We start from the raw sequence: 112,471 nt of genomic DNA, 5'->3' as shown, positions 1-112,471 counted from the left end.
TTGGCGGCGTTCATCATCCGCAGGTGGTGCTTGTCTTCGGTGCCGCAACCGGCCACGCCGTGAGCGAAGTTGGCGCATTGCAGCTTGCCGCGCATCGGACCGTCGCTGGCCGCACCACGGATCAATGCAAGGTAAGCCTCACGCGTGGCGCGGCTGCGGGCGATAAGCCGTTCGGTGACCTCAAGAACGCGGGGATGCATGTATAGAACTCCAGGCTAACGGATGTGGCGACCTGATTGTCTATGCTGGTCAAAAGCCCGCTGCACGCTGTGTGGAAGGCGATGCGACAGACGGTTTTTGACCATTCGGACCAGTTGATTCAGGTCACTCGTTGTAGATAAAACAAAATATTGCCACTAAAAAGGCTTGTTTTCTATTTTTATGCGAATAATCTTGTAATTCCAACAACAAATCGACGGCGGCGCAGTTAATGACTCTTCGAATCGCAATCAATGGTTTTGGCCGCATCGGCCGCAACGTCCTCCGTGCACTGTATACCCAAGGCTACCGTCGCGACCTGCAGATCGTCGCCATCAACGACCTGGGTGACAGTGCAATCAATGCCCATCTGCTCAAGTTCGACACCGTGCATGGCACCTTCGATGCCGACGTCCAGCACGACCACGAAAGCCTGACGGTCAATGGCGACCGCATCTCGGTCAGCGCCATCCGCAACCCGGCCGAACTGCCTTGGGCGGCCGAGAAGATCGACGTCGTGTTCGAGTGCACCGGCCTGTTTACCGACCGTGCCAAGGCTGCTGCGCACATCAGCGCCGGCGCCCGCAAGGTGATCATCTCGGCCCCGGCCAAGGGTGCCGATGCCACCGTCGTGTATGGCGTGAACCACGATATCCTGCGCCAGTCCCACCAGATCATCTCCAACGCGTCGTGCACCACCAACTGCCTGGCCCCGGTGGCCCAGGTGCTGCACCGCGAGCTGGGCATCGAAAGCGGCCTGATGACCACCATCCATGCCTACACCAACGACCAGAACCTGACCGACGTCTACCACAGCGACCCGTACCGCGCCCGTTCGGCCACCCAGAACATGATCCCGAGCAAGACCGGCGCCGCCGAAGCGGTGGGCCTGGTGCTGCCGGAACTGGCCGGCAAGCTGACCGGCATGGCCGTGCGCGTACCGGTGATCAACGTGTCCCTGGTGGACCTCACCGTTCAGCTCAAGCGCGAAGCGTCGGCCGAAGAAGTCAACGAACTGCTGCGCCATGCCAGCCAGCATTCGAAGATCCTCGGCTACAACACCCTGCCGCTGGTCTCCAGCGATTTCAACCACAACCCGCTGTCGTCGATCTTCGACGCCAACCACACCAAGGCCAGCGGCAAGCTGCTCAAGGTATTGGCCTGGTATGACAACGAATGGGGCTTCTCCAACCGCATGCTGGATAACTGCCTGGCGTTGTGTAACGCCGAATAATGTTCGGCACTGTAGGAGCTGCCGCAGGCTGCGATCTTTTCCGGCTCAATTGAATTGCGAGCGAAACATCAAGATCAAAAGATCGCAGCCTGCGGCAGCTCCTACAAGAAATCAGCGCTTGACCAAAAGAGTAGATGATAAGCATTATCATCTACTCGAACCGGATCGGGCCCTACCGTGAGTCAATCGCGCTTTCATCACGTCTTCCTCGCCCAGCGTACGCCGCTGCTGCGCACCCTCGAGCGCATGGTCAGCAACCCCAGCACTGCCGAAGACCTGCTTCAGGAAACCTACCTGCGCGTCACCCGCGCATTGGCCGAACGCACGGTCGAGCACCTCGAACCCTTTGTCTTCCAGACCGCCCGCAACCTGGCGCTGGACCATCTGCGTGCCCGGCGCATCCAGTCCCGGACCTTGCTGGATGACGTACCGCTGGAGGTCGTCCACAACGTCGTCGCCCCCCAGAGCAGTGCCGAAGACGCCGCCCATGCCCAACAATTGCTCGAGCGCCTGGACGTCAGCCTGCAAGCCCTGAGTCCGCGACAGCAACAGATCTTCATCCTCAGCCGCCTGCATGGCCACAGTTATCAGGAAATCGCCGAACGGCTCGGTGTGTCCCTGAGTACGGTGCAAAAGGAACTGAAACTGATCATGGCGATCTGTGTGGGTGTGGCTGAACGCAACCTATGACCTCACGCTGCGTACAGGCTTGCCTCCTTCCGCCTGCGGCTTGTAGCTTGTGCGGGCCGCTAATAAGAGAAACCACCGTGACGGACTACTCCCCTTCTCCTGAGCCGACGCCGGAAACCGCCCATGCCATGGAGCAGGCGCTGGACTGGCTGATCCTGCTGGACAGCCCCAGCGAGGAACAGACGCGGCAGTTCCAGGCCTGGCTGGCCGCCGATCCACGTCACGGCGAGGCGTTTGCCCGGGCCCAGGCGATCTGGAACGGCCCGCAGGTGCTGGAAAGTGCCCGCCGACTGGAAACCGCGCCCAAGGTCACCGCGCTGTCGCGCCTGCGTGCCCACTGGAAACCCCTGGCCACCGCCGCCGTGCTGTTTCTCGGCCTGTTCAACTTCAGCGACCTGCCCCTGCATTTCCAGGCCGATCACCTGACGGTGGTCGGTGAGCGCCAGCGCCTGCAATTGGAGGACGGTTCCAAGGTCCTGCTCAACACCGACTCGGCCTTCTCCAGCACCTTCAATGAACAACGGCACGTGGCCCGCTTGTACAAGGGCGAGGCCTTCTTCGAGGTCCCGGGCAACCGCACCCTACCGCTGGAAATCGATGCCGGCCCGGTCACCGCCAGCGTCAGCGACACCACGTTCGCCGTGCGTTACCTCGACGGCGTGGCCCAAGTCCAGGTGCAGCGCGGCGATGTGGACCTGCGCGCCACCCGCAACGATACCCATGTGCGGCTGTCGGCCGGGGAAAGTATCCGCATCGGCCCCAACGGCTTCGACCGCCCGGCCCGGCTCGATGCCAACACGGACCTGGCCTGGGTCCAGGGTCGGCTGGTGTTCGAGAACCGGCCGCTGAGCCAGGTACTGGCCGAGCTGCGCCGTTACTACCCCGGCTGGATCATCAACAGCAACGAACAGTTGGCCAACGTCGCGGTGACCGGCAATTACCGCCTCGATCAGCCGCTGGACGTGGTCCGTTCCCTGGCCCACATCACCTCGGCGCGGCTCCAGGAATTTCCGGCGCTGGTGATCTTGAACTGAATGAGAATTATTTTTACTCGATAGGCTCCGCTGGTTCGTCTCGTTATAGCCAATGCAATTGATTCGCATCCAGCAATGCGAATCTGCACCTATAACAGATGCGACACGGAGCGCTATCGATGTCCTCTCGCCTTACTTGCCGGTTTCTTGTCCCTTCTTGCACGCTCTCGCTGCTCACCGCCGCCATCCTGATGGCCGGCGCCACGCCGCTCGCCCTGGCCGCCACCCCCGTACAACCGCCCGCACGCAACATGGGCGACTACACCTTTGCCATTGCCCGGCAGCCACTGGTCTCGGCCCTGAACGCCTTTACCGCGGTCACCGGCTGGCAAGTCGGCCTGCCGGCGGAACTGGCCGACGGCGTCGCGTCGCCAGGTGTGAACGGCTCGCTGCCACCTGAAAAAGCCCTGGAGCGCCTGTTGGTGGGGACCAACCTGAGCTACCGCAAGCTGGGCGACAACAGCATCGTCCTGGAAAAACGCAGCAGCGGCAGCGCGCTGGAGCTGCAGCAAGTGACCATCAGCGCCACCCGCCAGGAACAGGACATCACCAGCGTGCCAAGCACGGTCACCGTCCACGACCGCCAGGCACTGGACCGCAACAACGTCAACACCCTCAAGGACCTGGTGCGTTATGAACCGGGTGTCTCGGTGGGCGGTGCGGGCCAGCGCGGTGGTATCAGCGGCTACAACATCCGCGGCATCGACGGCAATCGGATCCTGACCCAGGTCGACGGCGTCGAAGTACCCGGGGGTTTCTTCAACGGCCCCTACGCCAAGACCCAGCGCAATTACGTCGACCCGGAAATCATCAAACGCGTGGAAATCCTCCGCGGCCCGGCCTCGGTGCTGTACGGCAGCAATGCCATTGGCGGTGCCGTCAGCTACTTCACCCTCGATCCGGACGACATCATCAAGCCGGGGCAAGACGTTGGCGCGCGCTTGAAGACCGGCTACAGCTCCGCCGATGAGAGCTGGCTCAAGTCCGCCACCGTCGCCGGTCGCAGCGGGCAGTTCGACGGTCTGTTGCACTACAGCCAGCGCGACGGTCACGAAACCGAATCCTACGGCAGCCACAACGGCACCGGCCTGGACCGCACCGCCGCCAACCCGGAGGATGTGCGCACCCACAACGTGCTGGCCAAGCTCGGCTGGAACTACCGCGATGACGCACGCCTTGGCCTGGTCTACGAGAAATACAAGGACGACCGCGACACCGACCTGAAAAGTGCCTACGGCGGCCCTTACGCCAACGGTCAACCGGCGATCCCCGCCTTTGTACTCCCCGGCGGCATGTACCAGTGGCGCACCGGCAACGACACCATCACCCGCGAGCGTTTCGGCCTGGAGCACAGCTTCGCCCTCGACAGCGCGCTGGCCGATCAGGTCAAGTGGAGCCTGAACCACCAGGTCGCCAAGACCGACCAGAGCACCGCCGAGTTCTATTTTCCGATCACCCGCCAGGTCCTGCGCACCCGGGATACCCTCTACGAAGAGAAGCAGTGGGTCTTCGATGCGCAGCTGGACAAGGCCTTCAGCGTCGCCGACACCGATCACGCGCTGACCTACGGCACCACGATCAAGCAACAGAAAGTCACCGGCTCGCGCAGCGGCAATGGCGTGTGCCTGGCGGTCGGCGTCGGGTGCTCGGCGGTGGGCGCCATCAGCACCCGGGACGTGCTGGCAAAAGCCAGTGACTTCCCGGACCCGACCATCAACACCTACAGCCTGTTCGCCCAGGACCAGATCAGTTGGGACAAGTGGACCTTCACGCCCGGCCTGCGCTACGACTACACCCGGCTCAAGCCGCACCTGACCGAGGAATTCCTCAATACCGTGGACCCCACCAGTGGCGGTCAAGTCAGCGACAAGAACAAAACCTGGCACCGCGTCTCGCCGAAATTCGGCGTGACCTATGCCCTGACCGACCAGTACACCTGGTACGGCCAGTACGCCGAGGGTTTCCGCACCCCGACCGCCAAAGCCTTGTACGGTCGTTTCGACAACCCCGGCGCTGGCTATAGCGTGGAGCCCAACCCGGACCTGGACCCGGAAAAAAGCAAGGGCTACGAGACCGGCCTGCGCGGGCGTTTCGACGCCGGTTCGTTCGACGTGGCGGTGTTCTATAACAAGTACCGCGACTTCATCAACGAGGACGCCATCACCCCCGGTGCCGACCAGTTGACCTTCCAGAGCAACAACATCAAGCACGCCACCATCAAGGGCGTCGAAGCCAAGGGACGCCTGAACCTGGACGTGCTGGGCGCGCCAAAAGGCCTCTACACCCAAGGTTCGGTGGCCTACCTCTACGGGCGCAACAACGACACGGGCGAGCCGCTCAACAGCGTCAACCCGCTCACCGGCGTGTTCGGCCTGGGCTACGACCAAGAACAGTTCGGCAGCTTGCTCAGCTGGACCCTGGTCAAGAAAAAGGACCGCGTCGACGACAGCAACTTCAACTCGCCCGATGGCGTAAGCAGCCAGTTCAAGACGCCAGGCTTCGGCATCCTCGACCTGACGGGCTACTACAAGGTGACCTCCGACGTCACCGTCAGCGGCGGCCTCTACAACCTCACCGACAAGAAGTACTGGCTGTGGGATGACGTGCGCGGCTACGACAGCGTCGGCGAAGCGGCGGTGCTGAGCCCCGCCAACCTCGATCGCCTGACCGCGCCTGGGCGTAACTTCGCGGTGAACCTGATCTGGGATATCTGACGGGTCTGTACCGCAGCAGCTATCGGCCGTAGGAGCTGTCGAGTGCAACGAGGCTGCGATCTTTCCCAAGACACTTGAGTCCCAAGCGAAAGATCAAAAGATCGCAGCCTTCGGCAGCTCCTACACGCAACCGAGCGGGAGCAAGCTCCCTCGCCACAATGTTCCAACTCGAAGGAATTGTTCATGACCACACAACGCCCCACTTCACGTTCCCAACGCCTGAACCAGATCACCCACGAGCCCCACAGCAAGCTCGACGCGCTGGTCAAGGCCCACGCCCCGTTCGAAACCCCGGCCAGCTTCGCCCGTTTCGTCGTCGCCCAGTACCTGTTCCAGTCGGAATTGGTGGCGCTGTACAATGACGCCGAGCTGTCCGCCCTGATCCCCGACCTGCCGGACCGCTGCCGGGCAGAAGCGGCCAAAGCGGATCTCGCCGACCTGGACACCGAAGTCCCCGCGCCGGTGGCCGGTGCGGTGAACAATCCGACCCAGGCCGAAGCGCTCGGCTGGTTGTTCGTCTCCGAAGGCTCCAAGCTCGGCGCCGCCTTCCTGATCAAGCGCGCCGTGGGCCTGGGGCTGAGCGAAACCTTCGGCGCCCGGCACCTGGCCGAACCCGCTGGCGGGCGCGCCGAAGGCTGGAAAACCTTCACCCGCACCCTCGATGGCCTGGCCTTCACCAAGCAGCAGGAAGCCGAGGCGGACAAAGGCGCGCTGGACGCCTTCAATCGCTTTACGGTCCTGCTGGAACAGGCTTACGCGGCCGAGTTGGCCTGATTCACATCACTCCCACAGGAGATTCATGGTGAATGCATATATTGCAGTCACCCAGAAACCCGTGTGGGAGCGAGCTTGCGCGCGATGGCGTCAGATCAGTCGACCTTCATGCGCCTGACACACCGCTATCGCGAGCAAGCTCGCTCCCACAGGAGAAAGTGGATGTCGGATAGAAACACATGAGCCGCACGCCCTCGAAACTCAGCCAACTGCTCTTCGCCCTGCTCGCCTACACCAGCCTGGCCATCGGCCTGGTCGCCATCGTCGTGCCCGGCCTGCCGACCACCGAGTTCATCCTGTTGGCGGCCTGGGCCGCGACCCGCAGTTCGCCGCGCCTGAGCGCCTGGCTGGAGCACCATCGGTTGTTCGGGCCGATGCTGCACAACTGGCGCAACGGCAAGATCATCCTGCGCCGGGCCAAGGTTGGTGCCAGCGCCAGCATGCTGTTTTGTGCCGGGCTGATGCTGGTGATGCTCGACCACGGCTGGCCGGTTTACCTGGCGCTCGCCGGCATGGGCCTTGGCAACCTGTGGATCTGGTCGCGCCCGGAACAGACACAGGGCTCTTGTGGCGAGGGAGCTTGCTCCCGCTGGGCCGCAAAGCGCCCCCCTACGGATTTTTGATCTATGATCGCCCTCTCGTACTGGAGGGCTTTCGATGGCAGATCTGCTCACGTCCATGCAAGCCGCGCTTGGTTTGCCCACGATCCCAATCACGTTTACTGGCGAAGGCGCCCTACCCTCGGCGTTCGCCGTCACGGAGTTGGCCAGTGCCAGCATCGCCGTGGCTGGCCAGGCGACCGCCGCGCTCATCCACCAGCAAACCGGCCGTCTGCCCCCCGTCGAGGTCGATCGGCGCCTGGCGTCGTTCTGGTTCTCCACCTCCCTGCGCCCCATCGGCTGGAGCGTGCCGCCGATGTGGGACCCGGTGGCCGGCGACTATGCCTGCGCCGACGGTTGGATTCGCCTGCACACCAACGCACCTCATCATCGCCTGGCGGCGGAAAAAGTCCTCGGCACCTGCACCGACCGCGCCGACATGGCGGCCAGGGTCGCCCGCTGGAACAAGGCCGAGCTGGAACAGGCCGTGGTCGACGCTGGCGGTTGCGCCGCCGAGATGCGTTCGTGGCAGGCCTGGCAAACCCACCCTCAAGGCCTGGCGGTGAATGCCGAGCCGCTGGTGCATCTGGACGAAACGGCGGATGGACAGCGCAAGCCCTGGCTCGGCTCCGTGACCCAGCCACTGGCGGGCCTCAAGATACTGGACCTGACTCGTGTACTGGCCGGCCCCGTCGCCAGCCGCTTCCTCGCCGGACTGGGGGCCGACGTGCTGCGCATCGACCCGCCGACCTGGAACGAACCCGGCGTGGTCCCGGAAGTCACCCTGGGCAAACGCTGCGCCCGCCTCGACTTGCACCGGGCCGATGATCGTGCGGCATTCGAGGCGCTGCTCAAGGACACCGACCTCCTCCTGCACGGCTACCGTGCCGACGCCTTGGAGCGCCTGGGCTACGGCGCCGAACAGCGCCGGAAACTGGCCCCGGGCCTGATCGACGTCAGCCTCAATGCCTACGGCTGGAGCGGCCCGTGGCAGAACCGGCGCGGCTTCGACAGCCTGGTGCAAATGAGCAGCGGCATTGCCGAAGCAGGCATGGGTTGGAAGCACACCGACAAACCAACACCGCTGCCGGTGCAGGCATTGGATCACGGCACCGGCTATCTGCTGGCGGCCAGCGCCTTGGTGCTGCTGTCCCGGCGCTTGAAAAATGGTCACGGCGGTTCGGCACGCTTGTCACTGGCGCGCACGGCGAAGCTGCTGATCGAACGTGGCGCCGGCGACCCGACCCCATTGCCGGCCGAGGCCGAGGATGATCAAGGGTTGGTCGTCGAACAGACGCCATGGGGGCCAGCCCATCGCCTGCAGGTGCCCTTGAAGATCACCGGGACGCCGCTGCAATGGACTTTGCCGGCGGCGGAATTGGGGGCGCATCGGGCACGGTGGTGACGCTCGCTACCGGTTAAAACTGCCCCCTGTGGCGAGGGAGCTTGCTCCCGCTGGGCTGCGCAGCAGCCCCAAAAAAACAGGGCCGCTACGCGCCCCAGCGGGAGCAAGCTCCCTCGCCACAAGGGTTCACCTCGGCATTGCGGTGAATCTCACAACGCCAAAAACCCACTGTACAACCCATACGCCGCCACGCCCGCCCCGGACAGCACACAGGCAAAAACACCCTTTTCCACAGCGGTGAACAACGGCTGTCCCTGTTCCCGCTTGGCCTGGGCAAACAGGATCACCCCGGGCGCATACAACAACGCCGACAGCAGCAGGTATTTCACCCCGCCGGCGTACAGCAGCCACACCGCGTAGCACAACGCGACACCACCGATGCACAGGTCTTTCATGCGCCGGGCCGAGGCCCGTTCGTAGGTTTCACCCCGGACGCACAGCAGCACCGCATAGGCGGCCGACCACAGGTACGGCACCAGGATCATCGATGAGGCCAGATAGATCAGGCTGGTGTAGGTGCCGGCGGAAAACAGCGTGATCAACAAGAACAACTGGATCATGCCATTGGTCAGCCACAGCGCGTTGACTGGCGCATGGTTGGCATTTTCCTTGGTCAGAAATGCCGGCATGGTCTTGTCCCGGGCGGTGGCGTAGAGAATCTCGGCACACAACAGTGCCCAGGACAGCAGCGCCCCCAGCAGCGACACCGCCAGGCCCAAACTGATCAGCAAGGCGCCCCAAGGCCCGACAACGTGCTCCAGCACGCCAGCCAGGGATGGGTTCTGCAACTGCGCCAATTCCGGCTGGCTCATCACACCCAAGGACAACACATTCACCAGCACCAGCAACGCCAGGACGCCGAGAAAACCGATCACCGTCGCCCGCCCCACGTCCGCACGTTTCTGCGCCCGCGCCGAATACACGCTGGCACCTTCGATACCGATGAACACGAACACCGTGACCAGCATCATGTGCCGGACCTGGTCCATCACGCTGCCCAGGTCCGGGCTCATTGCGCCCCAGATATCGCGGGTGAACACCTCGGCCTTGAAGGCCACGGCGGCCAGGACGATGAACATCAACAGCGGCACGACCTTGGCCACGGTGGTCACCAGGTTGATGAATGCCGCCTCCTTGATGCCGCGCAATACCAGGAAATGCACGGCCCACAACAGTAACGATGCACAACCGATGGCCACCGGCGTGTTGCCTTGGCCGAACACCGGGAAGAAATACCCCAAGGTGCTGAACAGCAGCACGAAGTAACCGACATTGCCCATCCAGGCGCTGATCCAATAACCCCAGGCGGACGAGAAACCCATGTAGTCACCGAACCCGGCCTTGGCATAGGCATAGACACCCGAGTCCAATGCCGGTTTGCGATTGGCCAGGGTCTGGAACACGAAGGCCAGGGTCAACATGCCGACGGCGGTGATGGCCCAGCCGATCAACACCGCACCGACATCGGCCCGAGCCGCGACGTTTTGCGGCAGGGAAAAGATCCCGCCACCGATCATCGACCCCACCACCAGTGCGACCAATGCGCCCAGTGGCAACTTTTCTATCGGTGGCGACATTTCCCCTCGCTATTTAATAATTAAATAAAGGTTCATAGCGTTTTTGAATAACGCCTGCCATGCAAAGTCCGTTGCCTTATTTATCGACCCTTATCCAATGACACTAAATAAAAAACGCCAAGACAGTGACCTTCAAAATAGTTGCGACTCAGTGGAAATCAACTAGCGTGAATAATCCTACGGGAACGCAAATTGTCACAACCCTGCCATGAACCCTATGGAATAGGCCTTCCGAGCAACTTTACGCCCCCAATGGACGCGTCAACCCCTTCATTAACAATGGAATGTTGCCATGCACTGATCCAGATCAGCTATTCAAATTCCAAATCGACTTAGCCTGTTGACTCTCTTCTCCTGCATTGGAGTCTCACACATGTCTGATACCCCCGGAAAACTTCGATTGGGTGCGTTGGTTGCATTGGTGGTCGGTTCCATGATCGGCGGCGGAATCTTCTCCTTGCCACAAAACATGGCGGCCAGTGCCGATGTCGGTGCCGTGCTGATCGGCTGGGCGATTACCGCCGTCGGCATGTTGACCCTGGCCTTCGTGTTCCAGACCCTGGCCAACCGCAAGCCCGATCTGGACGGCGGTGTGTATGCCTACGCCAAGGCCGGGTTCGGCGACTACATGGGTTTTTCTTCCGCCTGGGGCTATTGGATCAGCGCCTGGCTGGGCAACGTCGGTTACTTCGTGCTGCTGTTCAGCACTTTGGGCTACTTCTTCCCGATCTTTGGCGAAGGCAATACCGTCGCGGCGGTGATCGGCGCCTCCGTGCTGCTGTGGGCGGTGCATTTCCTGGTGCTGCGCGGCATCAAGGAAGCCGCGTTCATCAACCTCGTCACCACCGTGGCCAAGGTCGTGCCGTTGGTGCTGTTCGTGCTGATCGCGCTGTTCGCCTTCAAGCTCGAAATCTTCACCGCTGACATCTGGGGCGTGAAGAACCCGGACCTGGGCAGCGTGATGAACCAGGTGCGGCACATGATGCTGGTCACCGTGTGGGTGTTCATCGGCATCGAGGGCGCGAGTATTTTTTCCGCCCGCGCCGAGAAACGCAGCGACGTCGGCAAGGCCACCGTGATTGGCTTCATCACCGTGCTGCTGTTCCTGGTGCTGGTGAACGTGCTGTCCCTGGGCATCATGACCCAGCCTGAATTGGCGAAGTTGCAGAACCCGTCCATGGCCGCGGTGCTGGAGCATGTCGTCGGGCATTGGGGCGCGGTGCTGATCAGTGTCGGCCTGATCATCTCGCTGCTCGGCGCCCTGCTGTCCTGGGTGCTGCTGTGCGCCGAGATCATGTTCGCCGCCGCCAAAGACCACACCATGCCCGAGTTCCTGCGCCGGGAGAACGCCAACCACGTACCGGCCAACGCCCTGTGGCTGACCAACGCGATGGTCCAGCTGTTCCTGGTCATCACCCTGTTCTCGGCCAGCACTTACCTGTCACTGATCTATCTCGCCACCTCAATGATCCTGGTGCCCTACCTCTGGTCGGCGGCCTACGCGCTGCTGCTGGCGGTGCGCGGCGAGAGCTATGAAAACGCCCTGGCCGAGCGCCGCAAAGACCTGGTCATCGGCGCCATCGCCCTGATCTACGCGGTGTGGCTGCTGTATGCCGGCGGGATCAAGTACCTGCTGCTCTCCGCCCTGCTCTATGCCCCCGGCGCGATTCTGTTCGCCAAGGCCAAGCGCGAGTTGGGCAAACCGGTTTTCACCTCTGTCGAGAAGCTGATTTTCGCCGCAGTGATCGCAGGCGCCCTGGTGGCGGCCTATGGGCTCTACGACGGCTTCCTGACCTTGTAGTTGGCTGATTGTTTTAACGGGAGGATGTGTAATGACCACGGAAAAAGTGAAGTACGGCGTTCATTCCGAAGCCGGCAAACTGCGTAAAGTCATGGTCTGTTCCCCAGGCCTGGCCCACCAGCGGCTGACCCCGAACAACTGCGACGAGTTGCTGTTCGATGACGTGATCTGGGTCAACCAGGCCAAGCGCGACCATTTCGATTTCGTCACCAAGTTGCGCGAGCGTGACATCGACGTGCTGGAAATGCACAACCTGCTGACCGACATCGTCGCCATTCCCGAAGCCCTGGACTGGATCCTGCAACGCAAGATCACCGCCAACTCGGTGGGCCTGGGCCTGGTGAACGAAGTGGGTTCGTGGCTGCGCAGCCTGGAACCGCGCCACATCGCCGAATTCCTGATCGGCGGCGTCTCGGCCGATGACCTGCCGGACAGCTTCGGTGGCAAGACCATCCAGATGTTCCGCGACTTTCTCGGGCACTCCAGCTTTATCCTGCCGCCACTGCCCAACACCCAGTTCACCCGCGACACCACGTGCTGGATCTACGGCGGCGTGACCCTGAATCCGATGTACTGGCCGGCGCGGCGCCAGGAAACCCTGCTGGCCAGCGCCATCTACAAATTCCACCCCGAGTTCACCCACGCGGACTTCCAGGTCTGGTACGGCGACCCGGACCAGGAGCACGGCAACGCCACGCTTGAAGGCGGCGACGTGATGCCCATTGGCAATGGCGTGGTGTTGATCGGCATGGGCGAGCGCTCGTCCCGCCAGGCCATCGGCCAGTTGGCGCTGAACCTGTTCAAGCACAAGGCCGTGGAGCGGGTGATTGTCGCCGGTTTGCCGAAATCCCGGGCCGCCATGCACCTGGACACCGTGTTCAGCTTCTGCGACCGCGACCTGGTCACGGTATTCCCGGAAGTGGTGAGCCAGATCGTCGCCTTCTCCCTGCGTCCTGACGAGAGCAAGCCCGGCGGCATCGACGTGCGCCGCGAGGACGGCAGCTTTCTCGACACCGTGGCCGCCGCCCTCAAGCTGCCAGCGTTGCGGGTGGTGGAAACCGGCGGCAACAGCTTCGCCGCCGAACGCGAACAGTGGGACGACGGCAACAACGTGGTGGCCGTGGAGCCGGGCGTGGTGATCGGCTACGACCGCAACACCTACACCAACACCCTGCTGCGCAAGGCTGGCGTGGAAGTCATCACCATCAGCGCCAGTGAGCTGGGCCGGGGCCGGGGCGGTGGCCATTGCATGACCTGCCCGATCATCCGCGACCCGATCGATTACTGACCTTTGAGCCGGGGCCGGCACCGCTCTCCACCCCACGGCAGAGACCGGCCCCGGGGATAACCTACACCTGAGGAGATCCACATCATGGCGTTCAACATGCGCAACCGCAGCCTGCTGAGTCTGATGCACCACACCAACCGCGAGCTGCACTTTCTGCTGGACCTGTCCCGAGACCTCAAGCGTGCCAAGTACACCGGCACCGAACAGCCGCACCTCAAGGGCAAGAACATCGCGCTGATCTTCGAGAAAACCTCGACCCGCACCCGCTGCGCCTTCGAAGTCGCCGCCCATGACCAGGGCGCCCACGTCACCTACATCGACCCGGTGTCGTCGCAGATCGGCCACAAGGAAAGCATGAAAGACACCGCCCGAGTCCTGGGGCGGATGTTCGACGCCATCGAATACCGTGGCTTCGAGCAGGAGATTGTCGAGGAGCTGGCGAAGTTCGCCGGGGTGCCGGTGTTCAACGGCCTGACCGCCGAATTCCACCCCACCCAAATGATCGCCGACACCCTGACCATGCGCGAACACAGCGACAAGCCGCTGCATGACATCAGCTACGCCTACCTGGGCGATGCCCGCTACAACATGGGCAATTCGCTGCTGATGATCGGCGCCAAACTGGGCATGGACGTGCGCATCGGCGCGCCAAAAGCCTTGTGGCCACATCAGGATTTCATCGACCAGTGCCAGGCCTTCGCCGCCGAAAGTGGCGCGCGCCTGACCATCACCGAAGACCCGAAGGAAGCCGTCAGGGGCGTGGATTTCATCCACACCGACATCTGGGTGTCCATGGGCGAGCCGGTGGAAGCCTGGGATGAACGCATCGAGCAGTTGCTGCCCTACCAGGTCAACGCACACATGATGAAAGCCTCGGGTAACCCACGGGTGAAGTTCATGCACTGCCTGCCGGCGTTCCATAACAGCGAAACCAAGGTCGGCAAGGACATCGCCGCGCGTTATCCGAACCTGGCCAACGGTGTGGAAGTGACCGAAGAGGTCTTCGAATCCCCGGCCAACATCGCCTTCGAGCAGGCGGAAAACCGCATGCACACCATCAAGGCGATCCTGGTGGCGGCGCTGGCGGATATTTAAACCCCAGCCCGGTCCCCTGTTGAAGAGTTCCTCACTGTGGGAGCGAGCTTGCTCGCGATAGCGGAGTCACAGGCGACATTGCATTCGACAGACACGCCGCCATCGCGAGCAAGCTCGCTCCAACAGGGGGAACTGCATTGTTCGATCCATTTTTGAAAGGACAACACCATGCGCATCGTCGTTGCCCTGGGCGGTAACGCCCTCCTGCGTCGGGGTGAACCCATGACCGCAGACAATCAACGCAGCAACATCCGCACCGCGACCGAACAGATCGCCAAGATCCACCCTGGCAACCAACTGGTCATCGCCCACGGCAACGGCCCGCAGGTCGGCCTGCTGTCGTTGCAGGCGGCGGCCTACACCTCGGTCACGCCATACCCGCTGGACGTGCTCGGCGCCGAAACCGAGGGCATGATCGGCTACATCATCGAACAGGAGCTGGGCAATCTGCTGGACTTCGAAGTCCCCTTCGCCACGCTCCTGACCCAGGTCGAAGTGGACGCCAACGACCCGGCCTTCCAAACCCCCACCAAGCCCATCGGCCCGGTCTACAGCCAGGAAGAGGCACAGAAACTGGCCGCCGAAAAAGGCTGGGCCATCGCCCCGGACGGCGACAAGTTCCGTCGCGTGGTCGCAAGCCCCAGGCCCAAGCGCATCTTTGAAATCCGCCCGATCAAATGGCTGCTGGAAAAAGGCAGTATCGTGATTTGCGCCGGCGGTGGCGGCATCCCGACGATGTACGATGCCGACGGCAAGCTGCAGGGCGTGGAAGCGGTGATCGACAAGGACCTGTGCTCGGCGCTGCTGGCTGAACAACTGGAAAGCGATCTGCTGGTGATTGCCACCGACGTCAACGCCGCGTTCATCGACTTCGGCAAGCCGACCCAGAAAGCCATCGCCCAGGCCCACCCCGACGAACTGGAACGGCTCGGCTTCGCCGCCGGCTCCATGGGGCCGAAGGTGCAGGCCGCCTGTGAATTCGCGCGCAACACGGGCAAGATCGCGGTGATCGGGTCGCTGTCGGACATCGATGCTATCGTCCAGGGCACTGCCGGCACGCGCATCAGCACGGCGACGCCGGGAATTGTTTATCGATAACGGGAAAACTTATGCGGCAGGCGCGGTGTCTGCCGTTCTCCATGCCTTCGAAGGAGAGTCGTTTATGGCCACGTTCAAACCCGGTCACCTGCACATGGAACGCCATGCGCTGAACAAGGATGATTTCAGCTACAACCTGTGCATCGACTACAAGGTTGAGCGGGACCCCAAGGAGGGCACGGGCATGTCGTTCCGGCTACACGGCTCGGTGGAAGAAAAAAGCCTGGACGAGACCTTTTTCCTGGCCAAGGACCAGGCCTTCGACTTCGCCCGCCACGCCACGCGCATCGCCCAGAAATACGGCTTGCCCAAGACCGCCAGCATCGGCTCGATGCACAAGTACTACGACGAAATGTTCGAAGACGTGCGCCACCAATTGGACGTCAAGCCGGGCGACCCGATGAAGCCGGAACACCTGGAGTAACTGGTTGAGAAACACGGCCACTGCTGACATGAAGTGAACCTGTGGCGAGGGAGCTTGCTCCCGCTCGGTTGCGCAGCGACCGCAACATTTTGGGGCTGCTGCGCAGCCCAGCGGGAGCAAGCTCCCTCGCCACAATGAAGCCCTGCTTCAGCCCTGGGGAGCTTGGATCCCACAGGGGTTATCAGCGGTCTGAATACCGGGTTACACACAAAGCCTGCCTGGCTGGCAACTCGCTATAGCTGACCTATGCTGAACGTAGTACCCCCGGGTATTCGTTCAGAGGTCATCGCCATGAACATCAAAACAAGAAGACGCCTCGCCATGTTCCTCACCTGCGCCGCTACGCTTGCGCTGTATGGCACGGCGGCCTACCGGGTCGAGCAGGCCAGGCAATTGCCCCGTGAATACGCCAGCTGCAACTACGAACGCTGCATCCCCCACAGCGCAACCCTGAACGCCCTGCGCTGAGACGTGGTCAGTCGTCCTGTCGATCGGTCTTGAGCCGGTCCCGGAACGCCTTGGGCGAGATACCGACGCGGCGGCGAAACAGCCGGGTGAAGTTGGTCGGGTCGGAAAACCCGAGCAGTTCGGAAATCTCGTAGATGGTCATGCCGGTATAGGTCAGTAGGCGCTTGGCCTCCAGCAACTGACGCTCATGCATGATCTGCAACGCCGGTTGCCCCGCCAGTTCCCGGCAGGTGCCGTTGAGGTGCGACACGGAGATGCCCAGGCGATGGGCCAGGTCTTCGACCTTGACGTGCTCGCGATAGGTTTCTTCCACCAACTGAATGAAGCCGTTGAGGTACTCCCGGGCCCGTTGCGGGCGCTGGGCCTGGGTGTGTCGCTGCATCACCTGGCGGCTGACCCAGACCATGATCACGCTGACCAGCGCATGCATCAGCATTTCCCGGGCCGGCTGATGCCCCATGTACTCATTCTGCAAGGCGCTGAACAGGCTGTTGAGGTACTCGGCATTCTCGAGGGCGGGGTAGCTTTCGGCCTGGGCCAGCACGTTGACCGAATGCCCAAGCTGCGCTTGCAGGTGCGTGACCAGCGGCGCCGCCAACGTCACCACGTACCCTTCCACATCCTCGGAAAAACGAAAACCATGGACCGACAGCGGCGGCAGGATCTGCACGGTCGGCTCGGTGAGCTGGGTGCGCCGGCCTTCGATTTCCAACTCCGCCTGGCCCTTGAAAACAAACAACAACTGGCACAGGTCGGCGTGCCGATGGGGCTTGATTTCCCATTGATGCTCGCGGCTGCGCTTGGAGATGGTCTCGCAGTGCAACAGGTCCGGCGTCGGCCATTCCTGGCTCTCGCCGTAGAGCTTGAACACCGGGATCGAAGGCAGGTCAGGTTTTTTCATAACGTGGATCCGGGCCTGGGGTTGCGGGCGATAATCGCACCGATTGGCGAAAAGAACAGGTATCGGCTCAGTTTTCCCCTTCAACTGACAGGTCCGCAAGCGAAAAATGCAGGCACTCGATTTCTAATAATCAACACCGACCCTGGTCGCGTGCTTCGTGCGAGTCATAAGAACAATGAAAACCCTCAAGACCCAAGTCGCTATCATCGGCGCCGGCCCCTCTGGCCTGCTGCTCGGCCAGTTGCTGCACAACGCTGGAATCGACACTGTCATCCTGGAACGCCAGACCCCGGACTATGTCCTGGGCCGCATCCGCGCCGGTGTGCTGGAGCAAGGCATGGTCGACCTGCTGCGCCAGGCCGGCGTCGGCCAACGCATGGACGCCGAAGGCCTGCCCCATGACGGTTTTGAACTGGTACTCAATGACCGGCGGGTGCACATCGACCTCAAGGGCCTGACCGGCGGTAAAAACGTCATGGTCTACGGCCAGACCGAAGTTACCCGGGACTTGATGGCCGCCCGCGAAGCCGCCGGCGCTCGCACGCTGTACCTGGCCAGCGATGCCCAGCCCCACGACATGCAAACCGAACACCCCTTCGTGACCTTCGAACATGAAGGGCAAACCTGGCGCCTGGACTGCGACTACATTGCCGGTTGCGACGGTTTCCACGGCGTGGCGCGCCAGTCCATTCCGGCGGAAAAACTCAAGGTCTTCGAGCGCGTCTACCCGTTTGGCTGGCTCGGCGTGCTGGCCGACACCCCGCCGGTCCACGAGGAACTGGTCTACGCGCGGCACGACCGCGGCTTTGCCCTGTGCAGCATGCGCTCCAAGACCCGCACTCGTTACTACCTGCAAGTCCCCGCTGAGGAAAATGTCGCCGACTGGCCGGACGAGCGTTTCTGGGGTGAACTGAAAAACCGCCTGCCCGCCGACCTGGCCGACGCCCTGATAACCGGCCCGTCCATCGAGAAAAGCATCGCGCCGCTGCGCAGTTTCGTGGTCGAGCCGATGCAGCACGGGCGGATGTTCCTGGTGGGCGATGCGGCCCACATCGTCCCACCCACCGGGGCCAAGGGCCTGAACCTGGCGGCCAGCGATGTCAGCACGTTGTTCAACATCCTGCTCAAGGTCTATCGCGACGGCCGTGTGGACTTGCTGGAGCGGTATTCGGCCATCTGCCTGCGACGCGTGTGGAAAGCCGAGCGATTCTCCTGGTGGATGACTTCAATGCTGCACCGCTTCGACGACGATGCCTTCAACCAGCGCATCAGCGAAGCCGAGCTGGAATATTTCCTCGACTCCGAGGCCGGTCGAAAAACCATTGCGGAAAATTACGTCGGACTTCCTTATGAGGCTATCGAATAGCCGCCTATCGACTTAAACTGCGGGCTTCGTCCCATTCGCCTCTTTGGCGCGATGCCCGCAGGTTCTGCCGTGACTCAGCTCAATACGCTCCAAGCCCCGAAACCGGCCATCCGCAGCGTGCTGGTGGCCCTGATGCTGGCGATATTCCTGGGTGCGTTGGACCAGACCATCGTCGCCGTGTCGATGCCGGCCATCTCCGCGCAATTTGCCGACGTCAGCCTGCTGGCCTGGGTGATTTCCGGCTACATGGTCGCCATGACCGTGGCGGTGCCGATCTACGGCAAGCTCGGCGACCTCTACGGTCGCCGTCCGCTGATGCTGTTCGGCATGGGGCTGTTTACCCTGGCCTCGCTGTTCTGTGGCCTGGCGCAAAACATGGAGCAACTGGTGCTCGCGCGGATTCTCCAGGGCATCGGCGCCGGTGGGATGATTTCGGTGAGTCAGGCGATCATCGGCGACATCATCCCGCCCCGCGAGCGGGGCCGCTACCAAGGGTATTTCAGCAGCATGTACGCGGTGGCCAGCGTGGCCGGGCCGGTGCTCGGCGGCTACATGACCGAATACCTGTCGTGGCGCTGGGTGTTCTGGATCAACCTGCCGCTGGGCCTCGTGGCCTGGTGGGTGGCCCGACGCACCTTGGTTGGGCTGCCGGTGCCGCAACGCACGCCGATCATCGATTACCTGGGCACCGTGTTGCTGATCATCGGCCTGACGGCGTTGTTGCTGGGGATCACCCAGGTTGGCCAAGGCCATGCCTGGTACAGCCATGAAGTGCTGGGGTTGCTGGGTTGCGCGGGGGTAGCGCTGGCGGTGTTCGCCTGGCACGAGCGCCGAGCCCGGGAACCGTTGCTGCCAATGCACCTGTTCGCCAACCGCAGTGCGGTGCTGTGCTGGTGCACGGTGTTTTTCACCAGTTTCCAGGCGATTTCCCTGACAGTGCTGGTGCCGTTGCGCTTCCAGAGCGTGACCGGCGCCGGTGCCGACAGCGCGGCCTTGCACTTGTTGCCGCTGGCAATAGGGTTGCCGATCGGCGCGTATTTCGCCGGCCGCCGGACCTCGGTCACGGGGCGCTACAAACCGATGATCCTCAGCGGTGCCTTGCTCTTTCCGTTCGCCATCCTCGGCATGGCCTTCACGGCGCCTGATGCGTTCTGGCTCAGCAGCCTGTTCATGCTGCTCAGCGGCATCGCCTCCGGCATGCAGTTCCCCACGTCGCTGGTGGGCTCGCAAAACGCCGTGCAGCAACAGGACATTGGCGTCGCCACCAGCACCACCAACTTGTTCCGCTCCCTCGGCGGCGCGGTGGGCGTGGCCCTGATGTCGGCGTTGCTGCTGGCCTTGCTGCAGGATTCAAGCTTCGCTCGGCTCGCCGGCTCGTCGCTGATCGGCGAAGGGCATTCCGGCAACGTCCTGCTGGACGGCCTCAACGCTGCCCCGGGCGAGGCGCAGAACGCCTTGCGCCAGGCATTGCAGGCGACGTTCCGGCATTTGCTGTTGATCAGCGCGGCGGTGTCGCTGCTGGGGTTGGCCGCGGCGGTGGCGATGCCCAATCGCCTGCTGCGCGGGCGGGACGAAAAGGCTCGGTAGACAGAACAACACTGAACCCGTGGCGAGGGAGCTTGCTCCCGCTGGGCCGCCTATAGGAGCTGTCGAGCGAAGCGAGGCTGCGATCTTTGTCCCAGACAATTAAGTTTCAAGCGAAAGATCAAGAGATCGCAGGCTTCGCCAGCTCCTACAGAGTCCAGCGGGAGCAAGCTCCGTCACCACAAAAGCACCATTGCCACAAAATCTCTTCAGGCCGTCGCCACGACACCTTCGGGCACCACCACCGCGCTCATCCCGTCCTTCATCCGCTTGGCATCGCGCACGAAGCAGCGTGACGCCAGGAACAGGAACACCATGGTCAAGAGCAGCGCCACCGGGATCAGGTACATTGCGTCATGCAGGCCGATGGCCTTGAAGGCTTCGGTCATCTGCGGGGCGCCTGCGGTCGCCATCGCCGTGCGGGCGAAGTAGTCGGACAAACCGCCCACCACCACCGGCCCCAGGCCGCCGCCAAGCAAGTACAGCCCGGCAAAGTACAACGCCATCGCCGTGGCACGCAGGCGTGGTTCCACCACGTCTTGGATCGCGGTGTAGACGCAGGTGTAAAAGTTATAGGCAAACAGCCAACCGACGCTGAACACCGCCACAAACACGCCGATCTCAATGCGCCCGGCATGCAGGGCCCAGGCCGTGGTCACCGTCGAGATCGCCAGGCTGAACGCCGCAAACAGCAGGCGGCCGTTGGGCACGCGCTGGTGGATCTTGTCGGCGACCCAGCCGCCAAGGGTGAGCCCGAACAACCCCGTCACGCCCACCATGATTCCGGTCGCCACGGCCGCCTCGTGCAGCGGCATCAGGAAATAACGCTGCAGCATCGGCACCAGGAATGAGTTGCAGGCATAGGTGGCGAAGTTGAAGCACAGCCCCGCCAGCACCAGCCACAGGAAGGTAGGAATCGCCAGCACTCGGCGAACCGGCTTGTCGATTTTTTCCTGGGAGACCTGCACGGTTTCCGCCGCGCCGCGCTTGGGCTCCTTGATGAAAAACATGAACACCGCCAGCACCAGCCCCGGCACCGCCGCGATGAAGAACGGCGCGCGCCAGCTGTCGAAGGCCTTGACCATCGCGCCAATGGTGAAAAACGCCAACAACAGGCCCAGTGGCAGGCCGAGCATGAAGATGCCCATGGCCCGCGCCCGACGATGGGCCGGGAACAGATCGCCAATCAAAGAGTTGGCCGCCGGCGCGTAGCTGGCCTCGCCGATCCCGACGCCCATGCGCACCACCAGGAACGCCCAGAAACTGCCCACCAGCCCATTGACCGCCGTCAGTCCGCTCCAGGCCGCCAGGCCCCAACCCATCAATTTGCTGCGCGAACCGTTATCGGCCATGCGTCCCAGGGGCAAGCCGGCAATGGCATAAACGATGGTAAACGCGGTGCCGATGATGCCGATCTGGAAGTCGCTGAGGCTCCACTCCATGCGGATCGGCTCGATGATGATCGCAGGGATGGTGCGGTCGAAGAAATTGAACAGGTTGGCCAGGAACAACAGGAACAGAATGCGCCAGGCATTCGCCGCTTGGGTCGAGTTCTGCATGGGTCCGTCTCTTTTATTGTTATGGGCCAACGGTCCGTGGCCTGGATATGCAATCTAGACAGCGGCACGGGAGCTGTCTCCAATTATTCGCAAGACTGATACCCGGCCATGGGAAGCGGCGTATTTCTTGATGCCGATCAATTTCCTGTAACAATTGCCATCATTTTGCCTTTTGCTGGTTAAAGATCGAGGCCGAGTGGCCGATTCAACATGATCAGGAAAAGATTATCCCGAGCGCTGCTCAGGCTGCAGCCCTGACCGCTTGGACCGATATTCGCGTTTACCCCGGCGCGAATTCCCATCCGCGTGGGTTCGATGACTGCATTCGTCGAGCCACCATTCCAGGCATATGGCGCACAATGACCTCAAAAAAAACAGCCACTGCGGTATCCGATCTGACCTTGAGCCCGGCCGCCAATGGCCCGGAAGTCTCGAAGCCGTCGCTCCCACCGCGCCCTCTGTCGACCCAGCAGTACCTGTATTTCACCGAAACCAACACCGACCGTATCCTCGACAACCTCGATGGCCTGCGTGACACCGTGTTCCCGCGCCCACCGCACCTGGTGGACGACGAATTCGACCGCACCCAGCAGGAATTCCCGTCGGTGTGCCTGATCGGCCTGGGGCGCTGCGGCTCCAACATCGCCCTGGACGTGGCCGAACTGGTATACAACGCCCGCAAGTTCTACCTCAACGAATTCAACGCCGACGACAAAGGCTACAGCGACAAGGGCCACAGCCCCGCGCAGTGGATCCGCAACAACCTGCGCCTGGGCACCAGCAAGGCCAGCAAGCCGGTATTCCTGGTGGAACCACTGGTGATGCTCGGAGACCTGGACAAGGACATCGCCGGGCGCATCCGCTTCTCGCGCAAAGGTGAGAAAAGCGGCTTCTTGCGCGACTACAGCAAAATGAAAATCATGGACCTGTCGGAAGTCCACGCCGGTGGCGCCGGTAACGCGCCGATCCTCGGCCAGTACCTGGCCAAGATCATCCTGAACAAGGACACCCAGCGCTTCTCCAGTCCCGATTGGAAAATGATCCACTCGTACCTGATCGACAGCTGCGGCATCAAGGCCAACCAGTCGCGCCTGTACTTCTCGATCTTCAGCGCCGGCGGCGGTACCGGTTCGGGCATGGCCTCGGAGTTCGGCCTGGCCCAGCAGTACTCGTACATGAACAAGACGTTCGACACCAAGCCGATGGACGAGCACGACAGCAAGAGCGGTCACTCTTTCGTCTTCGAGCCGATCTTCACCAGCGGCATCTGCGTGCTGCCGAATATTTCCGACCATCGCAGCGAAATGTCCGAGGCCTTGCACATCAACGCCGGGCGCCTGTTGTGCAAATACCTCTCGGAAGAATGGGATTTCTCGTACAACTTCGCCAACGAAGACAGCAGCGAAGCCAGTGTGATGGGGCGTATCCGCCCGTGGAACGCGATGATGCTGATCTCCAACGACATCATGCGCTACGCCGAAGAAAGCGATGACGGCAACATCCAGAACATTGATGTCAATGCCATGGAGAAGCACGCCAACCAGTACATCTCCCAGCAGATCTTCAACATCCTGACGGCCCAGGCCGTCACCACCGACTACGACCAGAACTACTTCCGTCGCGCCGGCATCGACATCGGCGAAACCATTCGCCTGGACGCCAACGACCTGTTCATGAGCCTCGCCGGCCCGGTGGCGATTGCCTACGCCGAGTCCGTCGTCCCGGAAACCCCGGCGCCGAGCGGCGACAAGTTCAAGGTGTTCGAGAAAGAGCCGCCGCGCCTGAACATCGACGACCTGTTCTTCCGTTCCATCGACCTGCCGCACTTCAACAAAGTCACCCAGGCCATCGAAGGCATCAGCCTGTTGCCGATCGAATCCAAGCGCTACCGCGCCTCGCTGGAGCAATACAAGAATTCCGGCTACGACGCCGCGGCCTTGCATGACCTGCACTTCTTCAAGAATTGCTCGTCGGTGGTGTCGATCGTCTCCTTGCCCAAGGACTACAAGCTGTCCTACATGGACCTGAACCGGCTCAAGACCCACCTCAACAGCCTGTTCCCCAACACCACGCTCAAGCGTTACGCGTTGGTGATCGGCGCATCGGCCAACCTGTCGCTCACCACCCTGATCGCCAAGAGCCCGTGCCTGTCGGATGACTTCCTGACCTTGATCGTGGCGTTTATCAAGCGCTGCTTCGCCCGCACCCCGTACCGCTTCGACGACACCTTGGACAACTCGATCCTGGACTTCATCATCAATGAAGACTTCGACGAAGCACGCATCGACGACCTGCTCAACGAATTCGAGAACCCGGCGAAGATCCTCGACACCAACTGGTACGCGATCAAGCCGATGTACGAAAAGAAATACCGTGAGCTGATCAACGACAAGGACAAGTTCGTCTCGATCAACGACATCCGCCTGTCCCGCGACTGCGTGAAGAAGTCCATCAAGTACCTGCGTGAGATCTACCGTCACCGGATTGGCAAGACCAAGGTTATTTCTCTTAATAACCATACGGGCAGGACGTATTGAGGTAAGCCTTGAAAGATCGCAGCCTTCGGCAGCTCCTACGGGCTGCGGTTCACCTGAATTCGCGGCGCGCCCCTGTAGGAGCTGCCGAAGGCTGCGATCTTTTAATCTGCACAAACATTCAGAAACAATTGAGCAGCCCAAAGGCTGCTCCATAAACTGTTCCCGTTACGTATACGTCACCCTCTCCTGTGGCGTTTCGCCACGGCAGGGTGCCATCACGCTACTCACCTACACACTTTTCCAAGCGCCAAAACACGAACCAACTTGGTGCGCCGATCAATTCGACGCCCTTTCCTGGATCATAATCCACGGCGAAACCACCACCGCCCAAAGCTGCGGATCACGTTCCAGAAAATCCAGCGCCCGCGTTTCAGACAGCTTGGCGAGCTGGTCGGCGGCCAGCCAGGCGGCGACTTTGGTACCTTCGTCCTGGGCAACGGCCTCGGCGGCGGCGATCAAATCCAGTGCTGGATCGACCCACAATAGGGCACCCTTGGCAAAGAACGGCTCCAGCTCTTTCCAGGTGATGGATGCGGTTTCACCAAGCAGCTTGGCATAGAGGGTGCTAGGTTCTTGATTCATGGGAGCTGTCCGGAAAAGAAATCGGCGCGAATGATAACGTCGGTGGTCTGGCAGAAAAACCCGGTAGCAATTGCAGTACCGATTGAAAAGCGCAGGAAAGCCAAGGATTGCCGAAACGACCGGACAACCCCCGCCGCTATTCTGTCTTTTTCTTTCAATTAAGCGACACCCCCAGGTTTTGCCCCCAAGCGCCAGCTTCCCTTGCCAACAATCGGCGCTCTACACTGTACCGGTACAGTTGCCGGGGGCATTTTCCGCGAGGGTATCCAAGATATCTGACCCGGTTCTGCTGCTACGGCGCCAGGACTATAAAAACTACAACAGCATGAGTGGAGCACTATGACTAAGGCTACTAAGCAGATTTCCAAACTGTTTGCCGCTATGGTTCTGGCCGGGGTTGCCAGCCATTCGTTTGCCGCCGACACCATCAAGATCGGCATCGCCGGCCCTAAGACCGGCCCTGTAGCCCAATACGGCGACATGCAGTTCAGTGGCGCGAAAATGGCCATCGAACAGATCAACGCCAAGGGCGGCGTCGACGGCAAGAAACTCGAAGCCGTTGAATACGATGACGCCTGTGATCCAAAACAAGCGGTCGCGGTCGCGAACAAAGTCGTCAACGACGGCGTCAAGTTCGTGGTCGGCCACCTGTGCTCCAGCTCCACCCAGCCAGCTTCCGACATCTACGAAGACGAAGGCGTGATCATGATCACCCCGGCGGCCACCAGCCCGGACATCACCGCTCGCGGCTACAAGATGATCTTCCGTACCATCGGCCTGGACAGCGCCCAAGGCCCTGCGGCCGGCAACTACATCGCCGACCACGTCAAGCCGAAGATCGTTGCGGTCCTGCACGACAAGCAGCAGTACGGTGAAGGCATCGCCAGCGCCGTGAAGAAAACCCTCGAAGGCAAAGGCGTGAAAGTGGCCGTCTTCGAAGGCGTGAACGCCGGCGACAAAGACTTCTCCTCGATGATCGCCAAGCTCAAGCAAGCCAACGTCGACTTCGTCTACTACGGCGGCTACCACCCGGAGCTGGGCCTGATCCTGCGTCAATCCCAGGAAAAAGGCCTGAAGGCCAAGTTCATGGGTCCGGAAGGCGTGGGTAACGACTCCATCTCGCAAATCGCCAAGGAATCTTCCGAAGGCCTGCTGGTGACCCTGCCGAAATCCTTCGACCAGGATCCGGCCAACGTTGCCCTGGCTGACGCGTTCAAGGCCAAGAAAGAAGACCCGAGCGGTCCGTTCGTGTTCCCGTCCTACTCCGCCGTGACCGTGATCGCCGATGCAATCAAGGCCGCCAAGAGCGAAGACGCAGGCAAAGTGGCTGAAGCCATCCACAAAGGCACCTTCAAGACCCCGACCGGCGACCTGAGCTTCGACGAGAAAGGCGACTTGAAGGACTTCAAGTTCGTGGTCTACGAGTGGCATTTCGGCAAACCTAAAACCGAAGCTTCGCCTCAGTAAGGCCTGGCCTGACTGACTGCCAATAAAGCCCACGGCGTGCCGTGGGCTTTGTTTTAAATGTATTGGGCCGCGCTGGCGTGATCCGCCAGTCTCCCCACCTGAAAATCTCAAAACCGTCATCAGCGGTTCGCTGGCAAACCTCGAGTTCGAAGTGGATGAAGATCCACGGGGCCCGGGCGGGAAAATGACTCCACCAGTGAAATGCGTATCAGGTTTTTAGGAGCGCTGTAATGCCTGACATCTATCACTTCTTCCAGCAGCTGGTTAACGGCCTGACCGTTGGCAGCACGTATGCCCTGATCGCCATCGGCTATACGATGGTTTACGGCATCATTGGAATGATCAACTTCGCCCACGGCGAGGTATACATGATCGGCTCCTACGTGGCGTTCATCGCCATCGCCGGGCTGGCCATGATGGGACTCGACAGTGTCCCGCTGTTGATGACCGCGGCTTTCATCGCGAGCATCGTCGTCACCAGTTCCTATGGCTACAGCATCGAACGGATCGCCTACCGCCCCCTGCGCGGCAGCAACCGTCTGATCCCGCTGATTTCCGCCATTGGTATGTCGATCTTCCTGCAGAACACCGTACTGCTCTCGCAAGACTCCAAGGACAAATCCATTCCCAACCTGATCCCGGGCAACTTTGCCATCGGGCCAGGCGGGGCACATGAAGTGCTGATTTCCTACATGCAAATCGTGGTGTTCGTGGTGACGCTGGTCGCCATGCTCGGCCTCACGTTGTTCATCTCTCGTTCCCGCCTCGGCCGCGCCTGCCGCGCCTGCGCCGAGGACATCAAGATGGCCAACCTGCTGGGCATCAACACCAACAACATCATCGCCCTGACCTTCGTCATCGGTGCGGCACTGGCCGCCATCGCCGCGGTGCTGTTGAGCATGCAATACGGCGTGATCAACCCCAACGCCGGCTTCCTCGTGGGCCTGAAAGCCTTCACCGCCGCGGTACTGGGCGGCATCGGCAGCATCCCCGGCGCCATGCTCGGCGGGCTGGTGCTGGGCGTGGCGGAAGCCTTTGGCGCCGACATCTTCGGCGACCAGTACAAGGACGTCGTGGCATTCGGCTTGTTGGTTCTGGTTCTGTTATTCCGGCCGACCGGCATCCTGGGCCGCCCGGAGGTTGAAAAAGTATGACTAGGCATCTCAAATCGGCGCTCTTCAGCGCCCTGCTGGTCTGGGCCGTGGCCTACCCGGTACTGGGTCTTAAACTGACCATCGTCGGCATCAACCTGGAAGTGCACGGCACCAGCCCGGCCATCCTCGCGACTATCGCCGTGTGCTCGCTGCTGATGTTCGTACGCGTGTTGTTCAGCACGCAGATCAGCGCGGCCTGGAAGTCTTCGCCCGGCCTGCCGGTGATCCCGGCCAAGGCCAGCAACTTCCTGACCCTGCCGAGCACCCAGCGCTGGATCGTGCTGGGCCTGATCATCGTGGCCCTGGTGTGGCCGTTCTTCGGCTCTCGCGGCGCGGTGGACATCGCCACGCTGATCCTGATCTACGTGATGCTGGGCCTGGGCCTGAACATCGTCGTCGGCCTGGCCGGCCTGCTGGACCTGGGTTACGTCGGCTTCTACGCCGTCGGGGCCTACAGCTATGCGCTGCTGTCCCATTACTTCGGCCTGAGCTTCTGGATCTGCCTGCCGATCGCCGGGATGATGGCCGCCACCTTCGGTTTCCTGCTGGGGTTCCCGGTCCTGCGCTTGCGCGGCGACTACCTGGCGATCGTGACCCTGGGTTTCGGCGAGATCATCCGCCTGTTCCTGCGCAACCTGACCGACATCACCGGTGGCCCGAACGGCATCAGCAACATCGAGAAACCGACGTTCTTCGGCCTGACCTTCGAGCGTAAAGCCGCCGAAGGCCTGCAGACGTTCCACGAGTACTTCGGCCTGGAATACAACTCGATCAACAAGGTGATCTTCCTCTACCTGGTTGCTTTGTTGCTGGCCCTGGCGGCGCTGTTCGTCATCAACCGTTTGCTGCGCATGCCGATCGGCCGTGCGTGGGAAGCGCTGCGTGAAGACGAAATCGCCTGCCGTGCCCTGGGTCTCAACCCCACCGTGATCAAACTGTCGGCCTTCACCCTCGGCGCTGCATTCGCCGGTTTTGCCGGTAGCTTCTTCGCCGCCCGCCAGGGCCTGGTGACGCCGGAATCCTTTACCTTCATCGAGTCGGCGATCATCCTCGCCATCGTGGTGCTGGGCGGGATGGGCTCGCAACTGGGCGTGATCCTGGCGGCGATCGTGATGATCCTGCTGCCCGAAATGATGCGTGAATTCAGCGAATACCGCATGTTGATGTTCGGCGCCTTGATGGTGCTGATGATGATCTGGCGTCCTCAAGGTCTGCTGCCTATGCAACGCCCCCACATGGAGCTGCGCAAATGAGTCGCGAGATCCTGAAAGTCGAAAACTTGAGCATGCGCTTCGGCGGCTTGCTGGCGGTCAACGGCGTGGCCCTGACCGTGCAAGAGAAGCAAGTGGTTGCCTTGATCGGGCCGAACGGCGCGGGCAAGACCACCGTGTTCAACTGCCTGACCGGCTTCTACCAGCCCACCGGCGGCACCATCCTGTTGGATGGCGAGCCGATCCAGGGCCTGCCCGGCCATCACATCGCCCGCAAGGGTGTGGTGCGCACCTTCCAGAACGTGCGGCTGTTCAAGGACATGACCGCGGTCGAGAACCTGTTGATCGCCCAGCATCGTCACTTGAACACCAACTTCTTTGCCGGCCTGTTCAAGACCCCGGCGTTCCGCAAGAGCGAACGCGAGGCCATGGAGTACGCCGAGTACTGGCTGGACAAGGTCAACCTCACCGAGTTTGCCAACCGTACCGCCGGGACCCTGGCCTACGGTCAGCAACGGCGTCTGGAAATCGCCCGCTGCATGATGACCCGCCCGCGGATCCTCATGCTCGACGAACCGGCCGCCGGCCTGAACCCGAAGGAAACCGAAGACCTGAAGGCGCTGATCGGCGTGCTGCGCGAGGAGCACAACGTCACCGTGCTGTTGATCGAGCACGACATGAAGCTGGTCATGAGCATTTCCGACCACATCGTCGTGATCAACCAGGGCACGCCCCTGGCCGACGGTACGCCGGAACAGATCCGCGATAATCCTGAAGTGATCAAAGCCTACCTGGGGGAAGCGTAAATGCTGCAGTTCGAAAACGTTTCCACCTTCTACGGCAAGATCCAGGCGCTGCACAGCGTCAACGTCGAAGTCCGCCAGGGCGAAATCGTCACGCTGATCGGCGCCAACGGCGCCGGCAAATCAACGTTGTTGATGACGCTTTGCGGTTCGCCCCAGGCCCACAGCGGCAGCATCCGCTACATGGGTGAAGAACTGGTGGGCCAGGACTCGGCGCAAATCATGCGCAAGAGCATCGCCGTCGTGCCTGAAGGCCGTCGGGTATTTGCCCGGCTGACCGTGGAAGAAAACCTCGCCATGGGCGGGTTCTTCACCGATAAGGGCGACTATCAGGAACAGATGGACAAGGTCCTGCACCTTTTCCCACGCCTGAAAGAGCGTTTCACCCAGCGCGGCGGCACCATGTCCGGCGGCGAACAGCAAATGCTCGCCATCGGCCGTGCGCTGATGAGCAAGCCCAAGCTGCTGCTGCTCGACGAGCCGTCCCTGGGCCTGGCACCGATCATCATCCAGCAGATCTTCGACATCATCGAACAACTGCGCAAGGATGGCGTGACGGTGTTCCTGGTGGAGCAGAACGCCAACCAGGCGCTGAAAATCGCCGACCGGGCGTACGTGCTGGAGAACGGTCGCGTGGTGATGCAAGGCACCGGTGAAGCCCTGCTGACCGACCCGAAAGTGCGCGAGGCGTACCTGGGCGGTTGAGTCTGCGTCCATGAAAAAACGGCCTTCGGGCCGTTTTTTTTTGCACTTTTTAAATGAATGTCTTTGTGGCGAGGGAGCTTGCTCCCGCTCGGTTGCGCAGCGGCCGCAAATCTTGGGGGCCGCTTCGCAGCCCAGCGGGAGCAAGCGCCCTCGCCACAGGTTTCGGGGTCACTCAAAAAAATCTTGCCCCCGCTGTAACACTCCCCTACCTCCCCTCTCTAGTTCAGTAGACCGGCACTAACGCCGGTTCATTTCCCTGAATGACTGGAGAATCACCATGACTGCTTCGACCCGCACCCTGTCCGCCGCCGCCCTGGTCCTGGCCCTGGGTTCAGCCCTGAGCATGACAGCCGTCTCGACCGTCCACGCAGCCGACGACACCATGGAAAAATGCTTCGGTGTCGCCCTCAAAGGCAAGAACGACTGCGCCGCCGGTGCCGGCACCACCTGTGCAGGTACGGCCAAAATGGACTATCAGGCCAACGCCTGGAAATCGGTGCCCAAAGGCACGTGCACCACCAAGGAAAGCAAAACCTCCCCGACCGGTTTCGGCCAGCTCGAAGCGTTCAAAGCCAAGTCCTGATCGCATCTGCCTGAGGCCCGTCACCATGTTGAAGCCCCCTTCCCTCGCCCTTGATAGCCGGCTGCCGCCCAAGGCGGGGCTGGGGCTCAAGAGCGAGCATTTTCGTGAGGTGCTGCAGACCCGTCCGGATCTGGGCTTCTTTGAGGTGCACGCGGAAAACTACATGGTGGCGGGCGGGCCGCTTCATCACTTCCTGGGGCGGATACGCGAACAGTACCCGCTGTCATTGCACGGCGTCGGCCTGTCGATCGGTGGGGAGGGGCCGCTGGATGTCGCACATCTGCAGCGCCTGGCCGCGTTGATCGAACGCTATCAGCCCCAGTCCTTTTCCGAACACCTGGCCTGGTCCAGCCACGGCCCGGTGTTTCTCAATGACCTGCTTCCCCTGGCCTACGACGAGGCGACCCTCGACCGCGTCTGCCAGCACATCGATCAGGTGCAGAGCAGCCTCAAATGCAGGCTGTTGCTGGAAAACCCGGCCACTTACCTGGGCTTTGAAACCTCGACTCTCGACGAGCCAGACTTCATGAGCGAAGTGATCCGTCGCACCGGCTGCGGCCTGTTGCTGGATGTAAACAACGTCTACGTTTCGTGCGTCAACCACTGCCGCGATCCTTTGGCCTACCTCGACGCCCTGCCCCTGCACGCGACCGGCGAAATTCACCTGGCCGGCTTTGCCGAAGACACCGACAGCCTCGGCGAACGCCTGCTGATAGACGATCACGGCGCGCCCATCGACGACACGGTCTGGCAACTGTACCTCAAGGCACTGGAGCGCACCGGGCCGGTCGCTACCTTGATCGAGCGCGACAACCACGTCCCTGCGTGGGAGGTGCTGCTGGCCGAAGCGCACCAGGCCGATCGACTGTTGAGCGCCGCTGGAGCGCGCTCATGAGCGACCAGCATGCATTCGCCGCCGCCCTGCTCGATCCACGCAAGGCTTGCCCGCCCGGCCTGATCAGCGCCAACGGCGCGGACCCGGAAAGCCGTTTCGCGGTGTACCGCAATAACGTGCTCAGCTCATTGATCAATGCCCTGGCCGACAATTACCCGGTGGTGATGCAACTGGTGGGCGAGGAGTTCTTCCGGGCCATGGCCGGGGTCTATGTCCAATCGACGGCACCGCGAAGCCCGGTGATGAACGACTACGGGGGCGACTTTGCCGAGTTCATCGAACACTTCGAACCCGCCGCCAGCGTGCCGTACCTGGCGGACGTCGCTCGCCTGGAGCGACTGCATAGACAAGCCTGGCACGCCGCCGACGCCGAGCCCATGGCGCAAGAACGAATCGTGGCGGCGCTGTCCTCCCCTACGCTGGCGGGGCACCTGAAGATCGGGCTTCACCCGTCGCTGCGCCTGCTGCAATCGCCCTTCGCCGTGGTGACGATCTGGGCCGCCCATCAGCACCAGACACCCGTGCCGTTCGAAGCCTTCCCCGCGCAAAACGCCTTGGTGCTGCGCAACGGCCTGGACGTGGAGGTGTTTGCGATCAGTCACGCTGCCCATGGGTTTATCGCGGCCCTGCAACAGGGGGTGTCCCTGACTGCAGCCATTGACGCCTCAAACGACCTCGACCTGGAACACACCCTGGCGGGCCTCATCCGTCATCAGGCCATCATTCACCTCCTAGCCGAACAGGTATCTCCATGAACGCTCTGATTGCCGGTTTGATTCAATGGCTGGAGAAAATCCCCCACAGCCTGATCGCCTTCGTTGCACGTTTCTCGATTGCCGCCGTGTTCTGGAAATCCGGCCAGACCAAAATCGAAGGCCTGGCCATCGACCTGTTCGACGGTACCTTCCAGATCGGCCTGCCGCACCTGGCGGACTCGACCATCCCCCTGTTCAAAAGCGAATACGCCCTGCCGCTGCTGTCGCCGGAACTGGCCGCGCACCTGGCGGCTTCTGCCGAGCATGTGTTCCCGGTCCTGATCCTGCTTGGCCTGGCGACACGCTTTTCGGCGCTGGCCTTGCTGGGCATGACCGTGACCATCCAACTGTTCGTCTACCCGGACGCCTACCCGACCCATGGCACCTGGGCGGCGGTATTGCTCTACCTGATGGCCCGTGGGCCGGGGTGGCTGTCCATCGATCACCTGATCGCCAAGCGCTACGCCCACTGACTGGCCCCAGTCCCCCTGTGGGAGACCCTCTGTGGGAGCGAGCTTGCTCGCGATAGCGGTGGGTCAGCTTGAATGAATGTTGGATGTGCCGCCGCCATCGCGAGCAAGCTCGCTCCCACAAGGGACTGTCTAGTGGATGGGCCATCGTTACAGCCGATCCAACGCCTCGCCGCTGCGCTTGAACCAATCGATCAAATAATCAGCCAGCACCTGGGTGCGCTTGGGCAGGCCGCCCTGGTAGGGGTGCACCAGGTACATCGGCATGCGCCGGGTCTGGTAGTCGCGCAGCAGCCAATGCAGACGTCCGTCGGCCAATTCGCCATGCAGCAGGTACGAAGGCAACCGGGCAATTCCGGCGCCGGCCAGGGCAGCTTTTTTCAGCAGGCTGTAGTGATTGCTGGCGAACGGCCCCGACACTCGGACCCGCAACAGTTCGTGTTGCTGGTGGTAAAGCCATTCTTCGCGGCCGCTGTAGTGGCTGTTGAGCAGGCAGCGGTGCTCGGCCAGGGCCAAGGGCGTCTCGGGTTCGCCATAGCGTTCGAGGTAGGCCGGGCTGGCGCAGGTCATTTCGTGCCACGCCAGCAATGGCCGCGCCACGAGCCGTTCATCGACGGCGGCATCGGAACGGATCGCCAGGTCGAAGCCATCGCGGCTCAAGTCACGGTAACCGTTGTTGAGCTCCAGTTCGATCTGCACGTTGGGATACGTGCGCGCGAACTCCATCAGCAAGCCTTCGAAGAAGGTTTCGCCCAATGAAACCGGAACCGTCATACGCACCGGCCCGGAAATGTCATCCTTCAACCGCGCCAATGCCTGACGCGCCCTTTCCACCTGGACCAACAGCGCCTGAGCCTGAGGCAACAACGCCGCCCCTGCCGCGGTGAGGCTCAAGCGCCGCGTGGTGCGTTGCAACAACACCACCGAGAACCGGCTCTCCAACAGACTGATGCGCTTGGACAACTGGCCCTTGCTGCACCCCAACTGCTGGGCCGCCAGGGTGAAACTGCCGGCCTCCATCAACACGGCAAACGCCGCCAGGTCATCCATTTCGCTCATTGGATTGTTTCCAAATAAAAACTAAAGGTTGCCTATTAGCATGATTATCAATGGAAAGAACCCCTCTAGACTGAAAACTCATTCAACCCATTGAGGAACAGCTCATGAAAATCCTGTTGATCGGCGCCAACGGCACCATCGGTTCGGCCATCGATAACGAACTGTCGCCCCGCCATGAAATCGTTCGGATCGGCCGCCACAGCGGTGAATTGCAGGTGGATATCAGCGACAGCGCCTCGATTCGCGCCCTGTTCGAAAAGACCGGCGGTTTTGATGCCCTGGTCTGTGCCGCCGGCAATGTCACCTTTGCGTCCCTGGCGGACATGACCGAAGACAGCTTTGCCCTGGGCTTGAAAGACAAGCTGATGGGCCAGGTCAACCTGCTGCTGATCGGCCGCGAATTTGCCAACGACGGTGCGTCCTTCACCTTCACCACCGGCGTGCTCAGCCACGATCCGATCAAGAGCGGCGCGTCGGCAGCCCTGGTCAACGGTGCCCTGGACAGTTTCGTGCGCGCCGCGGCAATCGAGTTGCCACGGGGTTTGCGGGTCAACTCGGTGAGCCCGAACGTGCTACTGGAAGCCATGGACAAATACGCGCCTTATTTCCGCGGTTTCAAACCCGTTCCCGCTGCGGATGTGGCATTGGCCTACGCCAAGAGCGTCGAAGGCCTGCAAACCGGTCAGACCTTTCACGTGGGCTGACCGACGCTCTACCCGTAGGAGCTGCCGCAGGCTGCGATCTTTTGATTCTTTCGCTTGGGATTCAAGTGTCTGGGGGGAGATCGCAGCCTCGTTGCACTCGACAGCTCCTACACCGCTCCTACATAGCTCCTACACCGCTTCTACGGGTTGTGATGTCGGATCAGTCTGGGTAACGTGGCGGCACTTGTCTGGAGACCCAATGATGCGTGCCGCCCGCTCCCTGCTGTTTGTCGCCCTCCTGCCGCTGTTCACCGCCTGTCAATTGCTCGAGGCGCCACGCCAGAGCGCCTCCCACGCTGGCCAGTCGCGCATGCAGGGCGAGCTCACGGCCGCTGATGGCAAGCTGGTGTTCCAGCCGTGCCAGGAACAACGCCGCTACATCGTCAACGACAGCGGTGGCACCAGCGTACTGCAACAGGCCGCCAGCCTGGCCGATGACCAGGGCAAGCTGTTTGCCGATGTCCGTGGCCGTATCGCTTCCAGCGCAGCGGCCGGCGCCGACAGTCAGTTGGACATTGAACAACTGTATCGCCTGGAACGCTCGGGAACGGCTTGCGACGATGTTGATTTCAAACGCGTGATCCTGCGCGCTGCGGGACACGGCCCTGAATGGACGCTCAACGCCAGTGGCAAGGGCCTGGTGCTGGATCGCGAAGGCCAACCGCCGCTGGCGGTGCCTTACGTCGAGGAGCAATTGGGCGATGGCCGCTTCAACCTCGGCACCGAGGCCAACGGCCAGAAAGTCGAGCTTTGGGTCACACCTGCGCGTTGTGTCGACAGCGTCAGCGGCAGTGTGCAACACATGAGCGCCGAATTGCGGGTCAACGGCCAGGTCCAGCGCGGCTGCGCCTACTTCGGTGGCGCGCGCGACGACTGATTCGCAGCTTTTGGCTTATAATCGCCGGTTCACGCCCTGGTGCAGTTGTGCATCCCGCGAACCGGACCCCGCCATGTTACGAATCACCGAACTCAAGCTGCCAATCGATCACCCCGAAGAAGACCTGCGCCCTGCCATCGTGCAGCGCCTGGGCATCGCCAGCGATGACCTGCTCGACTTCACCCTGTTCAAGCGCAGCTACGACGCGCGCAAGAAATCCTCCGAACTGTGCTTCATCTACACCATCGACCTGACGGTGCGCGATGAGGCCAGCCTGCTGCGCAAGTTCGCCGATGACCGTAACGTCAACGAAGCGCCGGATGTCAGTTACAAAGTGGTGGGCCAGGCGCCGGCCGACCTGAGTGAGCGACCAATCGTGGTCGGCTTCGGCCCGTGCGGGATCTTCGCCGCCCTGTTGCTGGCGCAGATGGGCTTCAAGCCGATCATCCTCGAACGTGGCCCGGAAGTGCGCCAGCGCACCAAGGACACCTGGGGCCTGTGGCGCAAAAGCGTGCTCAATCCCGAATCCAATGTGCAGTTCGGTGAAGGCGGCGCAGGGACGTTTTCCGACGGCAAGCTCTACAGTCAGATCAAGGACCCGAAGTTCCTTGGCCGCAAGGTCCTGCACGAGTTCGTCAAGGCTGGGGCGCCGGAAGAAATCCTCTACGTCAGCAAACCGCACATCGGCACGTTCCGCCTGACAGGCGTGGTGGAAACCATGCGTGAGCAGATCCGCGCCCTGGGCGGCGAAGTGCGCTTCGGGCAACGGGTCACCGACGTTTTGATCGAAGACGGTCAACTGGTGGGCGTCGAGTTGGCCAACGGTGAGCAGATTCATTCGAAACACGTGATCCTCGCTCTCGGCCACAGCGCTCGGGACACGTTCCGTATGCTCCACAGCCGTGGCGTGTACATGGAAGCCAAGCCATTCTCCGTGGGCTTTCGCATCGAACACCCGCAATCGCTGATCGACAGCGCGCGCCTGGGCAAGTATGCCGGCCATCCGAAACTCGGCGCCGCCGACTACAAGCTGGTGCACCACGCCAAGAATGGTCGTTCGGTGTACAGCTTCTGCATGTGCCCGGGCGGCACCGTGGTGGCCGCGACGTCCGAGCCGAACCGCGTCGTGACCAACGGCATGAGCCAGTATTCGCGCAATGAGCGCAACGCCAACTCCGGCATCGTGGTCGGCATTACCCCGGAAGTGGATTATCCGGGTGGCCCGCTGGCCGGGATCGAGTTGCAGGAACGCCTGGAATCCCACGCGTTCGTGCTCGGCGGCAGCAACTACGAGGCTCCGGCGCAACTGGTGGGCGATTTCATCGCCGGCAAGCCGTCTACGGCACTGGGCAGCGTCGAACCTTCCTATAAGCCCGGGGTAGCACTGGGTGACCTGGCGCTGGCCCTGCCGGACTTCGCCATCGAAGCCATCCGCGAGGCCTTGCCGGCGTTCGAGAAACAGATTCGCGGCTACTCGCTGCACGACGCAGTGCTGACCGGCATCGAAACCCGCACCTCATCGCCCCTGCGCATCACCCGCAACGAGTCGCTGCAGAGCCTGAACGTCAAGGGTCTGTTCCCGGCGGGTGAAGGCGCCGGTTATGCAGGCGGGATCCTGTCGGCGGGGGTGGACGGGATTCGGATTGCCGAAGCAGTGGCACGGGATATCCTCGGTCTCGAGGCCTGACAGAGGCGCCTTTGGGAGCCGATGCTGTTCACTTCAGGCCTGAAGTAACAGCATTTTCCCCTGTGGGAGCGAGCTTGCTCGCGATGGCGGCCTGACCTTCAATACCGATGTCGACTGGTCCACCGCTATCGCGAGCAAGCTCGCTCCCACAAGGGATCTCAGGGTTTTCAAGATTAGATGTTCGCCCGCAACACGCTCTGCGGCAACGCCTCGCCCCGTTCCACGCTCGCCGCCACGATGTCCATTAGCCCGCTCAGCTCATAGCCTTGGGCCTTGAGCCACGCCGGGTCGTAATAGGTCGTGGCGTAGCGCTCGCCACCGTCACACAAAATCGCCACGATCGACCCCGACTCCCCCGCATCTGCCATCTGCCGGGCCGCCATGAGTGCGCCGATCAGGTTGGTGCCGCTGGACCCGCCGACCCGTCGTCCCAAGCGCTGGGCCAGGTAATGCATGGCCGCCAGCGACAAGGCGTCCGGCACCTTGACCATCGCATCGATGACTTTTGGCAAGAATGATGCCTCGACCCGTGGCCGGCCGATGCCTTCGATGCGCGAACCGCAATCCAGGCGCAGGCTGGCGTCACCACTGCGGTAGTAGTCGAAGAACACCGAACGCTCGGCGTCGGCACACAGCACGCGGGTGCCATGCTGGCGGTAACGGACATAGCGGCCCAACGTCGCCGTGGTGCCGCCGGTGCCGGGGCTGGAAATCAGCCAAGCGGGCTCCGGATGCCGCTCGAAACGCATCTGCTGGAAGATCGATTCGGCGATATTGTTATTGGCCCGCCAGTCCGTGGCGCGCTCGGCATAGGTGAATTGGTCGATGAAGTGCCCGTCATGCTCGCGGGCCAGGCGTTCGGACTCGGCGTAGATCTGCGTCGGATCGTCTACCAAATGGCTCTGGCCGCCATAGAACGCGATCTGCGCGATTTTTTCCTTGGAGGTGGTCGCCGGCATCACCGCAATGAACGGCAGGCCCAGCAACCTGGCGAAGTAAGCCTCGGAAATCGCCGTCGAGCCGCTGGAGGCCTCGATCACCGGAGCACCAGGCTTGAGCCAGCCGTTACACAACGCGTAGAGAAACAGCGAACGCGCCAACCGATGCTTGAGGCTGCCGGTGGGATGGCTGGACTCATCCTTGAAGTACAGCTCGATGCCCGGCAGGCCAGGCAGCGGCAGCGGAATCAGGTGGGTATCGGCGCTGCGCTGGAAGTCGGCCTCGATGATGCGGATCGCTTCACGGGCCCACTGACGAGGGTCGTTCATGGTGTGTTTTCTCATTGGATCGATTCGGCGCGGGGAACTCACGCGGTCGTACAGGCACGGCTGGCGTTCGGAAAAGCCAGACGCCAGCTTAGGAAAAAACCGACATCCCGCACAGGTACAGCTAAGGTCCAATATGGCCCGTAACTGCCAACTGCGTGGCGCAGGCCTTGTAACGACATATAACAAAAAAGAATATAACTTTTGTTTTAACAACTAACAGTACGGGTTAGGGTGTGCCATCTTTTTGATTCAATGAATGGAGAGCGATCGTGGCTCTACGCAATTCTCTGACACGTTTTTTTCAACTGGAGGCTGCCAGCGGCCTGCTGCTGATCGCTGCCGCCGTGCTGGCACTGGTCATCAACAATTCGCCGCTGTCCTGGCTGTACAACGGCCTGCTCGACACCCCGGTGGTCGCCCAGGTCGGCGCGTTGAAGATCGCCAAGCCCTTGCTGCTATGGATCAACGACGGCCTGATGGCGATGTTCTTCCTGCTCATCGGCCTCGAGGTCAAGCGCGAGGTCCTCGACGGGCAACTGTCGAAACCTTCGCAAATCGTCCTGCCGGGCGCGGCGGCGATTGGCGGCATGGTGGTGCCCGCCCTGATCTATTGGTTTCTCAACCGCGACAATCCTCCCGCCCTCGCGGGCTGGGCGATTCCGACCGCCACCGACATCGCATTCGCCCTCGGTGTGCTGGCCTTGCTCGGCAAGCGGGTGCCGGTGTCGCTCAAGCTGTTCCTGATGACCCTGGCGATCATCGACGACCTGGGCGCCATTATCATCATCGCCATCTTCTACTCCGGCGCCCTCTCGACCTTGTCGCTCATGCTGGCGGCCACGTGCATCGCCGCGCTGGTGGCGATGAACCGGATGGGCGTGGTCAAGCTCGGGCCCTACATGGTCGTGGGGCTGATTCTCTGGGTCTGCGTACTCAAGAGCGGTGTCCATGCCACCCTGGCCGGTGTGACCTTGGCGTTCTGCATTCCGTTGCGCACGAAAAACGCCGAGACCTCGCCGCTGCTGACCCTGGAACATGCCCTGCATCCCTGGGTGGCCTATGGGATCCTGCCGCTGTTCGCCTTCGCCAACGCCGGCCTGTCCCTGAGCGGCGTTACCGTCGAGAGCTTCACCCATCACGTGCCGATGGGCATCGCCATCGGCCTGTTGCTGGGCAAGACCGTCGGCGTCTTTGGCCTGACCTGGCTGGCGGTGAAAATCGGCATCGCCAGCCTGCCCCTTGGGGCCAATTGGGGGCAGATCCTGGGGGTGGCAATCCTGTGTGGGATCGGGTTCACCATGAGCCTGTTCGTTGGCTCCCTCGCGTTCGAGCCTGGGGTCAGCGACTACGCCGGCATGGACCGGATGGGGATTCTCACTGGGTCGATCCTGGCGGCGTTGGTGGGTTATGCGGTGACGGCGGTGGCCAGTCGTAAGCCGTCTGCATTGCCTGGCTGATTTCTGGCTGCCAGGAAGGGGGGCATATCCATTGCTGCGGTAACGGCCACTTAGGGTTCCGCTCTTACAGCGGGTCACTTTTGAAGAGCGCAAAAGTAACCAAAACGCTTTTGCCCCACCACTCGGCACCTCGCTAAGGCTCGGTGTGCCCTCACTCCGGCATTGCTCCGTGGGCCCGCCGCGAAGGGCCATCCATGGCCCAGCGCGGCTATCCCGGCATCCATGCCGGGATACCCACTCCACAATGCCTGCGTTCGGCCAGCGTGGTTAACGGGGCGTCCGAGATCAACGGCTACCGCGAGGCGGCCTGATAGCCGACCTGGCTCTTGATGGGGACCGCGTTTCTCCTGTGGGAGCGGGCTTGCTCGCGAAGGCGGCGTCACAGTCAATGATGATGCTGGATGTGCTGACCTCTTCGCGAGCAAGCCCGCTCCCACAGGAGGTGTGTTGGATATGAATTCTGTGTCCGCTGAAGATTGAATGTGGGAGCGAGCTTGCTCGCGATGGCGGTGGTTCAGTCACATGGATACTGGGCTTGCTGGCCTCTTCGCGAGCAAGCTCGCTCCCACAGGAGAAACGCGGTCCCCATCAAGAGCCAGGTCGGCTATCAGGCCGCCTCGCTTTGTTTTTGATCTGGGGCGCCCCGTTGACCACGATGGCTGAACGAAGGCCTTGCGCAGTGGGCACCTCGGCATGGATGCCGAGGTAGCCGCGCTGGGCCATGGATGGCCCTTCGCGGCGGGCCCACGGAGCAAGGCCTTCGTTCAGGCATGCCGAGCCTAGGCGAGGCACCGAGTGGTGGGGCAAGAGCGTTTTGGTTACTTTTGCGCTCTTCAAAAGTGACCCGCCGTCAGGGCGGAACCCTAAGCAGCCGTTACCGAAGAAACGGATATACACCCCGTCCCCCGAAACAAAGCCATAAAAAAACGGCGCTATCCCATTGAGGAAGAATCGCCGTTTTTTCTCTTACCTAACCAAGCTTAGTGCGATACGCGACTCGTACCACCGACAGTGGAAATACGAACCCGCTCACCCACACGGAACACCTCGTTCTCCTGAACCTGCTGCACATAGGCACGCATACTGCCGTCATCTTCACGCACAGTGATTTCCACACCCTGGGTACGGGTCAGGCCTTCTTCAGTGGCGGAACCAATCAGGCCACCCGCCACAGCACCGATCACGGCAGCGACAATACTGCCACGGCCACCGCCGATGGCGCTGCCGCCTACACCACCGACCACGGCACCGGCCGCACCGCCGATCGGGGTCTTGGTGCCTTCGATCTTGACCGGACGCAGGGATTCGATAGTCCCCATGCGAATCGTCTGCACGCGACGCGCTTCGTCACGGGAGTAGGAGTCACCGGTCAGGCTCGACTGACAGCCAGTGAGCAACATCGCCATCGTGGAAAAGGAAGCAACCAGCAAAACAGACTTACGCATAGCATCAACTCCAAAAGACAGGGATTCATTAAACTCCCCAGCTTGACGCCTGTCACGGCCTGGCCGGGATAAAATTGTTTTCATTCAGGTGGGATACAGGCGCACCGGAAAAATTCACCAAACAGTAGCGCCAATTTACAAAACCTGCGTCATCAACCCAGGGATTTTTTCATGGATTATTTCATTATCGTCATGACCACCGTGGCCGGCCTGTACTTCCACGGGTGGCTGTACGTGCGGATCAAACGCTGGATGGACCGCGACCTGGCGCTGTCGCTGGCGGGGCAGGATGAGCAGAAAAGGACCTATATGCTGCAACAATTGACCCGCGCCCGGGAGCAAGGCATCAAGCGCCGGGACCTGCCGCAATGGCTGCAAACCGCTGCGGCAAGTTATCCCGTTAAGGCGCCAGGCGCTCGAGAGTCCAGTTCGCCCCTTGCAGGCGATAGTTGAGGCGATCATGCAGGCGGCTCGGGCGGCCCTGCCAAAACTCGATGCGCTCGGGCAACAAGCGGTAACCGCCCCAATGCTCCGGGCAGTGGGGTTGGCTGTCGCTGAAGCGTTGCTCGGTGGCCTTGAGCAAATCATCCAGCTCCGCACGCCCTGAAATCACCCGGCTCTGGGGTGAAGCCCAGGCGCCGAGACGGCTGCCCAGCGGGCGAACCTGGTAATAGGCGTCCGACTCTTGCGCCGTGACCTTGACCACTTTGCCTTCGATGCGCACCTGGCGTTCCAGGGCCGGCCAGAAAAACGTCATGGCCGCGAACGGATTCGCGGCCAGTTGCTGCCCCTTGGCGCTGTCGTAGTTGGTGAAGAACGTGAAGCCCAGGGCATCCAGGCCCTTGAGCAACAGGATTCGGCAATGCGGGCGCCCGTCTGCATCCACCGTCGCCAGGGTCATGGCGTTGGCCTCCACCGGGGCCTGTTCGGTTTTCACCGCGTCGGCGAACCATTGGTGGAACAGTGCAAACGGCTCGGCCGGGGCTTGTGCCTCGGTCAAGCCGTCGCGGGTGTAGTCGCGGCGCATATCAGCCAGCGGTTGGGTCATGGCGCGTTCCTTGTGGTTAGCCCATCACTGCTTCGGGGTCTCGGCGGCCGCGACTTTCTTGGTATCGGTGGCGGCTTTGGCCGGTTGGGGTTTCTTCGCCGGGGTGGCGGGCTTGGCCGGAGCCTTCTTTGCAGGCGCCTTGGTCGCGGCTTTTTTGGCCGGTGCTTTCTTGGCCGAGGCTTTGGTGGTCGAGGCCACTGCTTTTTTAGCCGCGGGCGCAGGGGCCGGGGCAGCAGGCTTCACATCCTGGGCGGCAACCATGGTCACCGGGGCCGGGGCCGGCATGTTGTATTTGCTCAGCAGCGCAACCATGGTGTTGGCTGGCGTGACCAGCAGTTCCACACGACGGTTCAAGGCGCGCCCTTCAACGCTGTCATTGGCCGCACGTGGCGCCACTGCGCCCATGCCGCGCAGCATCAGGCGATCACGTTGCAGGCCGCTGAGGCGGAAAATCGCTGCCACGGACTGGGCACGCTCCTGGCTGAGCTTGAGGTTGGCCGGTGCCGCGCCCGAGGTGTCGGCGTGACCGAGGATCAGCACGGCGGTCTTCGGATCGGCTTCGAGGATCTTCGCCACGCGGGTGAACGGGCCGAGGGTCACGGGCAGCAGCATGGCCGGACGGTCCGGGTTGAACGAGCCGTCCACGGGCGCGGTAACCACCAGCACATTGTCGCGGCGCTCGAGTTCGAGCTTGCTGTCCTTGATGGCGGTGCGCAGTTTCGGCTCGTAGTCGTCAAGCCAGGCCTGGGTGACTTTCGGATCGGGCATCGGCACCGCCTTGGCGGTTTCCTGATCCTTGCCACCGAACGGCCACCACCACTTGCCGTTGCTTTCGGCTTCGGCCTTGGCAACGGCCTGCGGCGCCTTGGTTTCAGGCTTGGCCTCTGCTTTTGCTTCGACTTTTCTGGCAGCGTCTGCGGCGGTTTCCTCGGAAGAGAACGGCCACCACCAATGGCTGGCGCTCTCGGCCTTGGCTTGCGGCGCGACGGCGGCTGGCTTCAGGGGCGCCGCTGGCGCCGTTTCCTTGGTCGCGACCTTGTCGGAAGAACCGAACGGCCACCAGCCACTGCTGCCCTCGGCATCATTTTGTGGGGTTTGTGCGCAACCGGTGATAGCGAAGCACAGCGCCAGAGCGAGGGTTTTATTCGATGACATTGGATATCCACAAAATGATCTAAATGAAAAAACAAGGCCATGTTCTGGCCGCATAAACAGACGCTTGGAAACTGAAAAGGACACGAGGTTCCTGTGTCCATGGCCTTCAATGGCGTTTTATAGACAAGTGGCAAGCACCCGCGCAAGGTTCTGCGCGCGTGGGTCCATCAATACGTAAGGCCCGAGCGTGTTGGTCACGAAGCCGAACGCGACATCATGCTCAGGATCGGCAAACCCGATGGAACCACCGGCCCCCGGGTGACCGAACGCCCGTGGGCCGAGGCCGTAGGTCGCATTCGGTACGTCCGGCTGGTCGAGCATGCAACCCAGGCCGAAACGGGTCTGGGTCAACAACGTCTTGTCCTCGCCGAAGCTGTGCTGGCGAGTCAGCTCGTCGAGCATTTCACCTTCCAGCAGACTGCCATCCAGCAGCCCCGCATAGAACCCGGCCAGACTACGGGCATTGCCGTGGCCGTTGGCGGCTGGTTGCTGCATGCGCCGCCATTCCGGCTTGTTGGTGCTGGTCATGATCGACGGCGGATTGATGAAGGCTCGGGTGGTCATGGCCGTGGGCTCGCGCATCGTCACCTGCAGCAGGCGCTGGGCCGCCGCATCGCCGACGTTGCCTTTGCCACGAGCGATATGGGCTACGCGATGAAACTCCTCATCGGCCAGGCCCACGTGAAAATCCAGGCCCAACGGTTTGGCGACGCGCGCCACGATGGACTCCCCCGGGCCGCGCCCATCGGCCCGGCGTAACAATTCACCCACCAGCCAGCCGTAAGTGATCGCGGCATAACCGTGGCCCTCGCCCGGTGTCCACCAAGGTGTTTCGGCAGCCAGGGCGTCGACCATGGTTTGCCAGTCATAAAGCGCTTCGGGCGGCAATAAGTCACGCAATGCCGGGAGCCCGGCCTGATGGCAGAGCAGTTGGCGAAGGGTGATGGCGGCTTTGCCGGCCGCAGCGAACGCTGGCCAATAGCGGGCAACCGGGGCATCCAGTTGCAACTTGCCCTCGGCCACCAGTTGCAGGGCGGTGACGGCAGTGAACGTCTTGGTGCAGGAAAACAGGTTGGCGAGGGTGTCGCTGTGCCAGGCTTCATGGCCATCCTTGTCGGCGGTGCCGGCCCACAGGTCGATCACCGTGCGGCCACCCACCTGGATGCACAACGCCGCGCCGCGCTCCTGGGGATCATCGAACAGCGCCGCGAACGCTTCACGCACCGCCTCGAACTGAAGCTCGTAATGGCCTTGAATTTGCACCCGTAACCTCTCTCCACTGAACACTTTTTTGCACTGGCCGCATTGTTCCAGCCATTAAGGGTTTTGGGAACCGCCGCAAGACGGCTGACCGGGTTGGCGCTGGCCTTTGTGGCGAGGGAGCTTGCTCCCGCTGGGGTGCGTTGTAGGAGCTGTCGAGTGCAGCGAGGCTGCGATCTTTCCCTGGACACTTGAGTCTCAAGCGCAAGATGAAAAAGATCGCAGGCTTCGCCAGCTCCTACAGAGCCCAGCGGGAGCAAGCTCCCTCGCCACAAAAGCTCCTTTTGCTACAGAAATTCCTCTTGTACAAAAACGCCCTCGCCAGAGCAAAGTCATTGCCCGGATCAGGAAATCTCCCGCCGAAACGGCGGCAATGCATTGAGGATCGCCTTGCCATAGCGCTGGGTCACCAGCCTGCGGTCGAGCAAGGTGATGGTGCCGCGGTCTTCTTCGGTGCGCAGCAAGCGGCCACACGCCTGGACCAGCTTCAGCGATGCATCCGGTACGGAGATTTCCATGAACGGATTGCCACCCCGGACTTCGATCCACTCGGCCAACGCCGCCTCCACCGGATCGTCGGGGACCGAGAAGGGGATCTTGGCGATCACCACGTGCTCGCAATAGGCACCGGGCAAGTCCACGCCTTCGGCGAAGCTCGCCAGGCCGAACAACACGCTGGAATCACCACCGTCGACCCGTGCCTTGTGCTTGTTCAGGGTTTCCTGCTTCGACAGGTTGCCCTGGATGAACACCTGCTTGCGCCAGTCACGATCAAGGCCGTCGAACACGTCCTGCATCTGCTTGCGCGAGGAAAACAGCACCAGGGTGCCCCGTGAGCCTTCCACCAGTTCCGGCAGGTCACGGATGATCGCCGCCGTATGGCCGGCCGCATCCCGGGGGTCGGCCTTGAGGTCCGGCACCCGCAGCACACCGGCGTCGGCGTGATGGAAGGGGCTCGGGACCACGGCGGTCACGGCTTTCTTCGGCAGGCCGGCGCGCATGCGGAAGCGGTCGAACGTGCCCAGGGCGGTCAGCGTGGCGGAGGTCACCAGCGCGCCGTAGGCCACGTTCCACAGGTTGCGACGCAGCATTTCCGCCGCGAGAATCGGGCTGGCATTAACCTCGATGTCGAACAGCGAACCGCTTTCGGCCAGGGTCAACCACCGCGCCATCGGCGGGTTGTCTTCCGGGTCTTCGGCGGTGAAGGCCGTCCACAGCTCCCAGTTGCCCTGTGAGCGGGACAACAGGCTGCCGAACAGCGGGTACCACTCCTCGGCCTGGTTGCTGGCGATACCGATGTTGACCTCGCCGTCCATGCCTTCCTTGAGCAGGTCGGTCAGACGCGTGAACAGGTCGGTCAGGCGCGCGAAACCTTTCTTGAGCTCGATGCCCATTTCGCGCATGTGTTCGGGGATCACCCCACCGACAAAGCGGTGGCGTGGCCGCTCGCGGCCCTCGACGTCTTCGCCGGGCTTGAAATCGGCCACTTGCTCGCACGCGGTGAACATGAACTGCTGGTTTGTCTTGATTTCCCGCGCCAGCTCCGGCACTTGCTCGATGAACTTGCCCAGGTCACCCGGCAACGGATGCTGGGCCAGCAACTTGGTAAGGTTCTTGGCGGTGGTTTCCAGCCAGTCGGCGGTGGAACGCAGTCGCGTGTAATGGGCGAAATGGCCGATGGCCTTGTCCGGCAGGTGATGGCCCTCGTCGAACACGTAGATCGTGTCGCGTGGGTCCGGCAGCACCGCACCGCCGCCCAAGGCCAGGTCGGCCAGGACCATGTCGTGGTTGGTGACGATGACGTCGACCTTGCCCATGCCTTCGCGGGCCTTGTAGAAGGCACATTGGCCGAAGTTCGGGCAATGGCGGTTGGTGCACTGGCTATGGTCGGTTGTCAGGCGGGACCAGTCGGCGTCTTCCAGGGCCGTGGACCAACTGTCGCGGTCGCCGTCCCATTTATTGCCGGCCAGCTTCTCGATCATGCTGGTAAACAGCTTCTGGCTGGCCTCATCGACCTCGATCCTGAAGCCTTCTTCTTCGAACAACTGGGCCGTGGCGGTCTGCGCATGGCCTTCCTGGAGCAACATGTCGAGCTTGGACAGGCACATGTAGCGCCCGCGCCCCTTGGCCAGCGCGAACGTGAAGTTCAGCCCGCTGTTGCGCATCAGGTCGGGCAGGTCCTTGTAGACGATCTGCTCCTGCAGGGCGACGGTGGCCGTGGCGATCACCAGGCGTTTGCCAGCGGCCTTGGCAGTCGGAATCGCCGCCAGGCTGTACGCCACGGTCTTGCCGGTACCGGTGCCGGCCTCCACCGCCACGATGGCGGGCTCGCCGCTGCGCCGGCCTTCGTCGTCGGTGTCGATGTCACCCAGGACTTTTGCCACTTCGGCAATCATCAGGCGCTGGCCATATCGCGGCTTGAGGCTCTTGGCTTCGAGAAAACGCGAATAGGCGCCCTGGATCGTGGTTTTGAGTTCGGTGCTGATCATGAATGGTCGGGCGCTAAAAACGCTGGATAAATTTTCAGTGGTTCGGATCGGCGGCTATCATACCCCGCTAATGAATCCTGCGCAGAACGGAGTAACCCAATGACACCCTTTGCCCTCGTCTACACCCTGCATTTACTGGCGGCCCTGATCTGGGTCGGCGGCATGTTCTTCGCCTGGATGATCCTGCGCCCCGCAGCAATCACGGCGCTAGAGGGCCCTGCCCGGCTCAAGCTGTGGGTAGAAGTGTTTCAGCGTTTTTTCGTCTGGGTCTGGGTGGCGGTGGTGCTTTTGCCGATCAGCGGCGTAGGCCTGATCCACCTGCGCTTCGCCGGTTTCGAAACCGCGCCGCGTTATGTGCAGGTGATGATGGGGTTGTATGTGGTGATGACGGCGTTGTTTATCCGCATCCAGGGCCTGCAACTGCCGGCATTGCGTAACGCGGTGACGGCGCAGGACTGGCCGGCGGGTGCCGCGGTGCTGGGGAAGATTCGCAGGCTGGTGGGGATCAACCTGTTGATCGGGTTGCTGGTGGTGGCGATTGGCGCGGCACGGCCGCTGTTCTGAAAAATCGGCGGCATCACACAGAACTTGTGGGAGCGGGCTTGCTCGCGAAGGCGGTGGGTCAGTCAATGCTGATTAACCTGACACGCCCTCTTCGCGAGCAAGCCCGCTCCCACATTAGATTCGTCATACGTTCAGAACCGCTGCACCGTCACCGTCCCCGCCGCTCCGGCAGGCCCTGGCTGGCCATCGGCGCCAGGACGGCCGCTTTTGCCGCCATCCGCAGTATAGACCACGCAGCCCTTGGCCTTGCCTCCTGCCCCGGGTTTGCCGCCGTGTCCCGCCGCGCCACCGGCACCGCCGTCCACCGTCACCTTGATCTGCTCGGCAGGGTAGGCCCGGGGCAGTTCGAGCCGTACCTGCGCTCCAGCGGCGCCCGGCTGGCCATTACTGCCATTGCTGCCGTCGGCACCGCGACCGGCCGAACCCCAGGTGCAACCCGGCGCCTGGCCATTGGCACCGTCAAGACCGACGTAACCCGGTGCACCGGTGCCGCCACGGGCATCCACCGACAATAACGGCGCATTCAACGCCTTGAAACGCAGGTTGAGATCGCGCCCTGGCCGCGCAGCCTTGGTGTAGGTTCCCGGTGCGCCGCGTGACGTGATCTGGCTGCCCTCGGCCAATTCAGCCTGGGCCACTTTCAATTCCAATACTTGCTGCGCCGGCACGATCGCGATCCGAGCTTCACGCCCCAGGTGCAATTGGTCGATGGACAGTTCGGTGACATTGGAAGGCACCAGCAGCGTGCCGTAGTCAGCCACGTCCAGGCGTTCCAGGGTCAGGGTACTGGTGGTGTTGGGCAGGCGCATCAGCGAATGACCTTCGACCTGGAGCACCTGGGCCGAAGCCCACGGGCAGACGAGAGCGGCAAGTAGACACAATTTACGCATGGGAAGCCTCTGGCGCGGTCGGGAGGGTTTGCAGGTGAAAGATGCCGAACAACAGCACTCTGAGGCGATCACGACCTGGCGCGGGGCGGCCACGGAAACTGGCCCGGAACAACAGCAATTCCAGTAGATGGAGCGTCAATAAAAACGCGCCGGCGACGTTGACCAACAGATGCAACGGATGGACGAACGGCAGGACCAGATTGACCAGCACCACCAGCCAGAACAGCAGGGTCAACAAGCGCCCCAGCCCCCAAAACACCTTCATACGCCCCCCTGTTGAGAATTATTCTTTGCGCGCACAGTAACGGCTTGCGCGCCGGATAAGCCAGAGGGCCAGGCAAATTTAATCTAATCCGAGCCCCGGCCGGCCGGATCGCCCTCCCGACGAACCGGCAGCTCTGGCCCGCACCTCAGCGCTGGAGATGCAATTCTACCCGGCGATTCTGCGCGCGCCCTTCGTCGGTCTCATTGTCGGCCACCGGCTCGCTTTCGCCCTTGCCTTCGCTGGTGAGTTTGTCGGGGGCCAGCCCCTGGGTCAGCAAGTACTCCACGACGCTGCTGGCCCGACGCTCGGACAGCCCTTGATTATAGGCATCACTGCCGACACTGTCGGTGTGGCCCACCACCCGGATGCTGGCGACATTGGCATGGCTGAGTTTGCCCATCAGCCCATCGAGCTGGCTTCGAGCGTCTGCGGTGAGATCGGATTTGTCGAAATCGAACAGCACCTTGCCCGCGTCGTTGAGGGTGATGACCTCGCTAGCCGGTGCTTGCGGTTCGACCGGTGGCGCGCTGGCCGGGTATTGCGGCACCGGGCAACCGTGATGCTCGACAGGGGTATTGGCCGGGGTATCGGGACAACGGTCGCGGCGGTCGAAGACGCCGTCGTCGTCTTCATCGCCATCCTGGGCGTAGCAGATCAAACCACCGCCCAGCAGCCCCAATGCGGCGCCGCCAGCGGCCCATCCGCTGCTTTCAATGGCCCCCAAACCGCCGCCGACGAGGCCGCCGATCAGGCTACAGATTGGCCAGGTGCGTTGATTGAGGGGGGCGCCGCCGTCGCTGTGAGTGGCGCAACCGGACAACAGACTGCTCGCCAGCAGCACCGGTAAGGCGGCCCTGATTAGAACGTTCATGGTGAAGGCTCCTGTGTCACCGGCCCATACCGGTCACACAGGAGTAAAGACCCGCATCCGCAACTCAACAAGCCGCGGACGACAAGGGTTTCAGCGGTTTATCCTGATTTCCGTGCGACGGTTCATCGCGCGGCCGTCGGCGGTCTTGTTATCGGCCACCGGCTGGCTCTCACCGGCGCCGGACACCGAGACGAAACTGGCCTGCGGCACGCCGTTTTCGACCAGGTATTTCACCACCGAGTTGGCCCGTTTCTCCGACAGTTTCTGGTTGTAGGCATCGCTGCCGACGCTGTCGGTGTGGCCGGTGACACTCAGTTTCGCGGTGGACGTTTCCTGTTTCAGTCGGGTGGCGACCGCGCTCAGTACGTCTTTGTCGCCTGGGGTCAGCGTGGCTTTGTTGAACTCAAAGTGCACGTCGCGGATCACGATGGTTTCTTCTTTGACCACGACCGGCTCTTCGACCACCGGCGCCGGGGCGGGTGGCGGGCAACCGTCGGCATCGACCTGCACGCCCTTCGGTGTGCCCGGGCACTTGTCACGGCTGTCCGGCACGCCATCGCCGTCTTCGTCGCCGTCACCGTGCACCCAGCAATAAGCCGCTGCCATGCCGCCAACGTACAGCGCGCCGCCGCCAGCCCAGGAGGTACTTTCGATCGCGCCTAATCCGGCGCCGATCGCTCCGCCGACGGCCGCACAGGTCGGCCAGTCGGTTTTCTGCAAACCTGCGCAACCAGTCAACACACTGGTTAGCAGAACCAGGGGTAACGCTGTCCGAACTATGCTCATCGGGTTTCTCCTTGAGGGATCGGCTTGGCGCCGATTCAGGGGAGTAAAGACCCGACTTCGAATCTGCGCCAGCCTGAGTAATCGCGGGTTTTCGCCCCGTGTTTGCGACGTTTGCGCACATTCAGGGACAAACCGCTCTAGGCCATGCTGTCCGGGCAGGCTATCGTGGTGGTTCTGACTGAGGAACTTCGATGACCGTTGCCATTTCTTCGCGCACACCCCAGCAAGCCCTGGCGGCCGTGCTTGACCGTTATGCCCCGCAAACACTGCTGCTGATCGGTGCCAGCGGCTTTCCCGCACTCGAAGCCTTCCAGCAGGCCCATCCCGACACCGAAGTGGTCCACGCCGGCCCCGGCGCGCTGCCGGCGGACGTGGCGGCGCGGCGTTTTGACCTGGCCCTGGCGCTCGATTGCCTGGAGCATTTGCCCAAGCGCGACGGTCTGAACCTGCTGGGCGGCATCCGCAACCTCAACGCCAGCCGCATCGCCGTGCTGGCCGACCTCAATGCCTGCGGCTGGCAAGAGACGGACTTTTTTTCCCTGGCCCTGCAAGCCAGCGAGCGATTCCAGCGCGAAGATCAGGTGCTGACCCTGTTCACCTACGATCTGCTTGAATACAAACAAGTCCCCGACTGGCTCAATTCACGTTTCTGGGCCAACCCGGAAAATTTTGGAAAATATTGGTGGTAACCGTGAACACAAGCTCGCACTCACCCATTTGCCCCTGCGGCAGTGGCAACTCACTGGACGCCTGCTGCGGCCACTACCACGACGGCCATCCAGCCCCCTGCGCCGCAGCCTTGATGCGCTCGCGCTATAGCGCCTATGTGCTGGGCCTGGTGGATTATCTGGTCGCCACCACCCTGCCCGCCCAGCAACAAGGCCTCGATCGCCAATCCATCAGCGAGTGGAGCGCCAACAGCACCTGGTTGGGGCTGGAGGTGGAAAGCAGCGAAGTGTTCGGCGGTAAACCGGAACACGCCTTCGTCACGTTCACGGCGCGCTGGCACGATGGCCAGGGCGAGCATAGCCACCGAGAACAGTCCTCGTTCGTGCAGAACGACGGGCGTTGGTACTTCATCGACCCGACCGTACCGGTGAAGACGGGACGCAACGACGATTGTCCATGCGGCAGCGGGTACAAATTCAAGAAATGCTGCGCCGGATACTTCAATCGCTGATTTTTCGGAAACGTCCGACGCTCCTCCTGCAGCCCATAGGGCTAGACTGGGGATAAACCAGAGGCACGGACATGACCCTTCCATCCTTCTTGCTGCGCGTCACCTGCCTGCTGCTGTTCGTCGGGTTCGGCGGCTGTGCCTCCTGGCGAGGGGATGAAGCCCCTGGGCCCCAGGTGCATCTGGTCAAGGTCGAGGTGATCCGGGCACGGCTGGTGGAACAGCGGTTCATGCTGCACTTTCGCGTCGACAACCCCGGCGACAGCGACCTCACCGTTCGCGGCCTGACCTACCGTGTCCACTTGGGTGACCTGTTGCTGACCGAAGGCGAGCATGAACATTGGTTCACCGTGCGCCCCCGACACAGTGCCTACTTCAAGGTGCCGGTGCGCACCAACCTGTGGCCGCAGGTGCGAGAACTGGTGAAGCTGCTGGAAAAACCCCGGGAACAGATCCCCTATCGTCTGGAAGGTGAGCTGGAAACCGGATTATTCATCGCCCACTACGTGCACCTGGAGCGCAATGGCGTGATAATCGCCGCCGATTTAATTGCGGAGTAACCCCGATGACCCAGCAACCCCACGTCCACGGCCCTGATTGCAACCACGATCACGACCATCACCACGATCATGACCACGGCCACGTCCACGGCCCGAACTGCGGCCACGCCCACCAGGAGCCGGTACGCAACGCCCTGAAGGATGTCGGTCGCAACGACCCTTGCCCGTGCGGCAATGGCAAGAAATTCAAGAAGTGCCACGGGGCTTGAGGGTCCGGGCGAAAAACTTTTTCGCCTGTTAGACCGTCATCGTCGGATCGCCGCCCGGAGCAAGCTCGCTCCCACAGTGTTGCCATTAACCAATCCAGGGTGTGATGGCTTGGAAGCTTTTTGTGGCAAGGGAGCTTGCTCCCGCTTGAGTGCGAAGCGCTCATCGCTTTTTTGGGGCCGCTGCGCGCCCCAGCGGGAGCAAGCTCCCTCGCCACGGGACCGTGCCGCTTTCAACCCCTGTGGGAGCGAGCTTGCTCCGGGCGGCGATCCGACGATGAGGCCGACGCATTCAATGCCTATCTGTCAGCCCGCCTGCAGAATCCGCTCCACACCCACCACCGTCGCATACTCACCGTGCAAGTTGCCCAGGGACATGGCATGCACGTCGGCCGCCGAACGGGCGTTACCGAAGTAATCGCTCTTGTCGAAGGTAAAGCAGGCATCCTCGGCCACCCACGTGTCGAATCCCAGGTTTCCGGCCGTACGCGCCGTGGACTCCACCGAGTTGTGCGTCGCCACGCCGACGATCACCAGTTGCCTGATACCGGCCTTGCGCAGATCTTGCTCCAGATGCGTGCCACTGAACGCATCCGGCACCTGTTTTTGCACCGACCATTCCCCAACCATGGGTTCGAACCGGGGTTGGACCTCCACCCCCGACTGTCCCGGCCAGAACACCGAGTCCGGCGAGCGGGACAAGTGATGGACATGAATCACCGGTCGCGCCGTGTGTCGCCAGAAAGCCAACAGTTCCAGCATGCGCAGCTCGGCCTCGGGATTGTTGCGCGGGCCGAGCCTGGGGTGAAGGATGCCTTTTTGTTGATCGATGAGGATCAGCGCCGCGCCGTGCTGTAGCTCCATGCCGGGTCTCTCTTGCTCGGTCTTTGAATGCCTCACACTTGAGCATCACCTCTGCCAACAGGCAAGCCTTCGCGCAAAAGCGGTGACCCGGTCCAGGGCTTTCATCGCCAAATCAACAAATAACCCTCGCCCCCGCTTGCGCGGCCCCCGCCTGCTCACTAACGTAGCGCCTTTATTGGTGCCACCCCCCTCCCGCAGGAGCTTTGCCATGGCCTCGCCAGCCTCTATTTCCCTCATCCCCCGGCTCGGCGTTGCCGCCGCGGTGGCCAGTGTGCTCGGTTTGAGCGGATGCCAGACCTGGAATGCCCAGGACACGGTCCCGCCCACTTCCGGTGTGCAACCGCTCAAGGGGCTGGCGCAGAACGTCTCGGTCCGGCGCAATGCCACGGGCATGCCGCTGATCGAAAGCAACAGCTTCCATGACGCCTTGTTCACCCTCGGCTACGTCCATGCCAGCGACCGCATCACCCAGATGGTGACCCTGCGCCTGCTGGCCCAGGGGCGGTTGGCCGAGATGTCCGGCGCCGAACGGCTGGACGTCGATCGCTACATGCGCGCCGTCAACCTGAAGAAAAACGCCGACGAGCTGTACAAGGCGTCTTCGCCACGGCTCAAGCGCTTCTTCGAAGTCTATGCCCGGGGCGTCAACGCCTACCTGTTCCGTTATCGCGACAAGTTTCCATCTGACCTGGCCGCCACGGGTTACAAACCTGAATATTGGAAGCCGGAAGATTCGGCGCTGATGTTCTGCCTGCTGAATTTCAGCCAGTCGGCCAACCTGCCGGAAGAAATTGCCAGCCTGGTGCTGGCCCAGACCGTCACAAACGACAAACTCGCCTGGCTGAGCCCGTCCTACCCGGACGAGCAACTGCCCGTGGCCGAGGCCGACAAGCTTCAGGGCCTGCGCCTCAACGGCCAGATCCCAGGCCTGAACGAGCTGAGCAAGGCCACCGGGCAGTTGGCTGGACTGAATCTGTTGGGTGCTGCGTCTTCAAGCAACTGGGCCATCGCGCCGCAACGCAGCCGCAGCGGCAAGAGCCTGCTTGCCAGCGACAGCCACGGGCCGCTGGGCATGCCAGGGCTGTGGAGCCCTGTACAAATCCGCGCGCCAAAGTATCAGGCAGCCGGGGTTTCCGTAGCGGGCATCCCGATGATCCTGGCCGGGTTCAACGGTAAAGTGGCCTGGAGCATGACCAGCGTGCTGGGAGACAACCAGGACCTGTTCCTGGAAAAAATCCGTCGCCAGGGCAACAGCCTGTCCTACGAGGTCAACGGCAAATGGCAGCCGGCGATCGTGCGCAACGAAACCTATTTCATCAAAGGCCAGCGGCCGATTCGTGAGGCGGTGTTCGAAACCCGCCACGGTCCGCTGCTCAACAGCGCCCAGGGTCCGGCCATGGCCAACGGCTTTGGCCTGGCCTTGCAGACGCCGAGCTTCACCGACGACAAGACCCTGGATGCGTTCTTCGACCTGTCCCGGGCACAGAACGTCGAGAAAGCCTCCGACGCCAGCCGGGAAATCCGCGCCATGGCGGTGAACCTGGTCTTTGCCGACGCCAGCCATATCGGCTGGCAAGTCACCGGTCGCTACCCGAACCGCCGTGAAGGCGAAGGCCTGTTGCCGTCGCCGGGTTGGGACGGTCGCTACGATTGGGACGGCTACGCCGATCCGATGCTGCACCCCTACGATCAAGACCCCGCCCAGGGCTGGCTCGGCACCGCCAACCAACGGGTCATTCCCCACGGCTACGGCATGCAGTTGTCCAACTCCTGGGGCGCACCGGAGCGTGGCGAACGCATGGCCGAGCTAGCCGGTGCGGGCAAGCACGACACCCGCAGCCTGACCGCCATGCAATACGACCAGAGCACGACATTCGCGGCCAAGCTCAAGCGCGTCTTCGAAGCCCCGGGCATGACCCAGCCCCTCAAACAGGCGATCGAAGCCCTGCCAGTGGCTGACCGGGCCAAGGCTCGCGAGGCCTACACCCGCTTGATGGCATTCGATGGCCGGCTCAACCCGACCTCCGCCGACGCGGCGATCTATGCGCTGTTCCTGCAAGAAAGCATGAAGCAGATTTTCCTTGACGAGCTGGGCCCGGACAGCAGTCCGGCGTGGCAGGCGCTGGTCGCCAATGGCCAATTGTCCTACTCGGCCCAGGCCGATCATCTGCTGGGGCGCGAAGACAGCCCGTTCTGGGACGATGTGCGCACCCCTCAGAAAGAAGACAAGGCCGTCATCCTCGCCCGCAGCCTGGCCGCCGCCATCAGCGCCGGTGACAGCCAGTTGGGCGGTGACCACAAGGCCTGGCAATGGGGCCAGTTGCATCGCTACGCGTGGAAGAACAGCAACGGCCAGATCGTACGCGGCCCGCTGCCGGCCGGTGGCGACGCCACCACGCTCAACACGGCGGCGTTTGCCTGGGGCCAGGATTTCAACACCACCCTGGCGCCGGCCCTGCGCTTTATCGTCGACTTCGGCCAGCCTGAACCGTTGATGATCCAGGACGGTGCCGGCCAGTCCGGCAACCCGGTCAGCCCGCACTATGCCAATGGCATCGATCCGTGGATCAAGGGGCAGTACCAGAGCCTGCCGTTGCAATCGCAGAACTTCGATCGGGCCTATGGCAAGACGCGGTTGACCCTGGTGCCTGGGAAATAACTGCAGGCCTGGGTTGGAGACACGACGCCTGTGGCGAGGGAGCTTGCTCCCGCTCGGCTGCGCAGCAGTCGTAAAACCGATTGATGCGGTCTGCCTGCAGGCATGCAGGGGCCTGCTTCGCAGTCCAGCGGGAGCAAGCTCCCTCGCCACAGGTTCTGGGTTGTCTGGACTGAAGTCATCACGAGCTTGCTCGCGATGGCGCCCGTCCATCCACCCCGATAACCCAATAGAACTTCTCCCCCCGCCCCCGCCTCTACCTGACAAGCCCATCGCTCCGGTGATTGCATGGATCTTGTCATTGCCCGCCCCGAAGGCTTGTATTGCCCACCCGGGGATTTCTACATCGACCCGTGGCGCGCGGTGGAACGCTCGGTCATCACCCACGCCCACGGCGACCATGCCCGCAGCGGCAACCAACACTACCTGGCCGCGGCACCCGGCGAAGGTATTCTGCGTTCCCGCCTGGGCCAGGACATCAACCTGCAAACCCTGCCCTACGGCGAACGCCTGCAACATCACGGCGTGACCTTGAGTTTTCATCCGGCCGGCCATGTATTGGGCTCGGCCCAGGTACGGCTGGAATATCAAGGCGAAGTCTGGGTGGCCTCGGGGGACTACAAAGTCGAGCCTGACGGCACCTGCGCGCCATTCGAACCGGTGAAGTGCCACACCTTCATCACGGAATCGACCTTCGGCCTGCCAATCTATCGCTGGCAGCCCCAGGCGCAGGTCTTCGAGGAGATCAACCAGTGGTGGCGCGGGAACATTGCCGCCGGCCGGGCCAGCGTGTTGTTCTGCTATTCCTTCGGCAAGGCCCAGCGGATTCTGCACGGCATCGATGAAAGCCTCGGGCCGATCCTGGCCCATGGGGCGGTGGAACCGCTGAACCGGGTCTATCGCGAAGCCGGCATTCACCTGCCACCGACGCTCTATGTCGGCGATGTCAAAAAAAACGATCCAATCATGAGCCAGGCGCTGGTCATCGCCCCGCCCTCCGCCGGTGGCAGTAGCTGGATGCGCCGCTTCGGCGACTACAGCGATGCCTTCGCCAGCGGCTGGATGCGCCTGCGCGGTACGCGTCGGCGGCGCGGCGTGGACCGGGGTTTCGTGCTGTCCGATCACGCCGACTGGCCTGGCCTGCTCTGGGCCATCGAACAGACCGGCGCCGAACGGGTGATGGTCACCCACGGGTCGGTGGCCGTGTTGGTGCGCCATTTGTGCGAGCAAGGCCTCGACGCCCAGGGTTTCACCACGGAATACGGCGACGATGAAGAAGACCTCGCCCAGACAACCGACAGCGGTGAGGAAGCCCCATGAAAGCCTTCGCCGAGCTGTACGCCGAACTGGACGCCACCACTTCCAGCAATGCCAAGCTTGCCGCCATGCAAGATTATTTCGGCAAAGCGCCGCCGGAAGATGCCGCCTGGGCTGTGTACTTCCTCTCCGGCGGACGTCCACGGCAACTGGTGCCGGTAAAAATCCTGCGGGCGTTGGCGGTCCGGGTCTCCGGGTTGTCGCTCTGGCTGTTCGAGGAAAGTTATCAGGCCGTGGGCGACCTGGCCGAAACCATTTCCCTGGTCTTGCCCGAATCGCCCCACACCTCCGATGAAGGCCTGGCGCTGTGGATCGAAGAGAAGCTGCTGCCGTTGCGCGGTGAGTCACCCGACGTCCTGGCTGAACGGCTCCCGGCGCTGTGGGCGCAGCTCGACCGGCCGAGCCTGATGCTCTGCATCAAACTCATTACCGGCAGTTTCCGGGTTGGGGTATCCAAGCTGCTGGTGACCCGGGCCCTGGCGACCATGGCCGGGCTGGACAGCAAACGGGTGGCCCAGCGACTGGTGGGCTACACCGATCTGTCCCATCGCCCCACGGCGGGCAGCTACCTCAAGCTGATCGCAGCCGAATCCGACGATGAGCATGCCCAGCGCGGCGGCCAGCCTTATCCGTTTTTCCTGGCCCATGCGCTGTCTGCACCGGTGGAGCAATTCGACGCACTGCTGGGGCCGGCCAGCGACTGGCAGGTGGAATGGAAATGGGACGGTATCCGGTCCCAAGTGATCAAGCGCGACAGCCATTTGTGGGTCTGGTCCCGAGGCGAGGACTTGGTTACTGAACGATTTCCGGAATTGCATTCATTGGCCCAGGCGTTGCCTGACGGCACGGTGATCGACGGTGAAATCGTGGTTTGGAAAGCCCCGCAATCGGTCACCGAGGATGCCTTCGACCCGGAGGCGCCGCTGCAACCGGCTGTGCAACCCTTCGCCCTGCTGCAGCAGCGCATCGGGCGCAAGACCCTGGGCAAGAAAATCCTCGACGACGCCCCCGTGGTGGTGATGGCCTACGACCTGTTGGAATGGCAAGGCAAGGACTGGCGCAGCCACCCCCAGGCCGAGCGCCGCGAACAACTGGAGGCGCTGATTGCCCGTATCCACAGCCCGGTGCTGCTCCCCTCGCCAATCGTCACCGGCCAGGACTGGCTCGACCTCGCCCGGCAGCGCGAAGCCTCTCGCAGCCTCGGCGTCGAGGGCATGATGCTCAAGGCGCGCAACGCGCTGTACGGCGTCGGCCGCACCAAGGACATGGGCGTGTGGTGGAAATGGAAGATCGACCCGTTCAGTGTCGACGCGGTGCTGATCTACGCCCAACGCGGCCACGGCCGGCGCGCCAGCCTCTACAGCGACTACACCTTCGCCGTGTGGGACAACCCACCGGGCAGCCGCGAACGCACCCTCGTGCCGTTCGCCAAGGCCTATTCGGGCCTGACCGATGCGCAAATGCGCCAGGTTGACAGCATCGTGCGCAAGACCACCGTGGAGAAGTTCGGCCCGGTAAGCAGCGTGACGCCGACCCTGGTGTTCGAGCTGGGCTTCGAAGGCATCGCCTTGTCCAAGCGCCACAAAAGCGGGATCGCGGTGCGGTTTCCGCGAATGTTGCGCTGGCGCCAGGACAAGAGCGTCGACGAAGCCGATACCCTGGCAACGCTTCAAGACCTGCTGAAATAGCGCGGTACGCTCTTTGTGGCCAGAGATTGCTCGCGCCGGGGGCGTTGTAGGAGCTGTCGAGCGAAGCGAGGCTGCGATCTTTCCCCTGGCAATTGAATCGAGAGCGAAAGATCAAGATCAAAAGATCGCAGCCTTCGGCAGCTCCTACAGAGTCCAACAGGAGCAAGCCCCTTGCACAAGAACAGCACGCTCCATCCCGGTGCGCTTTTTGATGTACGCTCATCCTCGCGCACCATCGCGTTCCGTCTCCTGCCCCTCGTGCTTTTAAAACACTTGTTCGGCACTATGGTTCGGAAATTGCTACCTTTATGTCGTCATACCGTTCAGACCTTCACCGGTAACAATCTTACGCGCCACAAGCGCTCAAATTGGTTTTAGGGACTCAATAATGAAAAAAGCACTGCTGACCCTTTCTGCACTGGCGTTGTGCATGGCCGCTGGCGTTGCCACAGCCAAGGAATACAAGGAATTGCGTTTTGGTGTCGACCCTTCCTACGCCCCGTTCGAGTCCAAGGCCGCCGACGGCAGCCTGGTCGGTTTCGACATCGACCTGGGCAATGCGATCTGCGCAGAGCTGAAGGTCAAATGCAAATGGGTCGAAAGCGATTTCGACGGCATGATCCCGGGCCTGAAGGCCAATAAATTCGACGGCGTGATCTCCTCCATGACCGTTACCCCGGCTCGCGAGAAGGCTATCGACTTCTCCAGCGAGCTGTTCTCCGGCCCAACGGCCTATGTCTTCAAGAAGGGCTCGGGCCTGAGCGCAGACGTTGCTTCGCTCAAAGGCAAGAGCGTCGGCTACGAGCAAGGCACCATCCAGGAAGCCTATGCCAAGGCCGTGCTGGATAAGGCTGGCGTCAAGACCCAGGCCTATCAGAACCAGGACCAGGTCTACGCCGACCTGACCTCGGGCCGCCTCGACGCGGCGATCCAGGACATGCTTCAGGCCGAGCTGGGCTTCCTGAAGTCGCCAAAAGGCGAAGGCTATGAAGTCAGCCAGCCGGTGGACAGCGAGCTGCTGCCATCCAAGACCGCCATCGGTATCAAGAAAGGTAACAGTGAGCTGAAGGCACTTTTGGATAAAGGTATCAAAGCGTTACACGACGACGGCAAATACGCCGAGATCCAGAAAAAACACTTTGGCGATCTGAATCTGTACAGCGGCAAATAATGCGCGGCGCCCACCCGATCTCGGGTGGGCGTCTTTTTTCAGCCAAAGGCAACGTCCATGTTCGAACAATTCCTACAAAGTCTGGGGCTCTCGGCCTTCAGCCTGCAGGGCTTTGGCCCGCTGCTGATGCAAGGCACCTGGATGACCATCAAGCTGTCGGCCCTGTCCTTGTTGTTGAGCGTCCTGCTCGGCCTGCTGGGCGCCAGTGCCAAGCTGTCCCGCGTCAAACTGCTGCGAATCCCTGCCCAGCTCTACACCACGCTGATCCGCGGCGTGCCGGACCTGGTGCTGATGCTGCTGATTTTCTACAGCCTGCAAACCTGGCTGACCTCGTTCACCGACTTCATGGAATGGGAATACATCGAGATCAACCCATTCGGCGCCGGGGTGATCACCCTGGGTTTCATCTACGGCGCGTACTTCACCGAAACCTTTCGCGGCGCGATCCTCGCGGTCCCCCGGGGCCAGGTCGAAGCGGCCACGGCCTATGGCCTCAAGCGTGGCCAGCGCTTTCGCTACGTGGTGTTTCCACAAATGATGCGCTTTGCCTTGCCGGGTATCGGCAACAACTGGATGGTGATGCTCAAGGCCACCGCGCTGGTGTCGATCATCGGCCTGGCCGACCTGGTCAAGGCAGCCCAGGATGCGGGCAAGAGCACCTACCAGCTGTTCTACTTCCTGGTGCTGGCGGCATTGATCTACCTGCTGATCACCAGCGCGTCCAACTTCATCCTGCGCTGGCTTGAACGCCGCTACGCCGCCGGCGCCCGGGAGGCGGTGCGATGATCGAACTTCTGCAGGAATACTGGCGACCGTTCCTTTACAGCGACGGCGTCAACATCACCGGCCTGGCGATGACCCTGTGGCTGCTCAGCGCCTCGCTGCTGATCGGCTTCGTGGTGTCGATCCCGCTGTCCATCGCCCGGGTTTCACCCAAGTTCTACGTCCGCTGGCCCGTGCAGTTCTACACCTACCTGTTCCGGGGCACGCCGCTCTATATCCAATTGCTGATCTGCTACACCGGCATCTACAGCATCGAGGCGGTGCGCGCCCAGCCCATGCTCGACAGCTTCTTTCGCGACGCGATGAACTGCACGATCCTGGCCTTTGCCTTGAACACCTGCGCCTACACCACGGAGATTTTCGCCGGGGCGATTCGCAGCATGAACCATGGCGAAGTGGAAGCGGCCAAGGCCTACGGTCTGACCGGTTGGAAACTGTATGCCTACGTGATCATGCCGTCGGCGCTGCGCCGCTCGCTGCCGTATTACAGCAACGAAGTCATCTTGATGCTGCACTCGACGACCGTGGCATTCACCGCTACCGTTCCAGACGTGCTGAAAGTCGCCCGGGATGCCAACTCGGCGACGTTCCTGACATTCCAGTCGTTCGGGATCGCCGCGTTGATCTACCTGACCGTCACCTTTGCGCTGGTGGGCCTCTTCCGCCTCGCCGAACGCCGATGGCTGGCCTTCCTCGGGCCGACCCACTAGGGCTTTTGTTCCAGGACACACACGCACATGCGCCACCAGATCCACGACTTGCTGGCCCCGGTACCGGGGACCGCACGCAAGATCCACAGCTTCCACTTCGGCCCGGAAAAAGCCGTCGGCAAAATCTATATCCAATCATCCCTGCACGCCGATGAACTGCCAGGCATGCTGGTCGCCTGGCACCTCAAGCAACGCCTGGCCGAGCTTGAGGCGTCGGGCCACCTGCGCCACGAGATCGTGCTGGTGCCGGTCGCCAATCCCATCGGCCTCGAACAAGTGCTGATGGACGTACCCCTGGGCCGCTACGAAACCGAGAGCGGGCAGAACTTCAACCGCCGCTTCGTCGACCTGAGCGAAGAGATCGGCAACGAAATCCAGGACCTGCTCACCGACGATCCGCAGCACAACCTGATGCTGATCCGCACCAGCCTGCGCGATGCCCTCGCCCGGCAGACCCCGGGCACGCAGCTGCAATCCCTGCGTCTGGCCCTGCAACGGCTGGCCTGCGACGCCGACATGGTGCTCGATCTGCATTGCGACTTCGAAGCCGTGGCCCACCTCTACACCACGCCCGAAGCCTGGCCCCAGGTCGAGCCGCTGGCCCGCTACATCGGTGCCGAAGCCAGCCTGCTGGCGACCGATTCGGGCGGCCAGTCGTTCGACGAATGCTTCACCCTGCTCTGGTGGCAGCTCAAGGAACGCTTCGGCGACCGCTTCGAGATTCCCCTGGGCAGTTTTTCGGTCACCGTGGAGTTGCGTGGTCAGGGTGACGTCAACCACGGGCTGGCGAGCCTCGACTGCCAGGCCTTGATCGAATACCTGATCCGCTTCGGCGCCATCGACGGTGAACCGATGCCCATGCCTGAACTGCCCTACCCGGCCACGCCGCTGGCCGCGGTCGAGCCGGTAGCAACGCCCGTGGGCGGGTTGCTGGTCTACAGCGCCCTGCCCGGCGAATACCTGGAGGCAGGGCAACTGATCGCGGAAATCATCGACCCGGTCAACGACACCGTCACCCCCGTTCATTGCCGTAACGCCGGGCTGCTGTACGCCCGTTCGCTGCGCCGCATGGCCACGGCCGGCATGGTGATCGCCCATGTCGCCGGCACCGAGGCCTACCGCAGCGGCTACCTACTTTCGCCTTGAGGATGCATGCTCCATGTACAAACTGACCATCGAAGGCCTGCATAAAAGCTATGGCGAACATGAAGTACTCAAGGGCGTTTCGCTCAAGGCCAAGACCGGCGACGTCATCAGCCTCATCGGCGCCAGCGGCTCGGGCAAAAGTACCTTTTTGCGCTGCATCAACTTCCTGGAACAACCCAATGACGGCGCCATGAGCCTGGACGGCCAGCCGATCCAGATGATCAAGGACCGCCACGGCATGCACGTGGCCGACGCCGACGAACTGCAACGCATCCGCACGCGCCTGGCCATGGTGTTCCAGCACTTCAACCTGTGGAGCCACATGACCGTGCTGGAAAACATCACCATGGCGCCGCGCCGGGTGCTGGGTGTGAGCAAGCAGGAAGCCGATGACCGCGCCCGTCGTTATCTCGACAAGGTCGGCCTGCCGGCGCGGGTTGCCGAGCAGTACCCGGCGTTCCTCTCCGGCGGCCAGCAACAGCGTGTGGCCATCGCCCGTGCGCTGGCGATGGAGCCCGAGGTGATGTTGTTCGACGAACCCACCTCGGCCCTGGACCCGGAACTGGTGGGCGAAGTGTTGAAAGTGATCCAGGGCCTGGCCGAAGAAGGCCGGACCATGATCATGGTGACTCATGAAATGAGCTTCGCCCGCAAAGTCTCGAACCAGGTGCTGTTCCTGCACCAGGGCCTGGTGGAAGAAGAAGGCGCGCCGGAAGACGTGCTGGGCAATCCCACCAGCGAACGGCTCAAGCAGTTTCTCAGTGGCAACCTGAAATAGACTCGGCACACCTGGCAGACTGCTCCCTGCGGCCAACCGCTTTTGTGGCGAGGGAGCTTGCTCCCGCTGGAGGCGCAGCCTCCCCTTGCAACGTGTCATCCAGATCCTGGGGGGCCGCTTCGCAGCCCAGCGGGAGCAAGCTCCCTCGCCACAAAAGCACGCTCGCCACGATATCCTGCATAAAACCTTTCATATCTCGCCGTGGTCACTGAAGAAGGACCTTCAGGGCGCACGCGGCAGGCATGGCGACATCCAACAATTTCGCGAAACAGTGGTTCAATGCCCGCGGCTGGAAACCCTTCGCCTTTCAGAAGCAGGTATGGGCCGCGGTCAAGCGAGGAGAGTCCGGGCTGTTGCATGCCAGCACCGGTGCCGGCAAAACCTACGCCGTGTGGTTTGCCGCCCTCAACCGTTTCGCCCGCTCGACGCCGCCGCCGGATAAACCGCGCAAACGCAAGCCGCCGGCCGAACCGCTGACTGTCCTGTGGATCACGCCGATGCGCGCCCTGGCGGCCGACACCGGCAAAGCCCTCGAAGCGCCCCTGGCAGATTTGCAAGTGCCGTGGAGTGTCGGCCTGCGCACCGGCGACACCAGCGCCAGCGAACGCGCCCGCCAAGGCCGACGCCTGCCCACCGCGCTGATCACCACGCCCGAAAGCCTGACCCTGATGCTCGCCCGAGCCGATGCACAAGCCGCCGTTTCGACCCTGCGCATGGTGGTGGTGGATGAATGGCACGAGTTGCTCGGCAACAAACGGGGCGTGCAATTGCAACTGGCCCTGGCGCGCTTGCGGCACTGGCACCCCGAACTCATCGTCTGGGGCGTCTCCGCGACCCTGGGTAACCAGGCCCACGCCGAGCAGGTGTTGATCCCGCAAGGCAACGGCACCAGCGTGCAGGGCGCCAGCGGCAAGGCGCTGCAGGTCGACACGCTGCTGCCCCCGGCCCTCGAACGTTTCCCGTGGGCTGGGCACATCGGCCTGAAGATGCTGCCTCAGGTCGTGGCCGAAATCGACGCCAGCCGCAGTTGCCTGGTCTTCACCAATACCCGGGCGCAGTCGGAAATCTGGTACCAAGCCATCCTTGAAGCCAGGCCCGACTGGGCCGGGCTGATCGCCTTGCACCATAGCTCGCTGTCGCGCGACACCCGGGATTGGGTGGAGCGCGCGCTGAAGGACGGCCAGCTCAAGGCGGTGGTCTGCACCTCCAGCCTGGACCTGGGGGTGGATTTCCTGCCGGTGGAACGGGTACTGCAGATTGGCTCGGCCAAGGGGGTGGCGCGACTGATGCAGCGCGCTGGGCGTTCCGGTCACGCGCCGGGGCGGACCTCACGGGTGACGCTGGTGCCGACCCACAGCCTGGAGCTGATCGAGGCCGCCGCCGCCCAGGACGCCGTGGCCCAACGGCGTGTCGAACCTCGCCTATCGCCCCACAAGCCGCTGGATGTCCTGGTACAGCACCTGGTGAGCATGGCCCTGGGCGGCGGCTTCGTTCCCGACGAATTGTTCGAGGAGGTGCGGGGTGCCTGGGCCTATCGCGACCTCAACCCGGCCGAATGGGCCTGGGCCCTGGCCTTTGTACGCCATGGCGGGTTGTCACTGACCGCCTACCCCGATTACCGACGGGTCGAGCCGGACGAACACGGGGTCTGGCGCGTGCCCGATGCGCGCCTGGCCCGGCGCCACCGCATGAGCATCGGCACCATTGTCAGCGATGCCAGCCTGCAATTGAAGTTCTGGAGCAAGGGCGGCGGTGGCAAGACCCTGGGCAGCGTTGAGGAAGGCTTCATCGCCCGCCTGCGACCCGGTGACGGTTTCCTGTTCGCCGGGCGGCTGCTGGAGTTGGTCCGGGTCGAAGACATGACCGCCTACGTGCGGCGTAGCCAGGCGAAGAAAGCGGCCGTGCCGCGCTGGAACGGCGGACGCATGCCGCTCTCCAGCGAGCTGGCGGCCGCCGTCGTGGCCCGTTTGAGCGAAGCCGCCGCCGGCCGCTTCGAGGGCCCGGAGATGCAGGCCGTGAAGCCCTTGTTGCTGACCCAGCAACGCTGGTCCGGTTTGCCCACGCAGAAAACCTTGCTGGCCGAAGCCCTCAAGTCCCGGGAAGGCTGGCACCTGTTCCTGTATCCGTTTGCCGGGCGCCAGGTGCATCTGGGCCTGGCCAGCCTCCTGGCCTGGCGCGTCAGTCGGCAACAGCCGGTGACGTTTTCCATTGCGGTCAACGATTACGGCCTGGAACTGCTCAGCGCCACGGCAGTGGATTGGTCGCACGCCCTGACCCCGGGCCTGCTGGGCGTCGATCACCTGCTGGCCGACGTCCTCGCGAGCTTGAACGCCGGGGAACTGGCCCTCAGGCGCTTTCGCGAAATCGCCCGGATCGCCGGGCTGGTCTTCGCCGGCTACCCCGGTGCGCCGAAAAGCACCCGGCAGGTGCAGGCCTCCAGTGGCTTGTTCTTCCAGGTGTTCAAGCAATACGACGCCGACAACCTGTTGCTGGCCCAGGCCGGGGAGGAAGTCTTGCGTGAGGAATTGGATATCCATCGATTGGAGCAGACCTTGCAACGCCTCAACACCTTGAAGCTGGACATGCACGTGATCAAGCGCCCCACCCCGCTCGGGTTTCCGCTGCTGGTGGAGCGGTTCCGGGAAAGCATGAGTTCGGAAAAACTCGCCGACCGCATCCGGCGGATGGTCAGCGAGCTGGAACAGACTGCCGATCGCGGTGACGCCTGATGCCAGCGCCTTATCCCGTCAACCTCGCAGGGGAAGAACTCTGGCTACTCCCGGAAAAAGCCCTGTACTGGCCCGCCCAGGAAACCTTGATGGTGGCCGATGTGCATTTCGGCAAGGCCGCCGCCTACCGCAGCCTCGGGCAACCGGTGCCCCACGGCACCACTGCCAGCAACATCGCGGTGCTGGATGGGTTACTGGCCGGCCTGCCGTGTCGACAGCTGATCTTTCTCGGGGACTTTCTCCACGGCCCCGGTTCCCACGCGCCCGGCACCTTGAAGGCCCTTTCCGAATGGCGTGAACGACATCCGCACCTGGCCATGACGCTGATTCGCGGCAACCACGACAAGCGCGCCGGCGACCCACCGCCGACGCTGAACATTCGCGTCGTACCGGAGCCGTTGCTACTGGGCCCGTTCGCCGTGCAACACGAGCCCACCCCACACCCCAGCCGTCATGTGCTGGCCGGTCATGTGCACCCGGTCTATCACCTGAGTGGCAAGGGCCGGCAACGCCTGCGCCTGGCCTGCTTCCGCCTGGGTAGCGGGATCAGTCTGCTTCCGGCCTTCGGTGCGTTTACGGGCGGTTATCGAGTGGAGCAAGACAGCGATTGCAGGATTTTTGTCGTCGGCGATAACGAAATATGGCCCATCAATTGAAACAATCACACTCCAACTGATGGGCCACGCGGTCGATCAAGCTACGGGAGCAGGAGGCGGCTCGTCCGGAAGAGTCGGCTCGCCGGGTTCGGTGGGATCCGTGGGATTGGGGTCTGGATCGGGGTCACCAGGAATACCGCCCGCCGCTTCGGCAGGATGGGCCAGCAATGACCAAGCCATGACGCCGATCTGATTGGGCTCAAGCCTTGCCAGTTCGGCACTGATTCGCGGATCGATCTTCATAGAGCAACTCCTGAGCGAGGGCCCGTTGCGCAGACGCAAAAACGGGCAGTACACCCAATAGAGTGCCTGCCCGCTCAGGAATTCCGACAGTTCGTCAGAATCAGGTTCGCGGCAGCGTCACGCCGCGCTGGCCCTGATACTTGCCGCCACGGTCCTTGTAGGACACTTCGCATTCTTCGTCGGATTCAAGGAACAGCATCTGCGCCACACCCTCGTTGGCGTAGATTTTCGCCGGCAGGGTCGTGGTGTTGGAGAATTCCAGGGTCACGTGGCCTTCCCACTCGGGTTCCAGCGGCGTGACATTGACGATGATGCCACAGCGGGCATAGGTGCTCTTGCCCAGGCAGATGGTCAGTACGTTGCGCGGAATGCGGAAGTACTCGACGGTGCGGGCCAGGGCGAAGGAGTTCGGCGGAATGATGCACACGTCGCTCTTGACGTCGACGAAGCTCTTCTCATCGAAGTTCTTCGGGTCGACGGTGGCCGAATTGATATTGGTGAACACCTTGAATTCGTCGGCGCAGCGCACGTCGTAGCCGTAGCTGGAGACACCGAAGGAGATCAGCCGGTCGGCGCCTTCGCCACGCATCTGGCGCTCGACGAAGGGCTCGATCATGCCGTGCTCTTGCGCCATGCGGCGAATCCACTTGTCCGATTTGATGCTCATGGCGGTTTCCTGAAATAGCGAGGTGGAAAAAATACGTCCGGCATCTTACCGGGGCACGGGGCCGGGTTCAAAGCGCGGCACGCAAATCTCGCCGATCCACCTTGATTTCCGGGTCCTGCCGGCCATCACCCGCGCCGTCAGTCACCAAATAAGAGAAACCTTCGCAAAGACCATTGGCACATTCTGGAAAAAGGGTTAAGGTGGCGCCACTGTGTTGCTTGTGTCACTGAGAATCTCTACACGATATGTTGAATTTCGATCCAACCATCTACAAGAATTTTTCCTGCTCTTTGCACTCAGTCTCGGCCAGGGTTCTTCCTGAGTCGCAGTTATCTTTGTTCAAGGAGTTACACCATGTCTAATCGCCAAACCGGTACCGTTAAGTGGTTCAACGATGAAAAAGGCTTCGGCTTCATCACTCCACAATCCGGTGACGACCTGTTCGTTCACTTCAAAGCTATCCAATCCGACGGCTTCAAAAGCCTGAAAGAAGGCCAACAGGTTTCTTTCATCGCTACCCGCGGTCAGAAAGGCATGCAAGCTGAAGAAGTTCAAGTTATCTAACTTGTCCTTGCTTTAGTAAAAGGCCCCGCCCTCAAAAGCGGGGCTTTTTTGTGCCTGTCAGTTTTTGTCAGCGCACAAAAAACTGTGGGAGCGAGCTTGCTCGCGATAGCGATCTGTCAGTCAACATTGATGTTGCTGATCCACCGCTATCGCGAGCAAGCTCGCTCCCACATGGGTTTGTTGGTTAGCCTGGGGTTACCAGGTCACGCCAAACCCGGCCGTGTAGCGTGTCTTGCTCAGGTCGCTGTCTTCAGTGCCCTCAATGACATCTTTCTCGGCCTTGAGGTTGAGCGACGCCCAGTCGGTGACCTTGTAGCGCAGCCCCATCTCGGCGTCATAGGCGTACTCCGCCACGCCAGACAGCGGCTTGCCCACTTCGCCGTTGGTGAAGAACTCGACGCGCTTGCCGATCAGGTAGCGGTTGTAATCCCACTTCATTGCCACGGAATAGAAGTTGTCCTTGCCGCCGTCGCGGTACTCGTAATCGGTGCGGTTGAGCAGCGAACCCAGGGAGAACGCCCCCAGTTCGTCGTCCCAGAACTGGTAGCCCGGACCGGTACCCACCACGCGCTGGCGGGCGAGGTCTTCGACTTTGTCGCGCTTGTAATTCAGGCGACCTTGCCAGAACCATTTGTCGGTGATGAACCGGTCGAGGGAATACTCCAGCCTCCAGTTGTCGGCAGAAACCACGTCATCCTGGAATTCACGGTTGTATTCGCCTTCGGCGGTGTGTCGCCATCTACCGTGGCGTGCCGAAGTCTTGAAATCGATGTCGTAATCGTCGGTATCGGCTTCCGCACGCTGGTAATCCAGTGCGGCATCGATATTGCCTTTCCACACCAAGTCCTCAACCACTGGCTTGGGCTTGAGGATCTGCTGGATACTGGCCAGCTCGACGGTCTTGGGTGCGTCACCGTTGGCCAAGGTGACCTTGCCATCCTCGGCCGCCTGCAGCGCCTTGGCTTTCTCGCCAGTGTAGGCATCCTGCTTGACCAAGAGTTGCTGGTCACTCTCCAGAGTCTTGACCTGTTTCCAGTCGATGGGAATCGCACCGGCGTAATCGGTCTGGATCAGCAACTTGCCGCCATCGAAAACGGTAATCTTGCCACTGAGTTTGTCCCCATTCTTCAGCCAGACAGTGTCGGCGAGCAAGGGCATGGAGGCGCTGGTAACAGCCAGGCATAGCAGGGTTCTAGACAACATAAGCGATAAAGGGCTCAAGTTTGCGGTGAAAAGGCGGCATTATCCCCCAGGATGACACCTCAGCAAGGACTGACCCGTGTAGGACTGATGAGTTCATTTCTCAACCAGTTCTGTAGGAATTAATCTACAGACGGACATCCCCGACCAGGAACCCCTACGTGACTGACGCCCCAGCGGACACCGAAAACGCCGCCCAGATCCGCCGCACCACCCTTTACCTGACCCTGGCGCAAGTGCCGGCGGGCAAGGTTGTCACCTATGGCCAACTCGCCGAAATGGCCGGATTGGGCCGTGCGGCGCGCTGGGTGGGGCGAACCCTCAGCCAATTGCCGAACGACACCAAGCTGCCCTGGCATCGGGTATTGGCTGCCGGTGGTCGGATCAGCCTGCCGGCGGGCAGCGCCTCGGGAGATGAACAGCGCGCGCGCCTGCGCATGGAAGGGATCAGTGTCCTGAACAATCGTGTTGATATTCAGCGCCATGGCTGGCGCCCGGTAGAGCACAGCGGTTAGAGTGCGCGCTTTGTTTTCGCAATTTTTGAGGCAGACTCCAGCCCATGCCCCGTAAAACCTGGCGCGCCGCCCTCGCCGCCTATGCCAGTCCCTCGACGCTCGTGCTGTTGCTGCTTGGCTTCGCCGCCGGCTTGCCATACATGCTGGTGTTTTCCACGCTTTCAGTCTGGTTGCGCGAAGCCGGCGTGGCCCGCGAAACCATCGGCTACGCCAGCCTCATCGGCCTGGCGTATGCCTTCAAGTGGGTCTGGTCGCCACTGCTCGACCAATGGCGCCTGCCGCTGCTGGGCAAACTGGGGCGCCGTCGCTCCTGGCTGGTACTCTCCCAGGCCTTGGTCATCCTCGGCCTGATCGGCATGGGTTTCTGCGACCCCCAAAAACACCTGTCCTGGTTGATCGCCATTGCCGTGATCGTCGCCTTCGCTTCCGCGACGCAGGACATCGCCGTCGACGCCTATCGCCTGGAAATCGCCGACGACACCCGCCAGGCCGCCCTCGCCGCCAGCTACATGTCCGGTTACCGCATCGCCGCGCTGCTGGCCACCGCCGGCGCCCTGTTCTTCGCCGAAGGCTTTGGCTCCACCGGTTTCAGCTACAAACACTCGGCCTGGGCCGGCACCTACCTGTTGTTCGGCGTGTTGATGGTCCCGGCGCTGCTCACCTCCCTGTTCATGCGCGAGCCGCCGGTGCCGCTGCGCACCCAGTTGCAAGCCGGGCGCTACACGTTCGTTCATCAGTTGGCGTCGGTATTCGTGCTGATCGTGCTGCTGGTCTCTGTCCCCGCGATGTTCACCCAGCTCTTCAACACCGACTTCGCCAGCGTGCTGTTCGAGGGTGTGAGCCTGCTCGACCTGCTGCTCCAAGACCGGGCGTTCCTGCGGGCCATCCTCTATACCATCCTGACCGCCCTGTGCCTGTCGGCCATGGGCCGGCGCGGACTGGCACCGGTGCTGACGCCGATCAACGACTTCATCCTGCGTTATCGCTGGCAGGCCCTGCTGCTGCTCGGGCTGATCGCGACCTACCGGATGTCCGACACGGTCATGGGCGTCATGGCCAACGTGTTCTATATCGACCAGGGGTTCACCAAGGACCAGATCGCCAGCGTCAGCAAGATTTTCGGGCTGATCATGACCCTGGTCGGCGCCGGCATGGGCGGCCTGCTGATTGTACGTTTCGGCATCCTGCCCATCCTGTTCATCGGCGGTGTCGCCTCCGCCGCCACCAACATCCTGTTCCTGATGCTGACCGACATGGGCGCCAACCTGCAGATGTTGATTGTCACCATCTCCCTGGACAACTTCAGCTCCGGCCTGGCCACTTCGGCGTTCGTCGCCTACTTGTCGAGCCTGACCAACCTGAAATTCTCCGCCACCCAATACGCCCTGCTCAGCTCGATCATGCTGTTGCTGCCACGCTTGATCGGTGGTTACTCCGGGGTGATGGTGGAAAAGTTCGGCTACCACAATTTCTTCCTGATCACCGCCCTGCTGGGCGTGCCGACCCTGTTGCTGATCGCCTTGCACTGGTTCCAGGAGAACCGGCGCCAGGACTCGACACCCGACGAGGAACCGGCGCCCACCCGGCCCGCGGAAGAATCGTAGGAAACTTCAGCAAACGCCGGGGAAACCGGCGTTCGCACCTGGCGACCGGCCACGCGCCTGTACGCCAGGGCATCTCGCCCGTACAATGCTCCGTCACTTCTCGTCATCAGCAACCGACAACGGCCAACCATGCGCACCAGTCAATTTTTGCTCGCCACACAGAAAGAAACGCCTTCCGATGCCGTCGTGATCAGCCATCAGTTGATGCTGCGTGCCGGCATGATCCGCAAACTCGCCTCGGGCCTGTACACCTGGCTGCCGATGGGCCTGCGAGTGATGCGCAAGGTGGAAGCCATCGTTCGCGAAGAGATGGACGCCGCCGGCTCCCTGGAAGTGTTGATGCCGAGCACCCAACCGGCCGAGCTGTGGCAGGAATCGGGGCGCTGGGAAGAATACGGTCCTGAGCTGCTGCGCATCAAAGACCGTCACGGTCGCGACTTCTGTGCGGGCCCGACCCACGAAGAAGTGATCACCGACCTGATGCGCAACGAGTTGAGCAGCTACAAGCAGCTGCCGATCAACCTGTACCAGATCCAGACCAAATTCCGTGACGAGATCCGTCCGCGCTTCGGCCTGATGCGCGGTCGCGAATTCATCATGAAGGACGCCTACTCGTTCCATGCCGACCTGGCGTCGCTGCAGGTCACCTACGACCGCATGCACCAGGCGTATTGCAACGTGTTCACCCGCCTGGGCCTGAAATTCCGTCCGGTTGAAGCCGACAACGGTTCCATCGGCGGTGCCGGCTCCCATGAGTTCCACGTGCTGGCCGAGTCCGGCGAAGACGACATCGTCTTCAGCAATGGCTCCGACTACGCCGCCAACATCGAGAAAGCCGAAGCCGTGCCACGGGAAACCTCCCGCGCCGCACCGACTGAAGCACTGCGCCTGGTAGACACGCCGAACGCCAAGACCATTGCCCAGTTGGTGGAAGGCTACAACCTGCCGATCGAGCGCACGATCAAGACCCTGATCGTCCGGGCGGAAGAAGCCGGCAAGCTGATTGCCCTGATCGTCCGTGGCGACCATGAGCTGAACGAAATCAAGGCCGCCAACCAACCAGGCGTCGCCAGCCCGCTGGTCATGGCCACCGAAGCCGATCTGCGCGACGCCATTGGCGCCGGTGCCGGCTCCCTCGGCCCGTTGAACCTGCCACTGCCGATCATCATTGACCGTTCGGTGGAATTGATGAGCGACTTCGCCATCGGCGCCAACGTCGACGACAAGCACTACTTCGGCGTGAACTGGGAACGCGACCTGCCGGTTCCAACCGTGGCAGACCTGCGCAACGTCGTGGCCGGCGACCCGAGCCCGGATGGCAAGGGCACCCTGGAAATCAAGCGCGGCATCGAAGTCGGGCACATCTTCCAGTTGGGCAATAAATACAGCAAGGCGATGAAGTGCGAAGTACTGGGCGAGAACGGCAAGCCGGTTACCCTGGAAATGGGTTGCTATGGCATCGGCGTTTCCCGCGTGGTCGCCGCCGCCATCGAACAGAACAACGACGAGAAAGGCATCATCTGGAGCGACACACTGGCGCCGTTCCAGGTGGCCCTGGTGCCACTGCGCTATGAAACCGACCTGGTGCGTGAAGCCACCGACAAGCTCTACGCCGAACTGACGGCCGCCGGCTTCGAAGTGCTGCTGGACGACCGCGACAAGAAAACCAGCCCCGGCATCAAGTTCGCGGACATGGAACTGATCGGCATCCCGCATCGGATCGTCGTCAGTGACCGTGGCCTGGCCGAAGGCAACCTGGAATACAAGAGCCGCACCGAGGCCGAGCCGCAAGCGCTGCCGGTCGCCGACGTGCTGTCGTTCCTCCAGGCCCGTATCCGCCGCTGACACCAGATAGAGACGTCATGTTCAAGCGAAACACCTTAGGCCTCGGTGGCGCCGCCCTGTGCGGCGCCCTGCTGGTCAGCGGCTGTGCCAACCAAATGTCACAACGCAACGAGCACGAAGAGCGGGTCGAGCGCAAATTGCTCGACCACAGCCTGCAGATCGACGTGGGCGAACCCAAGGTGCTCGACCTGCCGCAGCGTCGAGTGCGCATCAATGAACAGAAGACCTTCGAAGTCACCGAATTCGAAGTCACTCGTCATTACGATCGCTACACGCCATACCAACCCTGGCGGGAGATCTACGAGATCCCACTGGGTGCGGTGGCCGTCGTCGCCGGTGTCGGTGCGAACGTGGTCAACGTGTTCGCCCTCGGCAACCTGCCGGACACAGCCACCCGTGACTGGATCAGCTACGGTTTCGCCGGGCTCAACCCGTTCATGAACGTCCCTTCCCATGGCCGCGCCCAGCAGAACCTGGCGGGCATCGACGAAGTCCAGCGCGACAAGCGCACGGAACACTCGAGCCTGCCCTGGAGCGAACGCCCGGTGGAGGTCAAGGCCGCCCGGCAGACCTTCGAGCTGAGCACCGACCGTAACGGCGTGCTGCGCTTGAACCTGCTGGAAAGCCCGTTCGCCGAACAGGACCTGAGCCAGTTCGGCAAATTACAGATCAGCGTGACGGATGCTCAGGACGAGGTGCACACCGACTCATCCCTGAGCATCAGCAGCACCTTGCGCAGCAAGCTGGTGGAAGCCCACGCGCTGATCTACGACGACCTCGAAGACGACGAGGTGAGCCAATGGGTTCATCGGGTCAAGCGACTGTCGGAGCTGGGGCTTGAAGAAGAGGCCAGTGAACTGGAACAGAGCCTGATCGAACTGACGCGCAACGATCCGGAACTACAGGCCGAATTCATGAAAGCACTGACCAAGGATGGCGGGCGGTTGGTGGCGGATCCGGGCGCTCACTGAGCCCAGTCTGGATGGGGCTGGCTCCCTTGTGGCGAGGGAGCTTGCTCCCGCTGGGCCTGTAGGAGCTGTCGAGCGAAGCGAGGCTGCGATCTTTCCACTAACGCTTGGATCCCAAGCGAAAGATCAAAAGATCGCAGCCTTCGGCAGCTCCTACAGCCAGCGGGAGCAAGCTCCCTCGCCACAAGAGCATGGCATTCGGCCAAGCGACAGCCTCACCGCTCAAACAACTCCAACTGCTCGAACCCACCGCGCAAATCTTCCAGCCGCACCCCGATGCCCAATAACCGCACCGGCTTTCCACCCCGGTTGAATGCCTGGGTCAACAGCAACTGGTAGCTGCCCAGATCCCGCCCTGCCCCGGCCTGTTCCAGCGTGGTCTGGGTGAAGTCGTGGAATTTCACTTTGACGAACGGCTTGCCCGGTCGATAACTGCTGTCGATTCGCGCCATGCGCCCTTTAAGGGTTTCCATCAGCTCCGGCAGTTTGTCGAGGCAGCTCACCAGGTCGGGCAAGTCGACATCGTAGGTATTTTCCACACTGATGGACTGTCGTCGGCTGTCGTTGTGCACCAGACGCTCGTCGATCCCGCGGGCCAGGCTCCAGAGCCGCTCGCCAAAACTGCCGAATTCGCGCACCAGCGCCAACTTGTCCCATTCACGCAACTGCAAGCAATCGGCGATGCCGAGGCGGTTCAGCTTATCGGCAGTGACCTTGCCAACACCGTGGAGCTTGCTGACCGGCAAGGCCGATACAAAGTCCTCGACCTGGTCCGGGGTAATGACAAACAAGCCGTTGGGCTTTTTCCAGTCACTGGCGATCTTGGCCAGGAACTTGTTCGGCGCGACGCCGGCGGACACGGTGATGTGCAACTGGTTGGAAACACGCCGGCGAATGTCCTGGGCGATGCGGGTGGCACTGCCGCCGAAATGGGCACTGGCGGAGACGTCCAGGTAGGCCTCGTCCAGGGACAGCGGCTCGATGAGGTCGGTGTAATCGCTGAAAATCGTATGAATTTCCTTCGACGCTTCCCGATAGGCTTCCATTCGTGGCTTGACGATGGTGAGGTCCGGACAGAGCTTCAAGGCGTGGCCGGAAGACATGGCCGAGCGCACCCCATAGGCCCGCGCTTCGTAGTTACAAGTGGCAATCACCCCTCGCCGATCCGCCGAGCCACCCACAGCCAAGGGCTTGCCGGCCAGCCGCGGATCATCGCGCATCTCGATAGCGGCATAAAAACAGTCACAATCGACATGGATGATTTTACGTTGCGTCATAAGAAACAGGGTGTGCGACGAATCGGGCCACCAGTATCGCACCGGGACCTGTATATAGCACCAGTAGTTTGAAAGATCCTTCGTCGGGCCCCGAAAACACCTACAAGAATTTACTTCTTCAATCGCAACGCACCCTCCAATAGAGCGCCAACCCTTGCCAGGCCTGCGTCACAGCGCTGTCACAATGCCCGCACCCAAGCTAAGCGCTTGAAGCGGAACAGGTTTTCATGACATCAGGGTTGACAGCTACGCGATCCTCTGTAGAATGCCGCCACACAGACGCGGGATGGAGCAGTCTGGTAGCTCGTCGGGCTCATAACCCGAAGGTCGTCGGTTCAAATCCGGCTCCCGCAACCAAACATCAAGAAAGGCTACTCGAAAGAGTGGCCTTTTTTGTGTGCGCTCGTTTTTTGACCAGACGATCAGAGGGACGCCGTCTGTGCACGTCCACGCACTGCAAGCTGTAGGACAATTTCCCTTTAATTCCGAGTATTTAGAAAGACAAGGGACGGTTCGGCCGTTTATTTGACCCCGGCACCTTTTAACGGTTGACACTCAGGCGTTCGCCTGTAGAATGCCGCCACACAGACGCGGGATGGAGCAGTCTGGTAGCTCGTCGGGCTCATAACCCGAAGGTCGTCGGTTCAAATCCGGCTCCCGCAACCAAATATCAAGAAAGGCTGCTCGAAAGAGTGGCCTTTTTTGTGCCTGATGAAAAAAGGCCTCATTACAAATATTTTGTAATTATTTTCGACCGCGGGGATTGGTAACTTGGCTGGATACCCCCATCCTGTCGCGCATAGCTCAAGAGGTGATTGATGCGCGCCCACTCGTCTGACCCGCAAGACTCCGTTACTGCGACACAACCGATCAAGGCCGAGCGCCTGCGCTGGCTGGACCGGATCAGCCAGTACCGCCAGCCCATCGGCCTCGCGGTCACGCTGCTGCTGTTTGCGATTGCATTGATTGCCTGCCGCCACCTGCTGAGCGAGCTCGATCTCTACGCCCTGCACGACTCGATTCTGGAAGTCCCCAGACCTGCCCTGCTCGGGGCAATCGCCGCCACGGTCGTCGGCTTCATCATTCTCCTGGGCTATGAATGGTCCGCCAGCCGCTATGCCGGTGTGACATTGCCGCCGCAGACCATGGTCCTGGGTGGGTTCACCGCGTTCGCCATCGGCAATGCCATAGGCCTGTCGCTGCTGTCGGGCGGCTCGGTTCGCTACCGTCTATACGCTCGTCATGGCCTGGGGGCATCGGATGTCGCCCACATGACGCTGTTCGCCAGCCTGTCCCTGGGCTGCGCGTTGCCACCGCTGGCGGCCCTGGCGACACTCAGTAATCTGCCCGCCGCATCTGCCGCGTTGCACTTGCCCGCCGCATTGCTGGGGGCCATTTCCGTGGCGGTGCTGTTGCTTACCAGCGTATTGGCCATTGGCATCTATCGTCGGCGCCTGCCGGAGCAGCCGCATCGGGACAGCCTCCTGGTCAAGGCCGGGCGCCGCACCCTGCGCCTGCCGGGACGCCGCCTGACTTTCCTGCAATTGGTGATCACCGCGCTGGACGTTGCCGCTGCCGCCACCGTGTTGTATCTGTTGCTGCCCGAAGCACCGCCGTTCGGCGCCTTCCTGCTGGTGTACCTGCTGGCATTGGCCGCTGGGGTGCTCAGCCATGTGCCGGGCGGGGTCGGGGTATTCGAAGCGATCCTGCTGGCCGCGTTTGCCGACAAACTCGGCGCCGCGCCATTGGCCGCCGCGCTGCTGCTGTATCGGTTGATCTATGTATTGCTGCCGATGCTGGTGGCCTGCGTGTTACTGCTGATCAATGAGGCGCAACGGCTGTTCCAGACGCGCCAGAGCCTGCGGGCGGCATCGGGTTTCGCCGCACCGATCCTGGCGGTGCTGGTGTTTCTCTCCGGCGTGGTGCTGCTGTTTTCCGGGGTGACGCCGGAAATCGACACCCGACTGGAACACATCGGCTTCCTGATTCCCCATCGGCTGGTCGACGCTTCGCACTTCGGCGCGAGCCTGGTGGGTGTGTTGTGCCTGTTGCTCGCCCAAGGCCTGCGCCGGCGCCTGTCGGCCGCCTGGATGCTGACCACGGTTCTGCTGCTGGTGGGCGCCCTGCTCTCGCTGCTCAAGGGTTTCGACTGGGAAGAAGCCACCCTGCTGACTCTGACGGCCGCCCTGTTGGCGGTGTTCAGGCGCTCTTTCTATCGTCCGAGCCGCCTGACTGAACTGCCCTTTTCCCCGCTGTTCCTGATCGCCAGCCTTTGCGTGCTCGGCGCGTCGATCTGGCTGCTGTTGTTTGCCTATCAGGACGTGCCTTACAGCCATCAACTGTGGTGGCAGTTCACCCTCGATGCCGACGCCCCTCGCGGCCTGCGCTCCCTGCTGGGCGCCGCGGTGCTGCTGGTGGTGGTATCCCTGACCTGGCTGCTGCGCACCGCACGGCCGGTGATTCATTTGCCGACGGCAGAAGAGCTGGAGCGCGCCAAAACGATCCTCATGACCTCGTCGCAACCCGACGGCGGCCTGGCCCTGACCGGTGACAAAGCGTTACTGTTCCACCCCAACGACGAGGCGTTCCTGATGTATGCCCGCCGCGGGCGCAGCCTGGTGGCGCTGTATGACCCGATCGGCCCTACCCAGCAGCGGGCCGAAATGATCTGGCAATTCCGTGACCTGTGCGACATCCACCATGCCCGCCCCGTGTTCTATCAGGTACGCGCCGAAAACCTGCCGTACTACATGGACATCGGCCTGACGGCTATCAAGCTGGGTGAGGAAGCACGGGTCGACCTCAAGCGTTTCGATCTCGAAGCCAAGGGCAAAGAGATGAAGGACTTGCGCTACACCTGGAACCGCGGCACCCGTGACGGCCTGTCGCTGGAGATCCACGAGCCGGGCCAGGCGCCGATGGATGAACTCAAGGTCATTTCCGATGCCTGGCTGACCGGCAAGAACGTGCGGGAAAAAGGTTTCTCCCTGGGGCGTTTCAGCGATGACTATCTCAAGCACTTTCGCATCGCGGTGATTCGTTTCGAGGGCCGGCCGGTGGCGTTCGCCAACCTGCTGGAAACCCACAGCCACGAACTGGCCAGCCTCGATCTGATGCGCGCCCACCCCGAGGCGCCGAAACTGACCATGGAGTTCATGATGGTCGGCCTCATCCAGCATTATAAAAACCATGACTACGCCCGCTTCAGCCTTGGCATGGTCCCGCTGTCGGGCCTGCAACCGCGTCGCGGCGCACCACTGACCCAGCGCCTGGGCTCGATGGTGTTCCGCCGTGGCGAGCAGCTCTATAACTTCCAAGGGCTGCGCCGCTTCAAAGACAAATTCCAGCCAAACTGGGAACCTCGTTACATGGCCGTGCCCGCCGGACTCGATCCGCTGGTAGCGCTGGCCGATACTGCCGCCCTGATTGCGGGCGGCCTGACTGGACTGGTGAAACGCTGATGATGCAACGCTCCTGGCGATACGTAGTGGCCGCCCTGCTGGTGCTGGCGGTGATTCTCGGTGGCGGTTACTGGTACTGGAACCGCCCGGCCCCACAACCCACCCTGGAACAACTGGCGCCCGCCGATGGCGCAGCGCTGACCCGGATCACCCCCGGCGCCAAGGCGCTTGCCCGGGTGCTGGTGGCGGTCAATGAAGACCAGAAGCTCAGCGACACCCAATTGACGACCCTCAGCCGCAGCGGCTCGGCGCAGATCGTCCAGGTGATCCTGCCCAAGGACTGCATGCTGCAGGGCCGTGCCCTGCAAGCCGGCCTGAGAGAACTGCAAGGTCCAGCCACGCTGGTCAGCGGCATCGGCCCTGGCGCCGTGCTGGCCTGGCGCTGGCTGGCCGAGCAGAAAGACGACAAGGCCAAGGCCGTGTCGGTGGACCTGGCCCTGGAAAAGCCCGGCTGCACTCATTTACTGCCTAAAAGCGCAGCCCATGGTCATTGGCTGGTGGCCTGGAACGATAACCCTGACGACACCAGCGCCGGTTTCGTAAGGGATCAGAAAAATGCCGAAACCAGCATCAGCGATTACGACATCAACTTGCCGCAAGTGCTGAATAACGAACTGCGCAAAATCCTGGTGGGCACCGACAAGGCCAAGGGCGGCCTGAGCATTCCCGTGGTGGAAGTGCCTGCCAGCCAGGCGCGGGATACCGTGACCCTGTTCCTCTCCGGCGATGGCGGCTGGCGGGATCTGGACCGCGATGTAGCCGATGAAATGGCCAAGATCGGCTACCCGGTGGTCGGCATCGACACCCTGCGCTACTACTGGCAGCACAAGAGCCCCGAGCAGAGCGCGGCGGACCTGACCGAGCTGATGCAGCACTACCGGCAGATCTGGGGCACCAAGCGCTTCATCCTGACCGGCTACTCCTTCGGGGCCGACGTGTTGCCGGCCATCTACAATCGCCTGCCGGCCACCGAACAACAGCGGGTCGATGCGATCATCCTGCTGGCCTTCGCCCGCACCGGCAGCTTCGAGATCGAAGTCGAAGGCTGGCTCGGCAACGCCGGCACCGAAGCCGCCACCGGCCCGGAAATGGCCAAGCTGCCAGCCGACAAAGTGGTGTGCATCTACGGCGGTGAAGAAGCCGACGAAAGTGGCTGTACCGACAAGACAGCGGTGGGCGAAGCCATCAAGCTGCCTGGCGGCCACCACTTCGACGAAAACTACCCGGCCTTGGCCAAGCGCCTGATCGATGAGATCAACAAACGCCAGAGCAAGACGGCCGAACAGTGATCTGACACTCGCATCATCAAGCCCCTGCTGCCTCACGGTTGCAGGGGCTTTTTGGTGGCCGCTCGATTGACACATACCCCTGTGGGAGCGAGCTGGCTCGCGATGACGGCGACACATCCAACATCACCGGTTCAGGCAGACCGCTATCGCGAGCAAGCTCCCACACAGGCTCACTGGTCACCTTGTGTCGCCCACAAAAAAGCCCCCGCCGCCGCAAGGCTACGAGGGCTTTTTGTTTTTCTGGGGGCTACATCTCGACCTGCGTCCCCAGTTCAATCACCCGGTTCAACGGTAGATTGAAGAAGCGCAAGTTACCGTTGGCGTTTTTCAACATGAAGGCGAACAACGACTCACGCCAGCGGGCCATGCCTTCGAGCTTGGACGCAATGACGGTTTCGCGGCTGAGGAAGTAGGTGGTGCGCATCGGGCTGAAGTCCAGGTCATCCAGATGGCAGAGCTTGAGCGCCTGCGGGACGTCCGGTTCGTCGGTGAAACCGAAGTGCAGGATTACCCGGAAGAACCCTTCGCCATAGGCATCGACCTCGAAGCGCCGCTGCGGCGGTACCCGGGGGATGTCTTCGTACACCACCGTCAGCAGCACCACTTGCTCATGCAGCACCTGGTTGTGCAATAGGTTGTGCAACAGCGCGTGAGGCACCGCGTCCGAACGCGCGGTCAGGAACACCGCGGTGCCCTGGACACGGTGCGGCGGTTGCACGCGGATGCTGCTGATGAAGATCGGCAGCGGCAATGCCCCTTCGTCCAAGCGATCCACCAACAGTTGCTTGCCGCGCTTCCAGGTGGTCATCAACACGAACAAGGCAATACCGGCGATGACCGGGAACGCACCGCCCTGGATGATCTTCGGCACGTTGGCGGCGAAGTACAGGCCATCCACCAACAGGAAACCGAACAACAGCGGCACGGCCAACAGCGGCGGCCACTTCCACAACAGCAGGACCACGGCGGACACCAGGATGGTGGTCATCAGCATGGTACCGGTCACGGCCACGCCGTAGGCCGAGGCCAGTGCGCCAGAAGATTCGAACCCCAGCACCAGCAGGACCACGCCGATCATCAGCGACCAGTTCACCGCACCGATGTAGATCTGCCCCTGCTCGGCGCTGGAAGTGTGCTGGATATACATGCGCGGGATATAACCGAGCTGGATCGCCTGGCGCGTCAGGGAGAACGCGCCGGAAATCACCGCTTGGGAAGCGATGACCGTGGCCAGGGTCGACAGGCCCACCAACGGCAGCAATGCCCAGCTCGGTGCCAGCAGATAAAACGGGTTGCGCGCCGCTTCCGGGTCGCCGAGCAGCAAGGCACCTTGACCGAAATAATTGAGCATCAGGCCTGGCAACACCAGGATGAACCAGGCGCGGGCAATCGGTTTGCGGCCGAAGTGGCCCATGTCGGCATACAGCGCTTCGGCACCGGTCAGTGCCAACACCACGGCACCGAGGATCGCCACGCCCATGCCCGGATGAACCACAAAGAAGTGCACGGCCCAGGCCGGGTTCACCGCCTGCAACACTTCCGGGTGCTGGCTGATGCCATACACTCCCAGGGCGCCAAGCACCAGGAACCAGGTCACCATGATCGGGCCGAACAGAATGCCGATCCGCGCGGTGCCATGGCGCTGGATCAAAAACAACGCCACCAGCACCACCACCGACAGTGGCACCACCCAATGGTCGATGCCTTCAAATGCGAGGCCCAGGCCCTCGATCGCCGAAAGCACCGAAATCGCCGGGGTGATCATGCTATCGCCATAGAACAGCGCCGCGCCGATCAAACCGCAGATCACCAGGAATGTGCGCAGTCGTGCCCTTCCCGCTGCGGCTCGCCGTGCCAGAGCGGTGAGTGCCATGATCCCGCCCTCGCCCTGGTTGTCGGCGCGCAGCACGAACATCATGTACTTGAGCGACACGACCCAGATCAGCGACCAGAAAATCAGCGACAGAATCCCCAGCACCCCGTCGTGATTGACAGGCACGCCATAGGCGCCGGAAAACACTTCCTTGAGGGTGTACAACGGGCTCGTGCCGATGTCGCCATAAACCACTCCGACCGCCGCGACCAGCATGCTCAGTGGCTTCGCTGCCGAATGCTCGGCACCCGCCGCCTGACTACTTGCATGACCCATCCAACACTCCCGATTCCCAGACCTGTCTTCTTTAACGAAGCACGATGCTTTGCCGAGGCAGCATGCGCTGTTTTACGTATTGTTACAGACGTTTTGTTGACTGTAGCAATCGCCAGAACGCAAAGGCGCGAAGCATAGCGCAGCACTCGTCGCATTTCCCGGTATAAAGCTGGTCAAGTGCGTCGACCCTGGATAGAATTGCGCACTTTTTGATCAGAGGCGCGCCAGGCGCCCTGTCTCGGCAAGAGACGATCCCCCCTACACCGAGGTTAGACATGTCCACCACTACCGCGCCAGCCAATCCGAAGGTTGGTTTCGTATCCCTGGGTTGCCCGAAGGCTCTGGTCGACTCCGAGCGCATCCTGACCCAGCTGCGCATGGAAGGTTATGACGTCGTGTCCACGTATCAGGACGCCGATGTGGTCGTGGTCAACACCTGCGGCTTCATCGATTCGGCCAAGGCCGAGTCCCTGGAAGTGATTGGCGAAGCCATCAAGGAAAACGGCAAGGTCATCGTCACCGGCTGCATGGGCGTGGAAGAAGGCAACATCCGCGACGTGCACCCGAGCGTGCTGTCCGTGACCGGGCCGCAGCAGTACGAGCAGGTGGTCAATGCCGTCCATGAGGTGGTGCCACCGCGCCAGGACCACAACCCGCTGATCGACCTGGTGCCGCCACAAGGCATCAAGCTGACCCCGCGCCACTACGCCTACCTGAAGATTTCCGAAGGCTGCAACCACAGCTGCAGCTTCTGCATCATCCCGTCGATGCGCGGCAAGCTGGTGAGCCGTCCGGTGGGCGATGTCCTCGACGAGGCCCTGCGCCTGGTCAAGGCTGGCGTCAAGGAGTTGCTGGTGATCTCCCAGGACACCAGCGCCTACGGCGTCGATGTGAAATACCGCACCGGCTTCTGGAATGGCGCACCGGTGAAAACCCGCATGACCGAGCTGTGCGAAGCCCTCAGCACCCTCGGCGTCTGGGTCCGCCTGCATTACGTCTACCCGTATCCGCATGTCGACGAACTGATCCCGCTGATGGCGGCCGGCAAGATCCTGCCGTACCTGGACATCCCGTTCCAGCACGCCAGCCCGAAAGTCCTCAAGGCCATGAAACGCCCGGCCTTCGAAGACAAGACCCTGGCCCGCATCAAGAACTGGCGCGAAATCTGCCCGGACCTGATCATCCGTTCGACCTTCATCGTCGGCTTCCCCGGCGAAACCGAAGAAGACTTCCAGTACCTGCTGGATTGGCTGACCGAAGCCCAGCTCGACCGCGTCGGCTGCTTCCAGTATTCCCCTGTCGAAGGCGCACCGGCCAACGACCTGGCCCTGGACGTAGTGCCGGACGACGTCAAGCAGGACCGTTGGGAGCGCTTCATGGCGCACCAGCAGGCCATCAGCTCGGCGCGCCTGCAAATGCGCGTCGGCCGTGAAATCGAAGTGCTGGTGGATGAAGTGGACGAGCAAGGTGCCGTGGGCCGCTGCTTCTTCGACGCGCCGGAAATCGACGGCAACGTCTTCATCGACAATGGCAGCAACCTCAAGCCGGGCGACAAGGTCTGGTGCAAGGTCACCGATGCCGACGAGTACGATTTGTGGGCTGAGCAGATCGGTTGATTCGCTCAAAGCGGGGCCGCTGTCGTGGCGAGGGAGCTTGCTCCCGCTGGGCTACGAAGTAGCCCCATCTTTGCGATTGCTACGCAATCGAGCGGGAGCAAGCTCCCTCGCCACAGGTTGTTTGCAAGCCTCTCACCCGCCGGCACCCAAAAAATCCAGAAGCCCCCCTCTTGTAACGAGATGCGGGGCTTTTTTACGGCTATCGTATGGAGAAACCCAGCACATCCAGCACAAGGAACAGGCGGACATGCGCCAGCATTCGGTCATCCACACACCGAAACCGAGCGATTACCAGGAACTGACCCAGGTTTGGGAGGCGTCGGTGCGGGCCACCCATGACTTTCTGCCGGACAGCTACATCGAACTGCTGAAAAACCTGGTACTCACCCGTTACCTGGATGCGGTGATGCTCATCTGCACCCGGGACGCGCGCCAGCGGATTACCGGTTTCGCCGGTGTCGCCGCCGGCAAGGTCGAGATGCTCTTCATCGATCCACAACATCGTGGCCAGGGCCTGGGCAAGCTGTTGCTGCGCTACGCCATGGAACACCTGAACGCCGATCAACTGGACGTCAATGAACAAAACCCGCAAGCCTTGGGCTTTTATCTCAAGCAAGGCTTCGAAGTGGTCGGGCGTTCGGCAAAAGATGGCATGAACCAGCCCTACCCTCTGCTGCACATGCGCTACAAGCAGCCTGACCTGAAGGCGGGACGCGGCTAAAAGCTGCATGAGGCAAATGGACCCGCGATTAACCGGCGCCAGGCAGGTACAATGGCCACCCTCTTTTTGTTACGGCCCCCGTCATGACTGACCCGATTCGTCTCTCCAAACGCCTCATCGAACTCGTCGGCTGTTCCCGTCGGGAGGCTGAGCTGTTCATCGAGGGCGGCTGGGTCACCGTGGACGGCGAAGTGATCGATGAGCCGCAGTTCAAGGTGACGACCCAGAAGGTCGAACTCGACCCCGAGGCCAAGGCCACCGCGCCGGAGCCGGTGACCCTGCTGCTGAACATTCCAGCCGGCATGGATGTAGACACCGCGATGGCCTCGCTTGGACCGCAGACCCTGAGCGAAGAACATCGCTTCGGCAAGCGGCCGCTCAAAGGCCATTTCCTGCGCCTGACCGCTAGCGCCGACCTGCAGGCCAACGCCAGCGGGCTGCTCGTGTTCACCCAGGATTGGAAGATCTTGCGCAAGCTCACCGCCGACGCCGCCAAGATCGAGCAGGAATACGTCGTGGAAGTCGAAGGCGAAATGGTCGCCCATGGCCTCAATCGCCTGAACCATGGCTTGACCTACAAGGGCAAGGAGCTGCCGGCGGTCAAGGCCAGTTGGCAGAACGAGAACCGCCTGCGCTTTGCCATGAAAAACCCGCAGCCCGGCGTGATCGCGCTGTTCTGCCAGGCGGTCGGCCTCAAGGTCGTCGCCATTCGCCGCATCCGCATCGGCGGCGTGTCCATCGGCAAGGTGCCGATGGGCCAGTGGCGCTACCTGTCTGCCAAAGAGAAATTCTAATTTTCCCGGCGCCGCACCAAACGCAGGCGCCCACTGCCGATTGATCAGGACTGCACACATGATTCACAACGACGTACTGCGCAGCGTGCGCTACATGCTCGACATCAGCGACAAGAAAGTCATCGAGATCATCAAGCTGGGCGGCCTGGACGTCTCCCTGGCGGACCTGGCGGGCTACCTCAAGAAAGACGAGGAAGAAGGCTTCGTGTTCTGCCCTGACGAGATCATGGCGCATTTTCTCGATGGCCTGGTGATCTTCAAGCGTGGCAAGGACGAAAGCCGTCCGCCGCAGCCGATCGAAGTGCCGGTGACCAACAACATCATCCTCAAGAAACTGCGGGTGGCCTTCGAGCTGAAGGAAGACGACATGCATGCCATCCTCAAGGCCGCCGAGTTCCCGGTGTCAAAGCCGGAACTGAGCGCGCTGTTCCGCAAGTTCGGCCACACCAACTACCGCCCATGTGGCGACCAGTTGCTGCGCAACTTCCTCAAGGGCCTGACGCTGCGCGTTCGCGGCTGATATCGAAGGGCTGTTGAAGCACTGCCGAGGGTTGCGGAGCTGTTGTGGCGAGGGAGCTTGCTCCCGCTGGATGCGCAGCGTCCCCTCGCGGTGTGTCAGACAAAACCAGGGGGCCGCTTCGCGGCCCAGCGGGAGCAAGCTCCCTCGCCACAAAAACGCTCTCGCCATAGAGAACAGTGTCAATCTTGGCCCCCGCGCTATGATGCCCATTCAATCCTGCCTCGATCCCAACCCATGACCTACAGCGTCTCCCCCATCGGCTTCGTCCGCTCCTGCTTCAAGGAGAAGTTCGCCATCCCCCGCCAACCGCAACTGGCCCCGGCCGCACGCGGCGTGCTGGAGCTGGTGGCGCCGTTCGACCAGGGCGAGGCGGTGCAGGGCCTGGAGCAGGTCAGCCATGTCTGGCTGTTGTTTCTGTTCCACCAGGCCCTGGAAGACAAGCCGCGCTTGAAAGTGCGGCCGCCACGCCTGGGTGGCAACAAGTCCATGGGCGTGTTCGCCACCCGCGCCACCCATCGCCCCAACGGCATCGGCCAGTCGGTGGTGAAGCTGGAACGGGTCGAAGCCGGACGCCTGTGGCTCTCGGGCATCGATTTGCTGGACGGCACCCCAGTGCTCGACATCAAGCCCTACGTGCCCTACGCCGACATCATCGGCTCGGCGTCCAACAGCATCGCCAGCGCCGCACCTGAGTTGATTCCGGTGCAATGGGCGGACACCGCCCTGCTTCAGGCGCGCGAGCATGCCATGCGGCTCGAAGAACCCTTGGTGGAGCTGATTGAGCAATGTTTGGCCCAAGACCCACGCCCGGCGTACCAGATTCCTACGGCCGAGCGGGAATATGGTGCGCAGTTCTGGGATCTGGACGTTCGTTGGCATTATCCGCAGGCGGGGTTGATTCGGGTATTGGAAGTCGTCCCCGCAGTTGAATAAAAACCCGGAAACGAAAAAGCCCGCGCGGCCTTCATCAGGCGGCGCGGGCTTTTTTATTGGTCCGTCAGTGTGACCGAGTCGCTGCCATCGCGAGCAAGCTCGCTCCCACAGGGTTTTGTGTTGTGTCAGATCTCTCGAACAACACAAATCAACTGTGGGAGCGAGCTTGCTCGCGATGGCGATCGGTCAGCCACCGCAGATACCAAGGATTACTTCTCTACAAACGCCCGCTCGATCAGGTAGTCACCCGGCTCGCGCATACGCGGCGAAACGGTCAGGCCGAAGCTGTTGAGCACTTCGCTGGTCTCGTCGAGCATGCTCGGGCTGCCGCACAACATGGCGCGGTCGTCCTGCGGGTTGATCGGTGGCAGGCCGATGTCGCGGAACAGCTTGCCGCTGCGCATCAAGTCGGTCAGGCGGCCTTCGTTCTCGAACGGCTCGCGCGTCACGGTCGGGTAGTAGATCAGCTTGTCGCGCAGGGCTTCGCCGAAGAACTCGTTCTGCGGCAGGTGCTCGGTGATGAACTCGCGGTAGGCGACTTCATTGACGTAACGCACGCCGTGGCACAGGATCACTTTTTCGAAACGCTCATAGGTTTCCGGATCCTGGATGACGCTCATGAACGGCGCCAGGCCAGTACCGGTGCTGAGCAGGTACAAATGTTTGCCAGGCTTGAGATCGTCCAGCACCAGGGTGCCGGTGGGTTTCTTGCTGATAATGATCTCGTCGCCTTCCTTCAGGTGCTGCAACTGGGAGGTCAGCGGGCCATCGGGCACCTTGATGCTGAAGAATTCGAGATGCTCTTCCCAGTTCGGGCTGGCAATCGAGTAAGCGCGCATAAGCGGGCGGCCGTTGGGCTGTTGCAGGCCGATCATCACGAACTGACCGTTCTCGAAGCGCAGGCCCGGATCGCGGGTGCACTTGAAGCTGAACAGAGTGTCGTTCCAGTGATGAACACTGAGGACACGCTCGTGGTTCATGTTGCTCATGTACGGGGACTCCTGGGAATGATGCCTGCGCCGATAATCTGCGCAATTGCATCGCATTCTAATGGCGGCGACAATATCTGTTAAATGGATTATTAAGATAAGGGTTATCGGTTATATAGATATGCGATTTACTCTACGTCAACTTCAAGTCTTCGTCGCCGTCGCCCAGCAAGAAAGCGTGTCTCGCGCTGCGGGGCAACTCAACCTGTCGCAGTCGGCGGCCAGCACTTCCATCACCGAACTGGAGCGGCAATCGAGCTGCCAGTTGTTCGACCGTGCCGGTAAACGCCTGAGCCTCAATGCCCTGGGCAAACAGCTGCTGCCCCAGGCCGTCGCGCTGCTGGACCAGGCCAAGGAGATCGAAGACCTGCTCAATGGCAAATCCGGTTTCGGCTCACTGGCGGTCGGCGCGACGCTGACCATCGGCAATTACCTGGCGACCTTGTTGATCGGCGGTTTCATGCAGCGCCATCCGGAAAGCCAGGTGAAGCTGCACGTACAGAACACGGCCAATATCGTGCACCAGGTTGCCCACTATGAAATTGATCTGGGTCTAATCGAAGGCGACTGCAGCCATCCGGACATCGAGGTGCAAAGTTGGGTCGAGGACGAACTGGTGGTGTTCTGCGCCCCTCAACACCCGCTGGCCAAGCGTGGCCAGGCGACCATGGAGGAATTGACCCATGAAGCCTGGATCCTGCGGGAGCAGGGTTCCGGCACTCGGCTGACCTTTGACCAGGCCATGCGCCACCACCGCAGCGCGCTGAACATCCGCCTGGAGCTGGAACACACCGAAGCGATCAAGCGCGCCGTGGAATCGGGCCTGGGCATTGGCTGCATCTCCCGCCTGGCCCTGCGCGACGCCTTCCGTCGCGGCAGCCTCGTCGCGGTGGAAACCCCGGACATGGACCTGGCGCGGCAGTTCTATTTCATTTGGCACAAACAGAAGTACCAGACCTCGGCCATGCGTGAATTCCTCGAACTGTGCCGGGCCTTCACCGCCGGAGCCCAGCGCAGCGACGAAATCGTGCTGCCGGCCATTGCCTGAGCCGTTACAGCAGGATCAGGCCCCACACCAACGCGATCATCGTCAGGGCGACGAATTGGGCAGCGCTGCCCATGTCCTTGGCGTTTTTCGACAACGGGTGCAACTCCAGGGAGATGCGGTCGATGGCCGCCTCCACCGCCGAGTTGAGCAACTCCACGATCAATGCCAGCAGGCACACGGCAATCAGCAGCGCTTGCTCGACACGGCTGACGTTCAGGAAGAACGACAACGGAATCAGGACGACGTTGAGTAGCACCAACTGACGGAACGCCGCTTCGCCGACAAAAGCCGCGCGCAGCCCGTCCAAGGAATAGCCGGAGGCGTTAAGGATGCGTTTCAGGCCGGTCTGGCCTTTGAAAGGTGACATAGAGTGGGCAACTGATCGAAAAGGAGTGGGGAAGCTAATTCAAACCCGGTCAAAAAAGCGTGAACCGGGACATTAGACCGGCGGCGAAATTGACTCAAGTTGTTGCAGCAGCAAGGCCGCCTGGGTCCGGGTACGTACGTTCAGTTTACGAAAGATCGCCGTGACGTGGGCCTTGATGGTGGCCTCCGACACGTTCAGCTCATAAGCAATCTGCTTGTTCAACAGGCCTTCACAGACCATGGTCAACACTCGGAATTGCTGCGGTGTGAGGCTGGCCAGGCCCGCACTGGCGGCCTTGGCTTCTTCGGACACACTCACCGCTTCGAACGCCTGGGGCGGCCAGCAGACATCGCCGTCCAGGACCGCTTTCACAGCCTTTTGAATCATTTCAAGGGAGCTGGACTTGGGAATGAAGCCACTGGCGCCGAATTCCCGGGCCTTGACCATCACCGAGGCTTCTTCCTGGGCCGAGACCATGACCACGGGAATCTGCGGATACTGGCCGCGCAACAGCACCAGCCCGGAAAAACCATAGGCACCGGGCATGTTCAGGTCCAGCAGCACCAAGTCCCAATCGGCCTTCGCCGTCAGTTGGCCTTCCAACTCCGCGATACTGGCCACTTCCGTCAGTCGGACATCCGGGCCAAGACCCAGGGTCACTGCCTGATGCAACGCGCTGCGAAAGAGCGGGTGGTCATCGGCAATCAGGATTTCGTATGTGGCCATTTTTTCAATGATCCTGTTTTTGATGGCAGACCCGATGCATTCGCGCCTCGCCAAGACAACTCGAGACACCGCCCGGCAGCGGTATCCACAGGGGCACGTTCAACGCCAAACACGGCGTTTCAAACATTGGCGACGCCCTGACCGGCGCCAAGCATGCCCAGCGAAGCCGGGGTGGTCAAGCAGCACGGGCGCCCTTGTGTCCAGTATGGGCCACTATTGGGCCAATACTGCGTTCGACGTACGGATGAAGGGTTGCAACTCGGCATGGGCCGGGGTCGACACGTTGACTTCCTGCTGGCCCTTGGCGCCCAGGTAATGCTGGCTGAACACATCGAAATAGGCGTCCAGGGCCGACGCGGCGTCGCTGTCCCCTGCCAGCTCCAGGCACAACGCCGCCACCTCGGCGGTGCACAAATGCTCGCTGCGGGTCGAACGACGCAAACGGTAGCGCGACAGTCTGTCGGGCAGCAGGCTCAGGATCGGCAGCCGGTCGAAATACGGGCTCTTGCGGAAAATCTTCCGCGCCTCCGTCCAGGTCGCGTCCAGCAGAATGAACAGCGGGCGCTTGGACTGATCGAGGTCGACAGAATGGGTGACCCGCGATGGCTCGACATATTCGCCTGGAAACACCAGGTACGGTTGCCACTGCGGATCGTTCAGCAGCGCCAGCAGTTGCTCATCGACCTCGGTGCGCGACCAGATGAACGCATGGTTATCGCGCACCACATCGGCAATCAGCCAACCGGTGTTACTCGGCTTGAACACTTCCTTGTTGGTCATGATCAGGCACACACCGGAACGGGTCTCGACGCTCGGACGCCAGGCGCACAGGCAATGGCTCTCGATCACCCGGCAGGCGCTGCAACGGGGGGCGCGCCAGCCCCGGGCCTGGATCGGCTTGATCCCTTCATCGATGCGCTGGTCGCGCAGGCGGGCTACGGCGTTAGGGGCGTGATTCATCGTGGGCGACGCCGACAGACAGGAAAACTCGACACGAACAACACTCGGCAGGGCAATAAAGGCCGGCAGTCTACCAGAGCGCACGAACCTGTACCGTCCACCCGGGCTCCCCTATAATCCCCGGTCACTGAACGCACAGTCATGTGATCGGTCGAACCACCAGTCACTGAACCAGGAGAGTTTCATGCTGCGCCTTATCGTCCCTACCGTTGCCGTTCTGCTGGCGACGTCCTTCAGCGCTCAGGCTGCCTCGCTGAAAGAACTCGAACTGAACAAGATGCTGCAGAACGTCGCCAGGGAAAGTAGCGTCGGTACGCCGCGGGCGATCAGCGAAGACATTCTCGACCAGGGTTATACCGTCGAAGGCACCGAGCTGATCAACCATCTCAGCGTGCAAAGCAGCCATGCCCAGAAAATGCGCGCAGACCCCAAGGCCGTATATTTCCAGTTGGGCTCCACGGTGTGCACCAATCCGGGCTTTCGCAAGTTGATGGCCAAGGGCGCGACGATGCGTTACGAATTCACCGAGGTGAAGAGCAACCGTCCGGTCGCGACCGAGCGCTTCCAGGAGTCGGATTGCCCGAAACCGGCCAAGACGAAGAAGTAATCAACCCGAGCTTGCGCGCCGCTGCTCATCGTCGGCGCGCAGTTCCGCCACCAGCGCCTGCAGATAGCGCGAGCGCCATGCCCGCCCGCCCAGCCGACGACAACATTCTTCCTCAAGACTCACCCGATTGGCTTTTGCCGATTCCAACAGCATCAAGTGCAACTGCCTGTCGAGCTCCAGAGTCACCCTGGCCATCTCTCCCGCCTCCCTGCCCGATCCGCTTCAATCCATCACGTGGCACCCAGCCCTGGGCGTCAAATTGCATTGGCACGCTTGTTATCAGTAAATCAGAGCGGTACGCACCCGGCCGGCAATCTGACGAGCGGCGCTATATTGCGGTGCGCTTATCCAGCGGTTGCCAACGGTCACTTTTGAGCGCCATGATCATGACAACAAAGATCGGCTAGATTCAGAAGTATTCTGAGTATTTGCATCGGGCAGAAAGAGGCTGCCCAGCCAACACCTTGGCGTGCTTGTTTTTATCAAAGGGAAAAACAGAACCCGCTGGATGGCTTGGTCGCCCTGCCGCAGACGGCGTCAAGCCAAGTCAACCTCCAGGCCGCTGCCTGGGTTGACGACGACACAAGACGTGTCGTGGTCCTGATGAATCTCTCATCCGGGCCAGGGTCCTGTTAAGAAGGAGAAGCTGAATGCCTTATAAACCGAATGACCTGCTCAGTCGTCATTTTGACAACCACGGCCACGACCTCACCCGCAAGGTCGAAGAACAACTCAACCTGGTGTCCCCCAACAGCCCCAACCTCCCCATTTACCGTGACATGATCCTGACTGTGCTGCGCATGGCCCAGGAAGATCACAACCGCTGGAATGCCAAGATCACGCTACAGGCCCTGAGGGAGCTGGAACACGCCTTCCGTACGCTCGAACAATTCAAGGGCCGGCGCAAGGTCACGGTCTTCGGCTCGGCCCGAACGCCCATCGAACACCCACTGTACGGCATGGCCCGTGAGCTGGGCGCTGCGCTGGCCCGTTCGGACATGATGGTCATCACCGGTGCCGGCGGTGGCATCATGGCCGCGGCCCATGAAGGCGCGGGTCGTGACCATAGCCTGGGATTCAATATCACCCTACCCTTCGAGCAACACGCAAACCCGACCGTCGAAGGCACGTCGAACCTGCTGCCGTTCCACTTTTTCTTCACCCGCAAGCTGTTTTTCGTCAAGGAAGCCGATGCGCTGGTGCTCTGCCCCGGCGGTTTCGGCACGCTCGATGAGGCGCTGGAAGTCCTGACGCTGGTACAGACCGGTAAAAGCCCACTGGTGCCGGTGGTCCTGCTGGATGTTCCCGGGGGCAAGTTCTGGCAAGGCGCCCTGGATTTTATCCGCGAACAATTGGAGGAAAACCGCTACATCCTGCCCACTGACATGAAGCTCATGCGCCTGGTGTACAACGCCGAAGAGGCCGTGGAAGAGATCAACCAGTTCTACCGCAACTTCCACTCCAGTCGCTGGCTCAAGCATCAGTTCGTGATCCGCATGAATCACAAGCTAAGCGAACAGGCCTTGCAGCAGATGCAGGTGGATTTTGCCGATCTGTGCCTGAACGACTGTTTTCATCAACATGACTACAGCGGTGAAGAGCACGACGAGGCCCGATTCAGCCATCTGACACGGCTGACGTTCGCCTTCAACGCCCGCAACCACGGTCGCTTGAGGGAATTGGTGGATTACATCAACCTACAGGAAAACTGGGCCCAGCCCGCCCAAAAGGCACACCCCCTTACTTGGGAGCCGATCAAGGCAACCTGAGCCCCAAAAAAAACGGCCCGCTATCGAAATAGCGGGCCGTTTTTGTTTAGTCGTCCATACCGCGGCCGCTGAACAAGCGGTTGATCATTTCCATCGAGTAGCCTCGATACGCCAGGAAACGCCCTTGCTTGGCTCGCTCCCGAGCATCGATGGGCAAATGCCCTGAGAACTTGCGGCGCCAGGTGTCTGTCAGTTGCTCCTGCCAATCGATACCGCTTTCGCGCAAGGCGAGTTCGATATCCGGGCGTTGCAAACCGCGCTGGCCAAGCTCCTCACGAATGCGCAAAGGACCATAGCCGGAGCGGGCGCGATAAGCGACGAAGCTTTCCAGGTAACGGGATTCCGACAGCAGGCCCTCTTCCGTCAAACGGTCGAGAGCCGTGTCGATCAACTCATCGGGCGCGCCGCGCTGACGCAGTTTACGCGTCAGCTCGACCCGACCATGCTCGCGTCTGGCGAGCAGGTCCATCGCGGTTCGCCGCACCGCGACGAGGGTATCGAGTACGGCGGTCATCGGCTCGATCAGATGTCAGCGTCAGCCAGATCGTCAACGGGCTCGCGATTAGCCACGGACTTGACGTCTGCAACCGGGCTCAACAGCTTGTCACGCAGTTGCTTCTCTAGGGCAGCGGCAACTTCCGGGTTATCTGCCAGGAACTTGGCCGAGTTGGCCTTGCCCTGACCGATCTTGGTGCCGTTGTAGGCATACCAGGCGCCCGACTTCTCGACGAAACCGTGCAACACACCCAGGTCGATCATCTCGCCATTGAGGTAGATACCCTTGCCGTAAAGAATCTGGAACTCGGCCTGACGGAACGGCGAAGCCACCTTGTTCTTCACGACCTTGACGCGGGTTTCGCTGCCGACCACTTCATCACCTTCTTTCACCGCGCCAGTACGGCGAATGTCGAGGCGAACCGAGGCGTAGAACTTCAGTGCGTTACCACCGGTGGTGGTTTCCGGGCTGCCGAACATCACGCCGATCTTCATACGGATCTGGTTGATGAAAATCACCAGGCAGTTGGCGTTCTTGATGTTACCGGTGATCTTGCGCAGGGCCTGGGACATCAGGCGAGCCTGGAGGCCCACGTGCATGTCGCCCATTTCACCTTCGATTTCAGCCTTCGGCACCAGTGCCGCCACGGAGTCGACGATGATCACGTCAACCGCGTTGGAACGCACCAGCATGTCGGTGATTTCCAAGGCCTGCTCGCCGGTGTCTGGCTGGGAAACCAGCAGGTCGTCGACGTTGACACCCAGCTTGCCAGCATATTCCGGGTCCAGGGCGTGTTCGGCGTCGACGAAGGCGCAGGTCGCGCCGGCTTTCTGGGCCTGGGCGATCACGGACAGGGTCAGTGTGGTCTTACCGGACGATTCAGGACCGTAGATTTCAACGATCCGGCCTTTTGGCAGACCGCCGATGCCAAGCGCAATGTCCAGGCCCAGGGAGCCGGTGGAGATGGAAGGAATAGCCTGACGGTCCTGATCGCCCATACGCATTACGGCACCCTTGCCGAATTGACGTTCGATCTGACCCAAGGCCGCAGCCAAGGCTTTCTTCTTGTTGTCGTCCATTAAAGTCCTCACGTAATCAATAAGGCCTGGCGGCCAACACCTGTATAAGTAGCCAGTATTATTCCACAGCGTTCGGGGATCGCCTACCCCTGATTTGAGATTTCTACGGCGGCATGTTGTAACAGCCCGTCTAGCGCGGCCTTCACCGTTTGTCGGCGGACCTCGTCGCGGTTGCCTGGGAAGAACTTCTGCTCGCTGTACACCGCCTCGCCAACGCCCCAGGCCAGCCACACGGTGCCCACCGGTTTGCTCGGCGAACCCCCGTCCGGCCCGGCCACGCCGCTGACCGCCACGGCGAAACGCGCGAGACTTTTTTGCTGCGCGCCCCGCACCATGGCTTCCACCACTTCACGGCTGACCGCGCCGACCCTCTCGAACACTTCGTCGGGCACATTCAACTGCTGGGTCTTCTGGCGATTGGAATACGTGACGTAACCGGCCTCGAACCAGGCCGAACTCCCGGGGATCCGCGTGATGGCCTCGGCAATCCCCCCGCCGGTGCAGGATTCGGCGGTGGTGACATGGGCATTGAGCACCTGCAAGCGCCTGCCCAACTCAGCGGCCAGTTCGGTAATGTCATCCATGATGCTCTCCTGATTCGACGCGATTGGGGCCTACCGTACACGAGCATTCGAAGCTTGCAAGGCCAGGCGGATCACTGGCGCAACGCCCTGACATAGGCCTGGCAAGCCTGCAAGGCGATCAGTCCACGGTCGCCCTCGTCGGTGATGGCGATAATTCGTTGAGCATGCGCCGGGTCAAGTCGGGCGCGTGGGGCGCCATGATCCACGACGCCGGCGCGGGCGGCGGCAGGCACTGCACAACCGGCGGCAACATCGTCGGCGTCGAGGAGGACTGACAGCCGGACATCGGCAGTAGCAAGGCGATCGCGCAGGCGATCCTGGTCACGTTGGGCATCGCTCAAGGCTCGGTAGTGGGTTTGTTCGCTGGCGGCGAGTTGCTGTTCGAGGACGAGGCGTTTGTCCTGCTCGGTCTTTTGCTGCATCGCGGCCGCCTGGGTGATTTGATTCAGGGTTTCGGCCTGGGCCTGTGCGAGTCGGGCCAACTGCTGACCGTAACGCCAGTCCTGGAACCGCCACGCGAGCATCGCCGAACCGCCGGCCAGCAGCGCGAGCAACGCAACAACACCCAGGGCACGGGACGAAAACGGCATCAGGCCGAAGGTTGGCATAACACCGCCCTCGCCCGTGCCCAGAGTTGCAACCGCGCCTCCAAACCGTTCAAGCCACCGTTGATGCGGCGGGTGATGGTGTTGAACTGATCGCGGTCAGCCAGTTCGTTCAAACCGTTCCGCTCCCAGAACCAGGCGGCGGATTCGGCGGCCCATTGCGGCCGTTCAAGAAGCTCAGGCAGGGCCAGCAGGCGTTCGTCGCCGAACAGGCCGAGGCTGCAACGCAGATAGTTGTCGTGGCCGGTAATCTGGATCAGTCCTCGGCCGCGATACTTCTGCCCATCACCGTCAGCCTGGGGCGAGTTACCCAGGCGAACGGCCAGGGTCCCGGTATCGTATTTTTCAAGGTATTGCTCGCTGCCCAGCTCACGTACATAACGCAATTGTCCCGACTCATGACCGACCTGGGCCAGGAACGCGGCCATGCGCTTGGGTGTGTCGATGCGATGGCGCGACATGGCGGTGTTCAATGCGAAAATAAAAACGCCCGCTTGAGCGCGGGCGTTGGGCATGATGTTGATGAGTTGCTGTTGTGTAAGGTCCATGTTCAGGTCATCGCAAGTGCGTGATCAAAGATGTCCGGCCAGCCAGGACGGCGCAACCGGACGATATTCAGCGGCTGGAAAGTGCTCATCCTGCATCTCACTCCCATAGAAGAACGCTGTTAGCCGCTGGGGTATGTGCAACGCTGAACAAAACTGTGGGAGCGAGCTTGCTCGCGATGGCGGTGTGTCAGGCAACGCAGATGTCGAATGTCAGGACGCTATCGCGAGCAAGCTCGCTCCCACAGGAGGGTGGTGTCAGGCCCTGGCATCCAGGCAGGTTGCATGAATCAGGCAGCGGTAGCTTTTTTCCCGGTCGCCATTGGCGGTGACTTTGTCGATCGACCAGCGACCGCGCATGAAATCCGGCCAGGTGGGGTCCAGCAGCACGATGCCCTCGGCGGAGAGCCCCGGGTTGCCAGGGCACTCGATGGTCACCTTGAGTGCTTCGCGCTCCATCCGGCGTACCTCGCCTTCGCCAGCGGCGCGGGCATCGTCTGCGCTCTGGAAGCGCTGGCGCAGGGTCTTGAACGGTGTGACGCCGCTTTCTTCGACACGAACCTTGCCAGCCGCCGCATCCCACCACGTCGTCTTGCAGCCCTGGTATTTAGCTCGGGCGGTTTCATCCAGCTTGGCCGAAATGAAAGCGTGATCACCCGGGCGATTGTTGGTCGTCACCGACAGTTTCATCTCGGGCAGGACCTTGCCCGACAGCGACTTCGCCTGGCCGCGCCGGGCCAGCACATACAGCTCGTTGACCGGCTTGGCGACGGCGTCATAACGGTGAGCCAGGCGCGTGAGGAAACCCATGTCGGTTTCGTTGGTCTGGTCGATGTGCTCAATTTTTATCAGCGACAGTTCCGGCGCCACACGGGGAGAAAACCCGTGCCTGGAGGTCAACTGACGAAACAGCGCACCCAGGGTCGTCGGCCCATGACTAACGGATCGGCGCTGCTTGAACCCCGTCTGGTCCGCCGCGCTGAACGGCGCCGCCATGGCCACCAGCGTGAGGCTCAAGGGAAACAGTGTCGGCGTGCGCCGAGCGATGACGAACTCGCCTTTGTCTACCAGGCCCGATTCAAGATAACCGACCCGCAGCCCGATCTTCCCGCCCAGGCTGGGCAACCCTTCAAGGCCTTCCAGGCTGATGGTGAGCGTCAGTTGATCGGACTCGATCCCCGCCGCGTCGACATGCTCCCACTTGAGCAGGCGTTCGTTGAGCAGCGCGGCATTCGCGCCATAAATTTCTACCGCCGGCGTGAAACCCAATGACATATCGCCTCCTTAATCCCAAGCCGAAACCGGTGGGGTCGCCACGGGCTTGAGGTCCACTTCCGGCAAGACCACCCACACACCCGCCGGCAATACCGGGCCCCATTCAGCCAGTCCCGGATTGAGCCGCCAGAGCGCTGCCTCGACGAGGTCGTCGCAACGCTCAAGCTCGCGGTACAGCAACAGATTCACCGAATCACCGGCGATACTTCGAACCCTACGCATTGGCGAACTCCATCAATACCACCACCCAGCCGACCACCATCGCCGTGCCGTCATCAATGATTTCGGTCTGGGTCTCCGTGACCTTGTTGATCTGCCACAGGCCCCAGTTGCGGCCGATGCCATCGACCAACGGCAGCGGAATGCGCTGCGCCTGCAGGGCGCGCAGTTCATCGAGGCGATCCATGGCGGTCGCGTACATCGACTTGCCCGTGATCGTCAGCTCTTGCAAGCCCTGGCCGATCTGGCTGGACTTGGGTTTGCTAGTGAGAATGTCGATGCTTTTCCAGCCACCGTCCGACGTATGTACCAGTTGGTGGTACGCAAAATTTCTCGACAGGCCAAAGATGAAACTGCCGAGGGCCATTTGTTGACGCATCACGTACCTCCGTCGGTCAGGGCCGCATCACTGCGCATGGCGAGTGTGTTTGGCATGGATGCCAGGCCGAACTGGCCGGTGATCTGTTGCACGACCAGGTTCGCCAACTGACTCGCACTGGCCTGGTCCTGGCCGTTGATGTAGATGTTCGCGGTCATGGTGTTTTGCTGTTGGTTGGTTTGGGCGTTGGTCAGGTCTTTGCTGACCTGGTCCGGAGCGGCGAGTCTGTCGACGGGGGCGACGAGTTTTTCGCCCAGAGACGCGCCGGCATCGCTGCCCAGCCAGCCGCCCAGCAGTCCGCCAAGCACACCACCAATGGCAGTGCCGAGCACCGGAACGACACTCCCCAGAGCGGCACCGGCCGCAGACCCCGCAGCAGCGCCGGCCCAGCCGCCACCGGCGGCGCCCAGGCCTGCGCCCATCATTCGCTTGTCGCCGGTCAGTACCCCCTCAGCCACGTCAGCGACGGCGCCGACGACTTTCAATGGGCCAGGCGCCCTGCGAGTCATTGAGCGTAATGAGGCCGTTGCCCCGAGTGAGCCTCGTGCGCTGACGCGTATTTTCGGCCCTCTCGTGGGTTCGGGACGCTGGCTGGCATTGCTCGTATCCAGCTTGTCCCCACGACGATTTCTGAAATCTTCGGAGATCACTTCACCCAATCGGCCGGGAAGGTGCGGAGCGGCCCTGCCCAACACCCGCTTGGCTACCTGACTGGAGATCTCATCCCCTACCGCCTTGAGCAACGCGCCCACCAGCGGTTTGATCGCCGCGCCAATCAACACGATGGCCGCGGCGGCTTTGGGTGAGGACTCAGCCAACTCGCTCATGCCATCGGCCAGCGAACCCAGCCATTGAAACGAGCTATCCGCCGAAGGCATCAGCGCGTTGCCCGTGGCCAGCGACAAACGCTCGTTGCGGGCGTTGAGAATATTCAGCTGGCCTTGCTGGGTTTTCGACAACGCCAAGGCGTCCTGCCGCACCGAACCGTCGTTGCCCAATTGTGAAGTGGCGTATTGACCTGGGTCTTTCACCTGTAGGAAGGCTGCATTCACATCGGGCAGTTTCTGCGCCATGCGCAGCACGGCTTCATCGCCATGGCTGAAGAGCGTGGTGGCAAGGGCCGAGCGCTTCTCGGCCGGTTGCGCGCTCAAGGCCGCCAGCACCGTCATCACCGTGCCAGGCGCCGTATCCTTGTCACGCAGGCCGCTCGCGACCGCCGTGGGCTCCAGGCCCAGCTGTTTCCAGGCCGTTTGCTCGGTGGTGGAGGCCTGGTCACCCTTGCCCAGGGCTGTCGTGAAGCTATCCAGCGCCACGCCGGCTTCAGCTTGTCTGGTACCGGTATTGAGCAATGCCGCCGTCACCGCTGCGGCTTGGGCAGGGGCCAGGCCTGCCGTCGTTGCAGCCGCACCGTCACGCTGCAAGATCGCACCGATTTCAGCCGGTTTTGCACCATCGGGTAGTTTGCCCAATTGGTTGGTTGCATCCGCCAAGTCAAAGGCTTGAGCGCCGCTGAGCTTCATGGAGATGCGCCAGTCGGCCAGCATCTCGGCAACCTCCATGGCCGGCCTCCTGGACGCCGTCGCGATGACGGCAGCATCCGAGGCGAAACGCGACAGTTCTTGCGGTCGATCCGAGGCATTGGGCAAGTCGTTACCGATGCCTTTCCTGGCCGCCAGGCTTTGCATCCCCACCACTTCAACCGCCGTGGTGCCCCCGGCCGCCACCAGCTTAGCGGTGGCGACGTGCCGGGTTGACTCAGTCGTCTGTTCAAGCTGGCGAGGGGTAAATCCGGTGACCTGCTTCAGCTCGGCCATGGCCGAATCCATTGCTATCGCAGGCTTGAGCAGCGCCGGTGGTTCGATACCGCCACTGGACTTGCCCTTTGCCTCATTGGCCGACGCGCCCTTGGCGTCAGCGCCCATCGTTTGAGAAAACAATCGTTGCGCCGACAGCTTCACAGTCAGCGATTCGATCGCCGTGGTCAGCAGCCCGAGCTTGAGCCCGAGTGTTTCCAGCGCCAGATCGAGGCTCGCCAGTTGATCCCTGGCGAACGCGCCTTGTGCCGACACGCCATTGGTGAGGCTGGTATTACCGAACCCCACCCCACTCTCATTGAAGGCTGCGTATTTGAGCGAATATCTATCGTCCGCCATCCCGCTCTACTCCTGTTTCACGCCAAGGCGACTGATCGCGATGTCGTAGCGGCGCAAGGCCTTGCCGACGTCCCACTCCAGGATTTCCGCCTCACTTACCGAGTAAATGAGCGGCACCACATCGAGGATCACTTCGATGTCGCGCTCCGAAAGAAGTCCGCCGGTTTGTTTAAAAAATCGTCGATGCGTACCTGCAACTGGTTCCAGTCAGGCACAGTCAGCCGATCGAGATCGGGGATCATCAGGCCGGTGCAATGGGCGGTGATGAACTCGGCGCGTTCCTTGGCCGTCTTCAGTTTTTTCATCGCCTTGGTGGCACGCAGCACCGGCATTTCCAGGGTCAGCGCGGTCAGGCTGCGGCCCGCGACGTCGAGCGGTTGCAGCAGTTGTACCTGGTCGGGATCGACTGCTGCGCCATCCACCGATTCCAGGAAGTGCGACGCCGGACGGGTGGACATTTCATGCACGTATTGCGCAATGCTGACGTAGTCCGGGCGCTTGAGCTGGTCGAGTTCCTTGACCGACAGGCCGGTGGCCAGTTTGGCCAACTCGAAGAACTGATCGTCTTCGTCATCGCCAGCGCGGGCCAGGGCATCTTTTTGCGCGGCGTAGTACAGCGGCTTGAGCGGGAGCTGCTCGATCTGCGAGCCGTCGTCAGCGGTGATCGGCGACAACAGCTCATGGGTAGGAGGTATCCAGGACATGAAATCGGTTCCTTGGTGGGTACTGGGAAGGTGTTGCGCAATACCGGAAAATCAAGCCGCGCCACCTGTGGGAGCGAGCCTGCTCGCGATGACGTCGGAGCATTCAGCATCGAGGTGTCTGTACACCGCTATCGCGAGCAGGCTCGCTCCCACAGGGATTGGTATTGGTTTAAGGCAGCAACACCGCGCGGCGCGCATCACCGAGGATGTCGACGCCGTTGAGCACGAACTTCTGGGTGCGCACGTCGATGTCGATCACCGGGACGCCGTTTTCCAGGCGGTTGTAGGTGCGGCAGGACAGCTCAAGGTTGGTCTTGGGCTTCTCGCCCATTTTCAGCGGGGTTTCCTCCAGGGATTTCAACTTGCCGCCCACCGTGTGGTAGGTGAACCAGGTGTTGCCGTCCTGATCCTGGCCGGCTTCACGCACGTTGAGCAGAATGTCCTCGCCCACCGTCACGCCCAATGCCAGCATGACTTCCGGACCGAGACCTTGCAGCGTCAGCTTGGCCGTCAGCACCTTGCCGCCCTTGGCCATTTCCTCGCCAATGAAACGGCCGCCACGCATCTCTTCCATGTCGAATTCGATCTTTGGCGGGGAGAAATCTTCCACGGTCGCCGACAACGGCAGGCCTTGCAGGGTGGCCGCGATGGCCTGTCTTACGCGGTTGGTAAACATTAGAGAACGTCCTCCAGGAACTGCTCGATGATTTCATCGCGGGCATTGAGTTGATAAATCATGTGTTCGTTCGGCGCGTAGCGGCCGTAGTCGATGACCACGTACCAGGTGCCGTTCTTGTACTTCTCGACGCTGTTCAATTCCGGGTGCAGGTACACGCTGCCGCCGGGGATGGTTTCGTCGGCGACCAGGGTTTGCAGCCAGTCGTTGATGCGCTTGACCTCCTGGTCCATGAACGACTTGGTCAGGTTCTTGGCCATGGCTTTCTGGCCGGCCTTCACCAGCTTGCGGCTGATGGCATCTTCCAGGCCGACATAGCTGATGAACTTGCCGGTGATGGAACGGTTGCCCAGCAGCGAGAAGCCGCCGAGGATAGTCCGGGCGTAGTAGCTGACGCCGTAGCGGTTGAGCAGATCGCCTTCGGTGGAGGTGTCGAGGATGTTGTATTCGACGGTGCGCGAGACGTCTTCGGCGAAGGTCACCTGGTTGCCCGGGCTCTCCCATTGCTTGACCTTGGCGAGGGCGGCGATGGCCAGGCTCGACGGGGCCAGGAAGACGTTTTTCTTCGCGGCCTTGGAGTACACCGCCGGCATGTTGTGCACCACCAGGCAGCGGTCGAAACCGAGGTCGGCACCGCCGAGTTCCTGGCTGTAGGTCACCTGGTCGGCGACCGCGGCGTCCTTGCCGTCGAGTACCACACGGGCCTTGATGCGCTTGCCGAACGAGGCGAATTCGCTGGCCACCGCCTTGGTGCCGGTGAAGCCCGGCGCGCCGATGATGGTCAGGTCTTCAGCGACCCCACTCAACGCCGCCAGGCCCAACTTGCGCCCGGTCTGCGCCTCGATGCCGCCGATCACGTTGTTCTGCGTATCGGCCAGCGTGGCGCCCTCTTCGACGATGACCACGTAGACCGGCACCTTGACCACTTTGAGGATCTGGTACACCGCCTGGAACAACGTGCCCGCCTCGGCACCGGTCGGGTCCAGCTGGGCCTGGGTGGTGAAGCTGTTGATGCGGAACGGGGTGTTTTTCGGGATCAGCGGATTGGCATTCGGCGCGGTGCCGACCAGACCGATGACATTGTCCCCCAGGCCACCCATGGCCTCGGGAGATTCAGTGGCATTGACGGTGATGCCGTTGTGCTCGAAGTTCAGAACCTCAGCCATGGTTATTCAGCCTTCTTGATGGTGGCCTTTTTGGCCGGGATGGATGCAGGAGCCGGATCGACGGCTTCGGTTTTTTTCAGTTCCAGGCGACCGGCGCTGTGCAAGGCATTGGCCTCGACGTCGAGCAGATCGAGTTCCTGGCCGATGCTCGACCAGTGACCACCCCCGGTGGGGAATGGGAGGAGCACGGTGTAGGTTTGGCGTAATGCCATTTGTGTTTCTCCAGATATGAAAAAGCCCCTTGGGAAAGGGGCTGTTGAGTGTTTGATGGATGAGAAAACGCCCCGTCGGTGCGGGGCGTTTATTGGGTTTGATCGGCGATCCAAGAAGGTACGATGGGCCGAAATTCAGCGTTGGGGAAAGTCGCTGTTTGCGGCCAATCCCGAAGTGCCTGACGGTAGGAAAGCAGTTCAGGGAATTGCTCCACCGTCAGCGTAGGAGCCACGCCTAAATCTAGTTCGTCACGGTGACGTGTAACCAACCATTCGGTGGCCGCCAACTCAAAATTGCGCCACACCCGTTCGACCTCGGCTTGCTCAGAGATTTGTATTGGGGGTGGGGAAAACTCCCCGTCAATGATGGCCCAACCTGGTCGCACATCGGATGGACAGATTTGCCACAATAGATCCGAGTGGAAACGTTCAGAGGGATCAAGGTCGGTAGTTTCAACCACCGACCCGTTTTCAATTCTTGCCCACAACATACAGCTCTCCTCAATAGGTGATGAACACACAACCATCGGCACCGGCCTGAGATCGAGTCCCGATTCGGCCGCCCCCTCCCATACCGGGCTGCGTCAGAACGGTAGTGTCAACTGCGGCAAAAATGCTCTCTCCGCCCCCTCCAGCACCGCCAATCCCGCCATTGGACGCCGCATTACGCACCGGTGGATTTCCGGCCCCTAGCGTACCGTTGAAGTCGCCGCCAGAGCCGTAACCAGCGCCAGCACCGCCCACCACCAGCCCGCCTGCGCCGCCCGTTGCCGAGCAATGCGTACCGAAGGAAGAAGAACCACCCGGATTGCCTATCGTGTTGGCAGTTGTCACGTAGGCGCCTCCCGCCCCCACGGTCACCGTGACTGTTGAGCCGGGCGTAACAGAGACGAGTCGCTTGCTGATCCCGCCTGCGCCACCGCCGCCAGCACCGGTGTCCAATGTCCCGAAGGCGCCGCTTCCGCCGCCACCGCAAACCTCTACGAAAACCTTCCAGACATTCGCTGGCACCGTCCACTGAAAGGTGCCAGCGGTTTTGTAATAGGCCTTGCTGCGATAGGGCAGATGGACACTTTGCGCGATTTCATTCCAAATCGGCGGCTCCCCGGCAGTGACTTTGTGACCGATATAAGCCCGCGTTGGAGTGTTAGCATTGAAGTTGATGATCGCGAGGAACGTCTTATAGCTGGGTGCGATATAGCCACCGCCGACCATCACCGTCATGGAGGTACCGCCAATGCCGCTGATTTCTGGCGGTCCACCGACAGACGCTTCAGGATGTCCCAGCGTAAATGCTCGATAGAGCCCAGGCTTGATATCCTCCGAGAAGTCACTGATCACTGGGATTTTTGCTGCATCGGAGCCCAGACCGAATTTGTCCAGAATAGTCCGAACCCCTCCATTGAATGCAGTAGACAACGCATCCGGAACCGATCCGTTCTCCGCATACCAAGTGATTCCCGCGCCGGTCGACAATGTGATGCTGTCCATCGTCTTGAGTACCAACTGATTGGCAGCAATACCCGCCACATAATCCGTACCTTGCAGGACTATGGTTGCAGTACCGGTCGACACGTTCAGCAGATTGATGGTGCCGCCATTGAACCCAGTGCTTGCCTTGGGCAAGGTGATGTTCACCGGGCTGGCGGAATTGATGATGAACGACTTACCGAACGCATCCGCGGTCAGAACGGTACTCGCGTCCAGCCCGCCAACGCTTGAATGGTTGCCGAGCGCACGCTGCACAAACGCAGTCGTCGCGAGCTGCTGATTGTTGTTGCTGACCGGAGCAGTCGGGGCAGTCGGGACGCCCAGCAGCACGGGAGAGTTGAGCGGCGCAAACCCTTGCGTGATGTTCTGAAACGCCAACGCCGTAGTGCCCAGTACAATCACCCCATCGGTAATCAACTGCCAGATCGTGTTGGCAAGCGTCGTCCCCTCCTCCACCGAGACAATCAACCCCGAAGTCACCTCGACACTCGCATCGGCATCCTTTGCCCGACCCCAAGCGCCGTTCGCGGCCACGTAGATACCGTTGTCTTTCGCCAAGGTCTGGGATTTGACCAGGACCCGATTCCCGGCGACCACCGCCACACCATCAATCGCCTGCGCACCACTCAAGACGATGTTGGCCGTCGTCGCCACCCGCACCGACTGCTTCCTGTCGAGCTTGGCGAGTTCGTCGGCCACGTAGCCGGTCACCCAGGCCCGCGTCGCCTTGACCACCGTATCGTCAATCAGCAGCGTCACCAGCTCGGCATTACTGGTCTCGAAAATCGACCGAATATAAAACTCTTTCCCCGAACCGGAAGTCGCCAACACCGGTTTGAACGACTCCGGATATTTGACGATCGCGTACAGGATCCCGGTATCGGTCCAGATGCCGGCTTCGCGCACATACCAGCCGCCGACGTCGGACGGGATGGTGACCTCGGCCAACAGCCAGCTCGGGTTGTTTTCATCCTGGAACAACGCATTGAGCGGCCCGCGCCAGACTTCGCGCTTGAGCGCCGTCGCCGTTGCGGCCGGGTTGTATTCCGTGCCGCCGCCGTCACCGACGGAAATCTGCGACAGCTTGATCGGTGTGCCCGCCGCCTTGCAGGCGGTTTCGTAGGCGATCCCCGCATCGGTGAGCAGGGTGTAGTAGTCGGCCATTTAGGACCCCTGTGGATAAATAGTGGAGGTTTCGACGGTGTAGAGCCCGGCGGCCATGAAGACCTGACTCGAGGCTTGCAGTCCTTCGATGACGATCGGATAAACCGTGGTCAGCTCGCCACACAGCGTCGCGGCGCCGATGACGTGACGGCCGAATGCACTCAAGCCGACAGACACCTTCAAGGTGTCGCGCTCGCTTTTGGCATCCGCCAGGCGCCGGTCGAGACGGGCGTCGATGGCTTCGCTGTAGGGCTGCTCGGTAAACGCCCTGACGGAAAAACTGTAGGGCGGGCCGGGTGGCGTTTGTTCATACCAGGCGCGCACTTCAGGCATCAGTTGCAAACCCTTGGCGGCGTTTTCCAGCGCCTTTCGCGTCCCGGCCTGCCGGGCGGTGGGCCAGGCGAGTTCAACGGTCAGGCGCTTTTCCGCCTCGGGTGCTGCGGAGCTCCATTCGTTGACGCCGCGATCCGCCGCGAGATATGGCAGGAACGCCAAGGGCGTGGTCGCCGGGTTCATCAGCTCGGGAAACGGCGGATCGATGCGTTCGAGCAATCGGGCGAAACCGAGATCCAGCGCCCGTTCCAGCGGTGAACTGTTGACCGGCAGCAGGCTCGGTCGAGAAGTGTCGTCACTCATAACGTATCCACCTCGACCTCGACGCCCATGCAGTACGGCGCCTGGAAAGCCGTCGTCACAATCGGCGCAAGCGGTTCGAGAATCTGCAGCTGAACCGCGCCCGCGCTGTGCAGCGCGTAGTCGATCCAGCTCGGGTCCACCCGGCCTTCCAGTCGATGACACGCCTCGGCATAGCCCAGCAGTTGCTGGTGTGCGGCAGCCTTGGTCAGGCCCGAGTCAGGCCCGGGATTGATCTTCGCCACGACGCGGATTTTGTAAGGTTTGATTTGCGCAGCCTGCACGATGACCAAGTCCGTCTCGGGTCGTACATCCGGTCGGGCGAAGTGCTCGCGGACGCCGTCGAGCAATACTTCGGACGGCGTTCCATCGCCGTCGCGGGACAACACCGTGACCGTGACTTCGCCGGGCGCGGTACGGCGTCCGTTGCCGTCCTTGATCTGGGCTGCATAGCTGTCCGGGTCGAAGGTGTAGGTGACCGTCACCACACCCGCCGAGGCGTTCTCGACTTTTACGACGGGACGCTGCCCCAGGGTAAAAATCTCCCGCCGATACTGCATGCGCGAGCCGGCCGCCGGGGCGTGGGGCGCCAGGTAGTAGCGCAACCGCGCATCGTCATCGCTCTCGTAGACCGGCGGGATGGGCGGGAAGGCCGCCGGGTCGCCCGGGTCGAGCAACTGACGCTCAAGGCCCATGTCCGCGAGGCGAGCATCGAGGTTGGTGCCCGTGGCCCACCACGCCAACATCTGCTTGATGCGGGCGTTGTATTTGCGTTCGTGGGTTTGCAGCCGGACACAGAACGCCTCGAGGGCCAAGGTCAGCAGTTCGCTTTCGTTCTCGAGGCTGTCCACCAGCTTGGCGGCGCTGGCGGGAGAGCGTGCGGCGACGTATTCGACCACGAAGGTCTTGAACTCCGCGAGCAAGTCCTCGAACGCGTCGACGGTGACGATGGCCGGTTCGGCCAGTTGGTTCTGGCCGGGTATCAACATGCTCATGTCACTACCTCGAAAGTCTGTTTGCGGTTTTTCCAGGTGCCGGCGAAACGCAGCAGCAATCCGGCGCCGTGGCGGCTGGCGACGATGACCTGGGGCTCGAAATCATCGATGCCGTTGTCCGGGTTGTAGAACGCTTGGGCCGCGTGGCTCTGGGCGAGGATCAGCAAGTCGTCACCGAGGTTCTGCCCCAGCAACTGGGTGAGTGCGCAGCCATACAACGGGCGCTTCTGGCGAGTGCCCAACGGCGTGGTCAGCGCACGGGTGGCGCGCTGCACGAACTGCAGCCAGTCGTCGACCGTGGCGCCGGTATTTCGATCGATTCCAATCATGAGGAAATCTCTTATGCGGTACTGATGACGCGTCCCTGGTGATCCACCACCGGGCCGCTCAGGTGCACACCGGAGGCGTCGAGCCGAATGCCGACGGCACCCACTTGCAATTCGATGGTTTCGGGCGTCATCGCCAGCCGCGACGGGCCGATGTTCAACTGGAGGGCCTCACGGGAACCGCTGAATGCCGCCGGGCCGTTTTGCCAGTGCAGGACATGGCTGGCCTGGTCGTAGCCGTTTTCCGTACCGTCCTGATAGAGGCGACGCGTCAGCGAAGCCTGGGTCGAGACGGGCGGGAACTGACCGCCATTGAGGCCGAACAACGCCACGGCTTGCCCGCCGCTTTCGCCGCCGCCATGGTTCAGCAACAAGCATTGCTCGCCCACCGACGGAATCCGCGACTCGCTCTGGGCGCCGGCGCTCGGGTTGAAAAAGCGGATCGCCGGGGTCAGCAGTCCGCCATGGCTGACTTTGCAGGTGTTGCTGGCCGCGTCGACTTCCTGGCAAACGCCGATGCGGCAGAAACTCTCCGCACGCCGATGCAAGTCTTCCAGCTCGGTTTCCATCTGCGCCAGACGCTCGATGATCGGCCCCAGATGCATCCGTAACAGCGCATCGAACATGGCTCAACCCTCGAGTGCGGTGTATTGGTCCGGGTCGTCGATGTTCGACACTTCCCAGGTGCGGGCAAACTTCGGGATACCCAGCGGGTCGTCCAGCAGCGTCGAGCCCAGGTACAGGGTTTGGCTGAAGGAAAGGGTCCAGGCGGTGTATTGCCGTGTCGGGTTGATGAACGTGGACGGCAGACCATCGAGCTCCATGGGCAGGTCGCATTGATCGCCCGACAAACCCCAGCGGTTATCCATGACCAGATGCTTCAGCTCAGCGGCCAAGTCGCAGGCCTCCCATCCCGGAACGGCCATGACCACTTGCAGTGAAACCGTCAGGATATGGGCGATACGCCCGTCGTTGGCACGGTGGCCGGGTGCGTCACGCTCAATGGCAATCAGCACCCAGGGTTGATCGTCGGAGCCATCGAAATCCTGGGGGCTGCCGACTTTCAAGGTGGGATAAGTAATGCGCAGCGTCTGGGCTATGGCGAAGAACAGCTGCGACGGTTTTTCGATAAGGACGGGCATTGATCGCCTCCTTGTGTAGGGATCAGCGATGTGAATTCACGACTGATCGGGAGGAACGTCCCGCGGAGGGATTTCGCAAACGCCGATCCGCTTGGCGACCCAGCGTTCGTAAAGACCGATCGCCACATCGGCACCGGCCATGGCGGTCAGGCAACCCAAAGCGCAGGCGCTCCAGATCGACATGCCGAGGGCGTACAACAGCATGGTTGCCGATACGCCGCAGACTACGCAGGCACCGGAGCGCAAGGCCAGGCGCCGCAATAACGACCAGCCACGGGCGCCCTCCTTGTCGGCGCGCCACATCTCGCCGGACACCCCGCCCACCAGGGCAAGCACGATGACCAGCCAGATCGGCATGTCCAGCAACGCTTGTTGCTCGTTTGTCATGTCTCGTTTCCTGGGGTAATTAAGATTGGGCGGGAAGTTGTTTGAAGTTGAATGAGATGTGGGTCGGTGCAACCATTAAGTTGCTAGAAACGGCGTTCAAACTTTGTCAGGTCATTGAAGGCTGACATCACTTTGGCGCAGCGCAGGTCGCGCCTTTGTAAGTCATGGTGTAGGTGTAGTGCTTGTCCCAGGGCAGCGGTAGCGCACTGGGCGCTGCCCATTCCGCGTAGTTACCCGACATCGAACCCGCGACAACTAACTTACCCATGGCAATGGTCGCGAGATTGTTGGCGCTCCCTGCACCCGGCATTGGCACACTCCCATTCCATTGGAGATCGTCCCCGTTCTGGAACCATGCACCCTTCCAGCCGGCCTGCGAGCTCGAGTACCAGGTATTGTCCGCTTTGAAACAGATCGTTTGGTTGGCATAAAAACCACCGCCCGGAACATGGTAGGAAGCGAATTGCCAGGAACCGACAGGTGAGGTTTCAGCAAACGCAGGGAGGGTCTGGGTAGCCAGGACGGCTGCGATCAGCACGCTGAAGAATTTTTTCATTGGTTTATTCCTTTGGATAAATAGGTTTTTACCGAGTAATCAGCATGTCCACACTGGTCGCGTCGCAAGAGTTGTTAGCCTTTCTGTCGATGACCAGATAGAGCGAAGACGTCGGTGTGACTGCGACGTTGACGGATGAGTGCTTGGGGACGGCGGGTCTTCGCAGGACAAACGATGTTTACAGTGGCTCAACGATGACGTTGTCGATGAAGGCGAAGTTGGCGTAAGGGTTCTGCTCATTGGAGAACGCCAAAGTCGTTTGAGCCGAAGTGGCTATGAAGTCATACGTGATGGTGCTCCACTCCACCGCAGTACCTTTCGCCGACGGCGTGTTGAAGGTGACACTCTGCCCCGCCACCTTGACTTGGATGGTGCCGTCGCCGGAGCGGCTGGCGTAGCGCGAATTACCCGCGCTGAAGGTCAAACGGTACTTGGCGCCGACCGCGGTGGCGAAGTTCTGCTGGATACCACCGCCGTTGCCATAGACATAATTGGCCAAGTCGACAATCACAACGCCATCCGCAGCCACGGAACCCCCGATCGAGGCGGGCATATTGAAGTACTCGGCACCTGACAAAAACGTCGTCCAACCGGTGATGAAGTTGGCTTTCGCCGGAGTATCCAGGATGCAACTGCCGCTGCAGCCTGGCTGTTCGAAGCTACCGTTGAGCAGAAGGTTGGCGGCGCTAGCGTTGCTCCCCACACCGAGCAGCGCAATGGACAGCAACAGCGGGGCGACGTATTTCTTGAAACGATTCATGATTCACCTCTTGAGTTATTGATTGATCGCGCGGTTGATCAACGGCGCTCATCTCGCTCACTGGCGTTCACTCGAGGCTCAACGGCCTTCACATGATTCAACGTCCCGCAACGGGAACACTTGATCTGGAGTTCGGTGTTCTCGCCCATGCGGGCCAGAAGTCTTTTGCAGTGACCGCATCTGAAATCCTTCAGCATCGAAAGCCCTCCCATTGGCGGCGCGCCACATCTCGCCGGACACCCCACCCACCAGAGCGAGCACCATGGCCAGTCAGATCGGCATGTCCAGCAACCCTTGTTGCTCGTTTGTCATGTCACGCTTCCTGGGATGAATGAACGTCGGAAGGCAGTGCAAAAAGCCCGACACTGCGCCGGGCTTTTCAAGAAGACACTCCGTTCAGGGCAACTCTGGCCAAACAATGCTCAGTGGAAAAGCGGGTTGTTTGTTGACCTGAGTGAAGGCGACGCAATACTCCTTGAAGGCAATCAAGTAAGCCTGCTCGGCAGCGGTAGCGACGCCCAGATCGACTTTGAATTGCAATCCCGAAGACGCCACTTGGGTCATGACGCTGTCGAGTCGCCTGCCTTTTTCAATACGCATCTGCTCCGCAAGTGCAGTCTGTGGCCAAGGGAAACCAGAGTTGAACGACCAGAGCCCATCAGTGTTGACTGCGTTGTAGTCGTAATCGACTTCGGCGCTGGAACTGCCGGTAACGTCAATCCAAAGTTGGTCTGCCGGGTATTCCTCAGAAATCGGGTTGACGGTTTCGTAGATGTTGTCGACTTTACCGTCCACAACGCGTGCGTATTTTTTCATGCTCATATCCTTATTGATTGCCGGTACTCCGGCACTCTT

General features: G+C 61.7%; 112 protein-coding genes and 2 tRNA genes (1 of these 114 running past the window's edge). 62 read left to right on the top strand and 52 right to left on the bottom strand.

The window, feature by feature from the left end; all coding sequences use genetic code 11:
• A protein-coding gene (gene edd / locus AD659_RS05550; protein WP_053119088.1) for a phosphogluconate dehydratase crosses the window boundary here: on the bottom strand, positions 1–200 show its 5' portion. Its footprint begins 1,627 nt before the window's first position; only the first 200 of its 1,827 coding nucleotides appear in the window; the start codon lies at positions 198–200; the stop codon falls past the left edge of the window.
• 230 nt (positions 201–430) lie between these two features.
• On the opposite strand from edd, the gene gap reads away from it, so the two are divergent.
• From gap to AD659_RS05515, 7 genes are all read left to right on the top strand, one after another.
• Entirely contained in the window at positions 431–1,432 is a 1,002-nt protein-coding gene (gap, locus tag AD659_RS05545; protein ID WP_003184623.1) for a type I glyceraldehyde-3-phosphate dehydrogenase, read from the top strand.
• Between the two features lie 177 nt (positions 1,433–1,609).
• On the top strand, positions 1,610–2,122 hold the full coding sequence (locus AD659_RS05540; RefSeq protein WP_053119086.1) for an RNA polymerase sigma factor: 513 nt from the start codon (positions 1,610–1,612) through the stop codon (positions 2,120–2,122).
• A 128-nt stretch (positions 2,123–2,250) separates the two neighbouring features.
• Positions 2,251–3,156, top strand: a complete 906-nt coding sequence (locus AD659_RS05535; protein ID WP_082341870.1) for a FecR family protein — start codon at positions 2,251–2,253, stop codon at positions 3,154–3,156.
• 119 nt (positions 3,157–3,275) lie between these two features.
• A complete protein-coding gene (locus AD659_RS05530) occupies positions 3,276–5,870 on the top strand; it encodes a TonB-dependent receptor (RefSeq protein ID WP_053119082.1) in 2,595 nt (864 codons plus the stop codon).
• Between the two features lie 183 nt (positions 5,871–6,053).
• Positions 6,054–6,644 carry a biliverdin-producing heme oxygenase gene (locus AD659_RS05525; protein WP_053119081.1) on the top strand — a complete coding sequence of 197 codons (591 nt, stop codon included), beginning with the start codon at positions 6,054–6,056 and terminating at the stop codon, positions 6,642–6,644.
• Positions 6,645–6,823: 179 nt separating this feature from the next.
• Entirely contained in the window at positions 6,824–7,267 is a 444-nt protein-coding gene (locus AD659_RS05520; RefSeq protein WP_053119079.1) for a YbaN family protein, read from the top strand.
• 34 nt (positions 7,268–7,301) lie between these two features.
• Entirely contained in the window at positions 7,302–8,648 is a 1,347-nt protein-coding gene (locus AD659_RS05515) for a CoA transferase (RefSeq protein ID WP_053119076.1), read from the top strand.
• A gap of 149 nt (positions 8,649–8,797) precedes the next feature.
• Here the strand turns inward: AD659_RS05515 and arcD (AD659_RS05510) are convergent, their stop codons facing one another.
• The gene (gene arcD / locus AD659_RS05510; protein ID WP_053119074.1) at positions 8,798–10,225 is read right to left on the bottom strand and encodes an arginine-ornithine antiporter; all 1,428 of its coding nucleotides are present in this window, start codon (positions 10,223–10,225) and stop codon (positions 8,798–8,800) included.
• 373 nt (positions 10,226–10,598) lie between these two features.
• Between arcD (AD659_RS05510) and arcD (AD659_RS05505) the strand changes: the two genes are divergently transcribed.
• The 6 genes from arcD (AD659_RS05505) to AD659_RS29925 all read left to right on the top strand — a co-directional run bounded on the left by arcD (AD659_RS05505) (position 10,599) and on the right by AD659_RS29925 (position 16,399).
• Positions 10,599–12,026 carry an arginine-ornithine antiporter gene (gene arcD, locus AD659_RS05505; RefSeq protein WP_053119072.1) on the top strand — a complete coding sequence of 476 codons (1,428 nt, stop codon included), beginning with the start codon at positions 10,599–10,601 and terminating at the stop codon, positions 12,024–12,026.
• Positions 12,027–12,057: 31 nt separating this feature from the next.
• Positions 12,058–13,314 (top strand): arginine deiminase, encoded by a 1,257-nt coding sequence (arcA, locus tag AD659_RS05500; RefSeq protein ID WP_053119070.1) that lies wholly within the window; start codon positions 12,058–12,060, stop codon positions 13,312–13,314.
• Between the two features lie 84 nt (positions 13,315–13,398).
• Positions 13,399–14,409, top strand: a complete 1,011-nt coding sequence (locus AD659_RS05495) for an ornithine carbamoyltransferase (RefSeq protein ID WP_053119068.1) — start codon at positions 13,399–13,401, stop codon at positions 14,407–14,409.
• Positions 14,410–14,577: 168 nt separating this feature from the next.
• Positions 14,578–15,507 (top strand): carbamate kinase, encoded by a 930-nt coding sequence (gene arcC, locus AD659_RS05490; RefSeq protein ID WP_053119066.1) that lies wholly within the window; start codon positions 14,578–14,580, stop codon positions 15,505–15,507.
• Positions 15,508–15,571: 64 nt separating this feature from the next.
• The gene (locus AD659_RS05485; protein ID WP_053119064.1) at positions 15,572–15,931 is read left to right on the top strand and encodes a DUF5064 family protein; all 360 of its coding nucleotides are present in this window, start codon (positions 15,572–15,574) and stop codon (positions 15,929–15,931) included.
• A 291-nt stretch (positions 15,932–16,222) separates the two neighbouring features.
• The gene (locus tag AD659_RS29925; protein WP_167352856.1) at positions 16,223–16,399 is read left to right on the top strand and encodes a hypothetical protein; all 177 of its coding nucleotides are present in this window, start codon (positions 16,223–16,225) and stop codon (positions 16,397–16,399) included.
• A gap of 7 nt (positions 16,400–16,406) precedes the next feature.
• Here the strand turns inward: AD659_RS29925 and AD659_RS05475 are convergent, their stop codons facing one another.
• The gene (locus tag AD659_RS05475; RefSeq protein WP_053119060.1) at positions 16,407–17,300 is read right to left on the bottom strand and encodes a helix-turn-helix domain-containing protein; all 894 of its coding nucleotides are present in this window, start codon (positions 17,298–17,300) and stop codon (positions 16,407–16,409) included.
• 175 nt (positions 17,301–17,475) lie between these two features.
• On the opposite strand from AD659_RS05475, the gene pobA reads away from it, so the two are divergent.
• Together pobA and AD659_RS05465 are read left to right on the top strand one after the other, a co-directional pair.
• Complete coding sequence (gene pobA / locus AD659_RS05470; RefSeq protein WP_053119058.1) at positions 17,476–18,666, top strand: 4-hydroxybenzoate 3-monooxygenase; 1,191 nt, start codon at positions 17,476–17,478, stop codon at positions 18,664–18,666.
• Between the two features lie 69 nt (positions 18,667–18,735).
• Complete coding sequence (locus AD659_RS05465; RefSeq protein WP_053119055.1) at positions 18,736–20,253, top strand: MDR family MFS transporter; 1,518 nt, start codon at positions 18,736–18,738, stop codon at positions 20,251–20,253.
• 206 nt (positions 20,254–20,459) lie between these two features.
• Here AD659_RS05465 and AD659_RS05460 read toward each other — a convergent pair whose 3' ends face one another.
• Complete coding sequence (locus AD659_RS05460; RefSeq protein WP_053119054.1) at positions 20,460–21,809, bottom strand: spinster family MFS transporter; 1,350 nt, start codon at positions 21,807–21,809, stop codon at positions 20,460–20,462.
• Positions 21,810–22,168: 359 nt separating this feature from the next.
• Here AD659_RS05460 and AD659_RS05455 point away from each other — a divergent pair, with 359 nt between their 5' ends.
• The gene (locus AD659_RS05455) at positions 22,169–24,346 is read left to right on the top strand and encodes a hypothetical protein (protein ID WP_053119052.1); all 2,178 of its coding nucleotides are present in this window, start codon (positions 22,169–22,171) and stop codon (positions 24,344–24,346) included.
• A 276-nt stretch (positions 24,347–24,622) separates the two neighbouring features.
• On the opposite strand, the gene AD659_RS05450 is transcribed toward AD659_RS05455, so the two are convergent.
• The gene (locus AD659_RS05450) at positions 24,623–24,928 is read right to left on the bottom strand and encodes a DUF2288 domain-containing protein (protein WP_053119051.1); all 306 of its coding nucleotides are present in this window, start codon (positions 24,926–24,928) and stop codon (positions 24,623–24,625) included.
• Between the two features lie 339 nt (positions 24,929–25,267).
• Here AD659_RS05450 and AD659_RS05445 point away from each other — a divergent pair, with 339 nt between their 5' ends.
• From AD659_RS05445 to AD659_RS05405, 9 genes are all read left to right on the top strand, one after another.
• On the top strand, positions 25,268–26,395 hold the full coding sequence (locus tag AD659_RS05445; protein WP_053119048.1) for a branched-chain amino acid ABC transporter substrate-binding protein: 1,128 nt from the start codon (positions 25,268–25,270) through the stop codon (positions 26,393–26,395).
• Between the two features lie 230 nt (positions 26,396–26,625).
• Positions 26,626–27,549, top strand: coding sequence for a high-affinity branched-chain amino acid ABC transporter permease LivH (livH, locus tag AD659_RS05440; protein ID WP_014336891.1), 924 nt, complete (start codon positions 26,626–26,628; stop codon positions 27,547–27,549).
• Complete coding sequence (locus AD659_RS05435) at positions 27,546–28,802, top strand: high-affinity branched-chain amino acid ABC transporter permease LivM (RefSeq protein WP_053119046.1); 1,257 nt, start codon at positions 27,546–27,548, stop codon at positions 28,800–28,802. Before livH ends, AD659_RS05435 begins: the two co-directional genes overlap by 4 nt.
• A complete protein-coding gene (gene livG / locus AD659_RS05430) occupies positions 28,799–29,566 on the top strand; it encodes a high-affinity branched-chain amino acid ABC transporter ATP-binding protein LivG (protein WP_053119044.1) in 768 nt (255 codons plus the stop codon). The genes AD659_RS05435 and livG overlap by 4 nt, the downstream gene beginning before the upstream one ends.
• Entirely contained in the window at positions 29,567–30,268 is a 702-nt protein-coding gene (locus AD659_RS05425; RefSeq protein WP_053119042.1) for an ABC transporter ATP-binding protein, read from the top strand. It abuts the gene before it with no gap.
• Positions 30,269–30,545: 277 nt separating this feature from the next.
• The gene (locus AD659_RS05420) at positions 30,546–30,851 is read left to right on the top strand and encodes a BufA1 family periplasmic bufferin-type metallophore (protein WP_053119040.1); all 306 of its coding nucleotides are present in this window, start codon (positions 30,546–30,548) and stop codon (positions 30,849–30,851) included.
• Positions 30,852–30,876: 25 nt separating this feature from the next.
• Positions 30,877–31,746, top strand: coding sequence for an MNIO family bufferin maturase (bufB, locus tag AD659_RS05415; RefSeq protein ID WP_053119038.1), 870 nt, complete (start codon positions 30,877–30,879; stop codon positions 31,744–31,746).
• Entirely contained in the window at positions 31,743–32,501 is a 759-nt protein-coding gene (locus tag AD659_RS05410) for an HvfC/BufC N-terminal domain-containing protein (protein WP_053119036.1), read from the top strand. Before bufB ends, AD659_RS05410 begins: the two co-directional genes overlap by 4 nt.
• Entirely contained in the window at positions 32,498–32,974 is a 477-nt protein-coding gene (locus AD659_RS05405; protein WP_053119034.1) for a DoxX family protein, read from the top strand. The genes AD659_RS05410 and AD659_RS05405 overlap by 4 nt, the downstream gene beginning before the upstream one ends.
• A gap of 147 nt (positions 32,975–33,121) precedes the next feature.
• On the opposite strand, the gene AD659_RS05400 is transcribed toward AD659_RS05405, so the two are convergent.
• Positions 33,122–34,030, bottom strand: coding sequence for a LysR family transcriptional regulator (locus AD659_RS05400; RefSeq protein WP_053119032.1), 909 nt, complete (start codon positions 34,028–34,030; stop codon positions 33,122–33,124).
• Positions 34,031–34,134: 104 nt separating this feature from the next.
• On the opposite strand from AD659_RS05400, the gene AD659_RS05395 reads away from it, so the two are divergent.
• The 3 genes from AD659_RS05395 (at position 34,135) to AD659_RS05385 (ending at position 37,298) form a co-directional block, all read left to right on the top strand.
• Positions 34,135–34,734 (top strand): short chain dehydrogenase, encoded by a 600-nt coding sequence (locus AD659_RS05395; protein WP_053119030.1) that lies wholly within the window; start codon positions 34,135–34,137, stop codon positions 34,732–34,734.
• A 202-nt stretch (positions 34,735–34,936) separates the two neighbouring features.
• Positions 34,937–35,611, top strand: a complete 675-nt coding sequence (locus AD659_RS05390; protein WP_053119212.1) for a COG3650 family protein — start codon at positions 34,937–34,939, stop codon at positions 35,609–35,611.
• Between the two features lie 73 nt (positions 35,612–35,684).
• Complete coding sequence (locus AD659_RS05385; protein ID WP_053119029.1) at positions 35,685–37,298, top strand: NAD(P)/FAD-dependent oxidoreductase; 1,614 nt, start codon at positions 35,685–35,687, stop codon at positions 37,296–37,298.
• Between the two features lie 173 nt (positions 37,299–37,471).
• On the opposite strand, the gene AD659_RS05380 is transcribed toward AD659_RS05385, so the two are convergent.
• Complete coding sequence (locus AD659_RS05380; protein WP_053119027.1) at positions 37,472–38,566, bottom strand: PLP-dependent cysteine synthase family protein; 1,095 nt, start codon at positions 38,564–38,566, stop codon at positions 37,472–37,474.
• Between the two features lie 269 nt (positions 38,567–38,835).
• On the opposite strand from AD659_RS05380, the gene nhaA reads away from it, so the two are divergent.
• Entirely contained in the window at positions 38,836–40,023 is a 1,188-nt protein-coding gene (gene nhaA / locus AD659_RS05375) for a Na+/H+ antiporter NhaA (protein ID WP_053119025.1), read from the top strand.
• A 980-nt stretch (positions 40,024–41,003) separates the two neighbouring features.
• On the opposite strand, the gene AD659_RS05370 is transcribed toward nhaA, so the two are convergent.
• Positions 41,004–41,468 (bottom strand): outer membrane lipoprotein, encoded by a 465-nt coding sequence (locus tag AD659_RS05370; RefSeq protein WP_024776354.1) that lies wholly within the window; start codon positions 41,466–41,468, stop codon positions 41,004–41,006.
• A 171-nt stretch (positions 41,469–41,639) separates the two neighbouring features.
• Between AD659_RS05370 and AD659_RS29025 the strand changes: the two genes are divergently transcribed.
• Positions 41,640–41,921: a hypothetical protein gene (locus tag AD659_RS29025; protein WP_063680181.1), complete on the top strand. Its 282-nt coding sequence runs from the start codon at positions 41,640–41,642 to the stop codon at positions 41,919–41,921.
• Here AD659_RS29025 and pdxH read toward each other — a convergent pair.
• The 4 genes from pdxH to dinG form a co-directional block, all read right to left on the bottom strand.
• Entirely contained in the window at positions 41,869–42,516 is a 648-nt protein-coding gene (gene pdxH, locus AD659_RS05365) for a pyridoxamine 5'-phosphate oxidase (RefSeq protein ID WP_053119023.1), read from the bottom strand. The two genes, AD659_RS29025 and pdxH, sit on opposite strands and share 53 nt — an antisense overlap.
• 24 nt (positions 42,517–42,540) lie before the next feature.
• A complete protein-coding gene (locus AD659_RS05360; RefSeq protein ID WP_053119021.1) occupies positions 42,541–43,671 on the bottom strand; it encodes an OmpA family protein in 1,131 nt (376 codons plus the stop codon).
• A gap of 117 nt (positions 43,672–43,788) precedes the next feature.
• Positions 43,789–44,934, bottom strand: coding sequence for a serine hydrolase domain-containing protein (locus AD659_RS05355; protein ID WP_053119019.1), 1,146 nt, complete (start codon positions 44,932–44,934; stop codon positions 43,789–43,791).
• 341 nt (positions 44,935–45,275) lie between these two features.
• Positions 45,276–47,420 carry an ATP-dependent DNA helicase DinG gene (gene dinG / locus AD659_RS05350; protein WP_053119017.1) on the bottom strand — a complete coding sequence of 715 codons (2,145 nt, stop codon included), beginning with the start codon at positions 47,418–47,420 and terminating at the stop codon, positions 45,276–45,278.
• Positions 47,421–47,519: 99 nt separating this feature from the next.
• Between dinG and AD659_RS05345 the strand changes: the two genes are divergently transcribed.
• Positions 47,520–47,984, top strand: a complete 465-nt coding sequence (locus AD659_RS05345) for a CopD family protein (protein ID WP_053119015.1) — start codon at positions 47,520–47,522, stop codon at positions 47,982–47,984.
• 131 nt (positions 47,985–48,115) lie between these two features.
• On the opposite strand, the gene AD659_RS05340 is transcribed toward AD659_RS05345, so the two are convergent.
• The 4 genes from AD659_RS05340 to AD659_RS05325 all read right to left on the bottom strand — a co-directional run bounded on the left by AD659_RS05340 (position 48,116) and on the right by AD659_RS05325 (position 50,796).
• Positions 48,116–48,874 carry a hypothetical protein gene (locus AD659_RS05340; protein ID WP_053119013.1) on the bottom strand — a complete coding sequence of 253 codons (759 nt, stop codon included), beginning with the start codon at positions 48,872–48,874 and terminating at the stop codon, positions 48,116–48,118.
• On the bottom strand, positions 48,867–49,139 hold the full coding sequence (locus tag AD659_RS05335) for a DUF1145 domain-containing protein (RefSeq protein WP_053119011.1): 273 nt from the start codon (positions 49,137–49,139) through the stop codon (positions 48,867–48,869). Before AD659_RS05335 ends, AD659_RS05340 begins: the two co-directional genes overlap by 8 nt.
• Positions 49,140–49,284: 145 nt before the next feature.
• Entirely contained in the window at positions 49,285–50,010 is a 726-nt protein-coding gene (locus AD659_RS05330) for a PA1041 family peptidoglycan-binding anchor lipoprotein (RefSeq protein ID WP_053119009.1), read from the bottom strand.
• A 90-nt stretch (positions 50,011–50,100) separates the two neighbouring features.
• Positions 50,101–50,796, bottom strand: coding sequence for a PA1041 family peptidoglycan-binding anchor lipoprotein (locus AD659_RS05325; protein WP_053119007.1), 696 nt, complete (start codon positions 50,794–50,796; stop codon positions 50,101–50,103).
• 191 nt (positions 50,797–50,987) lie between these two features.
• Here AD659_RS05325 and AD659_RS05320 point away from each other — a divergent pair, with 191 nt between their 5' ends.
• From AD659_RS05320 to AD659_RS05305, 4 genes are all read left to right on the top strand, one after another.
• The gene (locus AD659_RS05320) at positions 50,988–51,485 is read left to right on the top strand and encodes a DUF6231 family protein (protein ID WP_053119005.1); all 498 of its coding nucleotides are present in this window, start codon (positions 50,988–50,990) and stop codon (positions 51,483–51,485) included.
• Positions 51,486–51,487: 2 nt separating this feature from the next.
• Positions 51,488–51,976 carry a YchJ family protein gene (locus AD659_RS05315; protein WP_053119210.1) on the top strand — a complete coding sequence of 163 codons (489 nt, stop codon included), beginning with the start codon at positions 51,488–51,490 and terminating at the stop codon, positions 51,974–51,976.
• A gap of 71 nt (positions 51,977–52,047) precedes the next feature.
• A complete protein-coding gene (locus tag AD659_RS05310; protein ID WP_053119003.1) occupies positions 52,048–52,533 on the top strand; it encodes an LEA/WHy family protein in 486 nt (161 codons plus the stop codon).
• Between the two features lie 5 nt (positions 52,534–52,538).
• Positions 52,539–52,742, top strand: coding sequence for an SEC-C metal-binding domain-containing protein (locus AD659_RS05305; protein ID WP_003198420.1), 204 nt, complete (start codon positions 52,539–52,541; stop codon positions 52,740–52,742).
• Positions 52,743–53,045: 303 nt separating this feature from the next.
• On the opposite strand, the gene AD659_RS05300 is transcribed toward AD659_RS05305, so the two are convergent.
• Complete coding sequence (locus tag AD659_RS05300; protein ID WP_053119001.1) at positions 53,046–53,603, bottom strand: cysteine hydrolase family protein; 558 nt, start codon at positions 53,601–53,603, stop codon at positions 53,046–53,048.
• 208 nt (positions 53,604–53,811) lie between these two features.
• Here AD659_RS05300 and AD659_RS05295 point away from each other — a divergent pair, with 208 nt between their 5' ends.
• The 10 genes from AD659_RS05295 (at position 53,812) to pdeM (ending at position 67,237) form a co-directional block, all read left to right on the top strand.
• Positions 53,812–56,262: a penicillin acylase family protein gene (locus AD659_RS05295; RefSeq protein WP_053118999.1), complete on the top strand. Its 2,451-nt coding sequence runs from the start codon at positions 53,812–53,814 to the stop codon at positions 56,260–56,262.
• A gap of 285 nt (positions 56,263–56,547) precedes the next feature.
• Complete coding sequence (locus AD659_RS05290) at positions 56,548–57,579, top strand: ligase-associated DNA damage response exonuclease (RefSeq protein ID WP_053118998.1); 1,032 nt, start codon at positions 56,548–56,550, stop codon at positions 57,577–57,579.
• Positions 57,576–59,264 carry an ATP-dependent DNA ligase gene (locus AD659_RS05285; RefSeq protein WP_053118996.1) on the top strand — a complete coding sequence of 563 codons (1,689 nt, stop codon included), beginning with the start codon at positions 57,576–57,578 and terminating at the stop codon, positions 59,262–59,264. The genes AD659_RS05290 and AD659_RS05285 overlap by 4 nt, the downstream gene beginning before the upstream one ends.
• A gap of 388 nt (positions 59,265–59,652) precedes the next feature.
• Positions 59,653–60,435 carry a transporter substrate-binding domain-containing protein gene (locus tag AD659_RS05280; RefSeq protein WP_053118995.1) on the top strand — a complete coding sequence of 261 codons (783 nt, stop codon included), beginning with the start codon at positions 59,653–59,655 and terminating at the stop codon, positions 60,433–60,435.
• Between the two features lie 57 nt (positions 60,436–60,492).
• Entirely contained in the window at positions 60,493–61,221 is a 729-nt protein-coding gene (locus AD659_RS05275) for an ABC transporter permease (protein WP_053118993.1), read from the top strand.
• Complete coding sequence (locus AD659_RS05270; protein WP_053118991.1) at positions 61,218–61,928, top strand: ABC transporter permease; 711 nt, start codon at positions 61,218–61,220, stop codon at positions 61,926–61,928. The genes AD659_RS05275 and AD659_RS05270 overlap by 4 nt, the downstream gene beginning before the upstream one ends.
• Positions 61,929–61,955: 27 nt before the next feature.
• A complete protein-coding gene (locus AD659_RS05265; protein WP_053118989.1) occupies positions 61,956–63,074 on the top strand; it encodes a succinylglutamate desuccinylase/aspartoacylase family protein in 1,119 nt (372 codons plus the stop codon).
• Between the two features lie 13 nt (positions 63,075–63,087).
• Complete coding sequence (locus AD659_RS05260; protein ID WP_053118987.1) at positions 63,088–63,852, top strand: ABC transporter ATP-binding protein; 765 nt, start codon at positions 63,088–63,090, stop codon at positions 63,850–63,852.
• A 242-nt stretch (positions 63,853–64,094) separates the two neighbouring features.
• Positions 64,095–66,581: a ligase-associated DNA damage response DEXH box helicase gene (locus tag AD659_RS05255; protein ID WP_053118985.1), complete on the top strand. Its 2,487-nt coding sequence runs from the start codon at positions 64,095–64,097 to the stop codon at positions 66,579–66,581.
• Positions 66,581–67,237 (top strand): ligase-associated DNA damage response endonuclease PdeM, encoded by a 657-nt coding sequence (pdeM, locus tag AD659_RS05250; protein ID WP_053118983.1) that lies wholly within the window; start codon positions 66,581–66,583, stop codon positions 67,235–67,237. Before AD659_RS05255 ends, pdeM begins: the two co-directional genes overlap by 1 nt.
• A 36-nt stretch (positions 67,238–67,273) precedes the next feature.
• On the opposite strand, the gene AD659_RS05245 is transcribed toward pdeM, so the two are convergent.
• Entirely contained in the window at positions 67,274–67,480 is a 207-nt protein-coding gene (locus AD659_RS05245; RefSeq protein ID WP_053118981.1) for a hypothetical protein, read from the bottom strand.
• Positions 67,481–67,580: 100 nt separating this feature from the next.
• On the bottom strand, positions 67,581–68,147 hold the full coding sequence (gene dcd / locus AD659_RS05240) for a dCTP deaminase (protein WP_003184751.1): 567 nt from the start codon (positions 68,145–68,147) through the stop codon (positions 67,581–67,583).
• A gap of 354 nt (positions 68,148–68,501) precedes the next feature.
• On the opposite strand from dcd, the gene AD659_RS05235 reads away from it, so the two are divergent.
• Positions 68,502–68,711 (top strand): cold-shock protein, encoded by a 210-nt coding sequence (locus AD659_RS05235; RefSeq protein WP_002554837.1) that lies wholly within the window; start codon positions 68,502–68,504, stop codon positions 68,709–68,711.
• Between the two features lie 195 nt (positions 68,712–68,906).
• On the opposite strand, the gene AD659_RS05230 is transcribed toward AD659_RS05235, so the two are convergent.
• Complete coding sequence (locus tag AD659_RS05230) at positions 68,907–69,914, bottom strand: DUF481 domain-containing protein (protein ID WP_053118979.1); 1,008 nt, start codon at positions 69,912–69,914, stop codon at positions 68,907–68,909.
• Positions 69,915–70,072: 158 nt separating this feature from the next.
• Here AD659_RS05230 and AD659_RS05225 point away from each other — a divergent pair, with 158 nt between their 5' ends.
• The 4 genes from AD659_RS05225 (at position 70,073) to AD659_RS05210 (ending at position 74,846) form a co-directional block, all read left to right on the top strand.
• Positions 70,073–70,426, top strand: coding sequence for an MGMT family protein (locus AD659_RS05225; RefSeq protein ID WP_053118977.1), 354 nt, complete (start codon positions 70,073–70,075; stop codon positions 70,424–70,426).
• Positions 70,427–70,470: 44 nt separating this feature from the next.
• Positions 70,471–72,030, top strand: a complete 1,560-nt coding sequence (locus AD659_RS05220; RefSeq protein WP_053118975.1) for an AmpG family muropeptide MFS transporter — start codon at positions 70,471–70,473, stop codon at positions 72,028–72,030.
• Positions 72,031–72,159: 129 nt separating this feature from the next.
• Positions 72,160–73,875, top strand: a complete 1,716-nt coding sequence (locus tag AD659_RS05215; protein WP_053118973.1) for a proline--tRNA ligase — start codon at positions 72,160–72,162, stop codon at positions 73,873–73,875.
• Between the two features lie 17 nt (positions 73,876–73,892).
• Positions 73,893–74,846 (top strand): hypothetical protein, encoded by a 954-nt coding sequence (locus tag AD659_RS05210; RefSeq protein ID WP_053118971.1) that lies wholly within the window; start codon positions 73,893–73,895, stop codon positions 74,844–74,846.
• A gap of 212 nt (positions 74,847–75,058) precedes the next feature.
• Here AD659_RS05210 and dinB read toward each other — a convergent pair whose 3' ends face one another.
• Complete coding sequence (gene dinB, locus AD659_RS05205; RefSeq protein ID WP_053118969.1) at positions 75,059–76,120, bottom strand: DNA polymerase IV; 1,062 nt, start codon at positions 76,118–76,120, stop codon at positions 75,059–75,061.
• Positions 76,121–76,400: 280 nt separating this feature from the next.
• Between dinB and AD659_RS05200 the strand changes: the two genes are divergently transcribed.
• The 4 genes from AD659_RS05200 (at position 76,401) to AD659_RS05185 (ending at position 80,870) form a co-directional block, all read left to right on the top strand.
• Positions 76,401–76,477 (top strand) — tRNA-Met (locus tag AD659_RS05200).
• 232 nt (positions 76,478–76,709) lie between these two features.
• Positions 76,710–76,786 (top strand) — tRNA-Met (locus AD659_RS05195).
• 152 nt (positions 76,787–76,938) lie between these two features.
• Entirely contained in the window at positions 76,939–79,581 is a 2,643-nt protein-coding gene (gene mprF / locus AD659_RS05190; RefSeq protein ID WP_053118967.1) for a bifunctional lysylphosphatidylglycerol flippase/synthetase MprF, read from the top strand.
• Positions 79,581–80,870 (top strand): virulence factor family protein, encoded by a 1,290-nt coding sequence (locus tag AD659_RS05185; protein WP_053118965.1) that lies wholly within the window; start codon positions 79,581–79,583, stop codon positions 80,868–80,870. Before mprF ends, AD659_RS05185 begins: the two co-directional genes overlap by 1 nt.
• A gap of 247 nt (positions 80,871–81,117) precedes the next feature.
• On the opposite strand, the gene AD659_RS05180 is transcribed toward AD659_RS05185, so the two are convergent.
• Positions 81,118–82,959 (bottom strand): potassium transporter Kup, encoded by a 1,842-nt coding sequence (locus tag AD659_RS05180; RefSeq protein WP_408003313.1) that lies wholly within the window; start codon positions 82,957–82,959, stop codon positions 81,118–81,120.
• 335 nt (positions 82,960–83,294) lie between these two features.
• Here AD659_RS05180 and rimO point away from each other — a divergent pair, with 335 nt between their 5' ends.
• The 5 genes from rimO (at position 83,295) to tsaA (ending at position 87,603) form a co-directional block, all read left to right on the top strand.
• Positions 83,295–84,635, top strand: a complete 1,341-nt coding sequence (rimO, locus tag AD659_RS05175) for a 30S ribosomal protein S12 methylthiotransferase RimO (protein ID WP_053118961.1) — start codon at positions 83,295–83,297, stop codon at positions 84,633–84,635.
• Positions 84,636–84,882: 247 nt separating this feature from the next.
• The gene (locus AD659_RS05170) at positions 84,883–85,356 is read left to right on the top strand and encodes a GNAT family N-acetyltransferase (protein WP_053118959.1); all 474 of its coding nucleotides are present in this window, start codon (positions 84,883–84,885) and stop codon (positions 85,354–85,356) included.
• An 83-nt stretch (positions 85,357–85,439) separates the two neighbouring features.
• The gene (locus AD659_RS05165; protein WP_053118957.1) at positions 85,440–86,150 is read left to right on the top strand and encodes an rRNA pseudouridine synthase; all 711 of its coding nucleotides are present in this window, start codon (positions 85,440–85,442) and stop codon (positions 86,148–86,150) included.
• Between the two features lie 58 nt (positions 86,151–86,208).
• Positions 86,209–86,670 (top strand): YehS family protein, encoded by a 462-nt coding sequence (locus AD659_RS05160; protein ID WP_053118955.1) that lies wholly within the window; start codon positions 86,209–86,211, stop codon positions 86,668–86,670.
• Positions 86,671–86,904: 234 nt separating this feature from the next.
• Positions 86,905–87,603 carry a tRNA (N6-threonylcarbamoyladenosine(37)-N6)-methyltransferase TrmO gene (gene tsaA / locus AD659_RS05155; RefSeq protein ID WP_053118954.1) on the top strand — a complete coding sequence of 233 codons (699 nt, stop codon included), beginning with the start codon at positions 86,905–86,907 and terminating at the stop codon, positions 87,601–87,603.
• 209 nt (positions 87,604–87,812) lie between these two features.
• On the opposite strand, the gene fpr is transcribed toward tsaA, so the two are convergent.
• On the bottom strand, positions 87,813–88,592 hold the full coding sequence (gene fpr / locus AD659_RS05150; protein ID WP_003184787.1) for a ferredoxin-NADP reductase: 780 nt from the start codon (positions 88,590–88,592) through the stop codon (positions 87,813–87,815).
• Positions 88,593–88,713: 121 nt separating this feature from the next.
• Between fpr and AD659_RS05145 the strand changes: the two genes are divergently transcribed.
• Positions 88,714–89,640 carry a LysR family transcriptional regulator gene (locus AD659_RS05145; protein WP_024617637.1) on the top strand — a complete coding sequence of 309 codons (927 nt, stop codon included), beginning with the start codon at positions 88,714–88,716 and terminating at the stop codon, positions 89,638–89,640.
• A 4-nt stretch (positions 89,641–89,644) separates the two neighbouring features.
• Here the strand turns inward: AD659_RS05145 and AD659_RS05140 are convergent, their stop codons facing one another.
• From AD659_RS05140 to AD659_RS05130, 3 genes are all read right to left on the bottom strand, one after another.
• Entirely contained in the window at positions 89,645–90,007 is a 363-nt protein-coding gene (locus AD659_RS05140; protein WP_053118952.1) for a diacylglycerol kinase, read from the bottom strand.
• A 72-nt stretch (positions 90,008–90,079) separates the two neighbouring features.
• Positions 90,080–90,733 carry a response regulator transcription factor ErdR gene (gene erdR / locus AD659_RS05135; RefSeq protein WP_053118951.1) on the bottom strand — a complete coding sequence of 218 codons (654 nt, stop codon included), beginning with the start codon at positions 90,731–90,733 and terminating at the stop codon, positions 90,080–90,082.
• 213 nt (positions 90,734–90,946) lie between these two features.
• A complete protein-coding gene (locus tag AD659_RS05130; RefSeq protein ID WP_053118949.1) occupies positions 90,947–91,693 on the bottom strand; it encodes a tRNA-uridine aminocarboxypropyltransferase in 747 nt (248 codons plus the stop codon).
• Between the two features lie 184 nt (positions 91,694–91,877).
• Here AD659_RS05130 and AD659_RS05125 point away from each other — a divergent pair, with 184 nt between their 5' ends.
• Entirely contained in the window at positions 91,878–92,300 is a 423-nt protein-coding gene (locus AD659_RS05125) for a quorum-sensing-regulated virulence factor family protein (RefSeq protein WP_053118947.1), read from the top strand.
• Here AD659_RS05125 and AD659_RS05120 read toward each other — a convergent pair whose 3' ends face one another.
• On the bottom strand, positions 92,301–92,495 hold the full coding sequence (locus tag AD659_RS05120) for a hypothetical protein (protein WP_053118945.1): 195 nt from the start codon (positions 92,493–92,495) through the stop codon (positions 92,301–92,303).
• Positions 92,496–92,950: 455 nt separating this feature from the next.
• Between AD659_RS05120 and AD659_RS05115 the strand changes: the two genes are divergently transcribed.
• Complete coding sequence (locus tag AD659_RS05115) at positions 92,951–94,069, top strand: LOG family protein (protein ID WP_053118943.1); 1,119 nt, start codon at positions 92,951–92,953, stop codon at positions 94,067–94,069.
• A gap of 46 nt (positions 94,070–94,115) precedes the next feature.
• On the opposite strand, the gene recX is transcribed toward AD659_RS05115, so the two are convergent.
• The 25 genes from recX to AD659_RS04995 all read right to left on the bottom strand — a co-directional run bounded on the left by recX (position 94,116) and on the right by AD659_RS04995 (position 112,432).
• Positions 94,116–94,583: a recombination regulator RecX gene (gene recX / locus AD659_RS05110; protein WP_053118941.1), complete on the bottom strand. Its 468-nt coding sequence runs from the start codon at positions 94,581–94,583 to the stop codon at positions 94,116–94,118.
• Between the two features lie 8 nt (positions 94,584–94,591).
• Positions 94,592–95,644: a recombinase RecA gene (recA, locus tag AD659_RS05105; RefSeq protein WP_014336835.1), complete on the bottom strand. Its 1,053-nt coding sequence runs from the start codon at positions 95,642–95,644 to the stop codon at positions 94,592–94,594.
• Between the two features lie 83 nt (positions 95,645–95,727).
• Positions 95,728–96,228, bottom strand: coding sequence for a CinA family protein (locus AD659_RS05100; RefSeq protein WP_053118939.1), 501 nt, complete (start codon positions 96,226–96,228; stop codon positions 95,728–95,730).
• Between the two features lie 71 nt (positions 96,229–96,299).
• The gene (locus AD659_RS05095; RefSeq protein ID WP_053118937.1) at positions 96,300–96,836 is read right to left on the bottom strand and encodes a lysis system i-spanin subunit Rz; all 537 of its coding nucleotides are present in this window, start codon (positions 96,834–96,836) and stop codon (positions 96,300–96,302) included.
• The gene (locus AD659_RS05090) at positions 96,818–97,381 is read right to left on the bottom strand and encodes a glycoside hydrolase family 19 protein (protein WP_053118935.1); all 564 of its coding nucleotides are present in this window, start codon (positions 97,379–97,381) and stop codon (positions 96,818–96,820) included. Before AD659_RS05090 ends, AD659_RS05095 begins: the two co-directional genes overlap by 19 nt.
• A gap of 255 nt (positions 97,382–97,636) precedes the next feature.
• Positions 97,637–98,653, bottom strand: coding sequence for a contractile injection system protein, VgrG/Pvc8 family (locus tag AD659_RS05085; RefSeq protein ID WP_053118934.1), 1,017 nt, complete (start codon positions 98,651–98,653; stop codon positions 97,637–97,639).
• Positions 98,654–98,662: 9 nt separating this feature from the next.
• Positions 98,663–98,875 carry a tail protein X gene (locus tag AD659_RS05080; protein ID WP_053118932.1) on the bottom strand — a complete coding sequence of 71 codons (213 nt, stop codon included), beginning with the start codon at positions 98,873–98,875 and terminating at the stop codon, positions 98,663–98,665.
• Positions 98,868–99,251, bottom strand: coding sequence for a phage tail protein (locus AD659_RS05075; RefSeq protein WP_053118930.1), 384 nt, complete (start codon positions 99,249–99,251; stop codon positions 98,868–98,870). The genes AD659_RS05080 and AD659_RS05075 overlap by 8 nt, the downstream gene beginning before the upstream one ends.
• Positions 99,251–101,404 carry a phage tail tape measure protein gene (locus tag AD659_RS05070; RefSeq protein WP_053118927.1) on the bottom strand — a complete coding sequence of 718 codons (2,154 nt, stop codon included), beginning with the start codon at positions 101,402–101,404 and terminating at the stop codon, positions 99,251–99,253. Before AD659_RS05070 ends, AD659_RS05075 begins: the two co-directional genes overlap by 1 nt.
• A gap of 128 nt (positions 101,405–101,532) precedes the next feature.
• Positions 101,533–102,108 carry a phage tail assembly protein gene (locus tag AD659_RS05065; protein WP_053118925.1) on the bottom strand — a complete coding sequence of 192 codons (576 nt, stop codon included), beginning with the start codon at positions 102,106–102,108 and terminating at the stop codon, positions 101,533–101,535.
• 169 nt (positions 102,109–102,277) lie between these two features.
• Positions 102,278–102,784, bottom strand: a complete 507-nt coding sequence (locus AD659_RS05060; RefSeq protein WP_053118924.1) for a phage major tail tube protein — start codon at positions 102,782–102,784, stop codon at positions 102,278–102,280.
• Positions 102,784–103,950 (bottom strand): phage tail sheath protein, encoded by a 1,167-nt coding sequence (locus AD659_RS05055; protein ID WP_018607964.1) that lies wholly within the window; start codon positions 103,948–103,950, stop codon positions 102,784–102,786. The genes AD659_RS05060 and AD659_RS05055 overlap by 1 nt, the downstream gene beginning before the upstream one ends.
• Before the next feature lie 2 nt (positions 103,951–103,952).
• A complete protein-coding gene (locus tag AD659_RS05050) occupies positions 103,953–104,162 on the bottom strand; it encodes a hypothetical protein (RefSeq protein WP_053118922.1) in 210 nt (69 codons plus the stop codon).
• Positions 104,163–104,251: 89 nt separating this feature from the next.
• Complete coding sequence (locus AD659_RS05045; protein WP_053118919.1) at positions 104,252–104,653, bottom strand: phage tail assembly chaperone; 402 nt, start codon at positions 104,651–104,653, stop codon at positions 104,252–104,254.
• Between the two features lie 10 nt (positions 104,654–104,663).
• Positions 104,664–106,817 (bottom strand): phage tail protein, encoded by a 2,154-nt coding sequence (locus tag AD659_RS30130; protein ID WP_231987736.1) that lies wholly within the window; start codon positions 106,815–106,817, stop codon positions 104,664–104,666.
• Positions 106,818–107,453, bottom strand: a complete 636-nt coding sequence (locus tag AD659_RS05035; protein ID WP_053118917.1) for a phage tail protein I — start codon at positions 107,451–107,453, stop codon at positions 106,818–106,820. It lies immediately after the preceding gene.
• Positions 107,450–108,445: a baseplate J/gp47 family protein gene (locus AD659_RS05030; protein WP_053118915.1), complete on the bottom strand. Its 996-nt coding sequence runs from the start codon at positions 108,443–108,445 to the stop codon at positions 107,450–107,452. Before AD659_RS05030 ends, AD659_RS05035 begins: the two co-directional genes overlap by 4 nt.
• The gene (locus tag AD659_RS05025) at positions 108,442–108,774 is read right to left on the bottom strand and encodes a phage baseplate protein (protein ID WP_014336817.1); all 333 of its coding nucleotides are present in this window, start codon (positions 108,772–108,774) and stop codon (positions 108,442–108,444) included. Before AD659_RS05025 ends, AD659_RS05030 begins: the two co-directional genes overlap by 4 nt.
• A gap of 11 nt (positions 108,775–108,785) precedes the next feature.
• Positions 108,786–109,397 carry a phage baseplate assembly protein V gene (locus AD659_RS05020; protein ID WP_053118913.1) on the bottom strand — a complete coding sequence of 204 codons (612 nt, stop codon included), beginning with the start codon at positions 109,395–109,397 and terminating at the stop codon, positions 108,786–108,788.
• 3 nt (positions 109,398–109,400) lie between these two features.
• Positions 109,401–109,913: a hypothetical protein gene (locus AD659_RS05015; RefSeq protein ID WP_053118911.1), complete on the bottom strand. Its 513-nt coding sequence runs from the start codon at positions 109,911–109,913 to the stop codon at positions 109,401–109,403.
• A 36-nt stretch (positions 109,914–109,949) separates the two neighbouring features.
• The gene (locus AD659_RS05010) at positions 109,950–110,300 is read right to left on the bottom strand and encodes a phage holin family protein (RefSeq protein WP_053118909.1); all 351 of its coding nucleotides are present in this window, start codon (positions 110,298–110,300) and stop codon (positions 109,950–109,952) included.
• A gap of 127 nt (positions 110,301–110,427) precedes the next feature.
• Positions 110,428–110,856, bottom strand: a complete 429-nt coding sequence (locus AD659_RS05005) for a hypothetical protein (protein ID WP_053118907.1) — start codon at positions 110,854–110,856, stop codon at positions 110,428–110,430.
• A 178-nt stretch (positions 110,857–111,034) separates the two neighbouring features.
• Positions 111,035–111,616, bottom strand: a complete 582-nt coding sequence (locus AD659_RS05000) for a DUF642 domain-containing protein (RefSeq protein ID WP_053118905.1) — start codon at positions 111,614–111,616, stop codon at positions 111,035–111,037.
• A gap of 38 nt (positions 111,617–111,654) precedes the next feature.
• Positions 111,655–111,813, bottom strand: a complete 159-nt coding sequence (locus tag AD659_RS29010; protein WP_082343519.1) for a Com family DNA-binding transcriptional regulator — start codon at positions 111,811–111,813, stop codon at positions 111,655–111,657.
• A gap of 199 nt (positions 111,814–112,012) precedes the next feature.
• A complete protein-coding gene (locus AD659_RS04995) occupies positions 112,013–112,432 on the bottom strand; it encodes a tail fiber assembly protein (protein WP_053118903.1) in 420 nt (139 codons plus the stop codon).
• Between the last annotated feature and the right edge of the window lie 39 nt (positions 112,433–112,471).

It is taken from the genome of Pseudomonas thivervalensis, assembly GCF_001269655.1.
Lineage (GTDB): Bacteria > Pseudomonadota > Gammaproteobacteria > Pseudomonadales > Pseudomonadaceae > Aquipseudomonas > Aquipseudomonas thivervalensis.
Note: the sequence above shows the minus strand (reverse complement) of the source record. Positions and strands in the feature narration are given on the sequence as shown.

What these genes read in the sequence shown, in the direction of transcription:
- AD659_RS05420 (WP_053119040.1), top strand. Translation starts at nt 30,546, where the DNA reads ATGACTGCTTCGACCCGCACCCTGTCCGCCGCCGCCCTGGTCCTGGCC.
- AD659_RS05060 (WP_053118924.1), bottom strand. Translation starts at nt 102,784, where the DNA reads ATGTTTACCAACCGCGTAAGACAGGCCATCGCGGCCACCCTGCAAGGC.
- AD659_RS05255 (WP_053118985.1), top strand. Translation starts at nt 64,095, where the DNA reads ATGGCGACATCCAACAATTTCGCGAAACAGTGGTTCAATGCCCGCGGC.
- AD659_RS05520 (WP_053119079.1), top strand. Translation starts at nt 6,824, where the DNA reads ATGAGCCGCACGCCCTCGAAACTCAGCCAACTGCTCTTCGCCCTGCTC.
- AD659_RS05055 (WP_018607964.1), bottom strand. Translation starts at nt 103,950, where the DNA reads ATGGCTGAGGTTCTGAACTTCGAGCACAACGGCATCACCGTCAATGCC.
- AD659_RS05215 (WP_053118973.1), top strand. Translation starts at nt 72,160, where the DNA reads ATGCGCACCAGTCAATTTTTGCTCGCCACACAGAAAGAAACGCCTTCC.
- AD659_RS05050 (WP_053118922.1), bottom strand. Translation starts at nt 104,162, where the DNA reads ATGGCATTACGCCAAACCTACACCGTGCTCCTCCCATTCCCCACCGGG.
- livG (WP_053119044.1), top strand. Translation starts at nt 28,799, where the DNA reads ATGAGTCGCGAGATCCTGAAAGTCGAAAACTTGAGCATGCGCTTCGGC.
- tsaA (WP_053118954.1), top strand. Translation starts at nt 86,905, where the DNA reads ATGACCTACAGCGTCTCCCCCATCGGCTTCGTCCGCTCCTGCTTCAAG.
- AD659_RS05165 (WP_053118957.1), top strand. Translation starts at nt 85,440, where the DNA reads ATGACTGACCCGATTCGTCTCTCCAAACGCCTCATCGAACTCGTCGGC.
- AD659_RS05305 (WP_003198420.1), top strand. Translation starts at nt 52,539, where the DNA reads ATGACCCAGCAACCCCACGTCCACGGCCCTGATTGCAACCACGATCAC.
- AD659_RS05340 (WP_053119013.1), bottom strand. Translation starts at nt 48,874, where the DNA reads ATGCGTAAATTGTGTCTACTTGCCGCTCTCGTCTGCCCGTGGGCTTCG.
- AD659_RS05075 (WP_053118930.1), bottom strand. Translation starts at nt 99,251, where the DNA reads ATGCGTCAACAAATGGCCCTCGGCAGTTTCATCTTTGGCCTGTCGAGA.
- AD659_RS05265 (WP_053118989.1), top strand. Translation starts at nt 61,956, where the DNA reads ATGCGCCACCAGATCCACGACTTGCTGGCCCCGGTACCGGGGACCGCA.
- AD659_RS05000 (WP_053118905.1), bottom strand. Translation starts at nt 111,616, where the DNA reads ATGAATCGTTTCAAGAAATACGTCGCCCCGCTGTTGCTGTCCATTGCG.
- AD659_RS05270 (WP_053118991.1), top strand. Translation starts at nt 61,218, where the DNA reads ATGATCGAACTTCTGCAGGAATACTGGCGACCGTTCCTTTACAGCGAC.
- AD659_RS05475 (WP_053119060.1), bottom strand. Translation starts at nt 17,300, where the DNA reads ATGAAAAAACCTGACCTGCCTTCGATCCCGGTGTTCAAGCTCTACGGC.
- AD659_RS05330 (WP_053119009.1), bottom strand. Translation starts at nt 50,010, where the DNA reads ATGAACGTTCTAATCAGGGCCGCCTTACCGGTGCTGCTGGCGAGCAGT.
- AD659_RS05065 (WP_053118925.1), bottom strand. Translation starts at nt 102,108, where the DNA reads ATGTCCTGGATACCTCCTACCCATGAGCTGTTGTCGCCGATCACCGCT.
- AD659_RS05185 (WP_053118965.1), top strand. Translation starts at nt 79,581, where the DNA reads ATGATGCAACGCTCCTGGCGATACGTAGTGGCCGCCCTGCTGGTGCTG.
- AD659_RS05395 (WP_053119030.1), top strand. Translation starts at nt 34,135, where the DNA reads ATGAAAATCCTGTTGATCGGCGCCAACGGCACCATCGGTTCGGCCATC.
- AD659_RS05210 (WP_053118971.1), top strand. Translation starts at nt 73,893, where the DNA reads ATGTTCAAGCGAAACACCTTAGGCCTCGGTGGCGCCGCCCTGTGCGGC.
- AD659_RS05170 (WP_053118959.1), top strand. Translation starts at nt 84,883, where the DNA reads ATGCGCCAGCATTCGGTCATCCACACACCGAAACCGAGCGATTACCAG.
- AD659_RS05405 (WP_053119034.1), top strand. Translation starts at nt 32,498, where the DNA reads ATGAACGCTCTGATTGCCGGTTTGATTCAATGGCTGGAGAAAATCCCC.
- AD659_RS05100 (WP_053118939.1), bottom strand. Translation starts at nt 96,228, where the DNA reads ATGGATGACATTACCGAACTGGCCGCTGAGTTGGGCAGGCGCTTGCAG.
- AD659_RS05385 (WP_053119029.1), top strand. Translation starts at nt 35,685, where the DNA reads ATGTTACGAATCACCGAACTCAAGCTGCCAATCGATCACCCCGAAGAA.
- AD659_RS05035 (WP_053118917.1), bottom strand. Translation starts at nt 107,453, where the DNA reads ATGAGTGACGACACTTCTCGACCGAGCCTGCTGCCGGTCAACAGTTCA.
- AD659_RS05220 (WP_053118975.1), top strand. Translation starts at nt 70,471, where the DNA reads ATGCCCCGTAAAACCTGGCGCGCCGCCCTCGCCGCCTATGCCAGTCCC.
- AD659_RS04995 (WP_053118903.1), bottom strand. Translation starts at nt 112,432, where the DNA reads ATGAAAAAATACGCACGCGTTGTGGACGGTAAAGTCGACAACATCTAC.
- AD659_RS05245 (WP_053118981.1), bottom strand. Translation starts at nt 67,480, where the DNA reads ATGAAGATCGATCCGCGAATCAGTGCCGAACTGGCAAGGCTTGAGCCC.
- AD659_RS05290 (WP_053118998.1), top strand. Translation starts at nt 56,548, where the DNA reads ATGGATCTTGTCATTGCCCGCCCCGAAGGCTTGTATTGCCCACCCGGG.
- AD659_RS05160 (WP_053118955.1), top strand. Translation starts at nt 86,209, where the DNA reads ATGATTCACAACGACGTACTGCGCAGCGTGCGCTACATGCTCGACATC.
- AD659_RS05125 (WP_053118947.1), top strand. Translation starts at nt 91,878, where the DNA reads ATGCTGCGCCTTATCGTCCCTACCGTTGCCGTTCTGCTGGCGACGTCC.
- AD659_RS05525 (WP_053119081.1), top strand. Translation starts at nt 6,054, where the DNA reads ATGACCACACAACGCCCCACTTCACGTTCCCAACGCCTGAACCAGATC.
- AD659_RS29025 (WP_063680181.1), top strand. Translation starts at nt 41,640, where the DNA reads ATGGATTATTTCATTATCGTCATGACCACCGTGGCCGGCCTGTACTTC.
- AD659_RS05345 (WP_053119015.1), top strand. Translation starts at nt 47,520, where the DNA reads ATGACACCCTTTGCCCTCGTCTACACCCTGCATTTACTGGCGGCCCTG.
- pobA (WP_053119058.1), top strand. Translation starts at nt 17,476, where the DNA reads ATGAAAACCCTCAAGACCCAAGTCGCTATCATCGGCGCCGGCCCCTCT.
- AD659_RS05145 (WP_024617637.1), top strand. Translation starts at nt 88,714, where the DNA reads ATGCGATTTACTCTACGTCAACTTCAAGTCTTCGTCGCCGTCGCCCAG.
- AD659_RS05425 (WP_053119042.1), top strand. Translation starts at nt 29,567, where the DNA reads ATGCTGCAGTTCGAAAACGTTTCCACCTTCTACGGCAAGATCCAGGCG.
- AD659_RS05360 (WP_053119021.1), bottom strand. Translation starts at nt 43,671, where the DNA reads ATGTCATCGAATAAAACCCTCGCTCTGGCGCTGTGCTTCGCTATCACC.
- AD659_RS05080 (WP_053118932.1), bottom strand. Translation starts at nt 98,875, where the DNA reads ATGCGTAGGGTTCGAAGTATCGCCGGTGATTCGGTGAATCTGTTGCTG.
- AD659_RS05390 (WP_053119212.1), top strand. Translation starts at nt 34,937, where the DNA reads ATGCGTGCCGCCCGCTCCCTGCTGTTTGTCGCCCTCCTGCCGCTGTTC.
- livH (WP_014336891.1), top strand. Translation starts at nt 26,626, where the DNA reads ATGCCTGACATCTATCACTTCTTCCAGCAGCTGGTTAACGGCCTGACC.
- AD659_RS05295 (WP_053118999.1), top strand. Translation starts at nt 53,812, where the DNA reads ATGGCCTCGCCAGCCTCTATTTCCCTCATCCCCCGGCTCGGCGTTGCC.
- AD659_RS05370 (WP_024776354.1), bottom strand. Translation starts at nt 41,468, where the DNA reads ATGCGTAAGTCTGTTTTGCTGGTTGCTTCCTTTTCCACGATGGCGATG.
- arcD (WP_053119072.1), top strand. Translation starts at nt 10,599, where the DNA reads ATGTCTGATACCCCCGGAAAACTTCGATTGGGTGCGTTGGTTGCATTG.
- AD659_RS05445 (WP_053119048.1), top strand. Translation starts at nt 25,268, where the DNA reads ATGACTAAGGCTACTAAGCAGATTTCCAAACTGTTTGCCGCTATGGTT.
- AD659_RS05120 (WP_053118945.1), bottom strand. Translation starts at nt 92,495, where the DNA reads ATGGCCAGGGTGACTCTGGAGCTCGACAGGCAGTTGCACTTGATGCTG.
- AD659_RS05275 (WP_053118993.1), top strand. Translation starts at nt 60,493, where the DNA reads ATGTTCGAACAATTCCTACAAAGTCTGGGGCTCTCGGCCTTCAGCCTG.
- dinG (WP_053119017.1), bottom strand. Translation starts at nt 47,420, where the DNA reads ATGATCAGCACCGAACTCAAAACCACGATCCAGGGCGCCTATTCGCGT.
- AD659_RS05260 (WP_053118987.1), top strand. Translation starts at nt 63,088, where the DNA reads ATGTACAAACTGACCATCGAAGGCCTGCATAAAAGCTATGGCGAACAT.
- erdR (WP_053118951.1), bottom strand. Translation starts at nt 90,733, where the DNA reads ATGGCCACATACGAAATCCTGATTGCCGATGACCACCCGCTCTTTCGC.
- AD659_RS05435 (WP_053119046.1), top strand. Translation starts at nt 27,546, where the DNA reads ATGACTAGGCATCTCAAATCGGCGCTCTTCAGCGCCCTGCTGGTCTGG.
- pdxH (WP_053119023.1), bottom strand. Translation starts at nt 42,516, where the DNA reads ATGACCCAACCGCTGGCTGATATGCGCCGCGACTACACCCGCGACGGC.
- AD659_RS05400 (WP_053119032.1), bottom strand. Translation starts at nt 34,030, where the DNA reads ATGAGCGAAATGGATGACCTGGCGGCGTTTGCCGTGTTGATGGAGGCC.
- AD659_RS05010 (WP_053118909.1), bottom strand. Translation starts at nt 110,300, where the DNA reads ATGACAAACGAGCAACAAGCGTTGCTGGACATGCCGATCTGGCTGGTC.
- arcA (WP_053119070.1), top strand. Translation starts at nt 12,058, where the DNA reads ATGACCACGGAAAAAGTGAAGTACGGCGTTCATTCCGAAGCCGGCAAA.
- AD659_RS05380 (WP_053119027.1), bottom strand. Translation starts at nt 38,566, where the DNA reads ATGAACGACCCTCGTCAGTGGGCCCGTGAAGCGATCCGCATCATCGAG.
- AD659_RS05140 (WP_053118952.1), bottom strand. Translation starts at nt 90,007, where the DNA reads ATGTCACCTTTCAAAGGCCAGACCGGCCTGAAACGCATCCTTAACGCC.
- gap (WP_003184623.1), top strand. Translation starts at nt 431, where the DNA reads ATGACTCTTCGAATCGCAATCAATGGTTTTGGCCGCATCGGCCGCAAC.
- AD659_RS05455 (WP_053119052.1), top strand. Translation starts at nt 22,169, where the DNA reads ATGACCTCAAAAAAAACAGCCACTGCGGTATCCGATCTGACCTTGAGC.
- fpr (WP_003184787.1), bottom strand. Translation starts at nt 88,592, where the DNA reads ATGAGCAACATGAACCACGAGCGTGTCCTCAGTGTTCATCACTGGAAC.
- AD659_RS29010 (WP_082343519.1), bottom strand. Translation starts at nt 111,813, where the DNA reads ATGCTGAAGGATTTCAGATGCGGTCACTGCAAAAGACTTCTGGCCCGC.
- AD659_RS29925 (WP_167352856.1), top strand. Translation starts at nt 16,223, where the DNA reads ATGAACATCAAAACAAGAAGACGCCTCGCCATGTTCCTCACCTGCGCC.
- AD659_RS05005 (WP_053118907.1), bottom strand. Translation starts at nt 110,856, where the DNA reads ATGAAAAAATTCTTCAGCGTGCTGATCGCAGCCGTCCTGGCTACCCAG.
- AD659_RS05460 (WP_053119054.1), bottom strand. Translation starts at nt 21,809, where the DNA reads ATGCAGAACTCGACCCAAGCGGCGAATGCCTGGCGCATTCTGTTCCTG.
- AD659_RS05230 (WP_053118979.1), bottom strand. Translation starts at nt 69,914, where the DNA reads ATGTTGTCTAGAACCCTGCTATGCCTGGCTGTTACCAGCGCCTCCATG.
- recX (WP_053118941.1), bottom strand. Translation starts at nt 94,583, where the DNA reads ATGACCGCCGTACTCGATACCCTCGTCGCGGTGCGGCGAACCGCGATG.
- AD659_RS05495 (WP_053119068.1), top strand. Translation starts at nt 13,399, where the DNA reads ATGGCGTTCAACATGCGCAACCGCAGCCTGCTGAGTCTGATGCACCAC.
- AD659_RS05045 (WP_053118919.1), bottom strand. Translation starts at nt 104,653, where the DNA reads ATGTTGTGGGCAAGAATTGAAAACGGGTCGGTGGTTGAAACTACCGAC.
- AD659_RS05085 (WP_053118934.1), bottom strand. Translation starts at nt 98,653, where the DNA reads ATGTCATTGGGTTTCACGCCGGCGGTAGAAATTTATGGCGCGAATGCC.
- dcd (WP_003184751.1), bottom strand. Translation starts at nt 68,147, where the DNA reads ATGAGCATCAAATCGGACAAGTGGATTCGCCGCATGGCGCAAGAGCAC.
- AD659_RS05285 (WP_053118996.1), top strand. Translation starts at nt 57,576, where the DNA reads ATGAAAGCCTTCGCCGAGCTGTACGCCGAACTGGACGCCACCACTTCC.
- AD659_RS05130 (WP_053118949.1), bottom strand. Translation starts at nt 91,693, where the DNA reads ATGAATCACGCCCCTAACGCCGTAGCCCGCCTGCGCGACCAGCGCATC.
- AD659_RS05410 (WP_053119036.1), top strand. Translation starts at nt 31,743, where the DNA reads ATGAGCGACCAGCATGCATTCGCCGCCGCCCTGCTCGATCCACGCAAG.
- dinB (WP_053118969.1), bottom strand. Translation starts at nt 76,120, where the DNA reads ATGACGCAACGTAAAATCATCCATGTCGATTGTGACTGTTTTTATGCC.
- recA (WP_014336835.1), bottom strand. Translation starts at nt 95,644, where the DNA reads ATGGACGACAACAAGAAGAAAGCCTTGGCTGCGGCCTTGGGTCAGATC.
- AD659_RS05530 (WP_053119082.1), top strand. Translation starts at nt 3,276, where the DNA reads ATGTCCTCTCGCCTTACTTGCCGGTTTCTTGTCCCTTCTTGCACGCTC.
- AD659_RS05310 (WP_053119003.1), top strand. Translation starts at nt 52,048, where the DNA reads ATGACCCTTCCATCCTTCTTGCTGCGCGTCACCTGCCTGCTGCTGTTC.
- AD659_RS05030 (WP_053118915.1), bottom strand. Translation starts at nt 108,445, where the DNA reads ATGAGCATGTTGATACCCGGCCAGAACCAACTGGCCGAACCGGCCATC.
- AD659_RS05335 (WP_053119011.1), bottom strand. Translation starts at nt 49,139, where the DNA reads ATGAAGGTGTTTTGGGGGCTGGGGCGCTTGTTGACCCTGCTGTTCTGG.
- AD659_RS05095 (WP_053118937.1), bottom strand. Translation starts at nt 96,836, where the DNA reads ATGCCAACCTTCGGCCTGATGCCGTTTTCGTCCCGTGCCCTGGGTGTT.
- mprF (WP_053118967.1), top strand. Translation starts at nt 76,939, where the DNA reads ATGCGCGCCCACTCGTCTGACCCGCAAGACTCCGTTACTGCGACACAA.
- AD659_RS05025 (WP_014336817.1), bottom strand. Translation starts at nt 108,774, where the DNA reads ATGATTGGAATCGATCGAAATACCGGCGCCACGGTCGACGACTGGCTG.
- AD659_RS05070 (WP_053118927.1), bottom strand. Translation starts at nt 101,404, where the DNA reads ATGGCGGACGATAGATATTCGCTCAAATACGCAGCCTTCAATGAGAGT.
- AD659_RS05450 (WP_053119051.1), bottom strand. Translation starts at nt 24,928, where the DNA reads ATGAATCAAGAACCTAGCACCCTCTATGCCAAGCTGCTTGGTGAAACC.
- arcC (WP_053119066.1), top strand. Translation starts at nt 14,578, where the DNA reads ATGCGCATCGTCGTTGCCCTGGGCGGTAACGCCCTCCTGCGTCGGGGT.
- bufB (WP_053119038.1), top strand. Translation starts at nt 30,877, where the DNA reads ATGTTGAAGCCCCCTTCCCTCGCCCTTGATAGCCGGCTGCCGCCCAAG.
- AD659_RS05485 (WP_053119064.1), top strand. Translation starts at nt 15,572, where the DNA reads ATGGCCACGTTCAAACCCGGTCACCTGCACATGGAACGCCATGCGCTG.
- AD659_RS05320 (WP_053119005.1), top strand. Translation starts at nt 50,988, where the DNA reads ATGACCGTTGCCATTTCTTCGCGCACACCCCAGCAAGCCCTGGCGGCC.
- AD659_RS30130 (WP_231987736.1), bottom strand. Translation starts at nt 106,817, where the DNA reads ATGGCCGACTACTACACCCTGCTCACCGATGCGGGGATCGCCTACGAA.
- AD659_RS05515 (WP_053119076.1), top strand. Translation starts at nt 7,302, where the DNA reads ATGGCAGATCTGCTCACGTCCATGCAAGCCGCGCTTGGTTTGCCCACG.
- arcD (WP_053119074.1), bottom strand. Translation starts at nt 10,225, where the DNA reads ATGTCGCCACCGATAGAAAAGTTGCCACTGGGCGCATTGGTCGCACTG.
- AD659_RS05020 (WP_053118913.1), bottom strand. Translation starts at nt 109,397, where the DNA reads ATGTTCGATGCGCTGTTACGGATGCATCTGGGGCCGATCATCGAGCGT.
- AD659_RS05280 (WP_053118995.1), top strand. Translation starts at nt 59,653, where the DNA reads ATGAAAAAAGCACTGCTGACCCTTTCTGCACTGGCGTTGTGCATGGCC.
- AD659_RS05325 (WP_053119007.1), bottom strand. Translation starts at nt 50,796, where the DNA reads ATGAGCATAGTTCGGACAGCGTTACCCCTGGTTCTGCTAACCAGTGTG.
- rimO (WP_053118961.1), top strand. Translation starts at nt 83,295, where the DNA reads ATGTCCACCACTACCGCGCCAGCCAATCCGAAGGTTGGTTTCGTATCC.
- AD659_RS05090 (WP_053118935.1), bottom strand. Translation starts at nt 97,381, where the DNA reads ATGGACCTTACACAACAGCAACTCATCAACATCATGCCCAACGCCCGC.
- AD659_RS05015 (WP_053118911.1), bottom strand. Translation starts at nt 109,913, where the DNA reads ATGCCCGTCCTTATCGAAAAACCGTCGCAGCTGTTCTTCGCCATAGCC.
- AD659_RS05235 (WP_002554837.1), top strand. Translation starts at nt 68,502, where the DNA reads ATGTCTAATCGCCAAACCGGTACCGTTAAGTGGTTCAACGATGAAAAA.
- AD659_RS05115 (WP_053118943.1), top strand. Translation starts at nt 92,951, where the DNA reads ATGCCTTATAAACCGAATGACCTGCTCAGTCGTCATTTTGACAACCAC.
- AD659_RS05300 (WP_053119001.1), bottom strand. Translation starts at nt 53,603, where the DNA reads ATGGAGCTACAGCACGGCGCGGCGCTGATCCTCATCGATCAACAAAAA.
- AD659_RS05180 (WP_408003313.1), bottom strand. Translation starts at nt 82,959, where the DNA reads ATGCTGGTCGCGGCGGTCGGAGTGGTTTATGGCGACATCGGCACGAGC.
- AD659_RS05535 (WP_082341870.1), top strand. Translation starts at nt 2,251, where the DNA reads ATGGAGCAGGCGCTGGACTGGCTGATCCTGCTGGACAGCCCCAGCGAG.
- pdeM (WP_053118983.1), top strand. Translation starts at nt 66,581, where the DNA reads ATGCCAGCGCCTTATCCCGTCAACCTCGCAGGGGAAGAACTCTGGCTA.